We start from the raw sequence: 112,587 nt of genomic DNA on the forward strand, positions 1-112,587 counted from the left end.
AAACGCATCGCCCAACTCACCGGCTTCGACCCCACCCAAGCCAGCGGACTCTGGTACCTCCGCTCCGCACTCGTCGCCCGCACCTACACCACCGCATGAAAACGGCACCTGAAAACACAGGTGAAAGAACGCTGCCGAAAGCGGCTGTGGAATGATCGAGTTCCCTTGCCAGAGCAGGGCATCGGGGGTAATTCTTCGAAGGTGACAGTCGATCGGGCGCAGACATCCTCGCGCCGGCGCAACTGGGAACAACTACCCGCGGCGACCCGGGCGGCGGTCGAAGCGGTGACCGGTCCGGTCGCGCGGGCGAATTCGGTGATCGCCGGATTCAGCAGCCAACTCGCGACGGTGATCGAGACGGCTGAGGGCCGGACCTTCATCAAGGGTGTGCCGCAACGAGATCCGGAGGTCTGGACCCAGCACCGCGAGGCCGCGCTGGCTCGTCACGTGACTCCGGTGGGCCCGAGGTTACGGTGGCAGATCGCGGCCGGCGGGTGGGATCTGCTCGGATTCGAGTTCATCGCAGGACATTTCGCGGACTACCGCGTCGACGCCGATCTCGCCGCCACCGCGGCCGCGATGTCCGCGCTGAACGGGCTGCACCCGCCCGCCGAGGTGGAACTCAAGGATGCCGAGGTCCGCTGGGGCGCGTATCTCGACGATGACGCCGACACAGCGGTTTTCGCCGGTGACGCCCTGCTGCACACCGACTGGAACTACAGCAACGTCATCATCGACCACGCCGAGGCCCGGCTCGTGGACTGGCCGTGGGCGACGCGGGGTGCGCCGTGGATCGACCCCGGATGCTGGATCGTGTGGCTCGTCTTCGCCGGCCACGATCCGGCCGCCGCCGAGTCCTGGGCCGCGCGGGTCCCCGCTTGGCACTCCGCGTCCGAACGCGACCTGCGCATCTTCTCCGGCGCGCTCGCCGCGGAATGGACCGCGACGGCCAACCGCAGTCCCAATGTGTGGACCCACGGCCTGCGCGACGCCGCCCGCCGATGGGCCGCCCACCGTGACCGGTGAGCGGCGCCGGCGGCCGGACTAGCGGCGAGCGCCGCCGGCCGCGGCGATCACGCCGTCGAGACGACTCGCGGTGATCTGACGGGCGGCATTGGAAACGGCGGTGATCATCGCGCTGCCGAACGCGCCGTGCCGATCGAACAGGGTCGCGGTGCCGGCGGCGATTCCGTTGCGGCTCAAGTGATTATCGGCCTCGAGACCGATGTCGGCGCCCTCGGGCATGCGCACCAGGGCCAGCGTCAGGTCGGTGTTGATGAAGCCCACCCCGGCACTGGACCAGTTGGTCACCATGCTGGTCTGCTCGGCGGCCATCGCGGCCACCACGAACGGCGAGGGCCGCTCCCCGTCGACCACGTTCACCGGATGCTGCCAGCTGCGTTTGCGGCTGCCGTTCTCGTGTTCCGAGGGCACCCGCGACCAGTGCGCGGAATCGTCGCTGTGCCACAGCGGCGCATTCGGCAGATCGGAGGGAGGCGCCACCTCGAGCGACGGCGGCACCGGCTGCTGCTCCCGGGTCCAGATCTCGCCCGGCGGTTGCTCGGACGGCTGCAGGAAGACCACCGAGGCGCGTGCCGCGGGTTCGCCGTCCTGGATGACGACCGCATCGGCGAGCCGGATGCGCTTCCCGTTGCGCACACGAGTCGTGGAGACCGACAGCTCGTGCATGCGCGCCGGCTTGAACAGGTCCACGGTCAACCGCACCGGCACGAAGCCGTCGGTGGCGTGCTCGTTGTCGAGAGCTCGCGCCAGCAGCCCGCACAGCGCCGGCCCGACCACCTGATCGGACGACCACTGGCTGGCCGCCATCCGGTTCGGGGTGAAGCCCCCGCCGTCCACCGCGAAATATCCGTGCGAGCTGTCCACCGCGCGTGCCTGTCTCCTCGGGTCGCCGCCCGTGAGCACCGCGGGCGGTCACCGTCGGCGACAGCCCGCGCTCGCCGTCGGCGACTGATCTTGCTGGTCCAGGCAGATATAGCACGGTAACGAGAACCGGTTCCACGCCGGGGCCGCTGCGCGGGACACCGCCGACACGCTCGGCAACGCTTTCGATCAAGATCGGCGTGTCGTTTTCCGGCGCCGATACCATATTTTTTCGGCGAGGGAACCAGCCGTCCGGTCCGTGTGGAAACAGTGCAGCAAGCCACCTGCCCGCTCCGGCCGGCGTGCCGGTCGGTATATCACCCCCGCTATGGGAATCGGCGCCGGATCACCTACCGGACAGAGGGCCTCCCGCGAAGGTCGGCAGCAACCCGTCAGCAGCCGAAAACCGGCCCCTGACCGGGGATTCGATGTTGCAGATGTGCTTGCATCTGATCTCGCGGCCACCCTAGACTCGGGCTGCAAGGCAATGCAGGGGACTACCCGTGAGCCGTAGGGTGAACCGGAAGCCAATTTTCGCCGAAGGAAACCATGCGGCCTGGCGTCAGGGGCGTTCGTATGAACCAGCCAATGGGCCTCGGTCGGCTCGGAGTGATGGACAGGAACCGGACCGGGCATCACAACAATTCGCGGGAAACCGCAACATCTTTCGTCATCAGTGCGGTCGAGTCCACCGGCGCGGCCACACGCGACGATTTCGATATCGATCGCATCGTCACCACCGCGCACGCGATGGTGAACGATTGGGATTTCGACGCGATGCAACCGGAAGCTTTCTGGCGCATCGCATCCAGTTGCATCAAACAATAGATCGGGACGGAAGTGGTAGCCGCCGACCCTCGGGTCGGCGGCTACTGCTGTCTTCGAGGCATTGCTGTCTTCGAGGCATCGATAGATCGCGATGCCGGATCGGCGGGTCTAGGCAGAGTCGGACAGGCTGCCCGCGGCCTTCTGCATCATCTCCCGCGACCGCTCCGGCGGTTCGGCCTGCACACTGAGCCGGTCCATGACCTGGCGGTAGAGCTCCAGATCCTGCTGGCGATCCAGATACAGTGCGCTGGTGAGCTGTTCGAGATACACGATATCGGGCAGTTCGGGTTCGGCGAAGCGCAGCATCGTGAACGAGCTGCCCGCCGCCGCGTGGCCGCCGGCCGCATACGGCAGCACCTGGATGGTCACGTTCGGCTTCATCGAGACCTCGACCAGGTGCTCGAGCTGTGCGCGCAGCACCTGCTCACCGCCGATCGGCCGGTGCAGCACCGCTTCGTCGAGGACTGCCCACAGCGTCGGCGCCCCGGGGCGGTCCAGGATTTCCTGGCGCTTCTTGCGGAGTTCCACTCGGCGGGCGGCCTCGGCGTTCTCGTGACCGAGCGCCACCACCGAGCGGGTGTACTCCTCGGTCTGCAGCAGACCGGGAACGAGCTGTCCTTCGAAGGTACGGATCGACTTCGACGCGTGTTCCAGACCCAGGTAGGTCTCGAACCATTGGGGCAGCAGATCGTTGTAGCTGTGCCACCATCCCGGCTGGTTCGCGCGGCTCACCAGATCGAGGAACATCTCACGCTCTTCGGCGTTGTCGACGCCGTAGAGCGTCAGCAGATCGCGAACGTCGCGTTCCTTGAAACCGGTGCGCCCCAACTCGAGTCGGCTGATCTTCGCGTGCGAGCCACGGATGTGCTCCCCGGCCGCCTCACGCGTGATACCGGCGGCTTCCCGCAGTTTGCGGAGCTGTCCGCCGACCGCGATCCGAAGCGCTGTCGGACCGCGTTCGGCGACAAGCGAATCCACACGGCCGATCCGGACGGACTCTGCCATCATGAGGTCTACTCCGATGCTCGACGATCACCGGCAATGAGGGTACAGCCATCGAGAGCAGCTGGTCGAACATCAGGAACTTCTGCCTCGTCGCGTACCGACACCGCGCCGAGTGCCATGCTACCGCCGATCAGGCCAGATCGTCGAACTCTCCACTCTTCGCGCCCCGGAGGAACGCGTCGATCTCGGGGCGGGTGTAGACGAGCACCGCTCCCTCGGGATCACGCGAGTTGCGCACGGCAACCAGGCCATTGGACAAATCGGCCAATTCGACACAGTTCCCGCTCGGATTGCTGAACGTGCTCTTGCGCCACGCGGCTTCGGACAGGCGGCCGGCTGTGGTGGCAGTGGAATCGGTCATGACTGTCTCCAGGGTTCGTGGTGGCCGAGCTCGGCAGCAGGGGCCCACACTCGGCGATCCGGATTGATCGAGCTGATGCCTATCTTCAGCTCTTGCATATGTTCGAGCAAATGTACTTGCATTTGAAACCGACGCTTTGAACGATAGCACGGGGGTTGGCTCGGATCGAGCCCTCCGGAAAATCGCAAAAAACCAAGGGCGACAAGGGCTTTTCCATCCTTTTTCGATTGACTCGTCATCTTTCGAACCGGCCTCCGAGCACCCAAAAACGGTGTCCGACCGGTCGGTTTCGGGCCTCTACCGGGGCGGATGGCACATTCCCAGCCGATCCGCACACCGGATGCGACCGTTTCGGTTACCGTCTCGCGCACCCGGCATCGGCAACCGCCGGACGGGACTCGAGCGTCGGAACCGGGAGCAGGAGGGAATCGGTGCCGCCAAGACAGCAGCAGCCGAGCCGCGAGCGTGAGATTCGGACCGATATCCCGCACACCGCGCGGATCTGGAACTACTGGATGGGTGGACGGCAGAATTACGAGGTCGATCGCCGGGTCGGCAGCGCGGCAACGGAACTCGATCCCGGTATCACCGCCCTGGCGGCCGAGAGCCGCCGCTTTCTCCGGCGCGCGGTCGAACATCTCGCCGGCGACCTCGGGATCACCCAGTTCCTCGACATCGGCGCGGGGCTGCTCGCCACGGACAACACCCACGAGGTCGCGTGCCGGCGCAATCCGGCGGCCCGGGTCGTCTATGTGGACAACGATCCGCTGGTGCTCACCCACGGCCGGACGCTGCTGACCGATCCGCGAGCCGTCTATCTGGATGCGGATCTGCGCGAACCGGATCGGCTGTTCGCCCGTGCCGCAGACATTCTCGATCTCGACCGTCCGGTCGCGGTGATGTTCATGGGCGTGCTGGGCCACTGCGAACGCATCGGCGAACTCCGCGCTGTCGTCGCCGACTCGATGGCGCGGGTCTGCCGCGGCAGCTATCTCGCCTACTGGGACGGCACCACCGACAGCGCCGATTTCGTCCGGATGTGCGCGACCTACGAAAACGTCACGGCCGTACCGTATTTCCCGCGCGACCATTGCGAGTTGCGCTCCATCTTCTCGGAGCTGGAGTTGCTCGAACCCGGCTTCGTCCCCCTGACTCGATGGCGTCGGCCGGCCGGCGAGCCGGTGCCGACCGTGCCGGTGTCGGGCTACGGCGCGATGGCACGCAAACCCTGATCACCCCTTGGGGCACAACACTTCCGATCACCGACGAGTGTGCAGATGTACTTGCATTTGCTCCTTGCAGCGCCGTAAACTCGACCGCACGACATGGCCGGACCACGCCGGAGCAGGCAGGCCGGAAGCAGCGCGAGGCCGTGCCGAAAAGTTCGCTTCCGCAATCTTTCGCCAACGGTCGAGGGCATTCCATGAACCAACTGCTCCAGCATTCCGGTACATGCGATCACGGCACATCCGAGCACCGCACGTCCGGCGCCGATCAGGTCGGTGACTGCGCCACCGAACCCCGGGAACTCACTTACCCCCGCGCCCGCGCGATTCTCTACGCACACGACCGGCACCTGTCGTGCCGGCAGTGGATCGCCGCCGCGGCGTATCTGTCCGCCGGACTCGACGACGAGTAGATCGCTCCGCGTTCGCCACCCCCGTCAAGACGGCTGAACGCCTCGAAACCGGTCCCCGACAGCGCGATTCCGTACTTGGGTTCGCAATCGCCTGTCACCAGGACGAATACGCGCCCTACGATGGTGGTACCCGCACCACACCATCTTGTGGAACGAGGGCATCATGATCCTTCTGGCGATGCACGACGTCATAGTGGCCCAGGTCGGCAACCCGACGCCCGAGACACCTCCGGCGGCGGACAAACTCCTGAAACTGGTGCGCTACTTCACCTGGTTCATGCTGCTGTCGGGGACCAGCGCGATCATCTTCGCCGGCGGCCGGTTCGCCTGGGAGAAGTGGAACGGCGGTCCGCTGGAGTCACCGAAGATGGTGGCCGGGGCCCTCGTCGGCGGCCTGGTGGCCACCAGCGCCGGAACCTTGATGAATTCGATTCTGGCGCAGTGATTCCCGACATTCCGGACGATTCACCCGGCAACCGTGTGTTCCGGACCCCGCCTCCGGACGCCGCCCCAGTAGGCTGAACGCGGACCACCGGTGGATCCGGTGCCGTCCCTCGGTCGAGATGGGAGGCTCCGGTGGCCGGCAGGCGGACCGACACACGGGACCGAATCCGCTCGGTCGCGATGGAGCTGTTCTCCGCGAACGGTTACGAACACACCTCGATCCGGGAAATCGCCGATCGGCTCGGCATCACCAAAGCCGCGGTCTACTACCACTTCCGATCCAAGGAAGACATCGTCGTCAGCCTCGCCGACGATCTGCGCAGGGGCATCGACGACCTGCTGGCCTGGGCCGCCGACCAACCGCCCGGCCCCGGCACCGGCCGCGAAATTCTGCGCCGATACGGCGCCGTGCTGCACCGCACCGGGCGGGAGATGACCCGGTTCATGTACGAGAACCAGCCCGCGTTCCGCCGGCTCGGTGTGGGATCGGACCTGCGCTATCACTTTCGCGCGGTCGCCGACGCGATGACCGCCCCCGACCACGAACCCCTGGCGGTCTTCCATGCCCGCCAAGCTCTGCTGGCCATCTCGTGGAGTATCGGGATGATGGGCGATGTCGACCTGACCGACGAGCAATGCCGCCGGGCGGCAGAGGATATCGCGCTGGCCATCTACGAACGGGCACAATGAGAGCCTGATGAAGGCCGGCCCGAGGACATCATGAATACACGCGTAACCCTCCTGGCCGCTGCGATACTCGCGGCGCCGCTGCTGATATGTGGGTGCTCCCACCAGAATTCGTCACCGGTGAGCCAGGCGGCACATCCGGTTCCCATAGCCCACCAGGGCGCCCCCGCGGTCGGCCCCGGCCCGTCGGGCACCTACACCGTCGCCGCGCAACCGGCACCCGGCAGCTGCCATTTCGGCAACACCGCTGACGGACAGCCACTTCCGGACCCGCACTGCACGCCGGGGGCGACCAATCCGAAGGTCACAGCCGAAACCGTCAAGTCGACGATCTGTGTAGGCGGATACACCCAATCCATCCGCCCGCCGGCGAGTATCACCGACCGGGAGAAGAAGGCGAACGCCGAATCCTACGGTTACACCGGCAATCTGCACGATGCCGAATACGACCATTTGATCTCGCTGGAGCTCGGCGGCGATCCGAACGATCCGCGCAATCTGTGGGTCGAACCGCCCTCCCCCGACCACAAGGCCGGGTCGGGGCCGAACAACCCCAAGGATTCGGTGGAGAACAAACTGCATTCGCTGATCTGTTCCGGCGCGGTCGGCCTGACCGACGCGCAGAACGCCATCGCGGCCGACTGGACCACCGCGTTGGCGGCGGTCGGCCATCCGGACGGAAAGTAGGTCAGCTCACCGCGGATGCCCGGCGGCGGGCCAACCGGTTCACCACCGGGTATCCGGCGCAGACGACCACCGCCCACCCCAGGCCGACCGCCAGCGCGGTCCGGCCGCTGTCGGTCCAGAACAGCAGTACGACGACCAGTCCGAGGAAGGCCAGTGCCAGCACCGAGCTGACCGGCGCCCCGGGCAGGCGGTAGTCGCTGGCCGGCAGTTCGCCGCGGCGCACACGGGCCCGGTAGATCATGTGGCAGACCAGGATCATGCCCCAGACGAAGATTATGCCGATGGTCGACACCGAGGTGATGTAGTTGAACGCCTTGTCCGGGGAGACCAGGTTGACGATCACGCCGATCACCATCATCGCCGCCGAGAGCAGGATGCCCGCGAACGGCACCCGGCGATTGCTCAGGCCACCGAGCGCGACCGGGGCCTCACCACGCAACGAGAGACTGCGCACCATGCGACCGGTCGAGTAGATGCCGGAGTTGCACGACGACAGCGCTGCGGTCAGCAACACGAAATTGATGATCCCGGCCGCCCCCGGAATACCGATCTGCTCGAACACCTCCACGAACGGGCTGCGCCCGGAGTGGAAGACCTTCCAGCTCGACACCGACATGATCACGATCAGCGCGCCCACATAGAACAGACCGATCCGCAGTGGGAGCGAATTGATCGCCCGGCGCAGGGTGCGGCGCGGATCGGCGGCCTCGCCCGCGGTCACACCGACGAGTTCGACGCCCACATAGGCGAAGAGCACGATCTGCAACGCCAGTAGCGCTTGGCCGAATCCGTTCGGGAAGACACCGCCGTCGGCCCACAGATTGGTCACCGTCGGATCGGGGGCGTGGCCGAAACCGAAGATCAGCACGCCGATACCGATGGCGATCATCGCGACGATCGCGGTCACCTTGATGGTGGAGAACCAGAACTCGCCCTCGCCGAACAGCTTCACCGAGATCAGGTTCGCGGCGAACAGCACGCCGAGCACGACGAGCGCGGTGACCCATTCCGGGATCGCGAACCAGTACTTGATGTATTTGCCGGCGACGGTGATCTCGGCCATGCAGGTCGCCACCCACACCGCCCAGTAGGTCCAGCCGGTGACGAAGCCGGCGAAGCGACCGAGGAACTCGTGCGCGTATTCACCGAAGCTGCCCGACACCGGCCGGTAGGTGAGCAGTTCCCCCAGCGCGCGCATGATCACGAAGATCGCCAGGCCGGCGGCGAGATAGCACAGGATCAGGGCCGGACCGGCCTGTTCGATGGCCCCACCGGATCCGTAGAACAGTCCCGTGCCGATCGCCCCGCCGATGGCGATCATCTGGATGGTTCGGGGGTTGAGGCCGCGCTGGTAGCCCTCTTCACCCGCGGACGCGAGGGCGGGCGCGTCCGTCCCCTCGGGTTTGCGGTCGGTCGTCATATCGCAGCACCGTACCGGGTCGGGGCCGGGGCGCGACCGGTGCAACCGCGCAGTGAACTAGTTCACAGCTCTTGCCGCCTAATAGTTGTGGGCGCACAATCATTGTGTGTCTACAACTGTTTCCGGGCTGACGCCGCGTCACAAGACGATCGTGCTGGTCACCTGCTGCCTGAGCCTGCTGATCTCGTCGATGGACGCGACCATCGTCAACGTCGCGATTCCGACGATCCGCAGCGATATGGACGCGCCACTGTCGCGGCTGCAGTGGATCGTCGACGTCTACACCCTCACCCTGGCGAGCCTGCTGATGCTGTCGGGCGCGACCGCCGACCGCTTCGGCCGCAAGCGCATGTTCCGGATCGGACTGAGCATCTTCGCGCTGGGCTCACTGCTGTGCAGCGTCGCTCCCGATATCGACATGCTGATCGGGGCGCGCTTCATCCAGGCCATCGGCGGCTCGATGCTCAATCCTGTCGCGATGTCGATCATCACCACGGTCTTCACCGGCCGCGTCGAACGGGCGCGAGCGGTCGGCGTCTGGGGCGCGGTGGTCGGCATCTCCACCGCGATCGGCCCGATGGTCGGCGGCGTGCTGATCGACGCGCTGGGCTGGCAGTCGGTGTTCTGGATCAATCTGCCGATCTGCGCGGTCGCGCTGGTGCTGACCACGCTCTACGTCCCGGAATCGAAGTCGCGGACCGCACGCGGAATCGACCCGCTCGGCCAGGTGCTGGCGGTCGTGGTGATGTTCACGCTGGTCTTCGGGCTGATCGAACATCGCCCGGAGATCTTCGGCATCACGGCCGTGGCACTGGCCGGATTCCTCTACGCCGAACGGCGGCACCGCTCGCCGTTCATCGACCTGCGGTTCTTCCGCAGCGTGCCGTTCGCGGCGGCCACCGTCACCGCGATCTGCGCCTTCGCCGGACTGGGGGCCTTCCTCTTCAGCGCTTCGCTGTATCTGCAAGGCGTACGGCATTATTCGGCTGTGCACACGGGACTTCTCTACCTGCCGATGGCGCTGGGGATGCTGATCTGCTCGCCGCTGTCGGGCCGGCTGGTCGGCCGCTTCGGCACCCGGCCCTCGTTGGTCGCCGCCGGAATTCTGATGACGACGGCCGCGGCGCTGCTGACCACGCTGCGGCCCGATACCCCGGTCTGGCAGCTGGTCGTGATGTTCGCGATCTTCGGCGCCGGTTTCGGCACCGTGAACCCGCCGATCACCACCGCCGCGGTCAGCGGGATGCCGATGGATAGGGCGGGCGCGGCCTCGGCGGTCGCCTCGACCAGCCGCCAGATCGGTGTCAGCGTCGGAGTCGCCCTGTGCGGGCTGCTGTCCGGGGCGGGACTGTGGTGGGTGGTGGCCGCTCTCGCGGCGGGCGTCGGGGTGCTCGGCATCGCCGCCAACACCGGATGGGCACTGCGCTCGCGCGACCGGATCGCGCCCCTGCTCGAACACAAGGAGCCCGCCCGTGTCTGACGACGAGCTCACCGTCGCCGCGGAGCCGACGCCCGACGAGGTCTGGCGCGTGCTGACCGATGTCGTCAAGGACACCCGCGACACCTGGAAGCGCGCGGTGGTCGATCGAATGGGCATGCCGTTCAGCAGATTCCGCGTGTTGCGGCGACTGCTGCCCGGTCCGCTGCCGCTGAAGGAACTGGCCCGGGTGGCCACCATGGACGCGCCGGCCACCACCGTGGTGGTCAACGATCTCGAGGCCCGCGGTCTGGTCTCGCGCGAAACCGCTCCGGACGATCGGCGGCGCAAGCTGGTGACCATCACCGATGCCGGGCGGGAGGTGATCGCGCAGGCGATGGCCACTCCCGATCCGCCGCCGCCCACGCTCACCGCGCTGTCCGCCGAGCAGTTGCGCACCCTGCACGATCTGTTGCGGCTGCTCTAGGCTCGGGTCGTGGCCGAAGAGACAACACCGGAGTGGGCGCCCGGCCTGTCGTCGGGTTTCGAACTGGGCACCGACGGGCCCCGGGTGATCATGGTCGGCATCGACGGTTCGGATGCCTCCTGGCGCGCGACCGCCTATGCGGCCGGATTGGCTCGGCGTCAGAACTCCCTGCTGGCAATGGTTTACGTCCAGCCGTGGATGGCCATGGCCGGCGCCTACGGCGTCGACGTCCAGGGCGCGACCGCCGAGATGGCCGAGGATCTGGCCCGGCAGGTACGCGAGCACGCGGAGAAGGTCAAAGACGTCTACCGCACCCGCTGGAAGTTCATCACCCGCCGTGGCGATCCGTTCACGGTGCTGGCCGAGGCCGCCGACGAATTGAAGGCCGACGGCGTCGTGGTCGGCGCGTCCGAGAAGGCCGGGCATCGAATTATCGGCTCGGTCGCGGTGCGTCTGGTGAAAGCGGGGCGCTGGCCGGTTACTGTCGTGCCCTGAGCTCCGTCGGCGTCCCGAAGTGATTGGGACGCGGCATCGGGGGAACCCGCCGGAACGAGACCGTTGAGGAAAGGGTTTTCACTATGTTGATTCGCCGCCTTGCCCGACCGCTGCTGGCATCGGTGTTCGTCGTCGACGGGGTCGACACTCTGATGCATCCCGAGCCCCGGGCGCAGGCCGCCACCACCTTGGTATCCCATGGGGAACAGCGGCTGCCGGATTCGGTATCGGCCAAACTGCCCTCCGATCCGGCGAAAGTGGTGCGGATCAATGCCATCGTCCGGGTCGGCGCCGGAACGCTGCTCGCGCTGAATCGCGCGCCCCGGCTCTCGTCGCTGGCGCTGGCGGTCACCGTCATCCCGGCCACCGTGACCGAGCAGGACTTCTGGAACGAATCGGATGCGCAGCAGCGTGCCGCCAAGCGCACGGCCTTCCTCAAGGACGTCGGCCTGCTCGGTGGCCTGCTCATCGCCGCGGCCGACACCGAGGGCAAGCCCTCGCTGGGCTGGCGGGGTCGCCGGGCCGCGCGTAAAGCCGCCGCCGCCCTCCCGTTCACCGCCGCCACCACCGACACGGTGCGGGATCGCCTGCAGCAGCAGGCCGTCCGCGGCCGGGAACTGGCCGCGGTGGCCGCCGACAAGGGCGCCGATCTGGCCTCGGTGGCGCAGTCGCGCGGCGCCGAACTCGCCTCGGTGGCCCAGTCGCGCGGCGGTGAACTCGCCGAGGCCGCCCGCGAGCACGGCACCGAATGGGCGGAACTGGCGCGCAGCCGGGGCGCCGATTTGGCCGGCACCGCTCTCGACCATCGCGGCGAGTGGGCCGAACTGGCCAAGCGGCGCGGCGCGGATCTGGCCGAGGCCGCCCGCGAACACGGCGGCGAATGGGCCGAGGTGGCCAAGCAGCGCGGGTCGATTTTCGCGCGCCAGGCCCGCAAGCGCGCCGAGAAGGCGGCCGAGGCCGCCCGCGAGCGTGCGGAGACGGCCCGCGAGCGGCTGGCCGAAGCCCGCAACGGCAAGTGACACACTGTTTCTCACCGGCGCCGGATCAGGCGCCGGTGAGAAACGCCGTCATCGCCGCGGCCACGGCCTCGGGTTGATCGAGCATCGACAGCACGTAGGCGTCGTCGATCTCCACCAGCCGGCCCGCGGGCAACAGTTCGGCGAGGCGGCGCCCGTGGTCGCGGGGCATCGGCGCGGCCTGCGGGGACCACAGCACCAGCGCACGGCCGGGGAAGTTCCGCAAGGCTTCGGTATCGGCGATCAGCTGCGCCGCCGGTGGCAACTCCCGGCCGTATTTGCGCACGTCCCGGCCGATATCCGGATTGCGCAGGGCGGGTTCGGTCCAGCCGCGCATCAGTTCGTCGGGTACCGGATAACGCGCCATCTGCCCGTAGATCAGCGACGAGCGGCGCAACAGCCCGATGCGCAACTGACGCAGCACGATCGGTAGCGCGCCCGGGACGCGCAACGCCAGCACCGCCAGCTTCCCGGGCAGTCCGGGCGGGAAGTTGTCGAAGGCCTCGCACGGCAACACGATCAACTGGGCGACCCGTTTGTCGAGGCCGTACGCGGTGAGGAACAGCCCGCCGCCCCAGTCGGAATGCACCAGGGTGACCTCGCGCAGGTCCAGCGCGTCGAGGAAATCGGCGAGGACCACGTTCTGGCCGCGCATACTCAGATCCGCGTCCGCCCGCATCGGTTCCGGATGCGAGCCGAGCGGCAGCACCGGCCGCACATAGCGAAAACCACTGGGCAGCAACGGCATCACGCGGTCCCACACCGTGTGGTCGATGAGCAGTCCGTGCAACAGGACGACCGGCGGCCCCTGGCCCTCCTCGACGTAATGAATCGGACCGGCGGGAACTTCGACGACCGGCATACCCCTGCCACCTCCGCATCGGAATCGCGCGACGACGCTGTGAACAACGCGTCCACCTCGTAGAACGTTCGCTCTAGAGCGTGTGTTCTAGTATGGGAGGATGTCCGAGACCGTGTCAACCCCGACCGCCGAGCGCATCGTCACCGCGACCGCGGAACTGATGCGCCGCCAGGGCTACGGCGCTACCAGCGTCAAACAGATCACCGCCGCCGCGCGGGCCCCGATCGGGTCGCTGTATCACCACTTCCCGCAGGGCAAACAGCAGATCGCGGCGGCCGCGCTGCGTACCAGCGGCGCCGCCTACATCCAGTTGCTACCGCTGCTGATGGACCCGTATCCGGACCTGCGGGTGGCAGTGGTGGCCGCGTTCACCGCCGCCGCGGAACAGATCGAGCAGTCCGGCTGGATGAACATGTGCCCGGTCGGCACGGTCGCGGGCGAGATCGCCGACAGCGAACCGGCGTTGCGGGAGGTGACCGCCGAGGTGATGCAATCCTGGATCGACCAGGGCAGTGCGTACTTCCGCGCACGCGGACTGCCCGCCCCCGCGGCCCACACTTTCGTGATCGCGGTCCTCGGCGCCCTGGAGGGTGCGTTCATACTCAGCCGCACCCTGCGCTCGACCGCCCCGATCGAATCGGCCGGGCAAGCGATGGCCGCCTATCTCGACACGCTCACCGAAACCCACTCCCCCGCGGCGATGTCCGAGGGGTGAACCAACCGATCAGCCCACGCTGAATTCGGCCGTGGTGCCGGTGAACGGAACGGCGGCGTCACCGTCGCGGCGGTCACCGCGGTATTCGATGCGGTAGCGCCCGGCTTCCGCGTCGGCGGGCACGGTCCAGCGGATGGCGATCCGCGAGGCCGCGGGCTGGCCGGGCGGGCGCGACCAGTGCAGTTCGGTGCACCAGTCGTTGTCGTCGAAGACCGCCCGCCATTGCGCGCCCTCGGCGCGCTGTACCTCGAAATAGCTTCCGCCGGTGTGGAAGTCGTTGGCGGGGTGGGCGCCGCAGAATTCGACCGTCACCGTATCGCCGTGACCGTAGCCGGGCTTCGGACCGGTGATCACCTCACCGAATGCGCGCCCGGTCATCGGCACATCGGCCGGTACCGGCGGCAGCAGATTCGGCTGCAGGCCCGCGGTCCAGTCCAGCGGGGCCGGGCCGCGGCCGAGGTCGACGCGTGCGGCCACCGCACGGGCCAGCCGATCGAATTCCTGCACATAGGCGGGCAGGGTCCAGCGGCCGAACAGCGTTTCCCCGCCCTCGTACTGCTGGGAGGCGTATTCCTCCGGCGTGGTCACGTAGCCGCAGTACCCGTTCGAATAGCCTTGCAGCAGCACGTTTTCCAGCGGGACGGACAGGGCGTGCGCCACCACCCGCCGGATCCGCAACCCCGAGACCACCGTGAATTCCGCCGGCCCCGAGGCCAGCACCAGATCGCCGATCCGCAGAATCTGGATCGGCACCGTCAGCGGTACCCACGGTCGCGGCGGCAGCACACCCAGCGGCGCCACGATCAGCTTGGGCGCCTGCACATCCCGCATCCACTGCTCGATGGGGCCGTCCAGTCCGCCGAGCGCGGCGACGACCGGATCCGCATTGCCTTCCTGCAGGAACGACAGCTGGGTCTTCCAGTTGTCCTCCGAGCTGGTCGCGGCGGCCGCGGCGCCCATCATGGCGGGCGCGGTGCGGGCCGGTTTACCGTCCGGCGTGTAGGACCCGTCGATGGCGGTATCGGCCATGTTCAGATAACGCAGCGCGGCGTCCACTCGCCCGCTGCGCATCGGCCGCGCCGCATCGAAAGCCGCACGGCCCGCGCGGTATTGGCGCTCGCCGATGAGAGAACAGTTGAGCCGGTTGTCCTCGGTGGGCCCGGACGGATGCCACGGCGTAAGTCCGATATTCGGCGTCATATCACCGGCGTTGGTCTGCGCGAACGCCGCCACGAAGCCGGGCTTTCCGGCGCCCGGCCGCACTCCCATCTCGTCGTGCTCCCAGCGGTAGCTGGCATAGCCCTTGTTGTCGGCCGAGATGAGCGTATTGGCGTCGGTGAGCGACGTCCCGTGCGTCGCGAACCAGGTGATCGCGCCGATGTCCTTGCCGCCCTGCCGCAATCGCAGCACCGTCACCTGCGGATCGATGGCATTCGGGAATGCGGCCTTGTCGTCCGGTGGGTTCAGGTCGAAGGCCACCCGGGAGCGGTTGGCCGAGGCGTCGTGCAGTTCGCCGTGCCCGAGCGACAGCGTGCCCGGCGCCAGATTCTCGTGCGCCGCCACCAGCGCCGCGACGATACCGTCCACCTCGGCTTGATGGGAATTGTTCTGAAAGCCGTATGCGGCAAGGGAATAAGCGTATTCGCGAGCGGTGCCGCCGCAGGAATTGTGATTGTGGGTGGCGTTCAGGTTGACGTTGCGCTCGGTGTACAGGGCACCGAATCGCTGTGCCAGCCGCTGCATCACGGCCAGATGCACCGACTGGAACAGGCATGCGATATCCGCGTTGACGAAGGCCACCCGCTCGCCACTGGCCCGGTCGACCACGATGTAGGCGCGCGCCCAGGTCCGCATGAGCAGCCCGGTCGCGACCTGGTCGAGTTCGGAGTAGCCCATCATGCCCTGCCCGGCGACCGCGCCGGTCACATCGGCGATACCGGCGCCGACCAGATATCCCGCCTCGTCGCCGGTGACCCGGATCGGTGCCGCCCCCGCGGAAGCGGTGGCCCCCACTCCCGCGGCCACGGCCGCGGTCACGGTGCCGGCCAGCATCGATCGCCGGGTAAACGTCACTGATCGCTCCTTCGATTCCGGCCGCCACGCTGCGACCGCCTCCTCCAACCGTGTGCACCGGAGATTACTGGTCACTCGTCCAGTACGCCAGCCCCGATTTCCCCACCGGGCCGGGTTACTCGATGGGCGCGGTCAGCGGCAGTGCGATCACCGAGGTGCCGACGTGCACGGTGAACGGACCGGGTTCGGTGTCCCAGCCCGCGTCGGTCCAGTGCTGAAAGGCTCGCTGCGGCAGCGAAATTCGCACCCGGCGCACCCCGCCCGGTTCGGCGGTGACGCTGGCGAACGCGGCCAGCCATCGCACCGGCCGCTCGATCGCACTGTCCTCACGGGACAGATAGACCTGGACGACCTGCTTACCGGTCCGCTCGCCGATATTGGCCGCGGTCACCTCGACGTCGTGGCCGTCCACCGCGAGATCGCTCAGCTCCCACACGGTGTAGCCGAGTCCGTGGCCGAACGGATACGCCGGTTGCACACCGGCCCGCAGCCAGGCGCGGTAGCCGATGTGCACGCCCTCGTCGTAGGTCAGGGTGCCGTCGGCGGCCGGGGTGGTGTCGCGGACCGGCACGTCGGCGAGTTCCTTCGGCCAGGTGGTCGGCAACCGGCCGCCGGGTTCGGCCGCGCCGGTCAGCACGTCGGCCAGTGCGGCGCCGAATTCCTGACCGGGGAACCAGGACAGCAGCACCGCGGCCACGTCGTCACGCCACGGCATCTCCACGGGAGCACCGGAATTCACGACCACCACGGTGCGCGGATTGACGGCGGCGACCGCGGCGACCAGGTCGTTCTGACGGCCGGGCAGCGCGAGGGTGGTCCGGTCGCGCCCCTCACTCTCCAGCTGTTCGGTGGTACCGACGACCACCACGGCCACCTCGGCCCGGCGCGCGGCCTCGACCGCCGCGGCGAATTCCTCCTCGGGCGCGCGTTCCGGCCGCGCCACGACCAACCCGACGCCCAGGATCATGCCCAGCCCCGCGGCCGCCGACGCACCCGATCCGACCGTGATCCGGACGTCGACCTCCTGGCCGGCCGCGAGTTCGCGCGCCACGCAGCGTTGCGGCGGATCCAGCAGTGCCGCAACGGGATCCGAGCCCTCGAACGCGATATCGGTGTCGATCACGGTCGCGCCGTCGAGCTCCACCACACAATGACCGAGCGCCGCGACACCGAGCTGCCACTCGCCCGCCACATCGGCGCGCAGTCGCGCACGCAGTTCGATCGCCGACGCGGCAGCCGCGTGCGGATCACCGAACAGCACCAGCCGGCCCGCCGTGCGGTGCTGGGTGTCGAGGACACGCTCCCCGTCCAGATAGCGCAGGCACAGCCCCGGTGTCCCGGTGGCCGGGTCGGTGACCAGGTCCAGCGGCACAGGTATCAGATCGTCACCGGTGCGCACCCCCGGGGTGTGGGTGACCGGCAGCACCGCCGACAGACCCTCGACCGGCGTGACGGTGTGGTCGGGGATCACGGTCGCGCTGCCGCCGCCCATGTACCGCGGCTGCGCGGCGGCGGGCCCCAGCAACGCCACCGAGGCCTGCGGCGGTAGCGGCAGCACACCGTCGTTGTGCACGAGCACCATCGCGGCCGCGGCGGCGCGGCGCACCAGATCGTGGGCCTGTGTGGCGGTGAAGTCGGGCACCGGCTCGGGCTCGTGCGGGGACAGGGCGCCGACGCGATCGGCGAAGCGCAGGATGCGCCGGACCTTGTCGTCGATCGCGGACTTCGGCACGGTGCCGGCCGCGAGCGCGTCGGCGAGGGCCGGACCCCACAGCGGCGACGGGCCCGGCATGCAAAGGTCGGTGCCGCGCGCGGCGCCTTCGGTACTGCGCACGGCGGTCCAGTCGGAGACGACCACGCCGTCGAATCCCCAACTGCCCTTGAGGGGTTCGTCCAGCAGCGGCGATTCGGTCATGGTGATGCCGTCGACACTGTTGTACGCGGCCATCACCATCCACGCCCCGGCCTGCACCGCGCGTTCGAACGGATACAGGTACAGCTCGTGCAGGGCGCGCGCGGCGACGCGGACGTCGACGGTGAACCGGTCCGTCTCGGAATCGTTGGCCACGAAGTGTTTCGGGCAGGCGGCGACGCCGTGTGCCTGCACCGCACGCACATACGCGGCCGCCATCTCCGCGGTCAGCATCGGGTCCTCGGAGAAGCATTCGAAATGTCTTCCGCCGAGCGGAGATCGGTGCAGGTTCACGGTGGGCCCGAGGACGGCGTAGACGTTCTTCTGCCGGGCCTGCGCCGCGATCAGGGCCCCGATCTCGGTGAGCAGGTCCCGGTCCCAGGTGGCGGCCAGCGCGGTTCCCGACGGCAGGCTCACCGAGGGATCACGTTCGTCCCAGTTCTCGCCGCGCACACCCGAGGGCCCGTCGGATACCGGCATCTCGGCGAGGCCGATCGCGGAATCCCCGGCCAGACGGAACATTCCGGCTCCGGAGATGAGTCGTAGTTCGGCCGCCGGATCCAATTGCGTTGCCAGCTGCTCGATCCGGTCGTGCATCGGCTGCCCCGTTTCGTCTCGACTGCGCATCGGCCTCGACGCTACGGGATATCGGCGGGTCGGCGCCGTATCACCCGGCGCGCGTCGGGGTTAGCGCAACCGCAACCGGACCATCGGCAGCGTGTCGACCGGCGCGCCGGTCGCTCGTTCGATCACCGCGCGCAGGTTCTGCCAGGCCCGGGGGTGGTCGTGGATGTAGTGCGCGAGCGCCGCCGCCGATTCGGCCTCGGTCATCGCCGTAGCCGTCGCGGGTACCGCGCGCTGGGTGCCGACCCACAGCCGGACGTTCGAGTCGGCCTGGATGTTGCGGTACCACTGGGCGCGCGTGCCGAAGCCGGACACGATGACGTACTCGCGGGGCCCCGGGTGGTCGACCACCTCCAGCACCACGTGCCGCTTCGCGCCGCTCGTGCGGCCGATATGTTCCATCATCAGCAGCCGCTGCCCGAAGACGAATCCGAGACCCGCGCGATACAGCCCGATCGGGGCGCGGACCAGGATCCTGGTGTGCAGTGCCCGCGCACCCAGCCCGGCGGCGAATTCGGCGAATGCCATGGTGATCTCCTAGTCGACAGTGAACCGGGGCCGCTCGTCGCCCGAGTCGCCCCGCACGCCCGCGATCCGCAGCAGCGGCGTCCCGAGGTCGAGTGCGCGGGTTCCGGGGTCGATGAGCCGATGCAGAACCAGGCCGTCCAGCGCGGCCACCAGCACGACCGCGGTCGCCTCCGGATCGGGGACGGATTCGTCGGCGCGCAGCCGGGCGGCAATCGCGGCGCGGAATTCGGCGAGTACGGCGGCCAGGCCCGCGCGCAGCCGTTCGTACCGGGTGGCGGCGAGCAGCATCTCGCTGAACACCCGGGTATCGGTGTCGGTGTCGTCGTAGCCGCCGATCAGCGACAGCAGTGCGGTGATGCCGGCCGCGGTGTCGCCGAGCAGGTCGGTGGGCACGTCGTCGACCAGCCGCCGCATCATCCGCAGCGCCGCGTCGATCAACAGGTCGTCCACCGATCGGAAGTGATAGTGCACCAGCCCGGCCCGCACCCCGGCCCGTTCGGCGACGAGCCTGGTCGTCACCGCTCCCCAGCCGCGTTCGGCGATCAGTTCCGTCGCGGCGTCCATCAGCCGGGCCCGCGTCTCGCGGCCCTGTTCTTCCGCGGTGATCAACGCACCTCCTTGGTCGTTCGCCTTGGGCGAATGACCAAACTGTACCGCGACGGTGGGAACCTTCACAAGAGGCCGTCGACCCGCCGTACGCCACGCTCGCGGAGTTGGTCCCGGGTCAGGACGGTGTGATAGGGAATTGTCGTGTCATGCACCCCTTCCGTTCATCCCCTCTACACCGCCGCGCCGCCATGCCCGCGACGATGACGGAGGCGGCCGTCGATCGCGCGCGAGCGCTCGGCTACCGCCGGGACCTGGACGGATTGCGCGGACTGGCCATCGCGCTGGTGGTGGTGTTCCACATCTGGTTCGGCCGGGTGTCGGGCGGGGTGGACATCTTCCTGGTGCTGTCGGGCTATTTCTTCACCGGCTCGCTGCTGCGCCGGGCCGAGTCGAGCGGTGAGGTCGGTATCGGCGTCACTCTGCGGCGCACCGCCCGCCGGCTGTTGCCCGCGCTCGTGGTGGTGCTCGGCGCCGTCGTGGTCGCGACCGTCACGCTGCGGCCGTACACGCAGTGGGGTGATCTGGCCGGCCAGACCCTGGCCTCGCTGCTGTACTACCAGAACTGGCGGCTGGCGACGACCTGGTCGGACTATCTGGCCGCCGATCCGTCGGTGAGCCCCCTGCAACACCTGTGGTCGATGTCGGTGCAGGGGCAGTATTACCTCGCGGCCCTGCTCGTGGTGGCCGCCACGGTATGGGTGTGCCGGCGACTCGGGCGCGAGCGCGCGATGCGCCCGGCGCTGGCCGCGGTGATCGTGGTCGCCGCGCTCGCCTCGTTCCTGTACGCCGCGCAGGGTTCGGCGACCCATCAGGGCTGGAACTACTACGACAGCGCCGCGCGGGCGTGGGAACTACTGGTCGGCGCCGGATTGGCACTGGCCGCCGCCTCGCTGCGCGTGCCGCGGGTGCTGCGCGCGGTGCTGGCGGCCGCGGGCCTGCTGGTCGTCGCGGTGGGCGGCTGGATCACCGACGGGGCGAATCAGTTCCCCGGCCCGCCGGCGCTGCTACCGGTCGGTGCGGCCGTGGCGCTGATCCTCGCCGGCGCCGGGGTGGCCGCCGAGGAACAGCCGCGGCTGACCCGGCTGCTGGCCTCGCCTCCCCTGGTCCGGCTCGGCGACCTGGCCTATTCGCTGTATCTGTGGCATTGGCCGTTGCTGATCTTCCTGCTCGCCGAACGCGGCGGCTCCCGCGCCGGGGTCGCCGGCGGCGCGGCGGTGATCGCGGTGTCCTTGGGGCTGGCCTACCTCACCCATCGCTATATCGAGCAGCCGCTGCGCCTGCGCGCCCGGCAGGAGACCGCCGCGCCGGCGTTCGGCCCCCGGTATCGCCGCACCGCCGGAGTCGCCCTGTCGGTGACGGCGGCGGTGGTCGCCTCCGCGGCGGTCACCTGGAGCGCGGTCGTGCAGACTCATCCGCCGCGGGCGGTGGGCGCCCTCGACCCGGTGCAGTATCCCGGCGCCGAGGCACTGGTCGGCGGCGCGTCGGTACCGCAGGCGCGCATGCGGCCGACGCTGTACGAGGCGCCGGCGGAACTACCCCGCCCGACCGTCGACGGATGTATCGCCGACTGGGATCACCGCGAGGTCGTCAGCTGCACCTACGGGCCGGCCGATGCCCAGCACACGCTGGCCGTGGTCGGCAACTCCCACGCCGAGCACTGGATGCCGGCGCTGCAGCAGCTGGCCGAGCAACACCATTTCAAGATCCTGGTGCATCTGAAGATGGGCTGTCCGCTCACTCTCGATCAGAACGCCATGTACAAGGGCGAACCGAATCCGGACTGCCGCGACTGGTCGCACGAGGTGATCGACCTGCTGGGCAACGAGCGGCCCGAGTGGGTGTTCACCACCGGCACCCGGCCGGTCGACGCGGGCGGCGACGAAACCCCGCCCGACTACCAGGACGTATGGAAGGCGTTGTCCGACAAGGGCATCCGGGTGATCGCGATCCGCGACACCCCGTGGCTGCGTCTCGACGGTGTGCGCTATCGCGCCATCGACTGTCTCGCCCGCCACGGCGATCGGATCAGCTGCGGTATGCACCGCGCCGATGCGCTCTCACCGGTCAACCCGGCCCTCGACGCGGCCGCCGCCTTCCCGAACGTCTTCCCCATCGACCTCACCGACGCCGTCTGCGAACGCGACGTCTGCCCGGTGGAGATCGGCAATATCCTCGTCTACCACGACGAACACCACTTCACCGCGAGCTTCGCGCGGTCGCTGGCCCCCGAACTCGGCCGGCAGCTCAGCCCCCTGCTGGGTTGGTGGTGAACAGCGAGGCCAGCGGTGGACGCTCGGCCGACGACACCGGACTCGTCACCCGCCGCCACCCCGCCGCCTCGGGCCGGAACTGAGTCAGCCCCACCCCCGAATCGGGAATGTCGAGGCGCGCGAGCAGGGTCGCGATGATCTGACGGCTCATTACGGCCAGTTCGTGGGTCGGCCGATTGCGATGAATCCGGATCCCCAGATCGACCTCGTCGATCGCCGCGCGACCGTAGCGGTGCAGGGTGTCGAGCAGGATGCCGATCTCGACGCCGTAACCGGGCGCGAACGGAACCGCGGTGAGCAGTGTGCGGGTGGCGGCGTATTCACCGCCGAGCGGCTGCCGCACATCGGCCACCTCGGGAGCGAGCGCGGTCAGCAACGGCCGGGCCACCAGCTGGGTCACCCGCCCGCCGCCGTCGGTGTCGCCGTGCGGATCGTCGCCGAGCGGCCGGCGATAGAACCCTTTCACCAGCTGAATGCCCGGATCCCGCAGCAACGGCGCCACCAGCGCGGGCACGAAGCCCGGGTCGGGATCGTGCAGGTCGGAATCGATGAATACGACGATATCGCCGGTCGTCACCGCCAGTGACCGCCACAGCACCTCCCCCTTGCCGGCCCGCACCGGCACTCCCGGCAGTGCCTCCTCGCGGGTGTACACCGCACTCGCACCCGCGGCGCGGGCGCGGGCGATGGTGTCGTCGGTCGAGCCGGAGTCCACGACGACCAGTTCGTCGACGAGTCCGCCGATCAGATGCCGGATCGAACCGATCACTCCCGTGATGGTGGCGCGCTCGTTCAGGGCCGGGATCACGACCGACACGGTCCGGTCGCCTTTGGCCCGGATCAGGTCGTCCACGCCGACATCGTGTGCGGGAGAAGCGGTTCCGGCGGCGGGTGCGGCATAGGTCATCGATATCTCCTCAGATACCCGGGTCCAGAATGTCGGTCGTCAGCTCCGGCCACAGCCGCGCCCAGGCGTCGCGCGGCCCGGCGCACCGCCAGATGGTCACATGGGCGTCGATACCGGGGAACCCGCGCGGATCGTCGAGGCGCACAAGTGGCTCGACGGTAAAAAACGTTCGGCGCAAACGCATTTCGGCGGTGTCGGTATCGACGTAGATGATCGTGGTGGTGCCGGGTGGCGGGCGGCCGAACTCCGCGAAACCGCGATCGGGACTGTAGACCGGCGGCAGTCCGGGCGGCCCGAAACGATCCAGCGCCGCGGCCTGCCAATAGGTCCGGGTCAGTATCGCGGTCCGGGCGTGATCCGGACCGGCTCGTTCGACGGCCAGCGCCGCGCCGGCGACGAGGGTGTCCCAGCCCGTAGTCCCCGAAACCCGCATGCGCGTGGATAATTCGGCGCGCGTGGTCACCGGTCGCGGCGGGCTGCCGGACGGCAACAGCAGCACCACCGCGAGCGCGATGACGATCGACACCGTCGCGGCGGTGAACGCGGTGGCTCGCGACCATCGCACCGGAAACCGCTCGGCCAGCACACAGGCGCCCGCCGCGAACAGCATCGGCAGCAGCCCGGCGACGTAGTAGGGGCGCCCGCCGGTGACGGCCACGAACAGCACCACGACGCAGGTGGCAACCGCCAGGAAGTGGTGGTCACGCAACCGGCGAGTCGCGAAACCGTAAGCGGCACATCCGATCAGCACCACACCCAGCAATCCGACCATGGTCACCAGCTGCACCGGCAATCCGGCCGTGCCGCCCGTCGCGGCACGCTGCTCGTCGCGGATCACCGCCCCCATGGCCAGCTGCGGCCAGCCGTGGCGCTCTTGCCACAGCAGCGCGGGCGCCGCCGACACGGCCGCGATGGCGGCGGCGGCCCACAGCGCGGGCCGGCGCACGAGCTCACGCGGTCCGCAGCAGGCGATGCCGAGGGCGAGGGCGGCCACGACGACGGGCAACAGCAGTTTCACCTGCAGATCGATCGCCGCGACCACTCCCGCGATCAGCAGCAACCGGTCCGCTCGGGTCCGCATCCAGCGCGCCGACAGCCAGGTGAGAACGGCGACGGCCGTACTGTCGAGAGCGAATGTCGACAGCGACGCGGTCTGAGTGACCACATATGGGCAGCAGGCATACCCGATCGCGGCGAGAATCCGCGCGGCGCGGCCGCCGCCGAACTCCCGCGCCAGCGCCGCGGTGACGACGATCGCCGCCACCCCGGCCAGAATGGCCGGCAGTCGCAGCACGGTCGGGGAATCGGGCGCGACAGCATGCGCGGCACGGGCGAGCAGCGGAACGAGCGGTCCCTGATCGACGTATCCGGCGGCCGGATGATATCCGGCGGCGACGAAGTACAACTCGTCGCCGAACCAGTCGTACCGCGCGGCCCGGGCCACGAGGATCGCCGCGGTGAGCACCGCGACCACGCCGACCCAGACCGCCGCTCTGTACCGTGAGACCGCCTCCAGCACAGGGCCTTTCAGCGCGCACCTCGCCGGTCGATGGCCCGGCGCGATCCGAGGTGTCACAGTAATGCGGCATCGACCCGTTCGGTGCCGGTCAGAGCGATATCGCGGCACAGTTTCGTCAGCGTGGAAAGGTAGTGCGCCACGGCCTCGTGCGCACGCGGAGTATCCGGGAACACCATGCTCAGCTGCGTGACGTCGGGGAAGCGGTTGATCCACAGGTAGACCTCGCTGGAACTGGCCCGGTTGCCGTACAGTCCGCCGTTGATGCGGTCGAACATCTCCGCGCCCGCCATCCGCCGCACATCCACGTAGGAGACCATCGGCGCGGAGAAGCCGAGCCGGGTGTGGATGCGCGGATCGTCGGCGGCCAGCTCCAGCACCCGGTGCACGCACACCTGTGCCAGCTCCTTGGCCGCATCGGCCTGAGCCTGGGCGCGACCCACCAGCGAGGTGAACGTCTCTTCCGGCCGCACCGCCACCGCGACCGGCACCAGACTGGTGTACCAGCCGATCGCCCCCTGCTCCCCCGGAGTGGAGCGAGTGTTGACCGGCGTGAACACGAAATAATTGTCCCTGCCGGTCAATTCGTATTCGGTGAGCGCGATCGCGGCGAACACGCCACCGAGGAATTTCCCGCCGAAGTCCTGGCACACCTGCTCGAACCGCAGTGCCTCCGCCTCCTCGAACAGCGGCACGGTGATCTGCGCGCCGCGGGTGAATCCGCTCGCGCCCGGCGCCACGCCGAGGTCCATCGGGAACGACGGCACCGCGCCGCCGTGGCGGATCAGCAACTCCAGCCAGCGCTGCACCGGCGCGGATTCGGTGGTGAGCTCGGCGTTGTAGCTCAGTTCCCGCGCACAGTAGGCGAGGTGCCCGTCGACCGGTGCGATGGGCACCTGTCCGCCGGACAGTTCGTTGCCGTAGAGCAGCAGCAGATCCACGCACGACAGCGCCTGCCCCACACCGTCGGTGTGCAGGTGGTCCACGGCCGCGTAGACGGTGAACGAGTCGCCCCGGTCGATCACACCGAAACCGAAACAGTCCCAATCGAATACGTCGCGCGCGTGGCGCTGCACATGGTCGCGGACGGCGTCGCTGTCGGTGATCTCGCCGTAGTCGCGCGGCTCGAAGTCGATATCGGCCGGGTCGGCGACGTGGCGCGCGATCCGCTCACCGGGTTCACAGGAGAACCAGCTCCAGAACGTGTCGTGGCGGCGGGCGAACGCGGTGATCGTGCGGGTCATGGCGTCGCGGTCCAGCGGGCTGGGAAAGTCGAAGGCGATCATGCACAGCCGGGACGCGCGAGATCCGCTGTCGCGCTGCCGATATGCCGCGCGCAGATATTCGCGCTGCTGGTACGACGGGCCGACCGGGTGCTCCGGGGCGGCCAGGACCGCCGCACGCGACTGCGACGTGGGTGCCCAGGCGATCAGTCTGCCGGGCTGCGGATGCCAATCGTCGAAGAAACCGAAACCGACCATGGAAACCCTCGTTTCGTCCAGATGTGACGACGCGCCGGCGCCGGCCGCGCCGCCGAATCACGCGGACCGAGTCAACGGCACCCGCGCCGATCCGCCAACCGTCGCCGTGGAAGTTTGTGACCTTCCCCAGATCCGGTCGAGTCCGATAGGCCGTCGGTCCCAACAGTCGGCGCGACACCTTGCGACCGCGACCTTCGCGGGCCTACCTTGACCGCCGTCCAGTCCCGCCGGAACGAGAGAGGTAGGCGGATGATTCGCCGCTCACTGCCCACCGCCCTGCTGGCGTCGATGCTGACCGCGGCGCTGTGCGCGGCACCCGCGGCGGCCGACGATCCACCGCCCGCCCCGGTGAGCATCGCCGCGCTCACCGCCGCCGCCGAGCCAGCCGCCGACGGCGCCCACCTGCTCGGGGTCGAGCAGGAAGCCGACGGCATGCTGAATCTGCGGGTGCACTCCGCGGCGATGAACCGCGAGATCGAGGTGAAAGTCCTTCGGGCGCCGGACGGTTCGGCTCCCGCGCCGGTGTTGTATCTGCTCAACGGCGCCAGCGGCGGTTCGGAGGCCAGCAGCTGGCCCGAGCAGACCGATATCGTCGATTTCTTCCGCGGCAAACAGGTCACGGTCGTGACGCCGATGGGAGGCAACGGCAGCTATTTCGCCGATTGGCGCGCCGACGATCCCGTACTCGGCCGGCAGAAGTGGTCGAGTTTCCTCACCGCGGAGCTGCCGCCGATCATCGATTCGGCCTTCCACGGCTCCGGCGCGAATGCGGTGGCCGGTATCTCCATGGCCGGCACCTCGGTATTCCAGCTGGCCCTGGCCGCGCCGCAGTTGTATCGGGCGGTCGGCTCCTACAGTGGCTGCGCGCGCACCAGTGATCCGCTGGGCCAGGCGTTCGTCGACGGTGTGGTGCTGCGCTGGCGCGGTGATCCGCTGAATCTGTGGGGTGCGCCGAACGATCCGCTGTGGGCGGCCCACGATCCGTACGTGAACGCGGACCGGCTGCGCGGGCTGGCGATCTACGTCTCGACCGGCAACGGAATTCCCGGCCCCTTGGACAATCCGGACGGGCCCGGAATTCACGGCAACACCCGCAAACTCATCGAGCAGCTCGTCTACGGCGGGGTGCTCGAGGCCGCCACCCACAACTGCGCGATCGCGCTGCGGGACCGGCTGACGCAGTTGAACATTCCCGCGACCTTCGACCTGCGCGCGAACGGCACCCACTCCTGGGGGTACTGGCAGGACGATCTACACCGCTCCTGGCCCCTGTTCGAGCAGGCTCTGAACCGCTAGCCCGCCGCCGCGATTCTCCTTGCGGCGGAGACGGTTTCGCGCACGTACTCGGCGCGCTCGGCCGCACCGACGGCGGCACTGAGCGGGCGGATCTGGACTTCCATCGCCACCCGGTCGCCGTCGAGGACGGGGACCGTGAGGTAGCTGATCGGCAGTGCGCGATCGCTGTCGAGATCGGCCCGGCTGTGCGCCGCGCCGCCGATCGTGGCCAGCAGTGCCAGAACCCGCTCACGCAACGCCTTGTCCGCGGGACGGTCGGACAGATGGTCGACCACCTCGGCCAGCACCCGCAGCGTCGGCAGGCTGGCCGCGTCCAGGCCCCACGCGCAATATCCCAGTGCGCGAACGGTTTCCAGCACCTGTTCGAATTCGGCCCGGCGCTCGGGTGGCGCCTGCTGCAACCACGCGCGTTGCGCGGGCAGGCCGGCGTGGGCCAGTACGGCCGCGCCCGCCGGGGGGCGCAAGGGAATTCGGGTGCCGGCCTCGATTCCGGCCGGGATCAGACCGGGCCCGCCCGCCACCGCGACGAAGATGACCTCGCTGCCCGCGATGGACGTGAGGGCGGCACCGCAGCCCACGCGTTCGGCCAGCCGGCGCAGCTCCGCCTCGAGGCGGTCGTGATCACGCAGGCGATCCCGCAGCCGCCCGCCCAGCACCAGCAACGCCGGACCGGGCTCGTAGCCGAGATCGGGAAGCCGCCGCACCCAGTCGGCACGGGGTCTCCTAACCTGTCGCGATACGAATAATTGAATCATTCGATACGAATAATCATATCGAGGAGTGCTTGTGCGACGTAAGGGCTTTACCGGGGGCGCGATCACCTCGATCGCGGCCGCCGCGGCGGCGATACTGACCATCGGCGCGGGAACCGCGAACGCCGCGTTCGGCCCACCCCCTCCGGTCGATCCGTATCTCGGGCCGGTCGGCACCGCCACCATGCACGGCGATGCGGAATCCTCCGACAGCACTCCGCTGCCGGGCGTCGGTACCGGCGCGGTGAACGCACAGTTCCGGGAACTGGCCGCCGCGTGCCCGACCATTCTGCAGGGCGCCGACGGCATGCCGCAGGCGTTGTGCACCACCGTCACCGACCGTTCGCCCAAGATATTCCTGCTCGACCCGAACAACGGTCAGCCGCTCACCTCGCTGTCGCTGCCCAAGGGCGGACTGCTCGGCGGGGTCTACGCGTATCTGGACAACGCCGACCACTTGGTGATGGTCGACGGTGACGACAATCTGGTACGGGTCGCGCATACGAAGGAGGGCAACGGCTGGAAGCTGGCAATCGCCTCCTCGACGCCCCTCGGCGCCGCCGTGACCGGCCACTGCGGCGGGAACGGCTGCGACAGCGTCGCCTCGCTGATGCCCGATCGCGACGGCCGGGTGTGGTTCGCCACCGCCAACGGCGCGGTGGGCGCGGTCGACCCGAAAACCGGCTCCGCACAATCGATCACGCTGCCCGGCGAGCACGTCGACAACAGCATCTCGACCGCCCCGGAGGGCACCGCGGTCACCACCGATCACGCCACCTATCTGTTCACCGCGGATGCCTCGGGCGCTCCGCACCAGGTGTGGCGGCAGCCCTACGATCGCGGCCCGGCGCGCAAACCCGGACAGCTCAGCTGGGGCAGCGGGGCCAGTCCGACCTTCTTCGGCCCGCGTGACGGCACCGATTATCTGGCGATCACCGACAATGCGGTGCCGCAGGAGAATCTGCTCGTCTACGACACCCGCACCGGCCGCCAGGTCTGCTCGGTCCCCGCGGTGAACGGCACCGAGAACTCGCCGATCGGCTCGGGTAACAGCGTCTTCGTGGCGAGCACCTACGGCTATCCCTATCCGGCGCTGCCCGACAACGCCGGTCCGAGCGAGCCGGACAAAGCCGATTTCACCGGCGGCATGGTCCGCATCGACGTGAATGCCGACGGTAACGGCTGTACCCGGAAATGGAGTAGCGATGTGAAATCCGCCGCAGTCCCCCGGCTTTCACTGGCGGACGGCAAGATCTACACCGTCGCCCGCAAGAATCAGATCGCCGGCATCGATACCGGCAGCGCCGGAGCGGTGATCGACACCTATCACCTCGTGGTGATCGACGCGGAAAGCGGCGCGGAGAATTCCAGCCGGTTGATCGGCACCAGCACCGTGCACGACACCCTGCAGATGGTCGGCACGATCGCGCCGGGACGCGTGCAATACCAGGGCACCACGACCGGACTGTTCCGGATCACACCGAGCTGAACGGGAATTCGACCGCGCCAGGGGCGAGACCGCTACCGGTCCCGCCCCTGCGTTCTTTCGGATCGCTCGAAGATTGCTACTGTGGTTGTCATGTACGCGCGAGCGTCTACTAAATGCGTACGTACATAGTCGAATAGTCGCAGCGATGTCCGGAACCCGCTCGGCCCATTGGCTTCTCACGTTAAATGCTTATTACGCAGCTGTATCTGCTTGGTTAGCAACATTTCTCAACCGTAAACGTTTCTGCGTCGCACCTTTACGCCGGGTTGGCACTCGTTAATCTCAGTTCGCGCGATCCGGATAATCCGGATTTCGCACCGGCAGCGGATAATTCGGCAATTCTCCCCCTGGAATTCCCGATCGCTCGCCGCCTTATCCGATCGACCACGATGAGGATCCGATGAACAAGACCACCCGTTTGGTCTCCGGCGCGACCATAGCTTTGATGGTGACCGGTGCCGTAGCCACCACCGCCACCACTGCCAACGCCGCCACCGGCACGCCCGCGGCCCCCGCCGCCGGCGCACCGATCGCCGCCGACCCGTTCACACTGACCACCGACATCCTTCCGGGCGTGCGCTACACCAGCAACACGCAGGACGGCTCGGTCAGCATTCAGACCGGACTGGGCTCACTCACCACGGTGGGCACCCAGTTCCAGGTCAAGGACGGCAACGGCGCCCTGGTCGCCGGTACCGCCCTGGCCACCTCGCCCAAGGCCGAACAGGCCGCCACCGCACCCGCCTCGCTGCCGGAGACCCAGCAGGCGGCCGCCGAGCAGCCGGCGCCCCAGTCGGCCGCCGTCGAACAACCGGTCACCTCCGCCCAGCCGATCTACACCCAGGACGAGTTCAACTCCGCCCTGAGCGTGGCCGCCACCCAGTTCGGGCTGGCGACCGGTATCGGCAGCCTCGCCGGCGGCGCGGTGGGCGGCATCACCGGCTGCGTGCTCGGCGCGACGATCGGCTTCGCCCTGGTGCCGGAGTTCTTCCTCGGCAGCGGCGCGGCCGGCTGCCTGGTCGGCGCCGGACTCGGTGCCACCGTGGGTCCGCTGATCGGCGCCGCCATCCTCGGCGTGCCGGTCGGTATCGCGAGCGCGGTGCAGATGTACAACACCCTCAACGCACCTGCTCCGGCCGCCTCCTGAGTCGGCTCTCCCACCCTGTGGCCCCGTCGTTCCGGCGGGGCCACAGCCGTTCCCGAGGGCCGGGAATGGGTACTATCCCGGTACGTAGTCGATGGTGGAGAGGTGCGATGGCACATCGTTTCGGGGATCTGGAGGCGGTGGTGATGGACCGCATCTGGTCCGCTCCCGACACCATCACCGTGCGGACCGTGTTCGAGGACCTGCTGCGCAGCCGGGAAATCGCCTACACCACGGTCATGACCACCATGGACAATCTGCACCGCAAGGGCTGGCTGGAACGCGAACGCGACGGCAAGGCCTATCGCTATCGAGCGCGCCTGAGCCGCGAACAGTACAGCGCCCAGCTGATGCGCGAGGCGCTCGGCGGCGGCCGCTCCGATCTGGTGCTCGCCCATTTCGTCGAGCAGATCTCCGACGACGACACCGCCGCGCTGCGCAAGGTGCTGCGCCGCGCGAAAACCCGCAATGCCCACACCGAGCAGCCGGGTACCGAGGTCGCCGAGTGACCCTCGCGCTGTGCCTGCTGGGTTATTCGGCACTGGTCTGCGTTCTCGGCCCGCCGATCCTGACCCGGCTCACCGCGCACGGCAGCGTCCCCGCCCTCGGAGTGCTGGCCTGGCTCACCGCGATCGCCGCCGTCCTCGGCGTGTGGGCGGCCGCCGCAGTGGCCCTGACCGTGCAGGTCGCCCACACCTGGGATCTGCCGATGGCCCACCTGTTCGACGACTGCTGGGTCGCCATACACGCCACCGCCGACGGCAGCCACGGTCCGATCGCGCAGTTCGCCGCGCTGATCTCGGCCCTCACGCTGATCGGATTCGTCGTGGTGCGCGGCGTGCGGGTGATCGGTGCGGTGGTGCGCGCGGGACGCAGCAGCGCCCGGCACGCCCGCTCGGCCTCGCTGGTCGGGCGGCGACTCGACGACGCCGGCGCGGCCGCGGCGGTGGTCATCGATGCGCCGCAGCGGGCGGCCTACTGTGTCGCGGGGCGACCCGGGACAGTGGTGGTGACCAGCGCCGCGGTGGCCGCGCTGGATCGGCCGCAGCTGGCTGCGGTACTCGCCCACGAGGACGCGCATCTGGCCGGGCGCCACCATCTGATCCGGGCGTCGACCCGCGCGCTGACCACCACCCTGCCGCGCATTCCTTTGTTCGCCGCCGCCGACGACCGCATCGCCCAGCTGCTGGAAATGTGCGCCGACGACCGCGCGGCCGGTCGCCACAGCCGCACAGCCGTTCTCACCGCACTGCTCACGCTGTCCGGAGCCACCGGGGACGCCGAGATCGGCGCGCTCCTCCCGGATACGGCGCTGGGCACGAGCACACTCGCCGTCGCCGACCGGGTGCATCGGCTGGTGCGCTCCGAGTCGCGTACGAGGCGCGCCCGCCGCGGAATTCCGCTCGCGCTGTTCGCAACAGCGGTCGCCGTGGTGCCGGCCTCCGGATATCTGCTGGTGCATTTCGGGATGGCAGGCTGTCTGCCCTTCGTCCACTGACACGGAGCGGGGACCAGCCCATTCGAAACCGGTCCCCGCGCAGGGTCGTTCAGTTGTAAACGGCGCCGAACGACGGGACGGAGATGGTGGCCAGCTGGTACTGGAAACCGTCGGGGTTGGCGTCGGAAACCGGAACCGGCCACCGGTGCCACAGCGTCCCGTACACCGCGGCCACCACCATCCCCGACCCCGGATCGAAGACAGGGGTGCGGATGGTGGTGTCCACCGGCACGTCGTTGTGTTCGATCAGCGTTTGGGTGCCGCTGCGCCCGTTCGACAGGTTGTACCAGACGACCTGCAGATTCGCCCCGCCCTGATTCGGGGCGATGGTGCCCGGCCCGCCGAAGAAGCCGAGGCGGAAACCGTCGTAGTTCAACGCGATTCCCGACCCGTAGACGCCCGGGCCGGTGCCGCGCCCGATGTCGGATTGGGCGGGAATCTGGAACGGCTGGGCGGGCAGCGCCGCCTGCTCGACGGTCGGTCCCGCGGCGAGCAGCCGATCGATCGCCTGTTCGGCCGCCGGATTCCCGGCCGCCGCCGCGCGCAGATGGGCGGTCGCCGCGGACCAGTCCACGGCAGCCGGTTCCGCCGCGACGGGACCGGCGAACACCGCGGCCGCCGCCGCTGCTGCCGCCGCTGCCGCGGTGAGACGATGGGTGACACTCAGTCGACGCATAACCAGTTCTCCTCGAATATTCCGGTACAGCTTGCTGAGAAATTGCGATATATCCTGTCACCGTAGCTTTTTCATCCCCGAGTGCGCAGGTGCGGCGCGCTGCAATCGGGCGGCGAGTTCGCGGACGTGGTCGGCGACCTCGGGCGGCGAGTCGATACGGAAGTCGCAACCGAGCCGCAGCAGCCGGAAGACCAGCCACTGCATCGTGTCGGCCTCGGTGCGCAGCCGGCAGGTGTGGTCGTCGACGTCCTCGACCTCGCCGAGCGCAGCCGCGGACGCGCGGATATCGTCCGCCGGGGCGAACACGGTGACCTCCGCGCGGTACACCGGTGTGAGCGAATACAACGAATCGCGCACATAGGTGGCCGCATCCTCGGCGGGCAATTGCCGTGCCTCGGTGCGCAAGCCGATCGGCTGCGGATTCTCGATCCGGTCGATCCGGAAGATCCGCCAATCGTCGCGCTCGCGATCGAAGGCGACCAGATACCAGCGCTGTCCCGCAGCCACCAAACGATGCGGGTCGACCAGTCGCCGGGTCCGCGCACCGGCGCTCGAGCGGTAGCCGAACCGCAGTTGCTCCCGCCCGCCGATCGCGGCCGCCAGCACCGTCAGTATCCCGGTGTCGACCGGCGAATCCGATGCTGGGGCAAGGGTTTCGGTGGCGGCGCTCACCGAGCGCACCCGGCTCCGCAGCCGGGTCGGCAACACCTGCTCGAGTTTGGCGAGCGCTCGCACCGCCGCCTCGTCCGCACCGGGCAGCGCATGCGCGGCGACGGTCCGCAGCCCGATCGCGGTCGACACCGCCTCGTGGTCGTCGAGCAGCAGCGGCGGCATCGCCGTCCCCGCGGCCAGCCGATATCCGCCGTATACCCCCATCGTCGCCTGAACCGGATAGTCGAGTTCGCGCAGCCGATCGATATCGCGGCGCACGGTCCGGGGACTGACACCCAGCCGCTGCGCCAGCTCGCTGCCCGACCACTCGCGCGGTGTCTGCAGTAGCGACAGCAGGGTGAGCAGGCGCTGCGTCGTATCGGTCACCACGTCATTCTGACCCGGAACTAGGACAGTTTCCGACCGTTATGCGCGACGCTCGCCGAGCGCGTGATCCGCCACGTCGCCGGTTCAGCGCTGGGGACAGCGACCGGTCTGCGGCAGAATGCCTGTGCCGCAACCTGATCGGCAGGTCGTGACACAGTGGAGGCGGGAATGACCGAGGAACTCGTGGGCCGGCATGCCGAGGTCGAGGTGGACGGTTCACCGATGACGGTATATCTGGCGCGGCCGGTGCGCGGCGGCCGGTTACCCGTGGTGCTGGTCGGCGCCGAATTGTGGGGTCTGACAGCCGAAGTGCGGGCGGTGGCCGACCGGGTGGCCGCGCTGGGATATGTGGCGGTGGTCGCGAATCTGTATCACCGATGCGGACCCGAGACCGCCACCGGCCTCACCGAATCCGACGAGAACCGGGCGCGGGCCTTCGAGCTGCTCGGCACGCTCACCCGCGACGGCGTGGAGGCCGATCTGCGTGCGGCCGTGGACTTCGCCCGCGAGCAGGGCGACGGCAGCGACACCACCGGCGCTCTCGGATTCAGCCTCGGCGGTCACATCACCTACTTCGCCGCGACCCGGCTGGATCTGGCCGCCGCGGCGATCTTCTACCCCGGCTGGCTGCCGGTGGCCGGTACCGCGCTGAGCATCCCGGATCCGCTGCTGTCCTACACATCGTCGATCCCCGAACGCGGCACCCGCCTGCTGATCCTGCTGGCCGAACGTGACCACGTGATCGACGCCGAGCAACGCACGGCAATCGACGCCGCGCTCTCGCAGGCGGGTGCGGAGTACGAACTGGTCGTCTACCCCGGTGCACAGCACGCCTACTTCTTCCCGGGGCGGCCGGTGCACGACGCGGCGGCCGCGGCCGATTCCTGGCAGCGCGTGACCGAGCTGTTCGCCGCGAAATTGGGTTCGGTGACCGATGAATTTCCGGCGCGCGCCTCGTCCTAGGAGCATGCAGACACAGATCCTCAGTACCCCCGAGGCCGATCTCACCTACGACGTCCGCGGTCCGCTGCCCACCGCCGACGGGCGCGCGCCGCTGCTCATGGTCGGCCAGCCGATGACGGCCGACGGTTTCGCGACCCTGGCCACCTACTTCCCCGACCGCACCGTGATCACCTACGACCCGCGCGGACTGGGGCGCAGCGTGCGCAAGGACGGGCGGGTCGACCATTCGCCCGTCGTGCAGGCCGAGGATCTGCACGCCCTCATCGAGCAGGTCGGCGGTCCGGTGGAGATCTTCGCCAGCAGCGGCGGGGCCGTGACCGCACTGGCCCTGGTGGCCGCGCACCCCGGCGACGTGACCACACTCGTCGCGCACGAACCGCCGATCCTGCCGGTGCTGCCCGATGCGGAAGCGGCCCGCCGGGCACAGATCGCCGTACGAGATGTGTACGAGGCCAAGGGATTCGGCGCGGCGATGGCCGCCTTCATCGCGATGGCATCGTGGCAGGGCGAATTCACCGACGAATTCTTCGCCCTGCCCACCCCCGACCCGGCGCAGTTCGGCATGCCCACCGAAGACGACGGTTCCCGCGACGATCCCCTGGTCTCGGACCGCTCCTGGGCGGTCAGCGGCTACGTACCCGACGCCGCCGCCCTGACGGCGGCCCCCACCCACATCCTCATCGCGGTCGGCGAGGAGTCGGCAGGCGGACTGACCGCCCGCACCGCAGCGGCAACAGCCGCCCTCCTCGGACAAGAGCCGACCGTTTTCCCCAGCCACCACAGCGGTTTCGTCGGCGGCGATGCCAGCTATGCGGGTCAGCCCGAGGCTTTCGCGAAGCGGTTGCGAGAGGTACTCGACGCCCACCGCTGATCCGGAAACCGTTCACGGCGAGCGCTTTACGACGGCCTGTTGCGGCTCCCCATCTGCGGCCGGTTACTGCGCTCTAGCACCCGGTCGGCGATCGAGCTGAATGACCGCTCCTGCCGATGAGCGCGAACCCTCGGCGGTGCTCGATCGGCGGCGTGCGACGTGTGGTCGGTCCTATCTTCGGCAGCCGTCGAGTAGCAAGCGGAGGGTGAGGCGGGGGTCGTAGTTCGGGTCGGTCATCTCGGCGCCCGCGCAGATGTCGCCAATGGCGCGCATCAGTTGGTAGGCGGTGAAATCTGTGGTGACCTCGCCCGCGCCGCGGGCGGCGGTGAGGAGGTTCTCGAAGACGGGCACCAGACGGTCCAGGAACAGCGCGTGCAGGGCGGTGATGCCGTCGGGGTCGCTGCGCATCGCGGCGGCGAGTCCGTGTTTGGTCGCCAGGAAGTCTGCGAAGAGGTCCACCCATCGGCGCAAGGCTGCGAAGGGTGAGGAAGCTGTCGCGAGGAGAGCGGGGCCGGCCTCGGCGCAGGCGTCGATCTGATGACGGTAGACGGCCGCGACAAGGTCTGCGCGCGTGGGGAAGTGCCGGTAGATCGTGCCCATGCCGACCCCGGCCTCGGCGGCGATGCGGCGCACCGGAGCGTCTACTCCGTCGGTGCGGAAGACCGCGGCTGCGGCGTCGAGCAGCGCTTTCGCATTGCGTTGGGCATCGGCACGTTTCGCGGTCGTCGGTGACGGCTCACTCACCCGTTGCTCCTTCCTCCGGCAGTACTTGCTAATCGGAACATCGCTCCGTATATTCGGAACAACGCTCCGATTACGAGTTTATCGTCCCCGAAGGGAATTTCCCATGTCCGCACCAACCACCCCGATCGTCAGCATCAAGCCCGTCACGCTGTCCGCGCCCGAGCGCGGCGTCGACCTGCAGGTCCGCGTGTCCGCGCCTGTCTGCGGATCCGGCCTGCCGATCGTCGTCCTCGCCCACGGCTTCGGCCAGTCCATGTCCTCCTACGACCCGCTCGTCGACCACTGGGCCGCCAATGGATTCGTCGTTGTGCAGCCGACGTTCCTGGATGCGCGGACGCTCGGCGTTACTGCCGACGATCCGCGGTACCCGGATATCTGGCGCATCCGCGTCACCGACGTCGTACGGGTACTCGACGACCTCGATCAGGTCTGCGCCGCGGTTCCGGGGCTCGGTGAGCGCATCGATCGTGAGCGGATCGCCGTCGCGGGGCACTCCTGGGGCGGGCAGACCGTGAGTATGTTGCTCGGTGCTCGCGTCCTCGGCGCGGACGGTCAGCCCGGTCCCGATATGACCGACCCCCGCGTGAAAGCCGGTGTGTTGCTTGCGACTGCCGGCCTGGGCGGGGACGATCTGACCCCGTTCGCCGTGGCGAACTTTTCCTTCATGAACCCGGACTTCGACGGTCTGGCCACACCGGTGCTGGTGGTCGCGGGTGATCACGATCAATCCCAGCTCTCGACCCGCGGACCCGACTGGTTCACCGATGTGTACACCCACAGCCCCGGCGCACAGAGCCTGCTCACCGTGTTCGGGGGCGAACACGCGCTCGGCGGAATTCACGCCTACAACGCCGCGGACACCACCGACGAAAGCTCCGAACGCGTCGCCCTGATCCGCGAGGCCGCCTGGGCCTATCTGCGCAGCGCCCTCGGAATTGACACTGCCGCATGGGAAAAGGTGCAGGTCGAGCTGGCTGGAACCGCCGACCCGATCGGACGGATCGACCACAAGTGACGCCTGTCGCGCTGATCCCACCCGCCGTCGCTGGCGCCGAGGTGGGCAACCGCGTCGGCAGCGAGACGTCCGGCCGCGAGCAGGGACACGTCGAGCAGATCCAGCAGGCGCGGACAATCTGAGTCATCTTCTCGTCGAACTGCTGGCCGAGCGACCTCGCTCGGTCGGGGAGTTGGCGGAGGCGACCGGGTTGCGGCAGCCGCAGACGACCAAACATCTGCAGACGCTGGCTCGGGCGGGGGTGGTCACCGTCTTTCCGTTGGGGCAACGACGGGTGTACGCCCTCGAGGCGGGGCCGCTGCACGAGCTGACTCGGCGGCTGCGCGAGGTTGTGGAGACGGCCGAGGCGCATGCCGGCGAGCGGGACGTGGTTGCCCGCTACCGCGCGGCGATCGACGCGGAAACCGCTGCGGCGCACCATGATCGGTGGGCGGACGGGCGGACGTTCAGCTTCGAGCGCACGGTGGCCGCGCCGCCTAGCGCCGTGTGGCGGCACTGGGTCGATCCGGACCTGCTGGCGGCCTGGTGGGCGCCCGCGCCGATGCGCATCACCGAATGCGTGCTCGAACCCGCAGCCGGCGGCCGGGCCGTCCTGGACTATCGAGACCCCGAGGGGCAGCGGTATCGCTCACAGGGGCACGTGCTGGCGGCGGAGAAGAACGAACGCCTCGTCTTCGAACTGTCCGTCCTGGACGACGCGGGCGCGGTGGCTTTCACCGGCCGCTACACCCTCACCCTCACCGAGACGGCCGAAGGCACCCGGCTGCACCTGGCATCGACCATCACCGACACGACCGTCGACGCGGCCGCCTTCATCGCCGGAATCGAAACCGGTTGGGCCGCAGTCCTCGACAACCTCGCCGACGCCGTCGGCGCATCCACGTCCACCGAATAACCAGACGAAACAAAGGAGCCCACCATGAGCGACACGCATGCCCGCAGAGTGACCGCCAACCTCAGCATCACCCTCGACGGCCGGTACCGCGGACCCGGCGGCCCGGCCGATATGGGCCCCATCGTTCGCTATGCGACCACCGAGGTCGCGCGCGACCACCTCACCCGGATGCGGGAGAACGCCACAACGGCGGTGCTCGGCCGGCTCAACGCGGAGGGTTTCCTCGGCTTCTGGCCCTCGGTCGCCGCCGACGACACCGCCGACCCGCGCGACCGCGGATATGCGAAGTGGCTGGTCGATACGGAGAAGGTGGTGCTGTCCCGGACGCTGACCGACGCACCCTGGGACCGCACCCGCATCGTGAACGCCCCGGCCGCCGACGTGATCGCCGACCTGCGCGGCACCGGCACCGGCGACATCCTGGTCAACAGCAGCGCGAGCATCATCAAGGACCTGCTCGCCGCCGATCTGCTCGACCGCCTCTACCTCATCGTCTGCCCCGAGATCGCCGGTGGCGGACCGCGCCTGTTCGACGACGGCCTGCCGGCGACGACATGGTCACTCTCCCACCAGGAAACGGGCGAGCTGGGCGAGATGGCCGTCGTCTACGATCGCGTGCGCTGACTCGGGCAGCTCTCACGCACCGAGGGCGTCGGCGAACAGTGGCCACGAGGTGTGCAGGTCCTCCTGCCAGTAGCCCCAGGAGTGGGTGCCGGTCGGCCGGAAATCGAAGGTCGCGGGCACGCCGAGTTGCTGCAGGCGGTCGTGCAACTGGTGGGTGCAGAGATTCGTGACGCCTTCGAGTGCCGCACCGAAAACGAGTTGATAGGCGAGCTGCGTCGCGTCACCGTGTGCGCCCTGGAAAGTGTCGAGCGGTCCCGGCATTCCGGTGCCGGTGGAGACGTAGATCGCGGTGCCGCGCAAGCGATCCGCGTGCAGGTAGGGGTCGTTGGCCGCCCACGCCGGGTCCGTCGGCGGCCCCCACATGTTCACGGTGTTCCCCATCCGATTTCCGACCACGGCGTCGACGATCAACTGCCCCTGCGGGTCGCTGGTGCGCACACATCCGGAGTACGAGCCCACCGCCTTGTACAAACCCGGCGCGGCCAGTGCCAGCTGGAAGACCGAGGTCCCCGCCATCGATATTCCGGCGATCGCGTTCACCCCGGTACCGCCGAAACCGGAATCGATGATCGGCGGCAATTCCTTGGTCAGGAAGGTGCGCCACCGCTGCCGGCCCAGCACCGGATCGTCGGCGCGCCAATCGGTGAAATAGCTGCTGGCACCGCCGAACGGCACCACCACGTTGACCTGCTTGTCGGCGAAGAACGCGGCGATATCGGTGCGATCGGCCCAGCTGCCGTCGCTGATCCCGCCGTTGGCACCGTTGAGCAGATACAGCGTCGGCGCCGGCCGGTCCGGGTCGGCGGCGCGAATCAGTTGCACGCGAGTCACATTGCGCATGGCCGCCGAGTACACGCCGATATCGAGGATCCGGTCGTCGCGCCGGTGGATATCGCTGATGTGCGAACCGTCGGGTGCGCCGGCCTCGGCGGGATCGGCGGTCGCGCGCTCGTTCGAGGCGGTGATCGCCGCCGCCACGGTGATCACGGCCGACAGCACGGCGACGGCACGGGCGATGTGCATTCTCGGCGGACGGCTGACCATCCTCGCACTCCGATCTCGACATGTGTTCGCGGCACGACTCCCCGACGGCCGACCACAGTCAACGACGCCGGCCCCTGCCCCGGCACCCGATAGCGCGGAATTTGTGGCCATTACCAGACCGGGCGCGTCCGCGCTGGCATACGGGCCAAAGCCGGCACGCGGCGATTGCCGGGTTGCACCGCGGCGGCCTATCGTCGGCGCCGGCGGTTCCACGGTTTCGGACCCAGGAAAGGCGGCGCGTGAATTCTGCTGTGTTGCATGGGAATTCTGGTGTGTTGCAGGGCATCGGCCGCATTTCGCTGCGGCTCGCCGCAGCGCTGTCGATGACGGCCGGACTCGCCTGCGGTTCAGCCACCGCCCAACCGCCTGCCACCGCACCCGATTCGCCTGTGCCCGCCTCGGTTTCGGCCACCCAGGCCCTGACGGATGCCCGTCCCTCCGCCGACGGGTCCGTCCTGACGACGGCCACGCCCGGTTCATCACGCGCTCTCACGGTGACCGTCCACTCCGCGGCGATGAACATTCCGATCCGGCTGGAAGTACTTCCGGCGCCGGACCGCTCGCGGCCGGCACCCACGGTATACCTGTTGAACGGCATCGACGGCGGCGCCGACGGAAACTGGATCAACCGGACCGATATCGCGCAGTTCTTCGCCGACAAACAGGTCACCGTGGTGGTGCCGTTCGGCGGTGCCAGCAGTTACTTCACCGATTGGCGCGCCGACGATCCGGTGCTGGGCAGGCAGCGGTGGACGACGTTTCTGACCGAGGAACTACCACCGATCATCGATTCCGGCTTCGGCGGAAACGGCAGGAACGCGATCATCGGAATATCGATGGCGGGGACCTCGGTCTTTCAGCTGGCACTGGCCGCACCGGGCTTGTACAAGGCGATCGGGTCGTACTCGGGCTGCGCGCGCACCAGCGATCCGCCCGGTCAGCTCATCGTCGACGCGGTCGTGGGCGGCGGGAGGGGCAACACCGTGAACATGTGGGGCCCGCCGACGGACCCGGCCTGGGCGGCCAACGACCCCTACCTGCACGCGGACCGCTTGCGCGGCACCGCGGTCTACGTCTCCACCGGCACCGGGCTGCCCGGACCGCTCGACACCCTCGATGGTCCCGGAATCCGTTCCAGCCCAGCGAAATTGGCCGATCAGATCCTCGTCGGCGGCGCCCTGGAAACCGGCGCGGTCCGCTGCACCCGCGAACTCCGCACCAGGCTCACCGAGCTCGCCATTCCCGCCACCTTCGACATGCGCCCCACCGGCACGCATTCCTGGGGCTACTGGCAGGAGGACCTGCACCGGAGCTGGCCGGTGTTCGCTCGGGCACTGGGACAGTGAGCCCACCCGAGTTCGGCGCGGACCCGCCGCCCTGGTCCGGCCCGAGCACGGCGCGCGGGCGCTACGCTGCCAAGAATGGGTAGTTCCGCCGATTCGGACGCCGAACGCGGCCCGCAGGGCGAGCCGTCGGTCCCGGAGCCGATCGCGGCAGCCGAACGCGCGGCCTCCGAGTCGGCCGGCGCGCAGCACCCGCACGGGCGGCCGGGCCCGCGGTTCGACCGCAATTCCCCGTTCGTGATCGGCGTGACCGGCGGCCTCGGCGTCCTCCTCGCAATCGGCATCGTGGACATGCTGGCGACCGCACGACAGGCCCTCGTGCTGGTGGGCGTCGCGCTGTTCCTGGCGATCGGGATCGAGCCGCTGGTTGCCTGGCTGAATCGGCGCCGGCTGCCGCGCTGGGCCGCCGTCGCCGTCGTATTCGGCTGTACCACACTGCTCGTCGCCGGATTCCTGGCCGCGGCGATCACACCGCTCGTCACCCAGGGCGGCGATCTGGTCGACCACGCCTCCGACCGGCTGCACGACCTGGAGAACCAGTACCCGCTGATCCGATCGTGGTCGCAGCGTCTGCACCTGGATCAGGAACTCGAACACGGCCTCACCGACAACCCCGAGCTGCGCCACGGTCTGCTCGGCGCCGGTGAGCGCGTCTTCGGCGTCTTGGCCAGCGCGTTGATCGTGGCGGTGCTGACCATTTACTTCTCGGCGAATTTCCCGCGTATCCGGCACAGCCTGTACCGGTTCTTCCCGCAGTCGCGCCGCCCCCGCGCGATCCTGCTCGGCGACGCCATCTTCGCCAAGGTCGGCGGATACGTCCTGGGCAATCTGCTGATCTCGCTGATCACCGCGATTGCCACGTTCGTCTGGCTGACCGTGTTCTCGGTGCCGTACCCGCTGATCCTCTCGGTGCTGGTGGCTTTGCTGGACCTGGTGCCGCTGATCGGCTCGACGGTGGCCGGGTTGATCATCACCGCCGTCGCGCTGACCGTCTCGCTGCCGGTCAGCATCGCCACGGCCGGATTCTTCCTCGCGATGCGGCTGCTGGAGGACTACCTGCTTGTCCCGCGCATCATGGACCGCACCGTCCGGGTGCCGGCGGTGGTCACGGTGGTGGCGATCATTCTGGGCGGCGCGCTGCTCGGCATCCTCGGCGCGCTGCTGGCGATTCCGTGTGCTGCCGCGGTGCTGCTCATCGTGCAGGAGGTGGTCTACCCGCACCTGGACGGCACCACCGAGCTGCCACCGGCCGGTTCCGGCGCGTAAGGCCCGGATCAGGCGGGCCGGCGCACCGGCGTGGACGCATCGTGGTCGCCGATGCTGAGCCGGGCGATCAATGCCGAACGCAAATACCACAATCCGGTGGTGCGGGACGGATCGAAGCCGGTCAACTGGCCGATGCGGCGCAGCCGGTAATCGATGGTGTTCGGGTGGATGCACAATTGCCGCGCGGCGCGCTGCCGGTTGAGGTCGGTGTTGAAGAAGACGTGCAGCGTTTCCAGCAGCTCGGGGTGGTCGTCCAGGGGTGCCAGGCGGGCGTCGAGGATGTCGCGGCCGATGCCGGGCCGGGTGAGCTGATACTGCAGCGCGAGTTCGGCGAAGCGATGTACTCCGGGACCGCGTCCGAGCCGGCGCACCGTGTCGAGCAGGTCGTGCGCCTGCTGCGCCGCGGCCGGGACGTCGGCCGCGGCGGCGCCCACCACCGCGGCGGTCAGCGGCACGCCGGCCAGCTCGGACAGCCTGGTGAGCAGATCGTCCAATTCCGTGTCCATGCAGGCGGTTTCGGGGATGAGCACTGTGCCGCCGTCGACCGAGAGCATCGCCAGCGGCTGATCGCGCAGCAGTTTCGCCAGCGCGGCCTGCACCCGCCGCAGTTTTCGGCGCGCGACCACGTTCCGGTCCAGCCGCGGATGCGTTTCGTCGGGATGCGGCGGAATCCACAGGGCGAGAACGTGATACCGCTCGGCGATCCGGATCCCGCATTCGCGCGCCAGCTTCGTGGTGGCGTGCCCGCCGAGCAACGCCGAGGTGAGGGTGTGCACGGCGGTGTGGTGTTCGACGGCGTCGGCGCGGCGCTCCTGGACGTAGGCCTTGCTGACGGTCGCTGTGATCAGGTCCAGCAGTTCCAGCGCGGTGGCGGTGCCCCGGACAACGAGTTCGGCATCGCTGGCCTTGGCCCGGGCGAACAGCAGGTCCAGTCCGGCCTTGAATCCCTCGTGGACCGCGTGCACGACCACCTCGATCGGGATGCCGGCGCGGCACCAGCGCGCGGCCGCGGCCCGCAGCCGATCGGTGCGTTCGGGAAGATCCCCGCCGTTGACCCGGCGGATCGACCATTCCACGCAGATCCGCGCGACGGCCGACACCTCACCGGACATCACATCGGCGGGCAGGGTAGTGAAGGGCGCCACGGATCCGCCGAGGTGCAGGACCAGTTCACGGGACATGGCCTGCGCGTCCCGCATGGACAGCGAGGTGGCGCGGCCGGACATCGCGCGCTCAGCACCGACTGTGCTTGCTGTAGTCACTCTGACCTCCTTGTCACGGATCGGTGACCAGGCGATATCGACACCGCCCGATCACCGGCCGTAGGTGTTACCTGATGGAACGGTAATGCGAGCCCCCGCTCACCTTCTACTCCGTTTTGGACATTTTCGACACCCCTCCACATAGCCTCTGACCTGCTCGAATCGGTGACTGCGCGAGCGGATCTGCACATTTGGCGACAAAATATGGGGAACCGCTCACTTTTTGCTCCACTCCCGTCGCCACACTCGCGCCGCCGGAGATCGTCGCCGGCACCGATGACTTCCGCGCGCTCGCGTCGTCGGATCGTGCAACAGGACTTATCGGATCCAGGAGACATCATGCGCACGATCACGGCCGGCTTGTTCATCGCTCTCGACGGTGTCGTCGAGAATCCGCAGGACTGGCACTTCCCCTATTACAACGAGGAGATGGGCGCGGCGGTCGATGCCCAGCTCGGCAGTGCCGACACGCTGCTGCTGGGGCGCAAGACCTACGACAGCTTCGCCGGCGCCTGGCCCGAACGCGAAGCCGCGGGTGGACCCGACGCGGAGTTCGGCCGCAAGCTGGGCGACGCCCGCAAGATCGTGGTGTCACACAGCGAGCACAACTTCACCTGGCGCAATTCCGAAGTGCTGCAGGGTGATCTGATCGCCGGGGTGACGGCACTGAAGCGGGAATCCGGCGGTGATATCGCCATCTCCGGCTCGGTCTCGGTGGTGCGGGCACTGCTCGGCGCGGGACTGCTCGACGAACTGCATCTGCTGGTGCACCCGATCGCGGTGCGGTCCGGCATGCGCCTGTTCGACGACGCCGAGGCCACTCTCCCGCTGACCCTGCTTCGCTCGACCGCCTTCCGCACCGGCGTCGTCCATCTCGTCTACGGACCCGGACACCACCTCGAGGGCGACTACGACCAGGCCAAACAACATCTGGCCCACGACGAGGACTGAGCAGGCGACCGGGTGACGTACACCGATTGCGTCACCCGACGGGCGCGACGGCGCGACCCGGCGACCTACCGTTTCGGTACGGCGTTCGACATCCTGCGAAACCGGCAGCAGCACAGCGCTTTCCGCTGCCGATGAGTGGTCGTGACCCGCTACCGAAAGGATCTTCGAGGTCGAACTCGACGCCACCGTGGCCTGACCGGAAGACCGCCCGGCGCAATGGCTTTCGCGCCGGGCGGTCCTCTCGGACGAGCAGGGTCAGGCTCCGACCGTTTCGGCGGCGGCCGTGTGGTGCACCGGTGCGAAGCTCGACGCCGGCGGGCGACGCAGCATCCGGGCGTAGGTGCGCACGGAGGCGGGCCAGGGGTTGGTGATCGCGCCGCTGTCGTGGGTGTACCAACTGGGCACATCCGCCGACCACACCGTGGTCGCGAGCGCGTCCGCCAGCCATGCTCGATACGCCGCCATCGCGTCGGCCCGCACCTCGATCGCCGCCGCACCGATCTCGTCGCGCCAGCGCAGGCAGCGCATGATGTAGGCGATCTGATGCTCCTTCATCGCCGGATTGCTGCCCGCCGGAGTGAACGAGTTGGGTCCGGCGATGAGGAACGCATTGGGAAATCCCGGCACCGCCAGGCCCATGAAAGCGTCAGCGCCCGAACGCCATCGGTCCTGCAGAGACTGTCCACCACGGCCGCGCACGGTGATCGGGGCCAGGAATTCGGCGGCACGGAATCCTGTCGCGTAGACGATGACATCGGCGTCGTAGCGCCCGCCGTCGGCGGTCACGACGCCGTCGCGGGTGATGCGGGCGATCGCCGAGGTGGTCAGTTCCACGTTGTCGCGACCCAGCGTGCGATAGAAGTGGCTGTCGAAGACAATGCGTTTGGCGCCGATCGGATAGTCCGGGGTGAGTCGGCCCCGCAGCACCGGATCGGCAACAGTGCGCCGAAGGTACTGCCGCGCAATCCATTCCGCGGGCCGGGCGGGCCAGCGTCGGTGCATGATCGGCGCCAGCAGCGAGTCGGCGGCCTGGTGCAGACCCCAGCGGTAGGCGCGCTGCGCCCCGGGCAGCCGTAGCGCCGCTCGCTTCACCGGGCCGAATTCGGCGGCCGGTTTGGGAAGGATCCACTGCGGAGTGCGCTGGAATATCCGCACGGACGCGGCCGTGTCGGCCAACGTCGGCAGGCATTGTGCCGCACTGGATCCGGTGCCGATGAGGGCGATCCGCCGCCCGCGCAGCTCGGCCGCATGATCCCAGTCGGCGGTGTGGAACGACGCGCCGCCGAATTCGTCGCGGCCCGGGATCTCCGGAATGTTCGGCCGATGCAGTTGACCGACGGCGAAGACCACGACATCGGCAGTGAACCGAAGCCCGTTCGCGGCCCGCAGTTCCCAGCACGAACCCGATTCCGAGTAGGTCGCCTCGGTGACGGCGGTGTCGGTGTACAGATGGCCGGGTAGCCCTTCCGCGCCGGCGACGGCCCGCAGATATTCCAAGGTCCGGCGGCGCCCCGGGAATCGGATGCCGGTACTGCGGTACGGCGCGAACGAGAACGAATACAGGTGCGCCGGTACATCACAGCTACATCCCGGATAGGTGTTGTCTCGCCACACGCCCCCCAATTCGGGCGATTCCTCCAGGATGACGAAATCGTCCATCCCCGCGCGCCGTAGCGCCGTTCCCATGCCGATCCCCCCGAATCCGGACCCGACGACGACCACTGTGCTGTGCAAGCCCTCTACCACCTCCATGTGAGACGAGATACTCAGTAACCGATCGGCAACCTTACGTGCCGAGGGGCTGAATACCTAAATGCCCGATCGCGCCGATGGAATGGCAGCCGCCGAACTCGAGTGTCGATATGGACAACGTTCCAGATTGGACGCTTGATTAGTGTTGCGGCGCGCCAGACTTCCACCTACCCAAAGGCGGGTGTCAGACATACCCCTCGACAGTCGCCACCGATAAACCGAGCCGACTAGCACATTCTCAGCTAACCAACTGTGGCTGTCGAGTTCTCCGCGAACGACGTTGCCGCACACGAGCCGTCGCACATGGTCGCCCGCGCCGCACACGCGCCGCCCCACTGCCGGTACGAATATCTCGGCCCTGCAACATATTCCGGCACAACCGCATCACGGAGGTTTATAATCGCGTAGTTCGCACCGACGAGATGCCGCGCGGTTCGGCGGCGCCCACACCTACGGGGAGCTCAGCACATATGGCCATCGACGATCCGGCGCAGATCCGCACCGATATTCCGCACTCGGCGCGCATCTGGAATTTCTGGATGGGCGGCAAGGACAATTACGAGGTCGATCGCGCCGTCGGTGAGGCGAGTCTGCAGATCGATCCGGATATCGCGACCATGGCGGTGCAGTCGCGGCAATTCCTGATCCGGGCGGTGCGCCATCTGGCCGGCGAGGCCGGAATCCGGCAATTCCTCGATATCGGTACCGGTTTGCCGACGATGCAGAACACCCACGAGGTGGCCCAGAGCGTCGCTCCCGATGCCAAGGTGGTCTACGTCGACCACGATCCACTGGTCCTCGCCCACGCTCGCGCGCTGCTGACCAGCACCACTCCGGAGGGTGTGACGACCTACGTCAACGCCGATTTCCACGAGCCGGAGAAGATCATCGCCGAGGCGCACGCCATCCTGAATCTGCAGGAGCCGGTGGCCGTCATGTTCATGGGCGTGCTCGGTCACGCCCGCAGCTACGACGACATGCTGCGCATCGTTCGCACGGTGCTGGCGGCGGTGCCGTCCGGTAGTTATCTGGTGCTCTGGGACGGCACCGACGACAGCCAACCGTATGTCGACCTGTGCGCCGAATACGCGAAAACCGGTGGTACGCCGTATTATCCGCGCACGCGCGCCGAAATCGCCGCGGCCTTCGACGGACTCGAGCTCGTCGATCCCGGCTTCACCTGCATCACACAGTGGCAGCCCGATTCCCGTGAGGTCGGCCGCACCGCCGACATCGCCGCCTACGGCGGCGTCGCCCGCAAACCCTGACGGGCGTTCATCGAGCCGCCACCGTGCGCGCCCGCTCGATGACGCGCAGGGCCGCCACGGCATCGGCGGGGTCCACCGGCGGTTCGCCGCCGTCCAGCAGGGCGGCGGCGATCCCGGCGTAGAAATCCGGATAGGCGCCGGGTTCGCTGGGGGTCAGGCGCAGATCGCCTTCGGCGCCGAGCTGGCCCCAGTCGACGGGATCGACACTCCCCCACGGCTGTCCGTCGCCGGGACGACGACCGGCTCGCAGTGCCGCCTCCTGCGGATCCAGTCCGTAACACACATACGCGGCCTCGGAGCCGAGCACCCGCAAGCGCGGGCCCAGCTGTGGCGCAACGGCACTCATCCATAGATGCGACCGCACACCCGAGGCATGGGTGAGCGCCACGAAGGCATCGTCGTCGGCCAGCACACCGGGACGGCGGGCGTCGAGCTCACAGTAGACGTCCTCGACCGGGCCGAACAGGTCGAGCGCCTGGTCGATCAGGTGACTGCCGAGGTCGTAGAGGATGCCGGCGCCTTCGTCGGCGCCACCGACCTCTCGCCACCCGCCCTTGATGTGCGGGCGCCAGCGTTCGAAGCGGGATTCGAAGCGGCGCACCTCGCCCAGCGCACCGTCGGCCATCAGCCGGCGCACCGTGCGAAAGTCGCTGTCCCAGCGCCGATTCTGAAAGACCGTCAGCATGACGCCGGCCCGCCGAGCGGCCTCGATCATCGCCTCGCCCTCGACGGCGGTCAGGGCGAAGGGTTTGTCGACCACTACCGGCAGCCCGGCCGCCACGGCCCGCAGCGTCAGTGGTCCGTGGGTGCGGTTGGGGCTCGCGATCACAACGAGATCGATTTCCGTTGCGGCGCCGAACAATTCGTCGGCCGTTGCGAATACCCGCACGCCGGGGTGGTCGGTGCGCGCCTGGTCGGCTCGTTCCGGCGAGGAGGTCACCACCGCGGCCATCCGGAGCCGAGGGTCGGCGGCGATCAGGGGAGCGTGAAAGACCGCTCCGGACAATCCGTATCCGATCACCGCCACATTCACCTGCGCCATCGCCGCTCCTCGATTCGACTTCCGCCGCGCGGACCGACGCTCACGCCCGCGCGTGGCCGACGCCGGGCCGGCCCGCGTCCATCACAACACGCCCGCCTACTCCGGCGCGGTGACGCCGGCCCCGACACACCGGATCACCGCCGCCCTGCTCCGGCAGCCGATTCGGCGCCGGCGGATTCGGACCCGGCCGTTTCGGCTCCCTCCGATTCGGCACCGGATCGCACGCGAGAGGGCGCCCACACTCCGAGGATCACCGCGATCACCAGTGTCACCACTCCGAGCACGAGGGTGGCCTGGTGCAAACCGTGCGCGAAGGCGGATTTCGCTTGGTCCGCAAGCGGTTTCGCCTGCGGGCCGATGCGTTCGGTCACCGCCAGCGCGCCCGCGAGCGAGCCGGTGACGGGCCCGCGGATCGGTTCGGGAATCCGGTCGGCGATCTCGGCGATGCGGTGGCTGTAACCGGCCGCCAGCACGCTGCCGGCCAGGGCGATCCCCAGCGCGGCGCCCATCTCGCGAGCGGCGTCGTTCACCGCGGCCGCCACCCCCTGTTTGTCCGCCGGCGCCCCGTCCACGATCGCCGCGGTGGCCGGCGCCGCGGCCAGGCCGAGGCCGGTGCTCATGATCAGCAACGGCCACAGCACATCCACGAACGTGCTCGCGGACGTCAACCGCGACAGGCACAACAGGCCGATCCCGACGACGACCAGACCGACCGTGGTGGGCAGCCGCAGTCCGAATCGCTGCGCCAGCCACGGCGCGATCACCGACAGCGCCACCATCGGCACGATCATCGGCGCCATCGCGACCGCCGACAGCAGCGGCGAATAGCCCAGGATCAATTGGAAGAACTGCACGATCACCATGAACAGCCCGAACGAGACCAGGAACTGCACCGCCACCGACAGCGTCCCGGCGCCGAAACCCCGCCCGGCGAACAGCCGCACATCCAGAAGCGGGTGCTGGGCACGCAATTCGATCACCGCGAAGGCCGCGCCGACCGCCAGCCCGGCGGCCACCGCGCCCAGCACCATCGGATCGGTCCAGCCGCGTTGCGGGGCCTCGAGCGCCGCGATCACGATCAGGCCCACCGCGCCCGCTCCGCTCACCGCTCCCCAGGGATCGAAGCGCGCGCGCTCGCCGTCCTGCGATTCGGGAACGGTGCACGCCGCGATCGCCAGAATCGCACCCGAGATCGCCATCGCGAGCATGATCGACAGCCACGACCAGCGCCACAGCAGCACTCCGGAACCCAGGATGCCGATGACCGCGCCGCCGCCGACCGTTCCCGCCCAGATACCGACCGCGACATTGCGGCGATCCGGTTCCACCCCGGAGGTGAGCAGCGACAGCGTCGACGGCATCACCAGTGCCGCACCCACTCCGGCGATCGCGCGCGAGCCGATCAGCCATTCCGGGCCGTGGACCACCAGCGGGATCGCGGAGGCGATCGCGAACACTGCCAGCCCGATGATCATGACGATGCGGCGGCCGTAGCGGTCGCCCAGAGCGCCGGCCGGCAGTACCAGACATGCCAGCGCCAGGGTGTAACCGTCGATGATCCAGGTCAATTGGGACTGCGTGGCACCGGTCGCCGAGGCGATCTGCGGCAGGGCGGTGTAGAGCGCGGCCATCGACGCGACGACCAGCGCGACGGCCAGGCAGGACACCACGATCACCCATCGGGTGCGCCCGGGAACGAGCTCGGTCTTGGTTGCGTTCATCGCGCCTCCCGAGAAACGATACTTTCAGTTTCGCTATGCTACTCGCAGTATCGTTTCTGGCCCGTGCGGCCGCCGATCTTGCCGAGGAGGAATCCTGAGACCATGACATCGACTGCCGGGATGGGATCCGAGGACGATCCGCGCAAGGCGCGCTCGCGTCGCCGCCTCCTGACGGCCGCGGCCGAGTTGTTGCGCGACGGCGGACTCGACGCGGTCACCATCGATGCGGTGACGCGGCGTTCGGGCGTCGCGCGCACCACGCTGTACCGGCATTTCGACACGGTGGCACAGTTGCGTACCGCGACGTTGGAAGAGCTGATGCCGCCGGTGGTCGAGATCCCGGACGCGGGTCCCCTGCGCGAGCGGCTGATCGAACTGCTCACCCGGCAGGCCGCGGCGATCAACGACGTCCCGCTGCATCTGACCACGCTGGCGTGGCTGGCGACCGGGGACGCGCAGGCGCACGGCGAGGGCGTGCGGGCCGGTTCGCTGCGCACTCATCTGATCGACACCTATCGCCGCCCGTTCGACGAACTGTTCGACGACCCGCAGGCGCGCGCACTGCTCGGCGACCGGGATCTCACGGCGGTGCTGGCGCAGCTCGTCGGGCCGATCGTCTTCGTGCGGCTCACCGGCATCGGCCGCGCCGGGCGCGACGACTGCGCCCGCATCGTCGACGATTTTCTCGCCGCATGCGAGCGCGATCACCGCTGAAAAGATCTGCGTGCGAGGCGGTTTCGCGTCAGTAAAACACGGGTCCCGGCACGCCGCCGCCGGCCGCGACGGTAACAACGCCTGCCGTGCGCGTCGCGGATCCGGATCGGAGTGAATGGAATCCGGCTCGGTCGTCCTCGTTCTCGCCGGTGTCGGTTCCCCGGATCGACGCGCACAGCCTTTGACGGCCGAACGGATCGTGCAAACCTCGCCGGTTTCGGCGGTTTTCGCGCAATTCCGTCGAGGTTTGCACGAAAAATTCGGGGTGTGCGGACTGTCGGCCCCGGCAGTCACCGAAGCGGCCGCCACCGCAAGCACGTCACCGCGACGAGCGTTCCGGACGGCACTACCAGTCCGGCTGGTATCCCCAGGACCACATATCAGCGGGCTCGACCGTGACGAGCGCGGCGAACCCGCACACCGATCTCGGGCTGCCGCCGACATGCCCGACGTCGTGGGTGATGACCGCGATCGCGTCGACCCGGCGCAGCGCGGGAAGCAGATCGCGTACCGGTATGTCGGCGAGGATGCCCATCAGGCGGTAGCCCGCCTCGACCGCGCGCCGGTGAATCGCGGCTTCGATCTCGGTTCGCCGATCGCCCGCCAGATCGGAGCGAACGTATCCGATTACCCTGGGCCACTTCGACTTGTCCGGCTCCGCGCTCATTCGAGCGACCGGGTCGTGGGCGTCGGCTGCGAATTGCGCTGGCCCGGTACCCATTCGGTCCACATCTGGTGGGCGACGCCATCCCAGACGGCAGCCCAGTGGCGCGACGTCTGTTCCCGTGCGGCGGCGAGATCGGTGCCCGGCGCGAACTCGATCACCTCGCCGGTGGTCGTGTCGCGCGCCTGGCTGATCTCGATATGACGGGTCTTCCTCATCGTCCACACCGCTTCCAGGCCGTTCACCTCGGTACGTCTGGTCCTGTGGTTCGGCACCGCCTACCCCTGTTCCCGCATATCGGCGACCAGCCCGTCCAGCACGCTCAGTAGGGTGCCGAGGTCCGCGCCCGTCGCCACCGGCAGCTCGCTGCCGATCGGGTCGAGCCGGATGCCGCGCGCCGCGGCACGCTCGCGCAGCGTGCGAGCCGGAGGAACAACCTTTCCGGCACGCACGAGAAACCCGAAGGCGGCGGCTTTGCGGGGACACCGGTGGGCGCTACACCCTTTGTGCTGCTGCATGATTCGCCATGCGATCGACTCGGTCAGCGGGTGTGGTGGGCCAGCGTGCTCCGGTGCGATCGGGCTGCGCGCCCACGTCTCGGGTGGGCACACCGTTTCGAGGTCGCACCAATCACACACCCGCGCCGGACTGTGATCGACGGTGGTCAAGTCGTAGACCACGACCGCGGCGGCGTCGATACCGAGGGCGATCGCCAGACCGTAACCGACGGGGTCCGGCCGAACCTCCGGTGGCCGCACGGTGTAGACGTAGTCATACCCCAGCCGCTCGGCATGGCGTTCGATCGCGAGCGCATGCCGCGATGTTTCCGCACCGGACAGGCTGGGTCGAAGTATTCCGATAGCTTTGGGGCGCTTACTATTTCGTCGAGCGCCAAGGGTGTCCGGCTGCGTGTCCGGCGGTTCGAGCATGGGAAATTTCGACATGTTCGGCTTCCGAAGACGGGGATGTGGTTGAGGTGCTTACGGATTGCGAGGTCGGCCGCCCTCCCGCTCGGCACACACCGAGTACACCACCGTTCGCCGCGAAAGTGGAGACATAACAGAACAATTGAGGTCAGATAGAATCCTTCCAGATCAACTGGAAGGCTCCGCAGCTTCACTGACGAAAGTGATCGCGATGGCAGAACACACGACCACACTCCCGCGACGGTTGCTGGCCCGGCGACTGACCGAGCTGCGCCAACATGCGAACCTGACCAGAGACAAGGCGGCGAAACTCGCCGAGATGAGCTCACAAACGCTGTGGCGCTTGGAAAATGGCCAAATAGGCCAGGTCAAGAAGATGGTCATCCGGGCGCTGTGCGATACCTATGACGCCAGCGACGAAGATCGGCGCGCGCTGCTGTGGTTGGCAGATGAGGCCCGCAAAACTGGTTGGTGGCAGTCGTACAGCGATGCGATTTTCGCCAATGTGGACCTCTTCATCGGACTCGAACAAGCCGCGCGGCGCATCACATCGTTTCAGCCGACGCTTCTGCCCGGTTTGATGCAGACTGCCGACTACCGACGTGCCGTTTCGCGAGCCTACGTCCCTCGCCTGACCGACCAGGAGATCGAACGCCACGTCGAACTGCTCATTAAACGCCAAGAACGCCTTCAAGAATCGCGTGAGCAGTTCAGCTTCCACGCAGCTCTCAGCGAAGCGGCGCTAAGGCACCACATCGGGGGCGCCGCCGTCATGTCCAACCAGTTGCGGCACATTGCCCACCTCAGCAGACTGCCGAACATCGCGGTCAGGATCGTCCCGCTGACAGTCGGCGCTCACATCGGACTCGACGCGGGGCCATTCGTACTTCTGGAATTCCCCGAACACGTGAACCCCGCCCTCACAGAGCCGCCCGTGATCTATATCGAGGGCTACACTGGGGCGCTGTACCTGGACAAACACGACGAGATCGAGCAGTACCGCACAGCTTTGTCAGCTATCGAACGCACTGCACTCAATCAGTCCGAGTCCAGGGCATTGCTGATTAAGATCGCGGAGGAGTACGAAGAGTGAGTGCCGACCTATCCACTGCCAAGTGGTTCAAGAGCACCCGCAGCGGAGCCGGCAAGGATTGCGTTGAGGTTGCACATCTCACGGAAGGCACAGTCGCCGTACGCGACTCCAAAAACCCCACCGGCCCAGCGCTTCTCTTCACCCCCGGCGAATGGGACGCCTTCACCGCCGGCATTCAGGACGGCAAGTTCCAGCGACCGGCGTAGCAGTACCGAGTTCGAGCAGCCGCGCACCGAGTGCGGCACAGGACAACCAATAACCAACTCCTGGCTCGCGTTCGACCATTGGCGGAGGCTTCGGACTTACTCGTCTAGGACGGTAATGCCCTGTCGATTCCGAGGGTGGCGATCAGATCTTCGTGCAGTTCGAACCACACTCGGTGGGCCGAGTCGTGTTCGGTTCCGGTGACCATCTCGGGATTATCGGCGGCCAGGGAGAGGGCCGCAGCGAAGCGGGTGTCGTAACCGGCGAACCGGGCGAGCCGTTCGGTGAGAGTATTCGTCAGCGGAACCAATTCCTTTGCGAGGCTTTCCAATTCGGCAAGGATCGGCCGGTCCCGCTGTGCGTCCTGGTGGTCGTTGTCCTGCATGCTGCCATCGGGAAGGACGGTCAGTTGCCAGGCGGTGCACGCCTGCACCAACCGTGCGTTGAGCGGGAGAAACATGCGATAGACGTCTTCCACCAACGCTTTCGCCCCACACTCGGAAAGCTCCTCGGCGAGTTGCCGCTCGTTCTGCGCACGTCCACACTCGGTGAGCGACCACCCTGCGTCCGTCCCGAAACGGAAGCGGCTGATCCAACCGCACTCCCGGAAGTCCCGCACGTGCGACTCGGTGAGGTCGACAGGCATTCGGTATCGGCCGGCCGCCGCGTGCGTATCAACGAACCCGCCGAGGCGAATTGCGTGCAACGCGAGCAGCGAACTGCGTGAAACGTGCGTCATCGCGGACTTCCCTTTCGTATCGAGCAGCCATGCCTGGTGAAGCGACGTCAATGCTGGGTCGAGCGAACGGCATGAACGTGTCCCTTGGTTCCATCGACCGAGATGTTCCGATGATTCGCCAGGGTCTCCATCGCTCCCTCGGCCGCCACCACGGCTGGAATGCCGAACTCGCGGGCGACGATTGCCGCATGGGACAGAATTCCCCCGGTTTCGGTCACCACCGCGGCGGCAATACCGAAAAGCGCTGTCCACGACGGATCTGTCACCCGACAGACGATGACATCGCCCGGCTCCACCGCGTCGAAGTCGTCGACACCGCGCACCAGCCGGACCGGGCCGGCGACAACACCACGACTGGCCGCAAGGCCGGTGAGAATGGGCGCTTCCGACATCTGGTTTCTCCTGTCCACCGCGATTCGACTCGTCAAACATAGGTTGACGCTCACGCGTCCGTCAACTATCAGTTGACGGCGGGTCCGCAGGGAAAGTTGGGATCGGTAGGAGGCGCGCGCGGCGTCTACTCACCCCATGACATTTTCTCAACCTCCCGCGAACCAACCGCAGTCCGCCGGCCTGGACAAGAAGACCAGCGCGATCTTGTCGTACGCGCTGGGCTGGCTCACCGGAATCATCTTCCTCCTCGTCGGAAGGCACGATCCCGATGTGAAATTCCATGCCTCGCAATCGATCGTCTTCTTCGGGGCGGTATCGGTGCTGAATATCGTCCTGAGCATCGTCGGCTCGCTCCTCGGAGCCCTGGGCATCCTCTTCAGCCTCGCCGGACTCGTCGTCGCGGTGTTCACGGTCGTCGTCTGGATCATGGCCATGGTCCAGGCGAACAACACCGGCGGCGTCCGCGCAGCGCTCCCCATCGTCGGACGATTCACCGCCCCTTACGCCGACCGGTTGGCCAACTCGATCAAGTAGCGGCGAAGTCGCCCCCGCATGACAGCCACATGCGACAGCCCGAAGACCAACGGCCCGAGACCATCTCGGGCCGTTGGCGTCCGCGCGACACCGGCCCGAGCATCCGGACGGACGCTCACCGATACGCCGGCGGGTGCCGTCCGACATGACATGCCCGCCGATTCTCGAACAAATGTTCGAGCATGCGCTACGCTAGCCGGCGTGAACACACATTCGACTGCATTGGCACCGAATGCTCCGGCACAGAGCTGGTCGGACCTGGCCGATGTCGACCTGCTGCGTACCCTCGTCGAAACCGAACGCCGCCGGCGTCGATTGGGTGCGGCCATGGTCGCGGCCGTCGCCGAGGCCGAGCGCCGCGGCCTTGCCGCCGACACCGGCTACCGGGACACAGCGGAGCTGTTGAGTGATCTCCTGCGAATCAGCGCCTCCGAGGCGCGCCGGCGTATCGAATACGCCGCTCCGCGAGCCCGCTCCCGCGCCAGAAAGGCGTGGAGGGCGGTCGCAGCCGCAGGCTGAGGCTCTCGATCGCCGGGGACGGCTACAGCGCTGGCCCGCTACCGTGGTCCGAGAAGTGTGACTCGCGCACGACCTCGGAGGTGACGAATGACCGGCGGAACAGCAGCCGTCGAACTCGCGACGCTGACCGCGGCCGACGATGTGCGTGCGGCGGGAGAGATCTTCCGTACCGCGATGGTCGGGCTGCCGCCGCTGCCGGACGGCGCCGACGGACTGGTCGAGCCGGGGCGCACGCTCGGGGCGCGCCTGGACGGGCAGCTCGTCGGGGCCGTCGACTCCTACACCAGTTGGCTGGCGGTGCCCGGCGGACAACGCCTTCCGCACGCGGCCGTCACACACGTCGGCGTGCTGCCGACCCACACCCGCCGGGGTGTGGTGAGCGCGCTGCTGCGGCGTCAGCTCGCCGATATCGCCGAGGGCGGTGAAGTGGTCGCGAGTCTGCGCGCCACCCAGGGCGGCATCTACGAGCGGTTCGGCTACGGTGTGGCCGGCTCGTACGCGACGCTCGAGATGAATCGACGACAGGCCCGGTTGCGCGACACCGTCCCCCAGGGCGGGCCGGTGCGCTACCTCGACGCCGAGAACCGCTGGGAGACGCTGGCGAAACTCTATGCGGCCGCTGATATTTCGTGGAACGGCGCGATCGACCGGCCGCCGTATTGGTGGCGTTTCCAGGAGTTGGTCACAGGCAACGCCGGCTGGACGGTGGTGCACGGCGACCCCGGCGCCGAGGACGGATTCCTGCGCTACCGCCCGTCGGACAGCACCGGCTGGCCGCGCAATCCGCAGCGCACCATCGTCGTCGACGACTGGGTGGCCACCACGCCCGCGGCCTATCGCGGACTGCTGCGGCACCTGCTGACCCACGACATCGTGGACCGGATCGTGGTGACCTTCGCGCCGGTGGACAGCCCGCTGCGGCATCTGTTCACCGATGAGCGCGTGGTCACCGTCGCCGGCGTGCACGACGAGACCTGGCTGCGGCTCGTCGATGTCCCCGCGGCGCTGGAACGCCGCAGCTACCGCGAGGCACCGGCAGTGGTCCTCGCGGTGACCGACGACATCCTGCCCGCCAACACCGGCTCCTACCGGATCACCGCCGACGCCGTCACCCGCGTCGATGCCCCCGCCGATCTCACCACCGACGTGGCCGCCCTCGCCGCGGTTTACCTCGGCGGATCCACCTGGCAGCAACTGGCCCTCGCCGGCCGAATCGACGAAAACCGCAGCGGCGCAATCGAAGACGCGGACAACCTGTTCACCACAACCTCCGCCCCGTTCGCCGGCACCTACTTCTGAAACCGGCGAGACGACCACGTCGGCGGCGGGCCGGCGCACCTGCTGGGATGTTTCGGTCGCGACCGTGGCGTAGTCGACTTGCCCGACACACCCACCGGATTGCTCCATGGACTGCGACAGCGCCGATCCCGAGAAACGGCCGGGCGGCTCCAGCTCGTCTGCGACGACGCACTGTCGGGGTCGACATTCGCCCACTCGCTCGCACCGCTGCGGACGGGCCGCTGACTCGCCGCCCGGTTGATCCCGAGTCACTGCCACGATGACCGCGAGCCGAATCCGCCCCTCGGCGCTAATATGACGCTCGTACGGTTTAGCATCTTCGGCGAGGGAGCAGCTCATGTGGGATCCCGAGAAGTACCGCAGTTTCGGCGACCACCGCTCGCGGCCGTTCTTCGAACTGATCGCGCGCATCGACGCCGAGAATCCACGCCGGGTGGTCGACCTGGGGTGCGGGCCCGGGCAGCTGACCGGCGTGCTCGCTCAGCGGTGGCCGAAGGCGCGGATCGACGCGTTCGATTCCTCGCCCGAAATGGTCGCGGCCGCACGGGAATCCGGTATCGACGCCGAAGTGCGCTCCGCCGAGGAGTGGCAGCCCGCACCCGATACCGACGTCGTGGTGACCAACGCGGTGCTGCAGTGGGTGCCGACGCATACCGAGCTGCTGCCGCGATGGGTGGCGGCGCTGCCGGCCGGGGCCTGGCTGGCATTGCAGGTGCCGGGCAACTTCGACGCGCCCTCCCATGTCGCCATCCGCGAACTCGCCGCGCGCGACGAGTGGCGGCCACGCCTGGAATCCAGCGGCATCCTGCAGCCCCGCGACGTCCTCGACCCGAGCGGCTACGCCGCGGTGCTCACCGCGGCAGGATGCACCGTCGACGCCTGGGAGACCACCTATCTGCAGCGGCTGACCGGCGCGGATCCGGTCCTCGAGTGGGTTACCGGGACCGCTTTGCGACCGGTGCGCGGCGCCCTCGACGATGAGGAGTGGGCGCGGTTCACCACCCAGCTCGCCCCACTTCTGCGCGCGGCCTACCCCCAGCGCGCCGACGGGACGACCTGGTTGCCGTTCCGGCGAATCTTCGCCGTGGCGCACAAATCCGGCGATTAGCTGCCGAGCACCTCCCCCGGGCCGAACAGCAGCATGGCGTCAACTCTTGTCGCCGGTCGTCACCGCGTTGTTGACCGGGCAGCTACCTTCGCTTCGGCCGCAGGCGTCGAAGTCACAGAGGCGACACAGCCACGGTTGTGAACGGTCGTTGCCGCGGGCTGCGCGTTGTTCGGCTCTGGCGAGGGTCATCGTGGTCAGCATCGTGTCCAGCGTTGCCGCGAGATTGTCGATCTCGTCCGCGGACAACGCGGACAGCGCACTGGTCAGCGACTTCTCGCGCGTCCGGAGTATCCGTGCGGCCATGTCCCGGCCATGCCGCGTGAGGACCACGGAGACCGCCCGTCCATCCTGTGCGCCGCCACGCTCGACGAGGCCTTCGGCGACGAGGCGGTCGACAAGGCGCACCGTGCCCGAGTGAGACAGGCCGAGAACGGAACTCAGCTGCGTGACCGATCCGCCGTCGAGGAACTGATGCATCGCGGCAAGGGCGGCGGGGGCCGACGGGCCGAGCGCCGCGACCGCTTCGACGGCAGTGTTCATCCCGTCGGCGACGACGAGACTCAAGGCGCCCAGAACGTTGGCTGCATGGTGAAGGCTTGACTGGGTTTGCGTCACGGTCCTAGTTTATATGCATGCGTCACACATATTCCACTGCGAAATCCGAGCACTCGACGGCGACGCTGTCGATGGTCAATATCGACAGCGCCGATCCGGCCGGGCTGGCGCGCTTCTATGCGGCCGCGCTCGGCTGGGAGGTCACCTACAGCGACGACAGTTACGGGATGGTCGAAGGCGACGGCGTCACGATCGGCTTCGGCAAGGTCGAGGGATTCCGGCCCGCGCAGTGGCCGGATGAGGCCGGCGCCAAACGCTTTCACCTCGACCTGCAGGTCGACGACCTCGAGGCGGCAACCGAAAGGTTGTGCGCGCGAGGAGCCAGTCGACCCGACTTCCAACCCGGCGCCGACCGCTGGCAAGTGCTGCTCGATCCCGACGGCCAACCGTTCTGCCTGAGCCCCCGTCCGGCGGCCACACCGTAGCGCCACGCCGTATCCGTCTCGCCCAGCTGCCCGTCCATCAGGCCGAGGCGGGCACGCCGGCGGTAGATGACCGGCCCGGATGGGCGCACACAACCGACGAAGGACACAACCATGGAAGCACGCATGAAGAGCGTGGCGAATCCCGACTTGCTCACCGGAATCCAGCATCTGCACAAGGCAATTCACGCCGGTGGCGTCGATCCACTCGTGCTCGAGCTGGTCCACCTGCGGGCCAGCCAGATCAACGGCTGCAGCCCGTGCGTGTTCGCGGGCGTCGAGTCGGCGAGGAAGCTCGGGGAGACCGAGCAGCGGCTGCACAGCGTAGTCACCTGGCGCGAGACCCCGTTCTTCACCGAGGAGGAACGGGCAGCGCTCGCGCTGACCGAGGCCGCCACCCGGATCCAGGACGGCTCGCCCGGAGTGACCGACGAGATCTGGGACGCGGCCGCCGACCACTTCGACGAGAAGCAGATGTTCGCGATCATCCTGAACATCGCGATCACCAACTTCTTCAACCGGATCAACCACACGATCCGGGAGCAGGCCGGCAAGACCTGGTGAAGGCGGACGGGCATCGTCCGTACGGATCGATCGCCTGCTCGACCACCAGCCGGGCGCAGCCGTCGTGGCGTTCGCCCGAGTACGTGCCGGGTCGCGGCATCAGCGGGTCGTCTGCGCCGAATGACTTCTGCCGCAACGCATGCCACACCGGACATCCAACCTCGGTAGCATGGGGTGAGACGATCCCGGAAGGGGGACATCATGTCGTCGAACAGTCACCAAGAGCAGGTCGATGATCCACGCGCCCGGTGGCGCCGCCTGCCCGCCGAACCCGCCTACTACGTCGAGGAGACCGATGTCGACGGGAGTTCGTCGAGCCACACCGTGCCCGCGGTGGACCCGGCCCAGGATTTCACTCGACTCTACGGCGGCTAGCGCCGCTGCTCGTTTCGCCGAGCGCCACTAAGTCAGGTATCCGCGGACCGCGTCCACAGCACGCCGGGCGCTCTCGGCGGCGGATTCCATGGTGGAGGGCAGTTCGGTGCGGGTCCAGTCACCGGCGAGGAACAGGCCACGCACCGGCGTGGTCTGGTCCAGGCGCAGGGATTCGAAGCCGGGATGCGCGGAGAAGGTCGCCTGCGGTTGGTGAATCACTTTGGTGCGCAGCACCTTCGCGGTCCGCGCCTCCGGATAGTGGGTGCGCAGCGATTCGAGCGCGGCCGCGACGAACGCCTCCCCGGGCAGGTGCACCGCCTCCCAGGACGCGCTGACCGCCAGCGAATAGCAGTAGCCGTCGCGGTGATCGCCGTCGTGCATTCCGCTGGTGTCGAAGACCCACTCGATGGTGGTGTCGCGCAGATTCTCGGCCAGCCGCACCATCCGTAGCGGACTGTCCAACCAGACGTAAACGCTCGAGATCGGCGCGGGCTCGATCTTGCGCGCGGGTGCGAAGAAGTCGATGCTGCCGAGCGCGCTGCGGTCCAGCAGAGTGGTCAGCGACCACGGCGGCAGGGTGAGAACTGCTGCGTCACAGTCTATTCGCTGCCCGTCGGCGAGACGCAGTCCGGTCAGCCGATCCGCATCCGCGCCGGCGTCGAGTTCCACATCCACCAACTGTGCCCTGGTCACGATCCGCGCACCGCGCTCGCGCAGATACCGTTCGGCCGGAGCGACGAACAGTTCGTGCAGGCTCACCCGGGGCCACACCGCGTCGCCCGCGCGGAGATTGCCCGCCAGCGCCCGCCGTCCGATGAAGTGCAGCGCCTGCGCGTAGGTGAAAGCCGACACCCGGTCCGGCTTTTCGTTCAGCAGGCCGATCACCAGCTGGTCCAGGCTCAACCGTCGCAGCGAATGCGGAACGCCGATCTCCCGGAACCATCGGTCTGCGGTCATCCGGTCCAGCTCCGGCGAGGGATCCCACGCCGCGGCGCCGATCCGCAACCAACTGCGCAGCGCCGGAAGTCGGTCGCGCAGCGGAATCGGCGGCCAGACCATCCACGCCAGCCCCGCGGTGTTGCGGATCAGGGCCGGCATCCAGCGCGGTCCTCGTGCGGTGAGCAGCCGGCCCGGGCCGGTGCGAATCGCGAAAGGCGGTGCGTCCCAGCGCAACTTGTCGGCGGTGCCGATGGTGTCGACGTAGCGCAGCAGGGCGTCGTAACAACCGGCGAACAGATGCTGGCCGTTGTCGACCAGCTCGCCGACCTCGGCGGCGTCGAAGGAGAAGGTGCGCCCACCGAGCCGGCCCCGCTTCTCCACGAGGGTGATGTCGAACCCTTGCTCGGCCAGCCACACCGCGACCGACAGCCCCGCCAGCCCCGCGCCCACCACCGCGACGTGCGACGCGCCTCGGTCGACGAGAGATTGATCATCTATTTCACTCATCCGCTCATGCTACGAGGAACGGGCGTCGCACGCCCGGTCGACAGAGGCACGCCCCGGAAGGTGCGCACTCCCACCGCCCGCGCTCCCGGCAAGAGACGCGGCCGTAGCATCGAATGAGCTCCACCTTTGTCTGATAGCCCCGACCGATGCGGAGGACATCATGACCACACCGAGCGATTTCACATTCGAGAACGCGTACCAGGGCGAGGGCGGCCCGTTCTCGGGCGCCAAACCGCCCTGGAGTATCGGCGAGCCGCAGCCCGAGCTGAAAGCGCTTGCCGACCAAGGGAAATTCCACGGCGACGTCCTCGACGTCGGCTGCGGCGAGGCCGCGATCTCGCTGTATCTGGCCGAGCGCGGCTTCACGACGGTTGGGCTGGACTCCGCCCCGACCGCCATCGAGCTGGCCCGCACCGAGGCCGAACGGCGCGGACTGACCACCGCCACCTACGAGGTCGCCGACATCACCTCGTTCACCGGGTACGACGGCAGGTTCGGCACCATCGTCGACAGCACCCTCTTCCACTCGATTCCGGTCGACCAGCGGGACGGGTATCAGCGGTCGATCGTTCGGGCGGCGGCTCCGGGTGCGTCCTACTTCGTGCTCGTCTTCGACCGCAAGGCGTTGCCGGTCTCGCCCGAGGGATTCGGCCCCAATCCGGTGACCGAAGAGGAACTGCGCGAAGCGGTTTCGAAGCACTGGGTCATCGACGACATCCGCCCGGCTCGCATCCACGGCAACGATCTCCCCCGCGACGCACCGGTGCGGTTCGAGGATGTACGCGACGAGCCCGGCGGCCGCAGCTCGGTCCCCGCGTGGTTGCTGCAAGCCCACCTGGCTCTGGCCTGACGGCGTCGTCGGATACCCCCGGGCGATAGGGCCGGGCCCGGCTCACATCATCACGATCAGCGTTCGTCCGGGTAGCGGCGATCCTCGTAGCGCCCGGGATCGGTGCCCTCGGTGTCGATGCGCTCCTTGCGCACGGTGTCGCCGACGGTCTCCTGTTCCTCGACATCGTCGACGGCCAGGCGCACGCGTTCGACCGGCACGGTCTCCTTGTCCACGGTCACCCGGTCGCGGTGCAGGGTGACCTCCTGCTCCTCGTCGCCCAGGGAGGTCTGCCCGTACGCGCCGGCGTCGGTGACCGGTTCGCGCTCCACGCGAACCTCTTCGTGGCTGGTCGGCACCGTGACGCTCTGATCCTCGGTGACGACGTACTTGCGCAGGCGTGCGGTGCCGACCGCCTCGCGCTGGGTGTCGACGTTCAAGCGTTCCTCGGAGCGGACCAGGCCCTGGTCGCCGGTGGGATCGGTGGCCGCGTGGCGTCCGGTCGGGCCGGCATCGGGACGCGCCATCCCCTGCCCGTCGTCGCGCACGGCACGGCCGTAGGCATCCCAGCCGGAGTGGTTCGGGTCGACGTGGTAGTGGCGGAACAGTTGTTCCTCGCCTTCCCGGCTGATGTGCCCGTCCTGTTCCACAGCGGGCGCGGATTTGACCATTTCCTTGTCCACATTCACCCGCAGCGCGTCGGACTGCGGATTGTGCTGTGCCCCGACCAGCGGAACCAGCGAATCGTGGCGGAACAGGCCGGTGGACACCGATGCCCAGGTCGGCGAACCGGTTTCGTTGTTGACGTAGATGTTTTTGACCTTGCCGATCTTGTCGTCGTGCGAGTCGTACACGGTGCTGTCCATCAGAGTGTCGAGCTGTCCGGTCATGGTTGCTCTCCTCCTCGGTACGGATGGGATGGATTCATCGGGGAATACGCCGGTGTGACCGGCTGTCGCCCCCCGGCAGCCCAGCATGATCGGCTACACGTCGGCAGGTACCCGGCAATCTTTCAGCGAAACCCGCTGGACTTGCATGGAATGCGATTCGAGCCAGCTCGCAGGCGTCGTTCGCGAGCCTGAGGCATCCGGCAACATACCCCTCGCCGCCTGATCCGACCTGGGGCGCGGTCGAATTCGTTCGACCACCCGGCGATCGCATCGTCGGCGATCGGATGCCGGTCCCCGCGTCGGGAGGGGCCACTCGGCAGGCCCGAGCCCACTTTTCCCGCTTCGGTGATCGACCAGCTACCGGCACTCGGGGGATGCGAGTATCACGTGCCGTACGAAGCGCCTCCGCCCCGCGTCTCGGTGGCGAATACTGATCGGTGTCCGGGTGGCGTCATCACCGGGATACCGATTGTGCAGTGTGGAGTTGCGATGAGGCTGCGAGCTTCGACCCTGACCGTCCTCGCCGCCGCGTGTGTCGCGGCCGCCGCATTCGCTCCCGCCGCCGCGGGGCCACCGCTGCCGGGCACGGTGGATCTGCCCTGTGCGGCGACGACCCTGCATCAGGACGTCGCGTGGTATCGGCCCGCGGGTACGCCCCGCGGCCTGGTCTGGCTGCAGCACGGCTTCGCGCGCACCGAAGGCAACGTCGCCGCACTCGCCGAAACGCTGTCCGCCGCTGGGTATCTCGTCTTCTCCCCCAGCCTGCCGTTCGTGAACCTCGACGGCTGCACCCTGCAGAACCTCGGCGACAACACCGCGTTCCTGGATCAGGTGGCCCGGCTGTTCGCCACCGCCGACGATCCCACCGGGCCCCTCGCCACCTCGGCGATCCGCGCCGGAGTCGGGTTGCCCGCGCTACCGCGCTCGTTCGTGTTCATCGGTCATTCCGCCGGCGCCGAAGCCGTCGAATACGTCGCCCACCGCCTGCACACCTCCTCTCCGGCCGCATGGGCGAAGCTGCGCGGGCTCGTCCTGCTGGACCCGGTGAAATCCTTCCTCGGCGCCGATACCGATGTCGCACTCGACGACCTCGCCGCCACCGACCTGCCCGTCCTGACCGTCTCCGGTCCGCCCGCGCTGTGCAACAACTTCGGCAGCGGAACCACCGCACTGCAGGCACATCTGCATCGCCCCTTCCTCGGGGTGCGCCTCAGCACCGGCGAACATACCGACGCCGAAGCAACCTCGAGCGATCCGCTGGGCGAATTGCTCTGCGGGACCCCGCAACCGGCAAACGTGGCAGCACTCCAGCACCTCGCCACCGGTTGGACCGGCGACTACGTCGACGGCACCACCGACTATCCGGCCGCCGCCGCGGCGGCCTTCGCCGAACACCTCGCCGAGCCCCTCACCGGAGCCTGACCGGAACCGGCGGACCGCTGCGGCCCGGCCCGGATTGCGCTCGGCGGCAATCGGTTCCGACGACCGGCCGCGCGACCACCCGGTCGAGCGTCCAAACTATTCTTCACCTGCGAAAACATATGCGAGAACAAGACAGCCGTAAGGCGTTAACGGTATGATCACAGTGGGTTTACGGTCTCGCCACAATGCCCTCGGTACTCTGAAACGGTCTACAGCGACGTACGATTTCACGCTCACCGCACAGCAATTCATGCTACAAGGGGACGCTACGTGTCGAATCCTGTGTATGCCCGCGTTCTGGGCCCTTTGACTCTCGCCCTCGACAATCGCAATGCGACGCCGACCGCACAGAAGCAGCGGCAATTGCTGGCCTTGTTGTTGATTCGGCATTCGACGGTGGTTCCGGTCACGACACTGATCGAAGAGCTGTGGAACGACGATCCGCCGCGCAGCGCGATAACGGTCGTGCAAACCTATGTTCTGGGGATCCGGAAGAAAATGGCGCAATATCTGGATGTAGACCAGGGCGAGATCGCGGACCGATATCTCCGCACCTGGAGCAAGGGATATATGTTCGACGCCCAGGACTGTGTCCTGGATTTGCGGGACTATCGCACGATGACCGACGCCGCCCGCTGCGCGCTGAATGCCGGTGACGACATGCGCGCGGTGGATTTGTTCACGGCTGCCGAAGCACTGTGGACCGGTCCGGCGCTGCTGGACGTGGAAAGCGGCCTGCCGTTGTCGGCCGAGCTGTCGCATCTGGAACAAGTGCGGCTGACCGACCTCGAGCTGCGAATCGAGGCGCAGTTGCGGCTGGGCCGCTTCCGCGAGGTCTGCCCCGACCTGGCACGACTGACCGCGGAACAGCCCCTGCACGAGCGGCTGCAGGCCTACTACATGTACGCGCTGTGCCGTTCCGGCCGGCGGCATCGCGCTCTCGAGTCCTACCATGAATTCGCCCGTTCACTGCAGCGGGAACTCGGCCTGGATCCCTGTGTGAAATTACGCCGATTACACAGCGACATTCTCAACGCCTCCGACGAATCGGTGACCCTGATGCTGGAGCGCCGCCATGCCGGATATCTGATCGGCTGGCAGGCGGGCGCGCAACGTTCCGCGACGCCCGCCTGATCCGGCCGCTCTCATTCCGGGGCGGTACCCTCGAACATTTCTTCCACCAGGGCGGTGGTATGGGTACCGGCTCGGAATTTCGGCTGATCGAGGACGTCCAGCAGAAATTCTCGAGTGGTGCACAATCGTTCGCCCTCGACCCGGAATTCCGTCAGCGCCCGGTTCATCCGCGCTATCGCGGCATCGCGATCGGGAGCCCACACGATGACTTTCGCGAGCAGCGAATCATAGTTCGGCGGCACCGAATAACCCGCCCGGATATGTGTGTCGACTCGAGTGAACGGACCGCCGGGCGCGGTGAATTCGGAAATCGTGGCGGGTGTCGGCGCGAATCCGGCCGCCGGATTCTCGGCATTGATCCGGCATTCGATCGCGGCCCCCTTCGGCTGAATGCGATCCTGCGTCCATGCCAGCGGTTCGCCGGCGGCGATCCTGATCTGCTCGGCGACCAGATCGATACCGGTGACCATTTCGGTGACCGGATGTTCGACCTGAATGCGGCAATTTACCTCCATGAAGTAATAGTTGCCGGCCGAGTCGAGCAGGAATTCGACGGTGCCGGCTCCGGTGTATCCGGCCGCGAGCACCCCGTCGACCGCGGATCGGCCGATCCGCGCGGCCAGCCCCTCCGGCAGCCGCGGCGCCGGTGACTCCTCCACCAGCTTCTGGTGCCTGCGCTGCACCGAGCAATCCCGCTCGCCGAGATGGACACCCGCGCCGAAGGTGTCACACAGCACCTGCACCTCCACATGCCGGGCGCGGTCGAGATACCGCTCGACATACACCCGGCTGTCGCCGAAGAGCATGCGGGCCGTGGCCCGGGTGTCCCGGTAGGCGCGGGCGAAATCGGCGCCGTCGTGTACTACCGCCATCCCGCGTCCGCCGCCGCCGGCGACGGCCTTGATGATCACCGGATACCCGATCCGGTCGGCGAGAGCCTGCGCCTCGTCGAATTCGAGAGCGTCGAGACTGCCTGGCAGCAGCGGCAACCCGGCCTTGGCCATCAGCGTGCGTGCCGACTGTTTGTCGCCCAGCTCGGCCATGACATCCGCGGGCGGCCCGATGAGGGTGACCCCGGCGGCCCTGCAGGCATCGGCGAAATCCGGTGATTCCGAAAGGAATCCGTAGCCCGGATGGATGGCGTCGGCGCCGGTGATCTCAGCCGCCGTCAGAATGGCGGCCGCGTCGAGATAACTGCGTTTCGCCGCGGCCGGACCGATCCGCACGGCCTCGTCGGCGAAATCCACGACCGCCGAATCGTGGTCGGCCGCCGAATAGACCGCCACCGTGCGCACGCCCATTTCCCGGCAGGTGCGGGCCACCCGCAAGGCGATCTCGCCGCGGTTGGCGATCAGAATCTTGTCGAACATTCGCGCCGCCTCTCTCAGGCCGCCGTGCGAGCGGCCACGGGGAGTCCGAAGCGACGGAATCTGGCCCGCCGCTGCGCCGCCAGCTCCTCACCGCTGCGCCCGATCAAGGCTTGCAGCGTTTCGGCCAGGGCGCGGTGCAGCCGCTCGGCCGCCGCGTGCGGCACCAGGGCATCGTCGTGGCCGAGCTCGGGCAGTACACCGTCGACGATGCCCAGACGCAACAGGTCGCGGGCCGTGATGTGCAGTGCCGCAGCGGCTTCGGCCGAAGCGCTCGGATCGTTCCACACGATGGCCGCACACCCTTCGGGGCTGATCACCGAGTAGACCGAGTCGGCCAGCATCAACACGCGGTTGGCGACCGCGAGCGCCAGCGCACCGCCACTGCCGCCCTCGCCGATCACGACACTGATCACCGGAACGCGCAGGGCCGACATCAGGCGGATGTTCTCGGCGATGGCGACGGCCTGGCCCTGTTCCTCGGCGGTCGCGCCCGGGTAGGCGCCGGGCGTGTCGATGAGCGTGACGACCGGCAGGCCGAGCTTTTCGGCCAGGCGCATGAGCCGGGCGGCCTTGCGATATCCCGGGGGCGTCGGCATGCCGAAGTTGCGGGCCATGAGCTCCTTGGGATCGTGACCCTTCTGCTGGCCGATCACCATCACCGGCTGGCCGCCGAGCCAGGCCGGTCCGCCGACGACCGCCGGACAGTCGGCGCCGATGCGGTCACCACGCAGTTCGAGGAATCCGTCGAACGCGAGCGCCACATAGTCCAGCGCCGTCGGCCGGGTGATCTGCCGCGCTCGGTGGACCTGCTCCCACGCCTGGGTCTCGGGCAGCGACTGCGGATCGGTGACGATGCCGGCCGCCGCACCCGGTTCGCCGGTGGGATCGACCGGGCCCGCGATGCGCAGCAGCGAACCCAGCGTCGCGCGCAGGCCCGACCGCGGCACGATCATGTCGATGAGGCCGTGCTCGAGCAGGAATTCCGCGGTCTGGAACTGCGGCGGCAGTTCCTGGCGGATCGTCTGCTCGATGACCCGGCGCCCGGCGAAGCCCAGCCGGGCGCCGGGTTCGGCGATCAGCACGTCGGTCAGCGTCGCGAACGAGGCGGCGACACCGCCGTAGGTCGGATCGGTGATCAGGCTGACGGTGAGGATGCCCGCGCGATCGAGCTGCTCGAGCGCCGCGCTGGTCTTGGCCATCTGCATCAGCGACAGCGGCCCCTCCTGCATGCGGGCGCCGCCGGAGGCGGTGACCAGCAGCAGCGGAATGCGTTCGGTCAGGGCGTATTCCGCCGCCACGGTGATCATCTCCCCCACCGCGGTGCCCAGGCTGCCGCCGAGGAAGCGGAAGTCCATGGCGACGATCACGACCGCGGAGCCCTCGATGCGGGCGGTCGCGCACACGACCGCGTCGCGTAGTCCGGTGCGCGCCCGCGCGCCGGCCAGCCGATCGGCATACGGCACGACGTCGTGGAAGTTCAGCGGGTCGTCCTCGGTGCCGGCGATCGGCAGCGGCTCGAACCGGCCCTCGTCGGCCAGCTGGCGCAATCGCTGCTCGGCGGACAGGGTGGTGTGCCGGCCGCATTCGCCGCACACGCCCAGGTCTCGCTCGAAACGCTTGCGATACAGCGGAATCCGGCAGCCCGGGCACAGTACCCAGTCCGCGGTGTGGGAGCTTGGCGGCATCTTCACGGGGTGTCTCCTGTGCTCGATCGGCCACGGTCAGCCGGACCGCAGCGTCCGGTGTGCCCAGGTTCGCGCGGCGCCCTCGAGGACAGCTCGATCGCGCTGCTCGAGCGGGGCTAGAGCGGCCCGCTTCACCCTGATCGTGATCTCGGGGACTTTCGGGACTCTTCGGCGAGAAGGGACAACAGCTGTGTACGCCAATGTATTCGGAGGTTCGTTATGAACCGTCGTGTCGTCGTGACCGGGCTCGGGGTTCGTGCGCCCGGCGGTAACGGCAAGGACGAATTCTGGAAGTTGCTCTCGGAGGGGCGCACCGCCACCCGCCGGATCAGCTTCTTCGACGCCTCGCCCTACCGGTCGCAGGTGGCCGGCGAAGCCGATTTCGACGCGGCCCGGGAAGGATTGTCACCCAGGGAGATTCGCCGCATGGACCGCGCCGCGCAGTTCGCGGTGGTGTGTGCCCGGGAAGCGGTCGCCGACAGCGGCCTCACCGTCGACGCGCTCGATCCGCAGCGCGTCGGCGTCAGCCTCGGCAGTGCCGTGGCCGCCGCGACCAGCCTGGAACAGGAATATCTGGTGCTGTCGGACTCCGGCCGCAACTGGGTCGTCGACGAGAAGCACGTCTCGCCCTACATGTTCGACTACATGGTGCCGAGTGTGATGCCGGCCGAGGTGGCGTGGAGTGTGGGCGCCGAGGGGCCCGTCGCCATGGTGTCCAACGGGTGCACCTCCGGGCTCGACTCGGTCGGGCACGCGGTGCAGTTGATCCGTGAGGGCTCCGCCGACGTGGTGCTGGCCGGCGCCGCCGATACCCCGATCACACCGATCGTGGTGGCCTGCTTCGACGCGATCAAGGCGACCACGCCGCGCAACGACGACGCCGAGCACGCCTCGCGCCCGTTCGACAACTCGCGCAACGGATTCGTCCTCGCCGAAGGCGCGGCGATGTTCGTGCTCGAGGAGTACGACAGCGCCCGCCGCCGCGGCGCGCACATCTACGCCGAGATCACCGGCTACGCGACGCGCTGCAACGCCTACCACATGACCGGCCTCAAGGCCGACGGCCGCGAGATGGCCGAGGCGATCCGGGTGGCCATGGACGAATCGCGGGTCGATCCCACCGCCGTCGACTACGTCAACGCGCACGGCTCGGGCACCCGCCAGAACGATCGCCACGAAACCGCCGCGGTGAAGCGCAGTCTCGGCGAGCACGCCTACCGCACGCCCATGAGTTCGATCAAATCGATGGTGGGGCATTCGCTGGGCGCGATCGGCTCGGTGGAGATCGCGGCCTGCCTGCTCGCGCTGCAGCACCAGGTGGTGCCGCCGACGGCCAATCTGCACGAGCCGGATCCGGAATGCGATCTCGACTACGTCCCGCTCACCGCCCGCGACCACCGCATCGACACGGTACTGAGCGTCGGCAGCGGCTTCGGCGGCTTCCAGAGCGCGATGGTGCTGCGCCGCCCGCAGGGGGTGCCGGCATGAGCGTCGTGACGGGGATGGGTGTGGTGGCGCCCAACGGGCTGGGCCTGGACCACTTCTGGGATGCCGTGCTGGCGGGCCGCGGGGCGATCGCACCGCTGACCCGCTTCGACACCACCGGGTTCGGTGCGACACTCGCGGGCCAGGTGGCCGAGTTCGACGCCGGCAAATACCTGCCGAGCCGGCTGCTGCCGCAGACCGACGTCTCCACGCGGATGGCACTGGTTGCCGCACAGTGGGCACTCGACGACGCGAAGGTCGATCCCACCGCACTCACCGACTACGGCATGGGCGTGGTCACCGGAAACGCTTCCGGCGGTTTCGAATTCACCCACCGCGAATTCAACAAGCTGTGGTCGCGCGGCTCCGAGCACGTGAGCGTGTACGAGTCGTTCGCCTGGTTCTATGCGGTGAACACCGGCCAGATCTCGATCCGGCACGGCATGCGGGGACCGAGTAGTGCGCTGGTCGCCGATCAGGCCGGCGGCCTGGACGCCGTCGGCCACGCCCGGCGCACCGTGCGCCGCGGCACACCCCTGGTCGTCACCGGAGGCGTCGATTCGGCGCTCGACCCGTGGGGCTGGGTTTCCCACATCGCGGCCGGAACGGTCAGTACCGCAACCGATCCCGCGCGTGCCTATCTGCCGTTCGACACGCAGGCGGCGGGCAACGTGCCGGGCGAGGGCGGAGCCATGCTGGTCCTCGAGGATGCCGCGGCGGCCCAGGCCCGGGGCGTGCCCGACTGTTACGGCGAAATCGCCGGATACGCGCAGACTTTCGATCCGCCGCCGGGTTCGCCGCGCCCGCCGGGACTGCAGCGGGCCATCGAACTGGCACTCGCCGATGCCGGACTGCGCAGCGACGACATCGATGTCGTCTTCGCCGACGCCGCCGGTGTCCCCGACGCCGACCGTGCCGAGGCGGCGGCCCTCGAGGCCGTCTTCGGGCCGGGCGGAGTCCCGGTGACCGCCACGAAACCGCTCACCGGGCGGCTGTTCTCCGGCGCCGGCCCCCTCGACATCGTCACCTGCCTGTTGGCCATGCGCGACGCGGTGATCCCGCCGACCGTGGCCACCACCGAACTCGCCGACGGATGCCGGATCGATCTGGTCCGCGGCGAACCGCGCTCGGCCGACCTCGGCGCCGGATTGGTGCTCGCGCGCGGCCGGTGGGGTTTCAACTCCGCGGTGGTCGTCCGCGCGCACCCGCGCTGACCCCGCAGCACAGCAATCGCACCCTCCCTTCGAATGCACTCAGGAGCAGATCATGACCATCACCATCGACACCCTGCGCCGAATCCTCGTGGCCTGCGCCGGCGGCGACGAGGACGCCCCCGAACTCGCCGGTGACATCGCCGAGGTCGAGTTCGAGGAGCTCGGCTACGACTCGCTGGCCCTGATCGAAACCGCCTCGCGTATCCAGCGCGAGTTCGGGGTGACGGTCCCCGAGGAACAGCTCATCGACGTCAAGACCCCGCAGGAGCTGATCGACATCGTCAACCAGCAGCTGGCGGGTGTGGCATGACCATCCGCACGACTCACACCCGTGTCGTCGAGGCCCCCGCGGACGAGGTCTACGGGCTGGTCGCCGATGTCGGGCGCTGGCCGGTGATCTTCGAACCCAGTGTGCTGGTGCGGCATCTGCACCGCGGTGCCGACGAGGAACGGTTCCGGCTGTGGGCGACGGTGAACGGGCAGGTCACCGACTGGACCTCGCGCCGGACCCTGGACCCCGCCGGCCGGCGCATCACCTTCGAGCAGGAACGCAGCCGGGCGCCGATCGCCTCGATGGGCGGCCAGTGGACGTTCGACGAAACCGGCCCGCGCACAACGACTGTCACCCTCGATCACCACTTCACCGTGGCCGACGGTGTGGATCCGGACGTGATCACCGGAGCGGTCGACCGCAACAGCGTGGCCGAGCTGGCGGCGCTGGCTCGGATCGCCGAGCTGGGGCATCCGGTCGACGACATCATCGTCACCTTCGAAGATCGCGTGACCCTCGACGCGACGGCAGCCGAGCTCTACGACTTCGTCTATCACAGCGACCGCTGGCCCGAGCACGTTCCGCACGTCGGCCGGGTGGATCTCACCGAGGACGCCGACGGGGTGCAGATGATGGAGATGGACACCGTCACCGAAGGCGGTATCCCGCACACCACCCGGTCGATCCGGATCTGTGTCCCGGCCGAGCGCATCGACTACAAACAGCAGCTGCCGCCCGCGATGCTGTTCGGGCACAGCGGCGCCTGGGAATTCGCCGACGATCCCGCCGGCGTGGTGGTCACCGCCCGCCACACGGTGGCGATCAACCCCGCCGCCGCGCGCGAAATCCTTGGTGCCGGAACCGGACTCGCCGAGGCGCGCGCCTATCTCGGCGAGGCCCTCGGCACCAACAGCCGCAATACCCTGCTGTGCGCGGTGCGATACATCGCGGCCCGCCGCGCCGACTCCGCGAAAACCCCGTCATGACGGCGACCGGAAGTCCGCGCCTGGCCGAACCGGTGGTGCAGGAGGTGGCCGAGGGTGTCTTCGCCTACACCCACGGCCACGGCGGCTGGTGCGTCAGCAACGCCGGCGTCGTCGCCGGGCCCGACGGTGCGCTGGTGATCGACACCCTCGCCACCGAGGACCGCACCCGCGGCCTGATCGAGCACGTGGATCGGGTCGCCGGCGGGCCGGCGCGCACCGTGGTCAACACCCATCACCACGGCGACCACAACTTCGGCAACCATCTGTTCGGGCCGGCTGCGGTGCTCATCGGACACGACCGGATCCGCGCCGAGATGATCGAGACCGGGCTGGCCCTGACGCAGTTGTGGCCGCAGGTCCGGTGGGGCGACGTGCGAGTCACGCCACCCACGGTCACCTTCTCCGACCGGCTGACCCTGCACGTCGGCGACCGGCGGGTCGAGCTGATCCATCCGGGTCCGGCGGCGCACACCACCAACGACGTGGTGGCGTGGCTGCCCGCGGAGAAGGTGCTGTTCGCCGGGGATCTGGTGATGTCGGGCGCGGCGCCGTTCTGCTTGTTCGGTTCGGTCGAGGGCACCCTCGCCGCGGTCCGGACGCTGGCCGGGCTGGGCGCGGAAACCGTTGTGGCGGGCCATGGTCCGGTCACCGGACCGGAGATCTTCGATCAGACGATCCGGTATCTGGAGTGGATCGTCAGGTTGGCGCTCGACGGCCGGGCATTGGGGCTGACTCCGCTCGGCATCGCCCTCGAGGCCGATCCCGGCGAGTTCGCCGATCTGGTGGATGCCGAACGGGTGGTCGGCAATCTGCATCGCGCATATGCCGAGGCCGACGGCGCGGCACCGGGGGCGCCGCTGGACGTGCTCGCCATCTTCGACGAGATGGTCGGCTACAACGACGGCCGGCTACCGGCGTGCCTGGCATGAGCGAGCGCAGCGAGCGAGAGGTCGGCACAGCCGAGCGGGAAACGGGCACGGCCGAGACCGTGGATGTGTGTGTGGTCGGCGGCGGACCGGCGGGACTGGTCGCCGGTGTGCTGCTGGCCCGGTCCGGAGCGAAAGTTCTCGTGCTGGAGAAACATCCGGACTTCCTGCGCGACTTCCGCGGTGACACGGTGCATCCGTCGACGCTGACGGTGATGGACGAACTCGGGCTCGCCGAGGAGTTTCTCCGGCTGCCGCATGTGCGGGCTCCGCAGCTGCCGATGGCGACCGCGATGGGGCCGGTCGTGTTCGCCGACTTCCGCCGGCTGCCCGGCCGGTTTCCGTTCGTGGCGTTCATGCCGCAGTGGGACGTGTTGAACTTCCTCGCCGAAACCGGTCGCCGGTATCCGGGATTCCGTCTGCTGCAACGGGCGGAGGTCACCGAACTGCGCGAGTCCGGTGGCACCGTCACCGGCGTGCGCGCCGCCACCCCGGACGGTCCGCTCGAGGTGCGGGCCCGTCTCGTGATCGCCGCCGACGGACGCAATTCGCTGGTGCGCACCAGCGGCGCACTGGCGGTGGCGGCGAGCCGCGCGCCGATGGACGTGTTGTGGTTCCGGGTGGGCAAACCCGTGGGCGAGAGCCTGCCGACGGTTCGCAGCGGCAAGGGCTTCTTCATCGTCTGCATCGATCGCGGCGACTACCTGCAGGTCGCCTACATGATCTCCAAAGGCGGATTCGAGGCGATCCGGGCCGGTGGGCTGCCCGGGTTCCGGACACAGCTCGCGGCCATCTATCCGGTGCTGGCGCCGGGGCTCGAGGCCGCGATCCGCGACTGGGACGATGTGAAGCCGCTCGATGTGCGGGTGGACCGGCTGCGGCACTGGTGCCGGCCCGGCCTGGTGGCGATCGGTGATGCCGCGCACGCGATGTCGCCGGCGGGCGGCGTCGGTATCAACCTCGCGGTCCAGGACGCCGTCGCCGCCGCGCGGCTGCTGGCGCCCACACTGGCCGCGGGCGGCGTGCCGAATCTCGCGCGGTTGCGCGCGGTGCAGCGCCGCCGCGAATTCCCCATGCGGGTGGTGCAATTCGCGCAATTGCGACTGCTCGCCGACCTGTATCCGAACGCGGGAGGACCCAGCACCGACAAGCCGCTGCTGGCCCGGCTGCTGCGTCGCTTCCCCGGACTCTCACACGTGGTGGCACGGGTGATCGGGCTCGGGATCCGGCCCGAGCACGTCCCGCCGGCCCACGGCGACCATCTCATCGTTTCCGGTACCTAGTTTCGAGCACCCAGGAGGACCTGTCGTGTCGACCTATCTCCTCGTTCACGGCGCGTTTCACGGCGGCTGGGCCTGGCAGCGGGTGACCCCGCTGCTCACCGCGGCCGGCCACCGTGTCTTCGCGCCCTCACTCGCCGGTATGGGCGAACGCGCCGACGAGCTCACTCCCGACGTGGGACTCGACACCCACGTCGACGATCTCGCCGAGCTGATCGTCGCCGAGGATCTGCGGGAGTTGATCCTGGTGGGCCACAGCTATGCCGGGATCGTCGTCACCGCGCTCGCGGACCGGTTCCCGGACCGCATCGCCGAGCTGATCTACGTGGATACCTTCGTGCCACGAGACGGCGAAGCCGTCGCCGACATCATGCCGGAGATGGTCGAGGCGTTCACCACCGCGGCCGCCGCCGTGGGAGACGGCTGGCGCGTGCCCCCGCCGACCGAGCCGATGGGTGACAGCGGAATCAACGGCGTCACCGAGGAACCCGACCTGAGCTGGGTGGCCTCGATGCTGACGGCCCAGTCGCTGAAGACGTTCCACCAGCCGCTGACGCTGCGCAATCCGGACGATCTGGCACTCGTTCCCGTCACCCACATCCACTGCAGCGAGGGCGGCGAGGCCTTCAAAGCGATGCGCGCGGCGATGCCGCGGACCCTTCCCCCGGCCGACCTGCCCGCCGAACGGCTCGAGATCCTGCCGACCGGGCACGACTGCATGATCACCATGCCGCGTGAATTCGCCGGGCTGCTGTTGAAATTCGCGTCTCAGCCGTCGCCCGCGTCGTAGGCGGCGCGAGCCGCCAGCACCTCCGCCAGGTGCTCGTTCGACCACCGCGCGAGACCGTCGAACAACGGAGTGAGGGTGCCGGCCAGCGCGGTGGCCGCGTACTCGACGCGAGGGGGGACCTCGGGATGGTAGGTGCGCTGCACCAGACCGTCGCGTTCGAGCTGGCGCAGCCGCTGGGTCAGCACCTTGGGCGTGACGCCCGGAATGCGTTGCTGCACTTCGTTGAAACGCATCCGCCCGTCGTGGATCAGCACCCACAGCACCTGGGTGGACCAGCGGCCGAAGAACAGGTCGACCACCGGGGAGATCGGGCACGGATCCGCTACGGGCGGCGGCGTGACGGGCGTCATGAGCACTCCTGGGCACTTTCCATTTGGTAACTACTATACTTTGGAAACTACTGTGTGACCAGAAGCCTTCACCGGCGCGAGAGGAGCACAGTGATGACTGCGACGGCACCCCACGGAAACCTGCACTTGCCCCGGCGGCGCGGCGAACGCCCGCTCACCCGGCCACACAATCCGCATCAGCAGCTCACCCAGAATCCGGACGTCCGGCTCCAGGAAGCGCTGTGGGCGCGCATGGCCACACTCGATGGTGTGCTGGCCGCCCGCAGTACGGTCTCGCTGCCCGACACCCGCGCCCTGCATCTGCACCCCGATCTCGCGCACGGCCCCGAGGACGCCTTCCTGGCCGGCACCGAATTCGCCCACCTGCACGGGCACGCTGACGGTAGCCTGCATCTGCGCCTGCCGGAAACCGCTGCCGCCGAGGCCGTTTCGGCCGGCTGGGCCGAACAGCATCCGATGGCCCGCGCCGGCGTCCTGCCGGCGACGCTGCTGATGGTTTACGGCCCGCGCGACGCCGACGAACTGGAACAGGTCTGGCAGCTGGTACGCGCCTCCTACGACTACGCCCGCGGGAACGCTCGAGCATGATTCGAGCGGCGCCACGCATCGTGAGGACCATGACTGCGACTGATCTCGTCGGCACCTGGGAACTGGTGTCCTACTACGACATCGACGACGCGGATGTGCGCAGCGAAGGGCCACTGGGCCCGGCGCCGCGCGGTCTGCTCATCTACACCGCACAGGGCTCGGTCTCGGTGAGCATGATGCGCAGCGGCGAGACCACCGCCGCGAACACGTTCATGGGCTACGCCGGAACCTGGCGCACGGCCGGAAAGGCGGTGGTGCACGCGATCAGCGTCTGCTCCAATCCCGCCTGGGCCGGCACCGAGCAGGTACGCCAGATGTCCCTCGACGGTGACGTGCTGACGCTGATCGGCGCCGCACAAGTGGACGGGCGGACCCAGCGCCGCATTCTCACCTGGCGCAGGTCCGCCCGCCCGTGCTGATCATTCCGGCGAGTACGAGAACAGAGGTTCGTCGAATTGCACGGATTCACCGTCCTGTTTGAGGATCGCGGTGACGACCCCGCCCACCTCGGCCGTCACCGGGATCATCAGCTTCATCGCCTCCACGATGCCGACCTGACGCCCCGGCGACACCCGGTCGCCGACCGCCACGAACGGCTCGGCACCGGGCTGCGGGCTCCGATAGAACACGCCCACACTGGGTGCGCGGATCACCGGATCGGTCACCGGCGCCTCGGTCGCGATGTCGGTTGCGAGGGCCGGGGCCGGTGCTGCGCCGGCACTGGCGCCCGCCTCCCCCGAGCCCTGCGGCCACTGCGCCTCCACGGTCACCTCACCGACCTGGATCCGCAGGCCGCTGGGCTGGGCGGGGAAGCCGGCCAGCAGCCGCAGCGCACCCGACTGGATGGCGTCGAGTATCTGCAGGTAGTCGTGCTGGGCGGCGTCGAGTTCCGGTGTGGGCGTGACGTTTTCGTCCATTGTTGTCATGACGGCGCTCCGCGGTCAGTAGTTGCCCAGGCCGCCACAGACATTCAATGCCTGTGCGGTCACGGCGGCGGCGGCCGGCGAGATCAGGTAGTCGACCATCGCGGCCACCTCGTCGACCTGGACATAGCGGCCGATCGGCACCCGGGCGCTCACCCGCGCGTGCACCTCGTCGGTGTCGACACCCCACAGACCCGAGTACACTTCCCGAACCCGTTCGGCCATCGGCGTTTCCACGAATCCGGGGCAGACCGCGTTGACCGTGATCCCGGTCTTGGCCAGCTCCAGCCCCAGCGCCTTGGTGAAGCCGACGACCCCGTGCTTGGAGGCGGAATAGGGCGCGCCGTGAAGCACACCCTGCTTGCCGCCGGTCGAGGCGATGTTGACGATCCGGCCGCTGCCCCGCTCGAGCATGCCACCGGCGGTGAGCGCGGCCTTGGTGGCGTAGAAGACGCTGTGCAGGTTGGTTTCGATCACATCGAGCCACAGCTCGTCCTCGATCTGCGCGGTCACGCCGCCGCCGCTGCGGCCGGCGTTGTTGACCAGGATGTCGACCGGCCCGAACCGCCGTACCCCGGCGTCGACGTACTCCCGGATCCGGTCGGCGTCGCGGACGTCGCAGCCCACTCCGTCCACCGCGAATCCGTCGTCCTGCAACTGCTTGGCCGTATCGGCCACCCGCTGCTCGTCCCGGGCACAGATGAACACCGCAACACCCTGTGCCGCCAGGTTTTTCGTGATCTGCAAGCCCATCCCGCTGGTCGCTCCGCTGACCAGCGCCACGCGCTGACTGTCCGCCATATCTCCTCCATCGGTGCTGGATCCGGTTACGCCGGCCCGTCCGGCCACCAGCGTCGCGAAAGGCCCTATAAGACCGGTCAAACCGGTGCGGGCTCGACCGAATCTCGAGTGCCGTCGGCGACCGTGGAGCGCGATCGAGGTCCGCCCGGAATCCCGGCGGCCACACCGTCTTCCGAGGAGCCGTCCATGACCACTGTCGCCAGCCGCGCCGAGCTGTACGCCGAGGTCCAGCAGTTCTACGCCGATCAGATGCAGCGCCTGGACAACCGCGACATCACCGGATACGCCGAAACCTTCACCGAGGACGCCGAATTCGAGCACACACCCGGCCGCCCGCCCGCACGCACCCGCGCCGGGATCGTCTCGGATCTGGTGGAGTTCCACAAGCGCTTCGACAGCGATCCGATGCAGCGCCGGCACTGGTTCAACATGATCAACCTCTCCCCGCAAGACGACGGCAGCATCGTCGCCACGATGTACTGCCTGGTGGTCAAGATCCGGCCCGGCGCGGCACCGGAGATCGCGCCCAGCTGTGTGGTGCACGACGTCCTCGTCCGCATCGACGGCGAACTGCGCACCCGCTCCCGCCGCGTCACCCACGACTGACCGAAACCACAACCCCCACAAGGAGTTACGCTGTGAGCACCGCTCAGCCCACCACCCACCTCACCCTCGCGGCCGAAGCCCAGGACCTGCTGTTCCGCACGGCCCGCACCGCCAACACCTTCACCGACGAGCCGGTGAGCGACGAGCAGATCCGCGCCATCTACGACCTGGTCAAATACGCGCCGACCTCGATGAATCAGCAGCCGCTGCGCATCGTGCTGGTCCGCGGCGCCGAGGCCCGCGCCGCCCTCGTCGAGCACATGCTCGACAACAACAAGCCCAAGACCGAGAAGGCGCCGCTGACCGCGATCCTGGCCGCCGACCTCAATTTCCACGACCACCTGCCGAAGGTCTTCCCGCACGCACCCGACGCCAAGGACTACTTCGCCGACGACGACTACCGGGCCGAATCGGCACGGTTCAACGCGCTGATCCAGGTGGGCTACTTCATCCTCGGCATCCGCGCGGCGGGCCTGGCCGCCGGCCCGATGAACGGGTTCGACGCCGCCGGAGTCGACAAGGAGTTCTTCCCCGAAGGCACGCACAGCGCCCTGGTCGTGGTCAATATCGGCAAGCCGGGCCCCGACGCCTGGTACCCGCGCTCCCCGCGGCTGGAGTACGACGAGGTCGTAACAACCGTCTGATCTCCGCCCGCCCGAAGCCCGATCGGAATTTCCGATCGGGCATTTCGTGCTTCCTCGAAGGGACTTTCGGCCCTTGGGCGCCATCCTCCGCGTCGGCACAGTTGTCGTGCGTCGAAACGGGCCGGGTGAGCGAAAGAGGGCGAGCGGGTGTTGCGGGAATCTCAGGCATGGTCGTCGGCAGCTTTCCCGGACATCGTCATCTTCACCCGCGGGCCGGTACCCGCACTCGAGGCAGAACGTGTGGCAGGGGCAGTGGGCCGGCTGCTGGCGCGCCACACCGTCACAGGCGGCGCCCGGGTGCGGGTGACCGCCGCTCCCGGCGAGACCGAATCCCTGCTGGTCCAAGTGAATCTCGCACTACCCGATCGCCCGGTCCGGATGCAGGTGCGCACCCGCGAGCCCCACGAGGTGCTGTCGGTGGTGGTCCGGCTGGAACGGCAGCTCACCGACCCGGCCGTCCGGGAGTGGCCGGATCCGGCCCGACCGGCGCTGGCCGACCCCGGCGTCGGAAAGATCGTGCGCCGCAAGGTATTCCCACTCGACACCCTGCGCCCGAAGTCGGCCGCGGCGATGATGGACACGCTCGACTTCGACGTGCACCTGTTCGTCGACGCCGAAACCGGTGAGGATGCCGCCGTCTACCGGGCCGGCCCCTCGGGACTACGGCTGGCGCGCCGATCTCGGATGCATCCGCCCTCCGATACCGGCGGCCGGATCTTCACCGTGCACTCGCGTCCGACACCCATCCTCACCGAATCCGCGGCGGTGGAGCGGCTGTGCGAGCACGGCCTGCCCTTCCTGTTCCACATCGACGCCTTCACCGGGCGCGGACATCTGTTGTACCGCCGCTACGACGCGGATCTCACCCTCGTCACACCCTGTGCCGAGGTCGCATTCGACACGGAAAGGTAGATCACCAGCGTGGCACGAGAGTTGACGCAACGGGAAATCCTCACCGAACTCGAACCGGTCGCCGCCACGGCACTGGACCGGCATCTGTCGATGGTCAAGGAGTGGCATCCACACGACTACGTCCCCTGGGACGCCGGCCGCAACTTCGCGATGCTGGGCGGAACCGACTGGGAGCCCGGGCAATCCACGCTCAGCGAGGTGGCGAAGGCGGCGCTGGTGACCAACCTGCTCACCGAGGACAACCTGCCCTCCTACCACCGCGAGATCGCCGAGAACTTCTCCCAGGACGGCGCCTGGGGAACCTGGGTGGGCCGCTGGACCGCCGAGGAGAACCGCCACTCCGTCGTGCTGCGCGACTATCTCGTGGTCACCCGCGGCGTCGACCCGGTCGCGCTCGAGAACACCCGCATGACCCATATGACCAACGGCTTCACCCCGGGAGTGGCCCGGCTGCTCGACGGCGAAGCGGGGTTCCTGTATTCGGTTGCGTACGTGAGCTTTCAGGAACTGGCCACCCGCGTCAGCCACCGCAACACCGCCAAGGTGTGCGACGACCCGATCGCCGACCGCATGCTGCAGCGCGTCGCGCTCGACGAGAACCTGCACATGATCTTCTACCGCACCATGTGCGCCGCCGCGTTGGATCTCGTTCCCGATCAGGCGATGACGGCCATCGACCTCATCGTCGAGAACTTCAAGATGCCCGGCGCCGGAATGCCCAACTTCCGCCGCAACGGAGTGCTGATGGCCAAACACGGCGTCTACGATTTGCGCCAGCACTACGAGGACGTGCTCGAACCGGTGATCCGGCAATGGAACATCTTCGGCCGCAACGACTTCGGTCCACGCGGCGAACAGGCCCGGGAACGACTGGGCGCCTTCCTGGAGAATATGCAACTGGTGCAGATCCCGCGCTTCGAGGAGCACCGCGATCGATCCCTGGCCCGCGAGCGGGCCCGCGCCTGATTCAGCGGGGATGGCGCGGTATGCGGGTGTGAGCGGTGAGCAGCAGGTGGTCGAAGGCGGTGAGCGTCTGCGGCTGCGCCTCCGGCAGCGTCTCCAGTTCGGCGACCAGCTGGGCGGCCAGGTCGCGCAGTTTGGTGTTGGTCTCCTGAGAACGCCAGGACAAGATCTTGAACGCCTGCTCGGCATTGACGCGATACATCCGCATCAGCACACCCTTGGCCTGTTCGATCACCGCGCGATGCTCGATCACGTCGGGCAGGGCCGCCGACAGGGTTTCGCGCTCGCTCTCGGCCAGGGTCTCGGTGAGGTCGATGTAGAAGCCGCCGGTACCGATGACAGCTCCGGCATCGTCGTAGAGGCGGTCGGCGACCACCATCACGTGATGCACCTGTCCCGCGGTGTCGATGAACCGGTGCCGGCTGGAGAACGATTCACCCAGATCGACCGCGCGGGCGATGCGCGCCGACACATCGTCGCGGTCGTCGGGATGTTTGTGGGAGAGCAGCAGCTCGGTGGTCGGCACCACGCTGCCGGGGGTGTAGCCGTGCATCCGGTACACCTCTTCCGACCACTCCCAGCGCCGGGTCGCGAACCAGAACCGGAAGGATCCGACCCGCGGCACACTGCTCGGATCGACCGGTGCCGTTTCTCCCGTCGTGTGATCGTGTTCGTTGTCCATACCGTTGCGCCGCACGAAACAATTATGGCCGGTGGAGATCGTTCCGGTGGTGCGGTCCGCGACGACTGTTCACATGAAGGGCCACAGGTCCGCGTCGCGGTGGGTGGTCTGCGCCAGCCGGGGATCGTCGGCCGAACGCAGCCAGCGCACCGGCACCCGGATCGGTTCGATCGAGGGCAGGCACGCCACCCGGCCGGTGCGGTCCACGAGCGATCCCACCACGCGATATCCCTGCTTCGGCGCCAAGCCCAGGGCCGCGGCCTGGTCGTCGCTGAGCGTGACCTCGGTGTGCGAGCGTTCGATGAGCCGCAGTCCCTCGACCGTCACCGGATCGGTGTCGTAGTCGACGTTGGAGACCGTGAGCCGGAACCGGGCGCCCGTGAGCAGACTCGCCATCCACATCGACGTCCCCAGTCGCTCGCGGTCGGGATAGCGGGCGGCCGGCAGTCGATGCGGGACCAGCACTACGTAGGTATGCCCGATCTCCACGTCACGGGCGCGCATGGCCTCCAGAATCGTCCTCCCGGCGTTCCGGTGCAACGTTGCCGTTACAAGGCTCGCCGCAGCATCGACCCGCTTCGACCAGCACGTCGGCGCCCGTGGGTCACGTCACAACACGGCCCGGAAATAGCTCGCCGGGTGTCTCGGTTGTATCCGCTGTCGGCGTCCGGACAGCCCCGGGCCGCACCCTTCAGTCGCTTCGAGCGACCACTCGCCGAGAGGCGCTTGTGGGACGTCGACCTGATACGGACGCCGCCGGGAACGCCACCCGGCGGCGTTCTGCTGTCGGCTCACCGAGCGGTGACGCCGGCGCTGGCCAGATCGTCGTACACCGAGACCATCCGATCCAGGCCGGTGACCTGGATGACACGTTTGGCCGCCCCGGACGCGACCACCCGCAACCGCCGGGGAGCCACCGTGGTCGCGGCCGCGTGCAGAACGCTCAGACCGGCCGAACCCAGGAAACCCACTCCGGACAGATCGATGACCGGCGCGGCTTGGTCGGCATCCTCGAACGCCTCGCTCATCCGGTCCAGCACACTCTGCAGCTGGTCGGCCGTCATCGCGTCGACATCGCCGTACGCCGATATGACGAGCGCACCGCCGGTCCGGTCGACCTCGACGCTCAAGCCGCTGTCATCCACCAAGACACTCATCTCCTCGTCACCGCCATACATCACATTCGTATACAACCCCCGCCGCGCGAGCCCAAACCTCTTTTTTCTCCGCCTCGGCCGCGGCTGTGTGCTGTTCCGACGTCGGCCGCGCATTTTCGTGATATCCACGCGAGTGGATCCGAACGGCCGAACACTCGGGGGCGGGCCGGTAGCTTGGCCTCGCCTCGCCCCCACTCGGTCCGGCGCGGTGAGCGGCAGGTCCGAACCGATGGAGGTCTAGCAGTGAGCAACCGGGTTCCGCACGGCCGTATCTCGCGCGGCAGCAAGATGGGCCGGCTCGCTGCGGGACAGGCGCTGCGCGGGGTCGGCACCCGGCTGTCGATGGTGGGCCGCACCGAAGAAGCGCGCCGGCGCTTGAGTGAACGCTCGGCGATGCAGGCCGCCCAGCAACTGGTCACCGTGCTCGGCGGGATGAAGGGCGCGGCGATGAAGCTCGGGCAGATGCTGTCGGTGCTCGACCTCGACCTCCTCCCCGAAGAACAACGCGAGATGTTCCGCACCAAACTCGCCCAACTGCGCGACCAGGCCCCGGCCTTCCCGTTCTCCGCCATGCGCGCGGTGATCGAGAACGATCTCGGCCCGATGGCGCGGATCTTCGCCGACTTCGACGAAACGCCGATCGCCGCCGCCTCCATCGGGCAGGTCTACCGCGCGCGACTGCGCGACGGGCGAGACGTCGCGGTCAAGGTCAAATATCCCGGCGTCGACCGCGCCGTCGAAGCCGATATGCGCAACCTCATGATGATCAGCCGCCTCTGGAAGGCGGTCCTGCCCAGCGCCGCCGACGAAGAGGTGCTCGCCGAAATCGCCCGCAACATCGGCAGTGAACTCGACTACCTTCGCGAGGCCCGCACCCAGCACCACGTCGCGACCCGCTACCGCGGCCATCCCTACATCAGCGTGCCCGACAGCATCGAACACTGTTGCGGCCCCGATGTTCTGGTCACCGAACTGGTCGACGGCGAACCGTTTCAGCACATGCGATCCCTGCCCGACGCCGATCGCACCCGCATCGGTGAGCTGATCTACCGCTTCTACATCACTTCGCTGTTCACCGACCACGAGTTCTGCGGCGACCCGCATCCGGGCAACATCCTGCTCACCTCGGACGGACGACTCGCCTTCGTCGACTTCGGGCTCTACACCGCCATGAGTCCCGCCGACGTCGAACTCGAACGCGAGATCATCCGCGCCGCAGGCGAATACCGCGCCGAGCACATCTACCACTCCTGGGTCGCCCAGGGCATCGTCGATCCCGACGCCGGAGTCACGCCCGAGGAATGCCTCGGCTACATCTGGGCCGCGACCGGCTGGCACCTGATCGACGAGGACATCACCGTCACCCCCGAATTGGCCACCAGCGCAGTCGTTCTCGCCGTCGACCCCCGCGCGGCCGAGTTCCGCGGCATGCGCCACCAGCGCCTGCCACCCGAGCACGTGTTCTCCCGCCGCGCGGACCTGTTCACCTACGCCGTACTCGGACAACTGCACACCACCAACAACTGGCATCGCCTCGCCCGCGAATGGCTCTACCACGAACCACCCGCGACCGACATCGGCGCCGATATCGCCCGCTGGCGGTTCACGGCACGATCGTCGTGATCGGCACCGCGCCGGGATAGCCTCGGTCGCGGGCATGCCAGCACAGGAAGCCGTCGGTGTCGGCCGACAGATCGGTCACCCACCAGCGTTCCATTCCGTCACACAGATCCATATAGGTGCAGCAATCGCGCAATTCCGTGAACGAACCGCGCTGCCGCGCCGCACGTACGAGTGCCGCGACGATCCGCCTGGCCGGAGGATGCCCGTAGACGACCCAGCCGTATCCGTCCTCGAGCGGCTGGAGCCGGACACCGTAGAAGTGGCGGCCGAACAACCGGCCGACCGTGGAATCGATTGCGTAGCAGTGCACATCGCGCATGGGCGCCTCCGAATTCGTCGTCGACACCGAACGCGGCCGCGGCCGCGCGGTATCGGGCCTCGAGAGCCGAGATGCCCACCGGGTGGTGGTCGATCCACCCGGTGGGCACGGCCGCCGCGCTGGGACGGCTGCGTTGGGGAGTGTCGGTAACACCCACCGCTGTCCCGCGGCGGAGGGTGCCCGCCGGTGCGCCGGGAGGTCCACGACTCCTCCCGCACACCGGCGAGCGGGCATCAGGGGGTCACAGTTTGCCGCCGCCACCCACCAGCCACGGGTTGAAGCTGCAGGTCAGCGCCGGAGTCTGGGCCGGATCGAGGGCATGCAGGATGATCGACAACACCCGCGGCGAGTACATCATGGTCAGGTGATCCGACACGTCCTGCTCACATCCGTCCTGCAGGGTGATGTTGTCGACCGTCGCATCCGGGCCGGGCTTCAGGAACGTCAGATCGTAGGGGTTGGTGATCTCGTCGTAGCGGCTGCCGACCACCGTGTAGTCCACCCCCGGCATGGTGTCGCCGCCGGCATTGAGCTGGTTGACGAAATCCGAGCCGATCGTCTGCTGAATGCCCGCGTGACCGACGAAGATCTCCACCAGACCCAGCACGTCGATGCCGAGATTGTTGATCATCCGGCCGAGCGCGCCGATACCGTCCAGTGAGGTGCCGTGGTTGGTGGCGCCGAAGGTCATCATGTGATGCACCTTCGCCGCACCACCGTCGAACTTCAGATACCACCGCGACATCGCACCGCCCTGGGAGTGGCCGACCAAATTCACCTTCTGGGACCCGGTCGCCGCCAGCACCCGATCGACGAACTGCGCCAACTGCTTCGACGAGTCCTGGATGTAGCCGGTGCCGTTGGTTCCCGGCAGCACCGATCCCAGGCCGCCACCCTGGATCAGGTTCGACTTGCCGTAGTTGAACGTGAACACGCAGTAGCCGGCGTCGTGGATCGGCTGGCTGATGTAGGAGAAGTTGTCGTAGGCGTTCTCCCACGTCCCGTGCACCAGCACCACCGGCTCCGGATGCGCCGCGGTCGGCTTGCAGTTCCAGTCGTTGGTCCCCGGCGGCGCCACATCCGGATGCAGCAGCCCGTAGCCGAAAGCTGCCAGGAACGAACTCTGCGCCGGACCGTAACCGACTGTGTCGCTGGATGTTCCACCCGACGAGCCCGAACTCGAACCGGAGCCACCGTAGCAGTCACCGGAACCGTTGCCCGAGCCCGCGCCACTGCCCGAGGTGCAGGCCGAACCGGTGCCCGAGCTACCGCTGTCGGCGATCGCGTGGGCGGACCGATTCTTCAACCCGTGCGTGATCATCTCCGCGAGCTGCTGCTCCTGCTGCTGATCACCGACCGGGTCGGCGCCGGCGCCTACGCCGGTCAGCCCCACGGTGAGCGCGGCGGCCGCCGCGACAATGGCCGCACTCGTACAACTGCGGCGAATACTTTTCTTCATGGTGTTCCTGACATCGTCGAATTCGCTGCCCGGAAAGTCGCCGATCGACGTTTCCGGAATTCGCGAGCAAACGCTACGGAGACAATCGAGCGCGCGGCGACGGTTGTGGTGATGTCTTCATGGGTTCACCAAACTATTCAGGGACCGCCATGAATCCACACAGTCGATTCGTTCGGGGCCAGGGATATCGCGCGAGGGATATGCGAGGGCTTGCGGGAATTCGGTGATCACGGGTCGGGTGTGCATTCTTTCCGGCGCGGTCCAGCTGCGACTCGACACCGGAAGTGGGATTCGATCGTGTTTCGGGATCGGCCACCCCCGAACGCCTTTCGCGCGGAGTGGCGATCGATGCCGGGGGCCTGGTACCGATTCCGGCGTGACGCGGTCGGCCACGTGATGCGGAGCGGGCACCAGATCGGCACGGACGACGGCCCGCGGGACAACTGGCCACCCGGACACCGGGATGAGGAAAGCCGGGGGCCGGGAGGCCGGACCGGGAGGCCAGGGAGGCCGGAACGCGAGCTTCGCGCAAAAGTGAGCAGTAAGACAGTTATGCGCGTTCGACACTCTCGGATTCGCCCGGAGTCGGGCCATTTTCGCACTTCGAAGCGCTGTCGGTTACCAGCAGCACGGTCCGCGAATCCGAGTAGAAGGTGAGCGAGAACTCGCATTAATCTTCGATTCCTGGACCGGCGGCAACATGCCGGCGGCCGGACACCACCCCGCAGTCGGGACGAGGAGGTCACCCGTGACGATCCGATCAGCGCCGGAAACTTCGATCGCGCACGCCTCGAGCACCGGGCTCATCACCGCCGACGACGCCGAATGCCTGGCCGATCTCCTGCTGTCGCATCTGCGCACGAAGATTCATCCCTTCACCGCACTGCCTCGCCCACTGCTCGACGGGGACGTGAAGGCCGTGATCCGCGTGTGCATGCGGTGGGCGAGCGAACGCGGCAGCGCGCCCGCAACGGCCGACCCGGCGACGTTCTTGCAGGTCGCGGCCGCTCGATGGGCTCGCGCCGACCTGCCGATCGAGAAGGTGCTGCACGCGATGCACGTCGCGTTCGCGGAAGCCCTCGAGGTTGTCGTTCCGCGCTCGGGCGAGCCGAGCGGCGCCCGCGTCATCGCGTGGACAACGGCCGCGGTGGAGTTGTCCGACCTGTGCACCGGGGCCATCAGCAGGGCGTACGTGCGCGAACTGAAAGCCGCCTCCGGCGACCACCACACCGCCGTGCACACGCTCACCTCGGCGCTGCTCGCCGGGCACGCGAGCTCGAAAGTGGCGCGGGAATGCGGCATTCCGATCGCCGACGAGTACTACGTACTCGCCGTCCGGGTGGCCCCGCATCCGGACGAGAACCGCCCGGGTCTCGATCGGCACGTGGTCGCCGGCCGCAAGCTGCGCCGCATCCAATCGGCGCTGACCCGCCAATTCCAGGACCGCGCACTGGCGATGCTGTCGGTGGACGGCGGGACCGTCCTGCTGCCCTCCGGCGTCTGCACCGAACCCGAACTCGCCCACGCAGTCGAGGTGGTGGCCGACTATGCCGCCGCGCCGGTCACCGCGGTCGTGACCCGATGCGCCACCGACGCCATCCCCGCCGCCGCGCGGCGAACACACGAACTTCTCGACACCACCGAATCCCTCGGAATCGGCCCCGGGCTACACAAATTCGACGACCTGGCGCTGCAATATCAATTGACCCGCCCCGGAATCGGCCGCCGAATATTGGAAAATCGCATCGCCCCGCTCGACGATCACCCTGAACTTCTGCGAACGCTGCACGTGTTCTTCCACACCGATATGAATCGGCGGCGAACCGCACGGCAATTGAATATCCATCCGAACACCATCGATTACCGGCTTCGCCGAATCGGTCAATTGACGGGTTTCGACCCTTCCCGCAGCCAAGGTCTGTGGTATCTGCGTTCGGCTCTCATCGCCCGCGCCGCCGGCACCCCGTTGACAGCCGCATCGGAGTTCCCGGCTCCCGCGGAACAGCCACGCCGCTCCGCCTGAGCCGGCACGCGCCTGGTGATCAGGCGCCGTGGTCGATGCGCAGCGTCATCAGTTCGGGCCAGATCTGCGACCAGGGACGAATCGGGCCCCAGCACAACGACACCCGGATGCCGTAGTTCACCCAGCTCACGCGCATCACCACCGTCGCAACCGTCAACACCACCACCGGCAACCGCAAAACCACCACCCACCCCGGCGCCACCCGATCCGAGAAATAGGCCGGCAACGGCACCAACGGCCCCTGTTCGGCATAACTCCACGACAACCGCCGCCCCCCGGCACCATGTACAACTCGTCCCCCCACAGCGGATACCGACCCAACCGCGCGGTCGACAGCACGAGCAGTCCGCCACCGAGGATCGACAACTCACGTAATGCGAACGGGGGCAGGTGATCTGAGGTGTGTGATCCGGCAGTGTCAATGGCGGCGCTCATCTGCGACCCTCCAACCGTACAGACCCGACGGACCGCATATCGGCAGCCCTAGAACCGGGCCTGCCCGCCGCCGACGTCACCCCTGGATGGTCGTCGTGCCGTCGCCCATGGCGGCCGGGTCGTAGGCCAGCAGTTCCCAGCAGTGACCGTCCGGGTCGTCGATCGCCCGGTTGTACAGCCAGCCCATGTCCTGGGCCTCCCGCGGTTCGGTGGCACCCGCGGCCAGCGCCGCGGCGGCGAGGCGGTCCACTTCTTCACGCGACCCGGCGGCCAGCGCGTTGATCACCTCGATCGGACCGTCCGCGGTGTCTCGCTTGGTGAAGGTCGCGAATGTCTCGCGCGTCATCAGCTGCACCACGACCGCGTCGGCGAAGACCACCTGGGCGGAGGTGTCCCCGGTGAAGTCCGGGTTGATCGTTCCCCCCATCGCCGTGTACATCTTCTTGCTCGCCTCCAGGTCGGTGACCGGCAGGTTGACGTAGATCTGCGTGAATGCCATGACGTGCCTCCAAAAGTGTTCGGTATGACGGGCTTCCGGCGTCACCGCACAATTTAGGGGCGCACCTCGACCTCGGTCTTGTACAGGAGCGACAGCATCTCCTCGTCGTCGGCGCGCCGCAGCTGGGACGCCGTGCGGCCGGTGAACCGCGTCAGCGAACGCGCCAGGTGTGGCTGGTCGTGATACCCCGCCCGCTGCGCGACTTCGATCGCCGGCACCCCTTGCCGCAGCAGCAGCACGGCCTGCCTCGCCCGCTCGATCTGCCGGATCGCACCCTGCGTCAGCCCGGTCGCCGCGGCCACCCGCCGCTGCACCGATCGCGGAGTGACCAAAGTGCTGCCATCACCGCGCAACACATCGGTGACCAGCGGATCACGCACCAGCAGTCCGGCGCGAACCAGGCGGTCGACAAAAACGTCGGCATTGTCGTAGGCCGGGATTTCCCATTCCTCGCCCTGCAGCACGAACGAGCGGGCCGTGGTGTGCGGACTCGACACCGCGGTGTCGACCAGCCCCGGCACCGGCATCGGCGCGAGAAACGCGCCGTGCCGGAAGATGATTCCGAGCGTTTCCCCGGTACCCGGCCCCAGCTCCACCACCGTGGGACCGGTCTCGGGACCGCGGACCGAAACGTGCGTCTGCCCACCGTCGCGCCACACGACCAGCTCCCAGTTCGAATTCGCGACGGACCGCATCCGCGCCGGTACCGCCCCGGCGACCGGCCCGGCCCGATAGACCAGCTCGACATAGGCGGAATCGGACGGGCGCAGCTCGATACCATCGGCCGGTTCGAAGCTCACGGCCAAGAAGCTAACACGGGGCAGGCGCGCCCGAAGCCGGTAAATAACGGCCGGCGTGCCCAGCCGATCCCGAAGGAACAAGGCGTGCGGTCGGTCAGCTTCCGAGGCCGACGCCGAGCAACGCGGTCACGATGCCGACACTGACGTCGACGAGCCGGTCTCTGTCGATCGTCAGGTGCGCGTCGATCCACTCCAGGTACACAGCCGTCAGCGCGCCGGCCAACGCGGTGCCGATGGTGGCGAGGACGGCGTCGCTACTGGCGAACAGCGCCTCGGCGCCACTGCCGAGAAGCGGTGCCACCGCCCGCACCGCCTCGGGTGTGCGCGCGGTGATGTGCCGGCGCAGCATGTCGTCGGCCAGCGGCTCCCGCAGCAATACCCGCGCCCGGCGCGGATCCTCCTCGAAGAAATCGGCGCACGCTTCCAGCGCCGCCCGGATCGCCGCCTGCGGATCGGTATCGGGCGTTATTGCCGAAAGTCGTTGCCGCAGTTCGCCTTCAACGCGATCGTAGACGGCGGCGACGAGCGATTCGCGACTGTCGAAACTCTCGTAGAAGTAGCGAGGGCTCAGATTCGCCTGCCGAGTGACCGCGCGCATGGTGACCGCGCCGGCGCCTGCTGTGCCGAGCAGGTCGAAAGCGCAGTCGAGCAGTTGCTCGCGACGTTCGTCCGAACGGTCCTGCAGCGTCTGGCCGCGCCAGAGTTTGGGAGCACTCACCGATCCATCCTCGCATCCGCCACGGACACGTATTGACATCATGTGATTCTACATGAATCATATGATTCACCTTGACCGGCTCGGGACCGCAACGCCGTGGGCGACTCGTCGTTCATCGCGGTACCGAGATTCCTGGTGGTACACGCCCCCGCTCACAGAAAGCGGCGGCATTTGTCGTGGTGAAAGGGTGTTCATGTTCAACGAGGAACAGTTTCAGCAGGCTCTGCGGCAGCCGCGGTTGTCGAAGCCGGTTCCGGAATTCCTCAATTCCAATCGGGCAGTACCGATCCGGGCGATCCCCGAAGCCGAGCTACAAGCCACCACCCTGCAATGGTTCGACGACTTCGAACGCAAACTCGAGCTCTACAAAGGCTTCGGCGTCGACGTCAGCTGGCTGATGGAGTGGGCGAAGAAGTACTGGTGGAGCTTCCTGGTGCGGGATATGAGCATCAACGACGAGCTCTACGCGCCCGACATCCGCTACACCGACGTCACGACCTTCGGACGGACAATCGTCGGCATCGACGAATTCGTCGAATACAACTTCGCCTTCTTCGACGCCATCCCCGACTGGCGCTACGACCCGCTACCGAATCAGGTGTATCTGGATGTGACGCCGGAAGGAACCGTGCGCACCGTGATCAGGTACATCGGTAGCGGACACTGGACCGGGCCGCTGCGGCTGTACCCCTACGACGAGTCGGCGCCGGTGATCTACGGCAACGGGCGTTTCATCCAGTGCCCGGCGGTCGACCGCTACCACTTCAACACCGACGGACTCATGGTGGAAGGCGAGACCCTCTACGACTTCCTCGACGCCACCCAGCGCGGCGGCATTCTGCCCCGAGACGACAGCTGGCAGTTCCGGGCACTGATGGCCGCGTCGAAGATCCCCGCCGTGCTGTCCCGATTCGGGAACAAGGCGTAATGGGTGGCCGGGGCGGGGGCCTGTCCAGGCCACTGACGGGTTTCGGCGTGTTCGCCGTCGTCGCGGTCCTGGTGACCACGACGATCTGGAATACGCTCGCCCGCACCGTCTCCGCCCCACCAACACGTATTCGGCGACCTTCGGTGACGTCCTCGGACTACAGGCCGGCGACGACGTCCGGGTCGCCGGTGTGCGAGTCGGCAAGGTCGCCACGATCGCGCTCGACCGAAACAACCACGCCACAGTCACATTCATCCTCCAGCGCGGGCAGACCGTCTTCGGCGACACCAGGGCATTGGTGCGCTACCAGAATCTGCTCGGCCAACGGTATGTGGCGCTCGAACCCGGCACCAAGGGCAACCCCGCCCCGCTTCCCGACAACGGTTCGATACCGCTCGAGCAGACGGAGCCGTCCTTCGATATCTCCGGTCTGCTCAACGGTTTCCAGCCACTGTTCGAAACCCTGAACACACAGCAGGTCAACGACCTCTCCAACACCTTGATCCAGGCCTTGCAGGGCGACGGCGTATCGCTGAGCAGCTTCATCACCCAGGCAGTCGCCCTCGCCGGCGACTGGCAGCGGCGCGACGCCATCCTCGCCGACGTGATCACTCAACTCTCCACGGTCATGCAACGACTGGCCGCACGCGGCGGTGAGTTCGAAACACTGGTCACCCAGACCCGCGCGCTGATCGGCGGTCTCTACGACCAAGGCCAGGCCCTGCAAACCAGCACCACCCGGATCGCGAAGACCACCTCCGCCATGGCCGACATGTTCACCCAGGTCGAGCCGAAAATCGCTGCCGCACAGGATGCCACCACCAACGCTCTCGCCGTCCTGCTGGCCAACGGCGCCGGACTCGACCGCACCGCGGTGGACGCACAGAACATCTTCGCCGACATAGGAAAATTCAGCAGCGACGGCACCTACGGCAACGGCTTCATCTGCAGCCTCGACATCTCCCTCTACGGCGTATTGCTCCCCCGCGGCCTCATCTCCCGAATCGGCGGAGACTCCCACTCCGCCACCTGCCGCTGACGCACGCGGCGGGGTGCCGCAGTCGCGCAATGGCATCGATAGAACGATCGATCAACCGGTGGGCGTGCCAATCTGGTTGCGCTCCAACGTAACCCGTAGTTCCGCGATGGCGCGGACGGCGTCGGGGGAACCGTCGACAATGTCGCCGATCAGCTCGGCGAGGCCGGCCGCGACCGTCTGCTCCGCCGCGTCGAAGAGCAGCGCGCCGTCGGCGGTCAGGGCCAGCAGCGAGGACCGGCGATCGGACGGATTCGGTTGCCGCACAACCCATCCCCGCGCCTCCAGACGGTCGACGCCCTTGCTGGTGGCACCGACTCCGATGGCGAATTCGGCGGCGAGGTCGGCCACGCGCGAACCCGGCCGATCACGCAGGAAGCGCAGGAACTCGAACTGTGAGGTGACGATCCCGTGCCGCTCGCGCAGACGGTCGTTGAGGGCGTTGTACAGACGTGTCTCGCATCGCACCAAGTCGGCGAAGAAGCGCGTGAGGTCGACGTCACCGCCCGATTTATATTCCACGGCATATAGTGTAATGGAATCTACTTCCGGGAGGAGCACCACCATGAGTGAGCAACAGCGGGCCCTCGTCGACGCGATGCTGCGGCAGCCGCGGCCCGCGGGCCCCCGGTCCGTCGAGGCGCTGCGCACCGGCTTCGCGACGCTGATGGCCCAGATGATCGTCCCGGCCGACATCCACACCGCGCCGACGACGCTCGGCAACCGACCCGCACTGCGGGTCGAGCCGGACGACGAGCCCGGCGCCGCGACGATCCTGTACTTCCACGGCGGCGGCTTCGTCTTCGGCTCCCCGGAGACCGCGCTGTCGCTGACCGGGCATCTCGTGGCCAAGACCGGCTTCGCGTCCTACTCACTGGACTATCGGCTCGCACCCGAGCACCCGTTCCCGGCCGCGATCGAGGACACCCTCGCCGCCTACCGTGCCCTGCTCGACACCGGAACGGATCCTTCGACGATTGCTTTCGCCGGTGACTCGGCAGGCGGCGGCCTCACCGTCACCACCTGTCTGGCCGCCCGCGACGCGGGCCTGCCGCTGCCCGCCGCCATCGTCGCGTTCTCCCCCGGCCTCGACGCCACCCGCACCGGCGAAAGCATGCACACCAAGGAGGACGTCGACCCGATCTTCACCCGGCAGGCCGTCGAACACACCGGGGCCATGTACCTCGCCGGCGCCGACCCACATCAACCCCTGCTCAGCCCCGCCGTCCTCGCCGACCTCACCGGCTTTCCCCCGATGCTGATCCAGGTGGGCACCAACGAGATCCTGCTCGACGACTCGACCCGCCTCGCCGCGCGGGCGCGGGCGGCGGGAGTGGACGTCATCCTGGACGTCACCGCCGACGTGCCGCACGTGTTCCAGGCCTTCGCGGGCATGCTCGACGAGGCGGACGAGGCGCTCGACCGCGCGGCCCTGTTCCTCATCCAGCACACGCACACCAGGACACCGGCACACTGATCAGCGAACGATCCGGTCGGCGCAGCCTCACGCAAGGACGGCTGCACTATCAAGGCTTCTCGGCGCCGCCGGACACCTTCTCGTCGATGATGATCCTGCGATGCAACTCGGTGGTCATCTCGTGAATCGCTCGGGTGAGCTCGGTATTGGTCTTGAGTTCCAGCTCTTCCTCGGCGAAGTCGTGGTCGGCTTTCAGCTGCTGGAACTCCGCCGCGCGATTCTGCCCGATCATGACGAACGTCGACAGGAAGATCGCCTCCAGCGACACCACGAGCGTCAGTGTCGGCCACGGGCTGTCCTCACAGAAAAGCATCCAACCGGCGAACCCCGCCGCGTGGAGATAGACGAACGGCATCGACCCGGCGAACCGGGTGATCCAGTCGGCCACCCGCAACTGCCAGTTGTCTCTCCGCTTGGCCCGGAAGTCGACCACAACGGGATGCTGGTCGCCACGCGGTGGCTGTGACATGGGGAGCTCCTCTGCGAAATCAGGCGATGGCGGCCGCCTCCGAATGCTATCCGCGCCAGGCGAGTGCTGTGACTCAGCCGAAGGCTCCGGCCGGAGGCCGGTGAGACCGACTCCGGTGTGTGGCAGGGATTCTGTGGTGGCGAGTCGCCGTGAAGCGCTGCCGGTCAGGCGTTGTCGTGGTTTGTGGCCGTTCGATGGGGTCGTCCGGGTGCCCAGATGGTGAGAGCGATCGCGGTGATGAGGGTGAGGGCGGCGAGGGTGAGGGCGGCGAGGTGAAGGCCGTGGAGGAATGCGGTGCGGGAAACTTCGAGGAGTGGTTGCGCTCGGGGTCCTACTCTGTCGGCGAGTTGTGTTGTGGCGGCGAGGGAGTAGGCCAGCGGGGTGCGTGCGGGTTCGGGGATGTGTTCGAGGGTGGGTGTGACGGTGGACCGGTAGCCGGCGGCGAGGACGGTGCCGGCGATGGCTATGCCGATGGCGGCGCCGATTTCGCGGGCGGCGTCGTTGACGGCGGCGGCGATGCCGTGGTGGTCGGTGTCGGTTTCGGTGATGATGGCTGCAGTGGCCGGTGCGGCGGCCAGGCCGAGACCGAAGCTGATGACCAGCAGTGGAACGAGAACTCCCGGATAGCCGAAGGCGGGTGTTTGTCGGCTCATCAGCAGTAGTCCGGCGGTGAGAGCGATGAATCCTGCCGTGGTGGGCAGACGCAGTCCGTAGCGGGCGGCGAGTCGCGGGGAGAACATCGACAGGGCGACCACGCCGGCACCCATGGGCAGGACTGCGAGTGCGGAGCCCAGTGGGCTGTAGCCGAGCATCAACTGCAGGTATTGCACGTTGATCAGGAACAGCCCGAAGGTGACCAGGAATTGGATCGTGATCGAGACCGCACCGGCGGAGAATCCGCGCCGGGCCAGCAGCCGCAGTTGCAGCAGCGGTGAGCACACCCGCAATTCGGTGACGACGAAGGCCACCGCGGCGACGGTGGCCCCGGCCATGGCGGTCAGGATCCAGCGGTCGCCCCATCCGCGATCGCCGGCGGCGATCAGTGCCCACACCAGCATGCCTATCGCGGCGATCGAGGTGATCGCTCCGAGTGGATCCAACCGGATCGTGGTTGCCGCTCGCGATTCCTGCAGTGAGAACGCTGCCGCGAGCAGTATCACCGCTGCGACCGCGAGTCCGCTGAAGATGGACTGCCACGACCAGTGCTGCAGCAACAACCCGGACCCGACCAGGCCCAGCATGCCGCCGACGCCCGCGAACCCGGCCCACATACCGATCGCCCGGGGTGCGGACCGCTCGGGGAATCCCGCGGTGATCAACGACAAGGTCGACGGCATCACCATCGCCGCCCCGGCGCCGGCCACCACCCGAGCCGCGATCAGGCCGGCCAGTGCCGAAGTGAACAGCGGAACGGCGGAGGCGATGGCGAATACCACGAGCCCGGCGATCAGTACCCGGCGGCGGCCGTAGCGATCGCTGATCGAACCCGCGGGCAAGACCAGACAGGCCAGGGCCAGGGTGTAGCCGTCGACGATCGAGGTCGCCTGCACCTGCGTGGCGCCGGTGTCGGTCGCCAGCGCGGGCAGCGCCGTGTAGAGGGCGGCCATCGCGGCGATGACCAGGGCGACCGCCAGACACGATACGACCACGGTGCGCCACTGACGCCCCGACCATCGGAGCACCTGTGTGCCCGCTTCCTGCGTGAGTGACGCCATTCCGGTCTCCGTTCACAGCTCAGCGGCGACTCGGGAGCGAGCGCCGCGCACAGCTCCACCGTGTCGGCGCGGAAGTCTCACGGACAAGACATGCGAACGAAGTCGACACACACGGGCGTGCCCGGCGCGACTCGCTCGTCTCACCACTATCGACCGACGTGTGGTTTTCCCGCCGTCCGTCGGCCGGTGTCGTCTCATACTGAGACGATGGGCATGGACTGGCTGTTGGCCACGGATCGGCACGATCGCGCCGCCGACCACATCTACAGCGCTGCCACACACCTGATCATCAGCGCGGGGTTCGACAACCTGACCGTCGATTCCGTGGCCCGGCGAGCCCACTGTTCGCGAGCCACCGTGTACCGCCACACCGGCGGCGTCGCCCACCTGCGCGAAACCGTGCTCGCCCGGGCCGCCACCAGCATCATCGAGAAAGTGGAAGCCGCGATCGCCCGCCGCAGCGGCACCAACCGTACCTATACCGCGCTCACGGTCGCGTTATGCGAGGCCCGAGCCGAACCGGTCGTCACCGCGTTCCTGGGATCCGAGCACGGCCCCCGGGCTGTCACCGGGTTCTCCGAATCACCCACGCTGATCGCGCTGGTAGCCGACCTTTTGGGCACCGACCCCGACGACGCGCTCGTCGCGACCTGGTTCATACGAACCATGGTCTCGATGCTGCTGTGGCCGGCTCACCCCGACACCGAAACACAACTGCTGCAACGATTCCTGATCCCCAGCCTCGATGCCCCGCCCTGCGAGGCACCACCGGCGACAGCTCACGGCACGAGTGTCTCCGGCGCGCCACCGGGCAGATAGTTGTGCCCCGTTACGCGGACGATACCGAATTCCTTGGCACAGCAACGATCGCTCACCTACAGCGGCGCGTTCACACAGGCATTCGCTGCCGGATTCGGCCGGCCCAGGCGGCCACGACAAAGTGGGCACCACCGTTGGCCCACCGGCAGACGAAGATTCGATCAGCTCGCCTGCAGAAGATTTCAGCGATAGGCCGCACGAAAATGTCAGCGGAACGCTGTGTTCCGACCACGTCTCAACCGGCGGTTGTGGCTGCTACGGTGCCGGGCCGTGCGCGATATCGTGGTGCGACATCGGTTCCCGATATCTGGAAGAGGCGGCAGTCGAGGTGAGGCGGGTGAACCGGCGCGAGTTCTTCGGTATGGCCGGCGTGGCGGTAGCAGCCGGGGGCGCAGCAGTGGTGGCGGGATGCAGCCGGTCATCAGGACCGGGCAAGGCTGATTACACGCTACGTATCGGTCAGGGGCAGGTGGAGGTGGCGCCCGGCCGTTCGGTGTCGGCCACGCTGTACAACGGGCAGTTCCCGGGCCCGCTGCTGCGGTTCGCCGAGGGAAAACCGGTGGTGGTCGACGTCCATAACGACACCGGCACCCCGGAACAGCTGCACTGGCACGGCCAGACGGTGCCGGTGGAAGTGGACGGCTCGGGCGAGGAGGGCACACCGTTCATCCCCGCGCACGGGATGCGGCGATTGTCGTTCACGCCCGGTCCGTCGGGGCTGCGGTTTTATCACACGCACCTGATCGCCGGCGCGAACTTGGAGTTGGGCCAGTACAACGGCCAGGTCGGACCCGTTTACATCGAGCCGAAGCAGAATCCCGGTGCCTACGACCGGGAAGTCATCCTCACCCTCAAGGAGTTCGGTCCCACACTGAGCCAGGACGGGGACATGGCCGCGAACTTCCTGGCCGGTGAACCGCTCGCGGACCTGCGCGATCGAGGCGAGGCGGCGATGGCGGCCTCGCTCGCGTCGGGCCGCCCGCACGGGTACGAGGTCGGCTACGACACCTTCACCATCAACGGCCGCATGCTCGGCCACGGCGACCCGATCCGGGTCAAGGAGGGCGAGCGGGTGCTGCTGCATGTGGTCAACGGCGGCGCGACCGAGAACCGCAGCCTCGCGCTGCCCGGGCACACCTTCACCGTGGTGGCACTGGACGGCAACCCGGTGCCGAACCCGGCGCGGGTGCCGGTGCTGTGGCTCGGTGCCGCCGAACGTGTCTCGGCGGTGGTGGAGATGACCAACCCCGGCGTCTGGATACTCGGTGACCTGTCCGACGACGACCGCGCCAACGGCATGGGCATAGTCGTCGAATACGGCGGCCGCGCCGGTGAGCCGCAGTGGGCTCCGCCGCCGCCGTTCACGTGGGACTATCGCCTGTTCACCCGGCCCGCCGCCAGCACGGCGTCGCCGGATCAGCAGATCGAGCTGCTGATCGAGAAACGCAACGCCGACCGTGACGGGTTCAACGTGTGGACTCTCAACGGTGCCGCGTTCGACATGAACACCGGCGCACCGGCGTTCGACTTGGCGCGCGGGCGCCGGTATCGGTTGCTGTTCCGCAATGCCACCGACGACATCCATCCGATTCACCTGCACCGCAATACCTTCGAGGTCACTCATATCGCCGGGACACCGACCGCCGGGTTGCACAAGGATGTGGTGATGCTCGGCGGCTACCAGGAGATGGCGATCGATGTCGTCGCCGACGAGACGGGGGCGTCGCTGCTGCACTGCCACCAGCAGCTGCACATGGACTACGGGTTCATGGCCTTGCTGCGCGTGAGCTGAGCGCGGCCGGGCCGGCGGCGCGCCCAGCGACCCGCCCTGCAACCATCGGTGCGGCTACACCCCAGGGGTATGCGGCCACGGGTTCCAGAATTCACTCGTCGATTTCGTCACCGAGCGTCGACGCGCCGCGCAATCCGGCGGCGAAGCACACATTTGTCATCATGCGTCCCCAACCCTGGAGGCGATGCGGTAAAACTATTGGCGCAGACCTTCTTTCAGCTGTCGAGCCGCGATAGTGGCCAACGGCTGGGGCAGGAATGTGGCGGCGGGCCAGTGTGCGGTCTGTTCGCCAGGTCGGGGCACACAGACGCGAACCATGCGGGTGTTCGCGCCGCGCAGATCTGGAGAACAGATGTTCACGATGGAAACCGCCACCAAGTACGTCACCGGCCTCATCGAGTCCACCGGCGCCGCACTGGCCACCGACTTCGACGTTCCCGCCATCGTCGACACACTGCACCGCCTGGTCGAGGACTGGGACTTCGACATCATCGACCGGCGCACCTTCTGGGCCGTAGTCGCCACCCACATCCTCGTGCCTCGCGCCAACTCCGCGACTCACACCGGCTCCCCCGTTGCGTCGCTCGCTCTCGTGAAGGATCCGATGCCGGTCTCAGTGACCCCAGCGCGACGGTGATTGCCCGACCGGCCAGCCGGCGTGATCACCCTAGCTGGGCCGCCGCGAGCTCTGGCTCCTCCCGTGTAGCCCAGTGCATTCACCTCCACATGACGGCCCGGCGACACAGCTTCCCGTACGCCCACACGATCGATGACCGTCTCCCACTGTCGACCACAGGGCCCCGGCGGACCGAACCGCCGGGGCCCCTCATTTGCCTGCGCCTGCTGACCGGCAAGTTTGTGGTGTGAGCCGACGGACCCTGTACTCGGCAGATCACTCTGGGACGGGCAGCCGCCCCTTCTCCGAACTGAACGGCCATGACCATCCCGGCGTCGTCCGAACACACTCTCGAGAGTGAGATCAAACCCAAGCGGGTCGTTGCTCGCTGGTGGCTGGCACCAGTCACGATCACTGGATTGTTCATGGCGCTCCCGCTCGTGGAGGCAAGACGCCATGGCCGGCCTCGGATTCGGGGCCATATGCGGGTTCGGCGCGCTGACGGCAGGACTGTGCTTCGGTATGCGGTTCAATCTGGGGTTGCCTGCCGTGCTCGCGGTCGGGCTGCTCGGTGGACTTGCCGCGATGCTCGCTTTACCCCCCGCAATTACCGCGTCGTGGCCAACCTTCTGTTTCCAGATCGAGCTGGCCCTACGGCACCGAACGCCGGTGCGGCTCATGCGGTTTCTGGAGGACGCAAGGGAGCGAGGCGTGCTACGCACAGTGGGACCGATTTACCAGTTCCGGCACGCCGAGCTTCGGGATCGATCGGCTGCTAACGTGAGCAAGCCTGAGTAGGCGACCGGGCAGGATCAAGCCGAGACAGCCCACTCCGGCGGGTCACAGGGCATCGAGAGCCTGTTGGAAGGCTTGCTCGTGGGCCTTTTCGTCGGCCGCAATCTCTCGAAACAGGTCGGCCGCCCGAGGGTTTCCGGCCTTGTCGGCCTGGGCGGCATAGTCGGGATACATCGACTCGGCTTCGTGCTTCTCCCCTGCTATCGCGTCGGTGAGATTGGCGGCGACGTCGGAGGCCACCAGTCCGGCCGGCGTCGCTTGTTCGGCGAAGTGCTCGTCGAGCTCCACCTGGGCGGTGCGGGAGAACAGCTGCGCGATCTGCGGGTTCCCCGCCTCACGAGCCTGGCGGGCATATCGGCTGTATTTCGCGAAGGCGAACGCCTCCCCCTGCATGGCCGTGCGCAGGTTGGCCAGGGTCGCACCCGACGACTTCGCCGGTCCCGGCGTGATCGAAGTCGCGGTGACATCGGGCCCCGCCGGAACAACGGCGCCCGCGGGACCGGTGAGGGTCGCCAAGGCGATCGTGAAGTCGCGTGCGTGCGCTGCTTCATCGCCGGCGATCGCGGAGAACAACTGCGCCGCCGCAACGTCACCCGCCGCTGTCGCCTGTGCGGCGAAGCCCGGGTACATGGTCGTCGATTCAGTGGATTCGCCGGCGATCGCGTCACGCAGATTCGCCGCGGTGTCACCACCCAGACCGACCAGATCAGCCTCGCGAGTGAAATGATCCGACAGCTCGGTCTGTGCCGCGGTGCGGAATTCCTGCGCTACCCGAGGCTCGCCGCTGTGCTGGGCCTGATCCGCATACGCCCGGTATTTCGCATGGGCGAATGCTTCCCCGTGCATCGCCGCCACGGCGTTGGTTCGGGTCGACTCGGCGGGAACGGACTGCGACTGCTGTGGCGACGCGGTTCGCTGTGGCGTACCCGAACACGCCACCACCGGCACCAGAAGCGCGGCACACATCGCTATCGTCAGTCGCGACTTATTGTGCATTTCTGCTCCTTTCGATCCCGCAGGGGTGGAACAGGATCCGGAAGTCCAGCCGCGCCGGATGATCAGCGCTCACGCGCGACCAGCGCACGCCGCGAGTCCGAAAAGCGCCCCCATCGCAGTCACCTCTCGCCCAGCAAACGGAAACAATTCCATCGTCGCCGCCACTCTGTTCGACGCCCGCAGGCCGAAGTCACCGATCAACGAGCCTTACGCCACGCCACGCGGTGACCTTGGACCCCGAGCGATGGCTAACCTCACACCCACCACCGCGAGTCTTCGGTACGTTGTTCGAGGCCGCGCAGCATCATCCGCTCCCAGATCGGACTTTCCGGCGCCAATCGGTCCAGACCCAATTTGCGTCTGGGCGATATCGATCAACGCCAGCGGTTCACCCGGGGAAATACGACCGGTGTACTCGGAACGAGAGCGACCCGGCTCGGCGATATGACATCCTGCTGGTGCGCGCAGCCGGTCTGCCCCGCGGTGCGCTCTACCACCACTTCGACGACAGGAAGGACCTGTTCGACGCGGTCATCGAAGTCTGGAACACCAAGCGGCCCAACGCATTCGAGCGGCGATGATCTCTGCCTCCGACCCGGTCGAGCGACGCACACGTGCGGTGGGAGGCGACATCGAGGAGGCGATTGTTCGCCTCGAAGTCGAGTTCGAGGACCAGCTGCGTCGCTCTCCTGGCACCTTCACGGGTGAGTGGTACATCGCTGAGGCCGAGCCGGAATGGGATTGCCGCGATGTACCACTCGTCGTGTCGACGGCCGGGTCAGGCCATGACGGAGACGCGGTCCGTGTCGGTCACGGGCCCGGACCGAGAATCCGTGCGTGCGGCCGGCCGGACCGGCAGGCTGGTCAAGCCGTGAATCAACAGGCTCTTTCGCCACGTCAGATCGCTGAATTCGCCGTCGAGCGACAGATCCGGGAAAGTGGCCAGCAGCCTCTTGATCGCGGTCGTGGCCTCCATTCGTGCCAGGGCGGCACCGAGACAGTGATGGATGCCGTGTCCGAAGGCGATGTGCCGGCTCTCGGGTCGTTCGAGGTCGATGCGGTCCGGCTCGGCGAACCGGGCGGGGTCGCGATTGGCGGCGGCGAGCGAGATGAGGATGAATTCGTCCGCGTCGATGTCCTGATCGCCCAACGTGATCGCAGCGGTGGTGTACCGGGCCGTGGCCAAGTGCAGCGACCCCTGGCAGCGCAGGATCTCCTCGACGTAGGCGGGTATCGCTTCGGGGTCCGCGCGCAACCGCTCGGCGATCGCGGGCTCGCGCAGTAGCTCGAGTACCGAGTTGCCGATCAGATTGACCGTGGTCTCATGCCCCGCTATCAGCAGCAGGAGCAGCATGGCGATGAGTTCGTGCTGGTCCAGCCGGTCCTCGTGGTCTTTCGCGATGATCAGTTGGGAGAGCAGGTCGTCACGGGGGTCGTCGGTGCGTTCGGCGATCAACTTCGTCAGGTAGGTGAAGTATGTGACCCCGGCGGCGGCGCGTTCCTCGTTCGTGGCCGTGTCGCTGACGACCACGGCGGTCCACGAGCGGAAGTCTGCCTTGTCGTCGTCGGGCACCCCGAGCAGCTCGCAGATTACCGCGATCGGCAGCCGGAAGGCGTAGCTGTCGATGAGGTCGACAGTCGTTCGCGCGCTGATGTCGTCGAGCAGAGTGTCGGCGATCGAGGTGATTCTCGGTTGCAGATCGCGGATGGCGGGACCCGCGAACGCCTTCGCCACGAGGCGGCGCAAACGCGTGTGCTGTGGTGGATCGGCGAACAACATGTTGTCGCTGATGGCGGTGTTGAACATCTCGGCCGCACCGTTTTTGGCCAGCACGGCCTGTCCTTCGGGCGACCCGATGCGCTTGCTGATGGTCGGCTCCGCCAAGGCTTGCCTGGCCACGTCGTGATCGACGATCAACCAGCCGACCACACCGTCCAATCGAATGCGATGGAGGGGACCGCGCTCGCGCAGCGCCCGATAGGTCGCATGCGGATCCTGGTAGAACTCGTCTGTCAGTTCGAGGATCTCCATCTCGGCTGTCACCGGCCACCACCGGCCGACGAAACCATGGCCGAGCTCGAACATAGGTAATGCACTGTCCCTCAGTCCTTTCGACGAACATTCTGACTTGCGGCCGATGCGGTCCGGGACGAGTAATCGATCAGGGGTGCATCGGTGAGAGGTCGAGCAGTTTCGATCGGGTGAAACAGGGAGGCCCCGGCCACGGATTAGCCATGGCTACCGTCCAGTAAACATCCGGGTGCCCGAGTGGCTTCCGCGTGAACATCGCATCGAAATGCGCTGCTCGCACGCCAGGGCTGTTCGGAAGTCGTTGAAGCGGAGTCTTATTCGGAACCAGAGAGCGAAACAGATGGTAGCTCGGCGTCATCGGCGAACGCCTCCTTGCCGCTACCGTCGATCAGCACGGTGTGATCACGACTTCGTGGCGAAACATCACGACGCCCGCAGTCCCCGGCGTTCGACACGGTGGATGACGGTGGTATGCGGGCGTCGGCGAACTCGGCGGCGATAGTTCAGTGGGACAGCTTGATTCGCTCGGCCGAGTTCTCCAGTGCCGCGACCACTTCCTCGGTCAGGGCGGACGATATCGCCCGCGCCGCGCAGTCGTCGGTCAGGCCGACGGCCTGTCCGGCGGCACGATTCATGTGGCCGGCCACCGAGTTCTCGCGCGTCGCCTGCGCCGTCGCCGAGTCGATCTTCACGACCCACCGGCGGATCGAGAACGAACGGGCGACCGCCGCCGGCTGAACCTGCTCATGTCGAGCAAACTACCTCGCCGACCGGACGCCCGAACAGTGCTGTCTAGAGATCACCCGAGTAGTCCTGGCTGATCCAGCGGTCGGGGCGGATGGTGAACAGTACGGAGTCGTTGCCGTCCATCCGGTCCGCGAAGGCGCGGCCCTCCTCCGGACCCAGATAGCGGCTGGCGATGCTCACCCGCGCGTCCCGGGGCGAGGGGGTGGCGGCCTCGACGACCGTGCCCTCGACGATGACGTACTGATAGGGCAGCTCTTCGCGCTGCACCGTCAGTGTCACCACACCGGCTTCCCGCACCAGCCTGGCCTTGCGGCGTGCCGCGCCGGTGTTGATACGAATATTGCCGCCCGGGGTGTAGTCGTACCAGATCGGCGCGGTGGCGGGCGGACGCCCGTCGGTAGCGGCGACGGACAGCACTCCGATGTGCTTGCCCGCCAGGAACTCTTGACGCTCGGCTTCCGAGAAAGGTTTCGGCATAAGACGTCGAACGGAGCGGGCTGCGACGTTATTCCGGTCGAACGCGCGAATCCCACTGGGCGAGGACGGTCCGCAAGGTCGCCACCAGCGCAAGCGGTTGATCCATCATCGGGTGATGACCGGCCTCGGCCAATTCGACCACCGTCGCGGGTCGCCCGAACAAGCTCGCGATCTCCAGCGCCCGCTCCCGGGTCACCAAACCGCGTTCGCATCGGATGTACAGCACGGATGCGTCCACGGCCCACAGCGAGCCCAGCGGTGGGATACGCCCGTTTTCGAGGCGCTTGCGCAACATCTCGGGATCGAACTTCCAGCCCCACCCGGCACCGGTGTCTCGCACCGATTCCTCCGCCACGTGCCGCGCGACGTAAGGAAGCAGAACCGCCTGGTCCGGGACGGTTCGAAACCGGCCACAAATCTCTTCCCGCGTCGGGTACGTCTTCGGCCGGTGGAGCAACTGCCGGACGATGGACTCTTCCGACGGCTCCTGAAACGGAGAATCGATGACGACCAGACCCGCGAGCGATTCCCGATGCCGAGCAGCCGCCACGGCGCTCACTCGCCCACCCATGCTGTGCCCGACGACGTACGGCCGTCCGGCTATCCCGCCGGCCTCGGCAGCGGCCATCACCTCGTCCGCCCAGCCCTCGATCGGATACCGGGACCGCACGGCGCTGTCACCGTGACCGGACAAATCCAGCGCCACCACGCGATGCGTACCCGCCAACAGCGGAGCGATGTGGTCCCACCAGCCCGAATGCGCCGATCCGCCGTGCACCAGCACCACACCGGCCGTCCCCGCCCGGCCCCAGCACCGCAGATGAACGACACCGCCCCCGACGTCGACCTCACGATGTTCGGGCAGTTCCGCAATGGCCTGCGTAAACCATCCCGGTACCGTGACACCCGCCCCCGCCGTCACTACCATCGCCGCCTCCTTCGCCCGGGCCCGCACCTCGGACCATATCGGCAGGTGTACGTAGCGGCGGCGCCACCGGTGGTGCAACAAGGGTTTTGCTAGATCCCGAGCACCCTATCCCGCCATGTCCGAGACGGATCGGCGCTGACATCCGAACGCTGCGGGAGCGATTTCGAGCCGCAGCAACAGCAGTTTGTCCTGCAACTCAACTTCTCTGTGCAGCAGTACAATTCGGAAACCGATCCAGCAGCGCGGTGTCGAACGCCGCCACCGCTCGGTGTGACAGACCGGGCGAGGCGAAATTTTCGCCTGGGTGACGCCACAAATGTTCCGCCGAGTGGTCAGCACGGTGGTCGACAACACCTGTGGTGACCCCGAGTGGTCCGCGCGAGAGAGGTTCGATGCACCGAAGAAACCGTGGGACGAGCCCACCAGCCACGGGACGGTTCCACCCTTGCGAAGTTCGCAGGCAGCATTCTGCGCGTTGGCACACTCTAGGCACACTGGCGGCCAACAATGACTCTCAACCGGAAACAAGAAATCCCCTCCGACGCTGGTCGGAGGGGATCTCTCGGTCGGGCTGACAGGATTTGAACCTGCGACCACTTGACCCCCAGTCAAGTGCGCTACCAAGCTGCGCCACAGCCCGTTGCTCCCGCTTGCGGGTGCTCGAAGAGATTACCTCACTACCCCCTTGTTGGAGCAAATCGGCTGCTTGTGGGCAATCCCGCCCGGGAGGGCAAGCGGAGCGCCGTCCCTGATGCGGCTCGTCTGGCCGGCGTCAGCCGAGGCGGACGGCGGCTACAAGTCAGCGGCGGCAGGGTCACTTTTCGCCGATGCGCCGGCACGATGACGAGCCGAATTAATCTGCCGCTCTTCCGAAGTCGCCGTGTGGCAGTCTGGAAGTTCGTTCCACGAGCGTCGCGGGGGCTGCCATGGGCTACTGGTTCGTCGCCATGGTCTTTCTCTGGGGCGGGATGGGTGGTCTGCCTCTGAGTGCCCAGGCGGCTCGATTCGGTCTGCGCTTCGCTCGGGACGGGGTCGTGGTAGCGGGGCGGATCGTCGACGTCGAGCGCAGTCACCGGGCGGTTCTCGACCGCAACGGCACCGAAACGATCGTGGAGTATTCGTCTCCGGTGGTCGCCTTCCGCACCGCCGACTGCCGGGAGATGCGGGAGGCGGCGATCATCGCGCGAGCGCGCACGATGGCCGGCCGCTACGAGGACCGGTTCGTCGCCGTCTCGCAGCGTGGCCAGTGGCAGGGCCGGACGCGGACGCCGGGTGAGGCCGTCCAGGTCAGGCACCTCCCGGACACGCCGGAGCGGTTCCGTATCGACGGCAAGCCCGGCACTCCTCTCCTCTGGTTCCTGCCGCTGTCGCTGGCCCTCCTGAGCACACGCTCGACGACCACCCCGAACTGCTGGCGACATTGCGCTGCCACATCGCCACCGGCCTCAACCGGCGCCGCACCGGGAAGACGCTGAACCTGCACCCCAACACCGTGGACTACCGGCTGCGACGCATCGCCGAACTCACCGGCTTTCACGCGCACCGCTATCCGGACCTGTGGTACCTGCGGTCCGCGCTGGTCGTGCACAGCGTCCGGTCGGCCCGACCCTGACACCGCGCTTGCGAGCCCGGCTGCTCGGTAGTTGCGGCCTCCTGTGCACCCGACCAGCGACGCCGGAGGGTCTTGGTGAAAATAACGGAGACCGTCGCCTCGGACCTCCTGACCTCGCCGGCGGTTCTAGCGTCTGACCAGCATCGGTACCGCTCAGGTATCGGGTGGATCAGCAGAGGAGACTGCGCAGATGGGACTGTTCGACAGGGAGAGGCCGCGCCACGTCCGCGAGATAGCTGCGGCCTCCGCAGTCGCGTCGATCGCCGCGACGTTCGCCGTGGTCGGGATCTCGGCGGCCACGCCCGCGGCGGCGCAGACGACGTGCACCGATGCCGACGTCGTCGTCGCTCGCGGCACCGGCGAACCGCTCGGCGCCGATCCCGGCCTCGGCGCGGTCGTGGGCAATCCCGTGTATCACGCACTCGCACAACGCTTGTCGCGCTCGCACAGCGCCTATCGGGTCCAGTACCCGGCCAGTCCGGTCGAGCCGTGGTCGGTGCAGCAGGGCAATCGCGACCTGGTGACACATGTGACCGACGCGGCGAAGGCCTGCCCGAACCAGCGCTTCGTCCTGGTCGGTTACTCACAAGGCGCGAACGTGGTCGACAATTCGATCGGCATCAGCAGCGTGGGCGCGAAGGTCGGCGGGCCGATCGTGGCCACCCTGCCCGCGGCGGTGGCGCCGAAGATCGCGGCGATCCTGTTGTTCGGCAACCCGATTCGCGGTATCGGTCACAGCGTCACCGGCCCCTCTGCGGACCGCACCTACGACACCTGCACCGCGAACGACCCGGTGTGCGACCCCAAAGGCACGAGCTGGAAAGTGCACCGGACCAGCTACACCGCCACAGCGGATGAGGCTGCGGACTTCGCCGTCGCCCACCTGTGAGGCACGGAATACGCTCCGGAAAAGGTCGCTGCGTCCGCAAAGTCTTGTGCCGGTGAGCTTTCCGATCACCACAGACCACCACCCGCCCAACCGCGTCCTGCGTGGTCGGGCGGGTGGTGAGGGGCCGGGGTCAGATGCCGATCACGCCGCGCATCTGGCCGAACCAGCCCACGACCATGTTCACGATCTGAGACAAATCACCGATAATCATCGAGTTCCTCCTTTCGGTGACAGTTGCGGACTGCGCTTTTCGTCATACCCGGGAGGTCCGGGAATTAACGTCTTCTGTCCGCCCTCGTCGGCACGAGTTTCGTCCTACTCCACGGAAACGAATAGACGGCAGTTGGACATTCGATCACCAGCCCCCGAGCGTCCGTGCCGGTGGCAGCCGGATCCGCAGAAGAACAACCACTTTCGCGCCTGGCCGGAAACGTTTGCATGACAAACCGTTTCGCCCCATACTCCGCTACCGGCATTCACCGACCGCCACCGCGGTTCTCCCCGCGGAGCCCCGAGGTGGATTTGAGAGGTTTCGCCTCGCCCACCGCCTCACCGCCGCGCCCCCCGAGGGTGGCTTACCGATCCGGCACCGCGATGGTGACACTGGACGGTATGCGTCTGAATCAGGTCACCGTCGGCAGCACGGACCTCGATCGAGCCGAGCACTTCTATCTGCTGCTCGGTCTGCGCCTGATCGTCAAGACCGAGCACTATCTGCGATTCGAATGCCCCGCGGGTGAGAGCACCTTCTCGGTCGACCGCGTCGACGCCGTACCGGGCGGTGAGGAAGTCACCGTCTATTTCGAGACCGACGACCTCGACGGCGAGTACCGGCGCCTGTCCGATGCCGGCATCGCATTCGAGCAGTCACCCGCCGATATGCCCTGGCTGTGGCGCGAAGCCCGGTTACGTGATCCCGACGGCCACCGGCTGTGCCTGTTCCACGCCGCCGGCAACAGACGCAATCCGCCGTGGCGGCTGGCCGACTGATCGGCGGCGAACAGCTCGGCACTTTTCCTGTTTGCTAAACTCTGCAATCAAGAGCGACGTAGCAGGCCGTGGGGCCGCGGACCAAAAGGAGTGATCGCGTGCCCGGACTGAGCAGACCCCTCTATCAGATGAAAGCGGAGTTCTTCAAAACGCTGGGACATCCGATCCGGATTCGCGTGCTCGAACTGCTCAGCGAGCGCGAACAGGCGGTCTCCGAGATGCTGACCGAGATCGGCATCGAGCCGGCGAATCTGTCCCAGCAGCTCGCGATTCTGCGCCGAGCCGGGCTGGTCGTGGCCCGACGGGAGGGACTGTCGGTGACCTACGAGCTCACCTCCCCGCAGGTCGCCGAATTGCTGGTGGTGGCGCGGGCGATCTTGACCGGCGTGGTCGCGGGCCAAGCGGAGGCGCTGGAAGAGCTCGCCTGACGATCCGGGCATAGGACGCCGGAACCAGCGGAGCGGGGGCCCGAATGCAACCGCTATTTGCAGGTTTTCTAAACTAACTACATTGCAGCTTTATCAAGGAGGCAGGTCTCGTGTCCGACAGTTCACGTGTCATCGCACAGCTCGACGAGGTTCCGGTGGCCCACGAGAGCGTTCTGGCGTGGATCGCCGAGGTCGCCGAGCTGACGGCCCCCGAGCACATCGTCCTGTGCGACGGCTCCCGGGCGGAGTGGGATCGGCTGACCGCACGATTGGTCGACAAGGGAACGTTCGTTCCACTGACCGGTAAGCCGAACTCGTTCTGGTGTGTCTCCGATCCCGACGACGTGGCGCGGGTGGAGGATCGCACGTTCATCTGCTCCGAGCGTGAGACCGACGCCGGTCCGACCAACAACTGGGTCGACCCGGTGGATATGCGCACGGTGATGACCGAGCACTATCGCGGCGCGATGGCCGGACGGACGATGTATGTCATCGCGTTCTGCATGGGGCCGCTCGATGCGCAGGACCCGAAATTCGGTGTGCAGATCACCGATTCGGAATATGTCGCGGTGTCGATGCAGATCATGACGCGGTCCGGCGACGCCGTCTGGGAAAAGCTCACGACCGGAACGGAATTCGTCAAATGCCTGCATTCGGTGGGCGCACCGCTGGGCGTCGGTGAGCCGGATGCGGCGTGGCCGTGCGATACCACCAAATACATCTCGCACTTTCCCGAGCGCCGCGAGATCTGGAGTTACGGATCCGGCTACGGCGGCAACGCGCTGCTGGGCAAGAAGTGTTTCGCACTGCGCATCGCCTCGGTACTCGGCCGGGACGAAGGGTGGCTGGCCGAGCACATGCTGATCCTGAAACTCACCTCCCCGCAAGGGAAGACGCACTACGTCGCCGCGGCGTTCCCGTCGTCGTGCGGCAAGACGAACCTGGCCATGCTCGAACCCGCACTCGACGGCTGGACCGCCGAGACGGTCGGTGACGATATCGCGTGGCTGCGCTTCGGCGCCGACGGCCGGCTCTACGCGGTCAATCCCGAGGCCGGATTCTTCGGTGTCGCCCCCGGCACCGGCGCCACGACCAATCCCAACGCGATCGCCACCATCGCGAAGGGCAATTCGATCTTCACCAACACCGCCCGCACCGCCGACGGGGACGTGTGGTGGGAGGGATTGACCGCCGAACCGCCCGCCCATCTCGTCGACTGGCACGGCGAAAACTGGACGCCCGCCTCGGGAACGCCTGCCGCGCATCCGAATTCGCGGTACTGCACACCTATTCGACAGTGTCCCTCGGTCGCTCCGGAATGGGACGATCCGGCCGGCGTGCCGATTTCGGCGATCTTCTTCGGCGGCCGTCGCGCCACCACCGTCCCGCTGGTCGCCGAGTCCTTCGACTGGGCCCATGGCGTTTTCACCGCCTCGGTGCTGTCGTCGGAAACCACCGCCGCCGCGACCGGGACGGTCGGCGTCGTACGGCGCGATCCGATGGCGATGCTGCCGTTCCTCGGCTATCACGTCGGTGACTACTTCGCCCACTGGCTCCGGCTCGGCGCCGCCGCCGACCCGGCGAAACTGCCGAAGATCTTCCAGGTCAACTGGTTCCGACGAGGTTCGGAAGGCGAATTCCTGTGGCCCGGCTTCGGCGACAACGTGCGCGTGCTGCAGTGGGCGCTGGAACGTCTCGACGGCACCGCTGAGGCGATCGAGACGCCGATCGGCTACGTGCCCGCGGTCGAGGCCCTCGATCTCACCGGCCTCGACGACCGGCAGCGCGCCCGGACGGCAGCGTCGCTCGCGGTCGACATCGACGAGTGGGTGGCCGAGGTGGCCGACATCGACCACTGGTACGCCACCATCGGTGGCAATCGCCTGCCCGACGCGTTGCGGGAACAGCTCGCCGCGCTGAA

At 67.9% G+C, this 112,587-nt stretch carries 120 protein-coding genes and 1 tRNA gene (1 of these 121 only partly in view); 69 read left to right on the plus strand and 52 right to left on the minus strand.

All coding sequences use genetic code 11. From position 1 onward, the window contains the following. Positions 1-201: 201 nt before the first annotated feature. Complete coding sequence (locus IG65_RS0116275) at positions 202-1,026, plus strand: hypothetical protein (RefSeq protein ID WP_030515770.1); 825 nt, start codon at positions 202-204, stop codon at positions 1,024-1,026. Positions 1,027-1,044: 18 nt separating this feature from the next. On the opposite strand, the gene IG65_RS0116280 is transcribed toward IG65_RS0116275, so the two are convergent. After that, positions 1,045-1,887 carry an acyl-CoA thioesterase domain-containing protein gene (locus IG65_RS0116280; RefSeq protein ID WP_063833623.1) on the minus strand — a complete coding sequence of 281 codons (843 nt, stop codon included), beginning with the start codon at positions 1,885-1,887 and terminating at the stop codon, positions 1,045-1,047. A 546-nt stretch (positions 1,888-2,433) separates the two neighbouring features. Between IG65_RS0116280 and IG65_RS0116285 the strand changes: the two genes are divergently transcribed. Then, positions 2,434-2,712 carry a hypothetical protein gene (locus IG65_RS0116285; protein ID WP_227463053.1) on the plus strand — a complete coding sequence of 93 codons (279 nt, stop codon included), beginning with the start codon at positions 2,434-2,436 and terminating at the stop codon, positions 2,710-2,712. Between the two features lie 108 nt (positions 2,713-2,820). Here IG65_RS0116285 and IG65_RS0116290 read toward each other — a convergent pair whose 3' ends face one another. Beyond that, a complete protein-coding gene (locus tag IG65_RS0116290) occupies positions 2,821-3,720 on the minus strand; it encodes a helix-turn-helix transcriptional regulator (RefSeq protein ID WP_030515773.1) in 900 nt (299 codons plus the stop codon). Positions 3,721-3,847: 127 nt separating this feature from the next. Beyond that, complete coding sequence (locus IG65_RS0116295) at positions 3,848-4,078, minus strand: DUF397 domain-containing protein (RefSeq protein WP_030515774.1); 231 nt, start codon at positions 4,076-4,078, stop codon at positions 3,848-3,850. Positions 4,079-4,509: 431 nt separating this feature from the next. Here IG65_RS0116295 and IG65_RS0116305 point away from each other — a divergent pair, with 431 nt between their 5' ends. The 5 genes from IG65_RS0116305 to IG65_RS0116325 all read left to right on the plus strand — a co-directional run bounded on the left by IG65_RS0116305 (position 4,510) and on the right by IG65_RS0116325 (position 7,535). Continuing rightward, positions 4,510-5,310, plus strand: a complete 801-nt coding sequence (locus tag IG65_RS0116305; protein WP_036524798.1) for an SAM-dependent methyltransferase — start codon at positions 4,510-4,512, stop codon at positions 5,308-5,310. Between the two features lie 191 nt (positions 5,311-5,501). Beyond that, positions 5,502-5,717 carry a hypothetical protein gene (locus tag IG65_RS34780; RefSeq protein WP_036524801.1) on the plus strand — a complete coding sequence of 72 codons (216 nt, stop codon included), beginning with the start codon at positions 5,502-5,504 and terminating at the stop codon, positions 5,715-5,717. A 163-nt stretch (positions 5,718-5,880) separates the two neighbouring features. Further along, positions 5,881-6,162, plus strand: a complete 282-nt coding sequence (locus IG65_RS0116315; RefSeq protein ID WP_030515776.1) for a hypothetical protein — start codon at positions 5,881-5,883, stop codon at positions 6,160-6,162. Between the two features lie 131 nt (positions 6,163-6,293). Then, positions 6,294-6,851 carry a TetR/AcrR family transcriptional regulator gene (locus IG65_RS0116320; protein WP_030515777.1) on the plus strand — a complete coding sequence of 186 codons (558 nt, stop codon included), beginning with the start codon at positions 6,294-6,296 and terminating at the stop codon, positions 6,849-6,851. Positions 6,852-6,968: 117 nt separating this feature from the next. Beyond that, positions 6,969-7,535: a hypothetical protein gene (locus IG65_RS0116325; protein ID WP_231509240.1), complete on the plus strand. Its 567-nt coding sequence runs from the start codon at positions 6,969-6,971 to the stop codon at positions 7,533-7,535. A gap of 1 nt (position 7,536) precedes the next feature. Here IG65_RS0116325 and IG65_RS0116330 read toward each other — a convergent pair whose 3' ends face one another. Next, positions 7,537-8,955 carry an amino acid permease gene (locus tag IG65_RS0116330; protein WP_030515779.1) on the minus strand — a complete coding sequence of 473 codons (1,419 nt, stop codon included), beginning with the start codon at positions 8,953-8,955 and terminating at the stop codon, positions 7,537-7,539. 106 nt (positions 8,956-9,061) lie between these two features. Here IG65_RS0116330 and IG65_RS0116335 point away from each other — a divergent pair, with 106 nt between their 5' ends. The 4 genes from IG65_RS0116335 (at position 9,062) to IG65_RS0116350 (ending at position 12,373) form a co-directional block, all read left to right on the plus strand. After that, positions 9,062-10,435: an MFS transporter gene (locus tag IG65_RS0116335; RefSeq protein ID WP_030515780.1), complete on the plus strand. Its 1,374-nt coding sequence runs from the start codon at positions 9,062-9,064 to the stop codon at positions 10,433-10,435. Beyond that, positions 10,428-10,859, plus strand: coding sequence for a MarR family winged helix-turn-helix transcriptional regulator (locus IG65_RS0116340; protein ID WP_030515781.1), 432 nt, complete (start codon positions 10,428-10,430; stop codon positions 10,857-10,859). The genes IG65_RS0116335 and IG65_RS0116340 overlap by 8 nt, the downstream gene beginning before the upstream one ends. 9 nt (positions 10,860-10,868) lie before the next feature. Then, positions 10,869-11,354, plus strand: coding sequence for a universal stress protein (locus IG65_RS0116345; RefSeq protein WP_227462811.1), 486 nt, complete (start codon positions 10,869-10,871; stop codon positions 11,352-11,354). A gap of 83 nt (positions 11,355-11,437) precedes the next feature. Further along, positions 11,438-12,373: a DoxX family protein gene (locus IG65_RS0116350; protein WP_030515783.1), complete on the plus strand. Its 936-nt coding sequence runs from the start codon at positions 11,438-11,440 to the stop codon at positions 12,371-12,373. 25 nt (positions 12,374-12,398) lie between these two features. On the opposite strand, the gene IG65_RS0116355 is transcribed toward IG65_RS0116350, so the two are convergent. Continuing rightward, positions 12,399-13,232, minus strand: coding sequence for an alpha/beta fold hydrolase (locus IG65_RS0116355; protein ID WP_030515784.1), 834 nt, complete (start codon positions 13,230-13,232; stop codon positions 12,399-12,401). A gap of 100 nt (positions 13,233-13,332) precedes the next feature. Here IG65_RS0116355 and IG65_RS0116360 point away from each other — a divergent pair, with 100 nt between their 5' ends. Further along, the gene (locus IG65_RS0116360; RefSeq protein WP_030515785.1) at positions 13,333-13,947 is read left to right on the plus strand and encodes a TetR/AcrR family transcriptional regulator; all 615 of its coding nucleotides are present in this window, start codon (positions 13,333-13,335) and stop codon (positions 13,945-13,947) included. Between the two features lie 9 nt (positions 13,948-13,956). Here IG65_RS0116360 and IG65_RS0116365 read toward each other — a convergent pair whose 3' ends face one another. The 4 genes from IG65_RS0116365 to IG65_RS0116380 all read right to left on the minus strand — a co-directional run bounded on the left by IG65_RS0116365 (position 13,957) and on the right by IG65_RS0116380 (position 19,693). Then, positions 13,957-16,020, minus strand: coding sequence for a neutral/alkaline ceramidase (locus tag IG65_RS0116365; protein ID WP_156055652.1), 2,064 nt, complete (start codon positions 16,018-16,020; stop codon positions 13,957-13,959). A gap of 115 nt (positions 16,021-16,135) precedes the next feature. After that, the gene (locus tag IG65_RS0116370) at positions 16,136-18,559 is read right to left on the minus strand and encodes a beta-glucosidase (protein ID WP_231509241.1); all 2,424 of its coding nucleotides are present in this window, start codon (positions 18,557-18,559) and stop codon (positions 16,136-16,138) included. 60 nt (positions 18,560-18,619) lie between these two features. Next, positions 18,620-19,084, minus strand: coding sequence for a nitroreductase family deazaflavin-dependent oxidoreductase (locus tag IG65_RS0116375; RefSeq protein WP_030515788.1), 465 nt, complete (start codon positions 19,082-19,084; stop codon positions 18,620-18,622). A 9-nt stretch (positions 19,085-19,093) separates the two neighbouring features. Next, positions 19,094-19,693 carry a TetR/AcrR family transcriptional regulator gene (locus tag IG65_RS0116380; protein ID WP_030515789.1) on the minus strand — a complete coding sequence of 200 codons (600 nt, stop codon included), beginning with the start codon at positions 19,691-19,693 and terminating at the stop codon, positions 19,094-19,096. 200 nt (positions 19,694-19,893) lie between these two features. On the opposite strand from IG65_RS0116380, the gene IG65_RS0116385 reads away from it, so the two are divergent. Beyond that, positions 19,894-21,963 carry an acyltransferase family protein gene (locus IG65_RS0116385; RefSeq protein ID WP_231509242.1) on the plus strand — a complete coding sequence of 690 codons (2,070 nt, stop codon included), beginning with the start codon at positions 19,894-19,896 and terminating at the stop codon, positions 21,961-21,963. Here IG65_RS0116385 and IG65_RS0116390 read toward each other — a convergent pair. Genes IG65_RS0116390 through IG65_RS0116400 form a run of 3 tightly spaced genes read right to left on the minus strand, consistent with a single transcriptional unit; the run spans position 21,938 to position 25,867 of the window. After that, positions 21,938-22,870 (minus strand): glucosyl-3-phosphoglycerate synthase, encoded by a 933-nt coding sequence (locus tag IG65_RS0116390; RefSeq protein WP_051756219.1) that lies wholly within the window; start codon positions 22,868-22,870, stop codon positions 21,938-21,940. The two genes, IG65_RS0116385 and IG65_RS0116390, sit on opposite strands and share 26 nt — an antisense overlap. A 10-nt stretch (positions 22,871-22,880) precedes the next feature. Next, positions 22,881-24,389, minus strand: a complete 1,509-nt coding sequence (locus IG65_RS0116395) for a glycosyltransferase family 39 protein (RefSeq protein ID WP_030515792.1) — start codon at positions 24,387-24,389, stop codon at positions 22,881-22,883. 53 nt (positions 24,390-24,442) lie between these two features. After that, positions 24,443-25,867 (minus strand): condensation domain-containing protein, encoded by a 1,425-nt coding sequence (locus IG65_RS0116400; RefSeq protein WP_030515793.1) that lies wholly within the window; start codon positions 25,865-25,867, stop codon positions 24,443-24,445. A 249-nt stretch (positions 25,868-26,116) separates the two neighbouring features. Here IG65_RS0116400 and IG65_RS0116405 point away from each other — a divergent pair, with 249 nt between their 5' ends. Next, positions 26,117-27,163 carry an alpha/beta hydrolase family protein gene (locus IG65_RS0116405; RefSeq protein ID WP_030515794.1) on the plus strand — a complete coding sequence of 349 codons (1,047 nt, stop codon included), beginning with the start codon at positions 26,117-26,119 and terminating at the stop codon, positions 27,161-27,163. Here IG65_RS0116405 and IG65_RS0116410 read toward each other — a convergent pair. Beyond that, positions 27,160-27,867 carry a hypothetical protein gene (locus IG65_RS0116410; RefSeq protein ID WP_051756221.1) on the minus strand — a complete coding sequence of 236 codons (708 nt, stop codon included), beginning with the start codon at positions 27,865-27,867 and terminating at the stop codon, positions 27,160-27,162. The genes IG65_RS0116405 and IG65_RS0116410 overlap by 4 nt on opposite strands. Before the next feature lie 82 nt (positions 27,868-27,949). Between IG65_RS0116410 and IG65_RS0116415 the strand changes: the two genes are divergently transcribed. The 4 genes from IG65_RS0116415 to IG65_RS0116430 all read left to right on the plus strand — a co-directional run bounded on the left by IG65_RS0116415 (position 27,950) and on the right by IG65_RS0116430 (position 32,046). Continuing rightward, positions 27,950-29,404, plus strand: a complete 1,455-nt coding sequence (locus IG65_RS0116415) for a hypothetical protein (RefSeq protein ID WP_051756226.1) — start codon at positions 27,950-27,952, stop codon at positions 29,402-29,404. 400 nt (positions 29,405-29,804) lie between these two features. Then, on the plus strand, positions 29,805-30,551 hold the full coding sequence (locus IG65_RS0116420; RefSeq protein ID WP_030515797.1) for a hypothetical protein: 747 nt from the start codon (positions 29,805-29,807) through the stop codon (positions 30,549-30,551). A gap of 107 nt (positions 30,552-30,658) precedes the next feature. Then, a complete protein-coding gene (locus IG65_RS0116425) occupies positions 30,659-31,057 on the plus strand; it encodes a BlaI/MecI/CopY family transcriptional regulator (protein WP_030515798.1) in 399 nt (132 codons plus the stop codon). Next, positions 31,054-32,046 carry a M56 family metallopeptidase gene (locus IG65_RS0116430; RefSeq protein WP_051756228.1) on the plus strand — a complete coding sequence of 331 codons (993 nt, stop codon included), beginning with the start codon at positions 31,054-31,056 and terminating at the stop codon, positions 32,044-32,046. Before IG65_RS0116425 ends, IG65_RS0116430 begins: the two co-directional genes overlap by 4 nt. A gap of 49 nt (positions 32,047-32,095) precedes the next feature. Here the strand turns inward: IG65_RS0116430 and IG65_RS0116435 are convergent, their stop codons facing one another. Beyond that, on the minus strand, positions 32,096-32,722 hold the full coding sequence (locus IG65_RS0116435) for a hypothetical protein (protein WP_030515800.1): 627 nt from the start codon (positions 32,720-32,722) through the stop codon (positions 32,096-32,098). A gap of 57 nt (positions 32,723-32,779) precedes the next feature. Continuing rightward, positions 32,780-33,760, minus strand: coding sequence for a YafY family protein (locus tag IG65_RS0116440; RefSeq protein ID WP_030515801.1), 981 nt, complete (start codon positions 33,758-33,760; stop codon positions 32,780-32,782). Between the two features lie 168 nt (positions 33,761-33,928). On the opposite strand from IG65_RS0116440, the gene IG65_RS0116445 reads away from it, so the two are divergent. Both IG65_RS0116445 and IG65_RS0116450 read left to right on the plus strand, forming a co-directional pair. Then, the gene (locus tag IG65_RS0116445; protein WP_051756230.1) at positions 33,929-34,723 is read left to right on the plus strand and encodes a dienelactone hydrolase family protein; all 795 of its coding nucleotides are present in this window, start codon (positions 33,929-33,931) and stop codon (positions 34,721-34,723) included. A 4-nt stretch (positions 34,724-34,727) separates the two neighbouring features. Further along, positions 34,728-35,594, plus strand: a complete 867-nt coding sequence (locus IG65_RS0116450; protein WP_030515803.1) for an alpha/beta fold hydrolase — start codon at positions 34,728-34,730, stop codon at positions 35,592-35,594. A 171-nt stretch (positions 35,595-35,765) separates the two neighbouring features. Here IG65_RS0116450 and IG65_RS0116455 read toward each other — a convergent pair whose 3' ends face one another. Further along, positions 35,766-36,338: a TetR/AcrR family transcriptional regulator gene (locus IG65_RS0116455; protein ID WP_030515804.1), complete on the minus strand. Its 573-nt coding sequence runs from the start codon at positions 36,336-36,338 to the stop codon at positions 35,766-35,768. A gap of 103 nt (positions 36,339-36,441) precedes the next feature. On the opposite strand from IG65_RS0116455, the gene IG65_RS0116460 reads away from it, so the two are divergent. The 4 genes from IG65_RS0116460 to IG65_RS0116470 are packed head-to-tail and all read left to right on the plus strand — an operon-like array spanning position 36,442 to position 38,872. Continuing rightward, positions 36,442-37,353, plus strand: a complete 912-nt coding sequence (locus tag IG65_RS0116460) for an alpha/beta fold hydrolase (protein ID WP_030515805.1) — start codon at positions 36,442-36,444, stop codon at positions 37,351-37,353. Then, entirely contained in the window at positions 37,350-37,475 is a 126-nt protein-coding gene (locus tag IG65_RS39590; protein WP_255359463.1) for a hypothetical protein, read from the plus strand. Before IG65_RS0116460 ends, IG65_RS39590 begins: the two co-directional genes overlap by 4 nt. A 20-nt stretch (positions 37,476-37,495) precedes the next feature. After that, on the plus strand, positions 37,496-38,248 hold the full coding sequence (locus IG65_RS0116465; protein WP_255359462.1) for an SRPBCC domain-containing protein: 753 nt from the start codon (positions 37,496-37,498) through the stop codon (positions 38,246-38,248). A 24-nt stretch (positions 38,249-38,272) separates the two neighbouring features. After that, the gene (locus IG65_RS0116470) at positions 38,273-38,872 is read left to right on the plus strand and encodes a dihydrofolate reductase family protein (protein ID WP_030515807.1); all 600 of its coding nucleotides are present in this window, start codon (positions 38,273-38,275) and stop codon (positions 38,870-38,872) included. 12 nt (positions 38,873-38,884) lie between these two features. On the opposite strand, the gene IG65_RS0116475 is transcribed toward IG65_RS0116470, so the two are convergent. Next, complete coding sequence (locus tag IG65_RS0116475) at positions 38,885-39,916, minus strand: alpha/beta hydrolase family protein (RefSeq protein WP_030515808.1); 1,032 nt, start codon at positions 39,914-39,916, stop codon at positions 38,885-38,887. A gap of 323 nt (positions 39,917-40,239) precedes the next feature. Between IG65_RS0116475 and IG65_RS0116480 the strand changes: the two genes are divergently transcribed. After that, positions 40,240-41,262 carry an alpha/beta hydrolase family protein gene (locus IG65_RS0116480; protein ID WP_051756317.1) on the plus strand — a complete coding sequence of 341 codons (1,023 nt, stop codon included), beginning with the start codon at positions 40,240-40,242 and terminating at the stop codon, positions 41,260-41,262. 75 nt (positions 41,263-41,337) lie between these two features. Further along, positions 41,338-42,525 (plus strand): AI-2E family transporter, encoded by a 1,188-nt coding sequence (locus IG65_RS0116485; protein ID WP_030515810.1) that lies wholly within the window; start codon positions 41,338-41,340, stop codon positions 42,523-42,525. Positions 42,526-42,533: 8 nt separating this feature from the next. Here the strand turns inward: IG65_RS0116485 and IG65_RS0116490 are convergent, their stop codons facing one another. Further along, complete coding sequence (locus IG65_RS0116490; RefSeq protein ID WP_231509247.1) at positions 42,534-43,787, minus strand: CdaR family transcriptional regulator; 1,254 nt, start codon at positions 43,785-43,787, stop codon at positions 42,534-42,536. A gap of 339 nt (positions 43,788-44,126) precedes the next feature. Here IG65_RS0116490 and IG65_RS0116495 point away from each other — a divergent pair, with 339 nt between their 5' ends. Continuing rightward, positions 44,127-44,738, plus strand: a complete 612-nt coding sequence (locus IG65_RS0116495; protein ID WP_030515812.1) for a dihydrofolate reductase family protein — start codon at positions 44,127-44,129, stop codon at positions 44,736-44,738. A 255-nt stretch (positions 44,739-44,993) separates the two neighbouring features. On the opposite strand, the gene IG65_RS0116500 is transcribed toward IG65_RS0116495, so the two are convergent. Continuing rightward, complete coding sequence (locus IG65_RS0116500) at positions 44,994-46,490, minus strand: NAD(P)/FAD-dependent oxidoreductase (RefSeq protein ID WP_051756234.1); 1,497 nt, start codon at positions 46,488-46,490, stop codon at positions 44,994-44,996. Between the two features lie 470 nt (positions 46,491-46,960). Between IG65_RS0116500 and IG65_RS0116505 the strand changes: the two genes are divergently transcribed. Then, on the plus strand, positions 46,961-47,758 hold the full coding sequence (locus IG65_RS0116505) for an SAM-dependent methyltransferase (RefSeq protein ID WP_030515814.1): 798 nt from the start codon (positions 46,961-46,963) through the stop codon (positions 47,756-47,758). A 7-nt stretch (positions 47,759-47,765) separates the two neighbouring features. On the opposite strand, the gene IG65_RS0116510 is transcribed toward IG65_RS0116505, so the two are convergent. Both IG65_RS0116510 and IG65_RS0116515 read right to left on the minus strand, forming a co-directional pair. Beyond that, positions 47,766-48,800, minus strand: a complete 1,035-nt coding sequence (locus IG65_RS0116510) for a Gfo/Idh/MocA family oxidoreductase (protein WP_030515815.1) — start codon at positions 48,798-48,800, stop codon at positions 47,766-47,768. 134 nt (positions 48,801-48,934) lie between these two features. After that, on the minus strand, positions 48,935-50,521 hold the full coding sequence (locus IG65_RS0116515; protein WP_051756236.1) for an MFS transporter: 1,587 nt from the start codon (positions 50,519-50,521) through the stop codon (positions 48,935-48,937). A 102-nt stretch (positions 50,522-50,623) separates the two neighbouring features. Here IG65_RS0116515 and IG65_RS0116520 point away from each other — a divergent pair, with 102 nt between their 5' ends. Continuing rightward, on the plus strand, positions 50,624-51,235 hold the full coding sequence (locus IG65_RS0116520) for a TetR/AcrR family transcriptional regulator (RefSeq protein WP_030515817.1): 612 nt from the start codon (positions 50,624-50,626) through the stop codon (positions 51,233-51,235). Between the two features lie 346 nt (positions 51,236-51,581). On the opposite strand, the gene IG65_RS0116525 is transcribed toward IG65_RS0116520, so the two are convergent. The 3 genes from IG65_RS0116525 to IG65_RS0116535 are packed head-to-tail and all read right to left on the minus strand — an operon-like array spanning position 51,582 to position 52,843. Next, entirely contained in the window at positions 51,582-51,902 is a 321-nt protein-coding gene (locus IG65_RS0116525) for a hypothetical protein (protein ID WP_030515818.1), read from the minus strand. Then, positions 51,899-52,144 carry a hypothetical protein gene (locus tag IG65_RS0116530; protein WP_030515819.1) on the minus strand — a complete coding sequence of 82 codons (246 nt, stop codon included), beginning with the start codon at positions 52,142-52,144 and terminating at the stop codon, positions 51,899-51,901. Before IG65_RS0116530 ends, IG65_RS0116525 begins: the two co-directional genes overlap by 4 nt. Positions 52,145-52,177: 33 nt before the next feature. Next, on the minus strand, positions 52,178-52,843 hold the full coding sequence (locus IG65_RS0116535) for a hypothetical protein (protein WP_030515820.1): 666 nt from the start codon (positions 52,841-52,843) through the stop codon (positions 52,178-52,180). A 193-nt stretch (positions 52,844-53,036) separates the two neighbouring features. Here IG65_RS0116535 and IG65_RS0116540 point away from each other — a divergent pair, with 193 nt between their 5' ends. Together IG65_RS0116540 and IG65_RS36925 are read left to right on the plus strand one after the other, a co-directional pair. Continuing rightward, positions 53,037-53,918, plus strand: coding sequence for a helix-turn-helix transcriptional regulator (locus tag IG65_RS0116540; protein ID WP_030515821.1), 882 nt, complete (start codon positions 53,037-53,039; stop codon positions 53,916-53,918). Next, on the plus strand, positions 53,915-54,124 hold the full coding sequence (locus IG65_RS36925; protein ID WP_081879520.1) for a DUF397 domain-containing protein: 210 nt from the start codon (positions 53,915-53,917) through the stop codon (positions 54,122-54,124). Before IG65_RS0116540 ends, IG65_RS36925 begins: the two co-directional genes overlap by 4 nt. A 104-nt stretch (positions 54,125-54,228) precedes the next feature. On the opposite strand, the gene IG65_RS0116545 is transcribed toward IG65_RS36925, so the two are convergent. Together IG65_RS0116545 and IG65_RS0116550 are read right to left on the minus strand one after the other, a co-directional pair. Then, complete coding sequence (locus IG65_RS0116545) at positions 54,229-54,768, minus strand: hypothetical protein (RefSeq protein WP_197039856.1); 540 nt, start codon at positions 54,766-54,768, stop codon at positions 54,229-54,231. A 140-nt stretch (positions 54,769-54,908) separates the two neighbouring features. Continuing rightward, positions 54,909-55,307 carry a PEP-utilizing enzyme gene (locus IG65_RS0116550; RefSeq protein WP_231509249.1) on the minus strand — a complete coding sequence of 133 codons (399 nt, stop codon included), beginning with the start codon at positions 55,305-55,307 and terminating at the stop codon, positions 54,909-54,911. 82 nt (positions 55,308-55,389) lie between these two features. On the opposite strand from IG65_RS0116550, the gene IG65_RS0116555 reads away from it, so the two are divergent. From IG65_RS0116555 to IG65_RS0116570, 4 genes are all read left to right on the plus strand, one after another. Continuing rightward, positions 55,390-55,788 (plus strand): DUF4870 domain-containing protein, encoded by a 399-nt coding sequence (locus IG65_RS0116555; RefSeq protein WP_030515824.1) that lies wholly within the window; start codon positions 55,390-55,392, stop codon positions 55,786-55,788. A gap of 201 nt (positions 55,789-55,989) precedes the next feature. Further along, entirely contained in the window at positions 55,990-56,307 is a 318-nt protein-coding gene (locus tag IG65_RS0116560) for a DUF222 domain-containing protein (protein WP_030515825.1), read from the plus strand. 174 nt (positions 56,308-56,481) lie between these two features. Then, positions 56,482-57,606, plus strand: coding sequence for a GNAT family N-acetyltransferase (locus tag IG65_RS0116565; RefSeq protein ID WP_369801553.1), 1,125 nt, complete (start codon positions 56,482-56,484; stop codon positions 57,604-57,606). A gap of 337 nt (positions 57,607-57,943) precedes the next feature. Further along, on the plus strand, positions 57,944-58,714 hold the full coding sequence (locus IG65_RS0116570) for a trans-aconitate 2-methyltransferase (protein WP_030515827.1): 771 nt from the start codon (positions 57,944-57,946) through the stop codon (positions 58,712-58,714). A gap of 39 nt (positions 58,715-58,753) precedes the next feature. On the opposite strand, the gene IG65_RS36480 is transcribed toward IG65_RS0116570, so the two are convergent. After that, positions 58,754-59,329 (minus strand): MarR family winged helix-turn-helix transcriptional regulator, encoded by a 576-nt coding sequence (locus IG65_RS36480; RefSeq protein ID WP_156055654.1) that lies wholly within the window; start codon positions 59,327-59,329, stop codon positions 58,754-58,756. A 17-nt stretch (positions 59,330-59,346) separates the two neighbouring features. Here IG65_RS36480 and IG65_RS0116585 point away from each other — a divergent pair, with 17 nt between their 5' ends. From IG65_RS0116585 to IG65_RS37790, 3 genes are all read left to right on the plus strand, one after another. Beyond that, complete coding sequence (locus tag IG65_RS0116585) at positions 59,347-59,754, plus strand: VOC family protein (protein WP_051756244.1); 408 nt, start codon at positions 59,347-59,349, stop codon at positions 59,752-59,754. 111 nt (positions 59,755-59,865) lie between these two features. Continuing rightward, entirely contained in the window at positions 59,866-60,315 is a 450-nt protein-coding gene (locus tag IG65_RS0116590) for a carboxymuconolactone decarboxylase family protein (RefSeq protein WP_030515831.1), read from the plus strand. Positions 60,316-60,516: 201 nt separating this feature from the next. Further along, entirely contained in the window at positions 60,517-60,690 is a 174-nt protein-coding gene (locus IG65_RS37790) for a hypothetical protein (protein WP_156055655.1), read from the plus strand. A 27-nt stretch (positions 60,691-60,717) separates the two neighbouring features. On the opposite strand, the gene hpnE is transcribed toward IG65_RS37790, so the two are convergent. After that, positions 60,718-62,136, minus strand: coding sequence for a hydroxysqualene dehydroxylase HpnE (hpnE, locus tag IG65_RS0116600; protein ID WP_063833624.1), 1,419 nt, complete (start codon positions 62,134-62,136; stop codon positions 60,718-60,720). Positions 62,137-62,296: 160 nt separating this feature from the next. Between hpnE and IG65_RS0116605 the strand changes: the two genes are divergently transcribed. Continuing rightward, on the plus strand, positions 62,297-62,986 hold the full coding sequence (locus IG65_RS0116605) for a class I SAM-dependent methyltransferase (protein ID WP_030515833.1): 690 nt from the start codon (positions 62,297-62,299) through the stop codon (positions 62,984-62,986). A 56-nt stretch (positions 62,987-63,042) separates the two neighbouring features. On the opposite strand, the gene IG65_RS0116610 is transcribed toward IG65_RS0116605, so the two are convergent. Beyond that, positions 63,043-63,855, minus strand: coding sequence for a DUF2382 domain-containing protein (locus tag IG65_RS0116610; protein ID WP_030515834.1), 813 nt, complete (start codon positions 63,853-63,855; stop codon positions 63,043-63,045). 489 nt (positions 63,856-64,344) lie between these two features. Here IG65_RS0116610 and IG65_RS0116615 point away from each other — a divergent pair, with 489 nt between their 5' ends. Both IG65_RS0116615 and IG65_RS0116620 read left to right on the plus strand, forming a co-directional pair. Continuing rightward, entirely contained in the window at positions 64,345-65,277 is a 933-nt protein-coding gene (locus tag IG65_RS0116615) for an alpha/beta hydrolase (RefSeq protein ID WP_051756248.1), read from the plus strand. A 270-nt stretch (positions 65,278-65,547) separates the two neighbouring features. Beyond that, complete coding sequence (locus tag IG65_RS0116620) at positions 65,548-66,411, plus strand: AfsR/SARP family transcriptional regulator (RefSeq protein ID WP_081879522.1); 864 nt, start codon at positions 65,548-65,550, stop codon at positions 66,409-66,411. Positions 66,412-66,422: 11 nt separating this feature from the next. On the opposite strand, the gene IG65_RS0116625 is transcribed toward IG65_RS0116620, so the two are convergent. Both IG65_RS0116625 and IG65_RS0116630 read right to left on the minus strand, forming a co-directional pair. Then, complete coding sequence (locus IG65_RS0116625) at positions 66,423-67,781, minus strand: acetyl/propionyl/methylcrotonyl-CoA carboxylase subunit alpha (protein ID WP_030515837.1); 1,359 nt, start codon at positions 67,779-67,781, stop codon at positions 66,423-66,425. A 14-nt stretch (positions 67,782-67,795) separates the two neighbouring features. Next, a complete protein-coding gene (locus IG65_RS0116630) occupies positions 67,796-69,466 on the minus strand; it encodes an acetyl-CoA carboxylase carboxyl transferase subunit (protein ID WP_030515838.1) in 1,671 nt (556 codons plus the stop codon). Between the two features lie 219 nt (positions 69,467-69,685). Between IG65_RS0116630 and IG65_RS0116635 the strand changes: the two genes are divergently transcribed. The 7 genes from IG65_RS0116635 to IG65_RS0116665 all read left to right on the plus strand — a co-directional run bounded on the left by IG65_RS0116635 (position 69,686) and on the right by IG65_RS0116665 (position 76,418). Then, on the plus strand, positions 69,686-70,954 hold the full coding sequence (locus tag IG65_RS0116635) for a beta-ketoacyl synthase (RefSeq protein WP_030515839.1): 1,269 nt from the start codon (positions 69,686-69,688) through the stop codon (positions 70,952-70,954). Beyond that, positions 70,951-72,165 carry a ketosynthase chain-length factor gene (locus IG65_RS0116640; protein ID WP_030515840.1) on the plus strand — a complete coding sequence of 405 codons (1,215 nt, stop codon included), beginning with the start codon at positions 70,951-70,953 and terminating at the stop codon, positions 72,163-72,165. Before IG65_RS0116635 ends, IG65_RS0116640 begins: the two co-directional genes overlap by 4 nt. Before the next feature lie 52 nt (positions 72,166-72,217). Continuing rightward, positions 72,218-72,475 carry an acyl carrier protein gene (locus tag IG65_RS0116645; RefSeq protein WP_030515841.1) on the plus strand — a complete coding sequence of 86 codons (258 nt, stop codon included), beginning with the start codon at positions 72,218-72,220 and terminating at the stop codon, positions 72,473-72,475. Beyond that, the gene (locus IG65_RS0116650; protein WP_036524815.1) at positions 72,472-73,422 is read left to right on the plus strand and encodes an aromatase/cyclase; all 951 of its coding nucleotides are present in this window, start codon (positions 72,472-72,474) and stop codon (positions 73,420-73,422) included. The genes IG65_RS0116645 and IG65_RS0116650 overlap by 4 nt, the downstream gene beginning before the upstream one ends. Then, positions 73,419-74,351 carry an MBL fold metallo-hydrolase gene (locus tag IG65_RS0116655; RefSeq protein ID WP_030515843.1) on the plus strand — a complete coding sequence of 311 codons (933 nt, stop codon included), beginning with the start codon at positions 73,419-73,421 and terminating at the stop codon, positions 74,349-74,351. Before IG65_RS0116650 ends, IG65_RS0116655 begins: the two co-directional genes overlap by 4 nt. A gap of 65 nt (positions 74,352-74,416) precedes the next feature. Then, complete coding sequence (locus tag IG65_RS0116660) at positions 74,417-75,631, plus strand: FAD-dependent oxidoreductase (RefSeq protein ID WP_369801554.1); 1,215 nt, start codon at positions 74,417-74,419, stop codon at positions 75,629-75,631. 25 nt (positions 75,632-75,656) lie between these two features. Continuing rightward, the gene (locus tag IG65_RS0116665; RefSeq protein WP_030515845.1) at positions 75,657-76,418 is read left to right on the plus strand and encodes an alpha/beta fold hydrolase; all 762 of its coding nucleotides are present in this window, start codon (positions 75,657-75,659) and stop codon (positions 76,416-76,418) included. Here the strand turns inward: IG65_RS0116665 and IG65_RS0116670 are convergent. Continuing rightward, positions 76,397-76,768 (minus strand): helix-turn-helix domain-containing protein, encoded by a 372-nt coding sequence (locus IG65_RS0116670; protein ID WP_030515846.1) that lies wholly within the window; start codon positions 76,766-76,768, stop codon positions 76,397-76,399. The two genes, IG65_RS0116665 and IG65_RS0116670, sit on opposite strands and share 22 nt — an antisense overlap. A 93-nt stretch (positions 76,769-76,861) precedes the next feature. Here IG65_RS0116670 and IG65_RS0116675 point away from each other — a divergent pair, with 93 nt between their 5' ends. Beyond that, positions 76,862-77,356, plus strand: coding sequence for a luciferase family protein (locus IG65_RS0116675; RefSeq protein ID WP_036524818.1), 495 nt, complete (start codon positions 76,862-76,864; stop codon positions 77,354-77,356). 29 nt (positions 77,357-77,385) lie between these two features. Beyond that, entirely contained in the window at positions 77,386-77,775 is a 390-nt protein-coding gene (locus tag IG65_RS0116680) for a lipocalin-like domain-containing protein (protein ID WP_030515848.1), read from the plus strand. Here IG65_RS0116680 and IG65_RS0116685 read toward each other — a convergent pair whose 3' ends face one another. Further along, on the minus strand, positions 77,776-78,282 hold the full coding sequence (locus IG65_RS0116685; protein WP_081879523.1) for a biotin/lipoyl-containing protein: 507 nt from the start codon (positions 78,280-78,282) through the stop codon (positions 77,776-77,778). It abuts the gene before it with no gap. Positions 78,283-78,297: 15 nt separating this feature from the next. Further along, positions 78,298-79,080 (minus strand): SDR family NAD(P)-dependent oxidoreductase, encoded by a 783-nt coding sequence (locus tag IG65_RS0116690; RefSeq protein WP_030515850.1) that lies wholly within the window; start codon positions 79,078-79,080, stop codon positions 78,298-78,300. A 186-nt stretch (positions 79,081-79,266) separates the two neighbouring features. Between IG65_RS0116690 and IG65_RS0116695 the strand changes: the two genes are divergently transcribed. The 4 genes from IG65_RS0116695 to IG65_RS0116710 all read left to right on the plus strand — a co-directional run bounded on the left by IG65_RS0116695 (position 79,267) and on the right by IG65_RS0116710 (position 82,208). Beyond that, entirely contained in the window at positions 79,267-79,686 is a 420-nt protein-coding gene (locus tag IG65_RS0116695) for a nuclear transport factor 2 family protein (protein ID WP_030515851.1), read from the plus strand. Between the two features lie 32 nt (positions 79,687-79,718). Then, the gene (locus IG65_RS0116700; RefSeq protein ID WP_030515852.1) at positions 79,719-80,330 is read left to right on the plus strand and encodes a malonic semialdehyde reductase; all 612 of its coding nucleotides are present in this window, start codon (positions 79,719-79,721) and stop codon (positions 80,328-80,330) included. Positions 80,331-80,570: 240 nt separating this feature from the next. Next, positions 80,571-81,242, plus strand: coding sequence for a sigma 54 modulation/S30EA ribosomal C-terminal domain-containing protein (locus IG65_RS0116705; RefSeq protein WP_231509251.1), 672 nt, complete (start codon positions 80,571-80,573; stop codon positions 81,240-81,242). Between the two features lie 9 nt (positions 81,243-81,251). Further along, entirely contained in the window at positions 81,252-82,208 is a 957-nt protein-coding gene (locus IG65_RS0116710; protein ID WP_030515854.1) for an acyl-ACP desaturase, read from the plus strand. Position 82,209: 1 nt separating this feature from the next. Here IG65_RS0116710 and IG65_RS0116715 read toward each other — a convergent pair whose 3' ends face one another. The 3 genes from IG65_RS0116715 to IG65_RS0116725 form a co-directional block, all read right to left on the minus strand. After that, positions 82,210-82,887, minus strand: coding sequence for a PAS and ANTAR domain-containing protein (locus IG65_RS0116715; RefSeq protein ID WP_036524875.1), 678 nt, complete (start codon positions 82,885-82,887; stop codon positions 82,210-82,212). Between the two features lie 69 nt (positions 82,888-82,956). After that, a complete protein-coding gene (locus tag IG65_RS0116720) occupies positions 82,957-83,391 on the minus strand; it encodes a hypothetical protein (RefSeq protein WP_030515856.1) in 435 nt (144 codons plus the stop codon). 287 nt (positions 83,392-83,678) lie between these two features. After that, on the minus strand, positions 83,679-84,044 hold the full coding sequence (locus IG65_RS0116725) for an STAS domain-containing protein (protein ID WP_030515857.1): 366 nt from the start codon (positions 84,042-84,044) through the stop codon (positions 83,679-83,681). A 243-nt stretch (positions 84,045-84,287) separates the two neighbouring features. Between IG65_RS0116725 and IG65_RS0116730 the strand changes: the two genes are divergently transcribed. Next, positions 84,288-85,667 carry an AarF/ABC1/UbiB kinase family protein gene (locus IG65_RS0116730; RefSeq protein ID WP_030515858.1) on the plus strand — a complete coding sequence of 460 codons (1,380 nt, stop codon included), beginning with the start codon at positions 84,288-84,290 and terminating at the stop codon, positions 85,665-85,667. On the opposite strand, the gene IG65_RS0116735 is transcribed toward IG65_RS0116730, so the two are convergent. Next, entirely contained in the window at positions 85,648-85,986 is a 339-nt protein-coding gene (locus IG65_RS0116735; RefSeq protein WP_030515859.1) for a hypothetical protein, read from the minus strand. The two genes, IG65_RS0116730 and IG65_RS0116735, sit on opposite strands and share 20 nt — an antisense overlap. 241 nt (positions 85,987-86,227) lie before the next feature. Further along, positions 86,228-87,445, minus strand: a complete 1,218-nt coding sequence (locus IG65_RS0116740) for a triacylglycerol lipase (RefSeq protein ID WP_030515860.1) — start codon at positions 87,443-87,445, stop codon at positions 86,228-86,230. A gap of 748 nt (positions 87,446-88,193) precedes the next feature. Here IG65_RS0116740 and IG65_RS0116750 point away from each other — a divergent pair. Then, positions 88,194-89,468, plus strand: a complete 1,275-nt coding sequence (locus IG65_RS0116750; protein ID WP_231509253.1) for a CdaR family transcriptional regulator — start codon at positions 88,194-88,196, stop codon at positions 89,466-89,468. A 19-nt stretch (positions 89,469-89,487) separates the two neighbouring features. Here IG65_RS0116750 and IG65_RS0116755 read toward each other — a convergent pair whose 3' ends face one another. The 4 genes from IG65_RS0116755 to IG65_RS0116770 all read right to left on the minus strand — a co-directional run bounded on the left by IG65_RS0116755 (position 89,488) and on the right by IG65_RS0116770 (position 91,920). Then, positions 89,488-89,733, minus strand: coding sequence for a hypothetical protein (locus IG65_RS0116755; RefSeq protein ID WP_156055656.1), 246 nt, complete (start codon positions 89,731-89,733; stop codon positions 89,488-89,490). 246 nt (positions 89,734-89,979) lie between these two features. Next, a complete protein-coding gene (locus IG65_RS0116760; RefSeq protein WP_030515863.1) occupies positions 89,980-90,402 on the minus strand; it encodes a VOC family protein in 423 nt (140 codons plus the stop codon). A 53-nt stretch (positions 90,403-90,455) separates the two neighbouring features. Next, positions 90,456-91,202 (minus strand): helix-turn-helix domain-containing protein, encoded by a 747-nt coding sequence (locus IG65_RS0116765; RefSeq protein ID WP_051756262.1) that lies wholly within the window; start codon positions 91,200-91,202, stop codon positions 90,456-90,458. Positions 91,203-91,296: 94 nt separating this feature from the next. After that, complete coding sequence (locus tag IG65_RS0116770; RefSeq protein ID WP_030515865.1) at positions 91,297-91,920, minus strand: TetR/AcrR family transcriptional regulator; 624 nt, start codon at positions 91,918-91,920, stop codon at positions 91,297-91,299. A 193-nt stretch (positions 91,921-92,113) separates the two neighbouring features. Between IG65_RS0116770 and IG65_RS0116775 the strand changes: the two genes are divergently transcribed. Both IG65_RS0116775 and IG65_RS34785 read left to right on the plus strand, forming a co-directional pair. Next, entirely contained in the window at positions 92,114-92,848 is a 735-nt protein-coding gene (locus IG65_RS0116775) for a nuclear transport factor 2 family protein (RefSeq protein WP_030515866.1), read from the plus strand. A gap of 85 nt (positions 92,849-92,933) precedes the next feature. Next, on the plus strand, positions 92,934-93,887 hold the full coding sequence (locus IG65_RS34785; RefSeq protein ID WP_369801555.1) for an MCE family protein: 954 nt from the start codon (positions 92,934-92,936) through the stop codon (positions 93,885-93,887). Between the two features lie 51 nt (positions 93,888-93,938). Here IG65_RS34785 and IG65_RS0116785 read toward each other — a convergent pair whose 3' ends face one another. Further along, the gene (locus tag IG65_RS0116785; RefSeq protein ID WP_030515867.1) at positions 93,939-94,406 is read right to left on the minus strand and encodes a MarR family winged helix-turn-helix transcriptional regulator; all 468 of its coding nucleotides are present in this window, start codon (positions 94,404-94,406) and stop codon (positions 93,939-93,941) included. Between the two features lie 43 nt (positions 94,407-94,449). Here IG65_RS0116785 and IG65_RS0116790 point away from each other — a divergent pair, with 43 nt between their 5' ends. Continuing rightward, on the plus strand, positions 94,450-95,361 hold the full coding sequence (locus IG65_RS0116790; RefSeq protein ID WP_030515868.1) for an alpha/beta hydrolase: 912 nt from the start codon (positions 94,450-94,452) through the stop codon (positions 95,359-95,361). Positions 95,362-95,410: 49 nt separating this feature from the next. Here the strand turns inward: IG65_RS0116790 and IG65_RS0116795 are convergent, their stop codons facing one another. Both IG65_RS0116795 and IG65_RS0116800 read right to left on the minus strand, forming a co-directional pair. Continuing rightward, positions 95,411-95,830, minus strand: a complete 420-nt coding sequence (locus IG65_RS0116795; RefSeq protein ID WP_030515869.1) for a DUF1003 domain-containing protein — start codon at positions 95,828-95,830, stop codon at positions 95,411-95,413. Between the two features lie 164 nt (positions 95,831-95,994). Continuing rightward, positions 95,995-97,545, minus strand: coding sequence for an MFS transporter (locus IG65_RS0116800; RefSeq protein WP_030515870.1), 1,551 nt, complete (start codon positions 97,543-97,545; stop codon positions 95,995-95,997). A gap of 207 nt (positions 97,546-97,752) precedes the next feature. On the opposite strand from IG65_RS0116800, the gene IG65_RS0116810 reads away from it, so the two are divergent. The 3 genes from IG65_RS0116810 (at position 97,753) to IG65_RS35940 (ending at position 100,793) form a co-directional block, all read left to right on the plus strand. Next, positions 97,753-98,364 carry a TetR/AcrR family transcriptional regulator gene (locus IG65_RS0116810; RefSeq protein ID WP_197039857.1) on the plus strand — a complete coding sequence of 204 codons (612 nt, stop codon included), beginning with the start codon at positions 97,753-97,755 and terminating at the stop codon, positions 98,362-98,364. Positions 98,365-98,725: 361 nt separating this feature from the next. Next, complete coding sequence (locus IG65_RS0116815) at positions 98,726-100,156, plus strand: multicopper oxidase domain-containing protein (RefSeq protein ID WP_030515872.1); 1,431 nt, start codon at positions 98,726-98,728, stop codon at positions 100,154-100,156. 352 nt (positions 100,157-100,508) lie between these two features. Then, a complete protein-coding gene (locus IG65_RS35940; RefSeq protein ID WP_051756270.1) occupies positions 100,509-100,793 on the plus strand; it encodes a hypothetical protein in 285 nt (94 codons plus the stop codon). Between the two features lie 819 nt (positions 100,794-101,612). Here IG65_RS35940 and IG65_RS38525 read toward each other — a convergent pair. Next, on the minus strand, positions 101,613-102,563 hold the full coding sequence (locus tag IG65_RS38525) for a ferritin family protein (protein WP_197039858.1): 951 nt from the start codon (positions 102,561-102,563) through the stop codon (positions 101,613-101,615). A 458-nt stretch (positions 102,564-103,021) separates the two neighbouring features. On the opposite strand from IG65_RS38525, the gene IG65_RS38530 reads away from it, so the two are divergent. Continuing rightward, positions 103,022-103,144, plus strand: a complete 123-nt coding sequence (locus tag IG65_RS38530; protein WP_231509255.1) for a TetR family transcriptional regulator — start codon at positions 103,022-103,024, stop codon at positions 103,142-103,144. Positions 103,145-103,341: 197 nt separating this feature from the next. Here IG65_RS38530 and IG65_RS0116845 read toward each other — a convergent pair whose 3' ends face one another. The 5 genes from IG65_RS0116845 to IG65_RS0116875 form a co-directional block, all read right to left on the minus strand. Continuing rightward, positions 103,342-104,607, minus strand: coding sequence for a cytochrome P450 (locus IG65_RS0116845; protein WP_197039859.1), 1,266 nt, complete (start codon positions 104,605-104,607; stop codon positions 103,342-103,344). Positions 104,608-105,098: 491 nt separating this feature from the next. Continuing rightward, positions 105,099-105,287 carry a hypothetical protein gene (locus tag IG65_RS37805; protein WP_156055658.1) on the minus strand — a complete coding sequence of 63 codons (189 nt, stop codon included), beginning with the start codon at positions 105,285-105,287 and terminating at the stop codon, positions 105,099-105,101. A gap of 100 nt (positions 105,288-105,387) precedes the next feature. Then, entirely contained in the window at positions 105,388-105,819 is a 432-nt protein-coding gene (locus tag IG65_RS0116860; protein ID WP_030515877.1) for a pyridoxamine 5'-phosphate oxidase family protein, read from the minus strand. Between the two features lie 28 nt (positions 105,820-105,847). Continuing rightward, positions 105,848-106,747, minus strand: coding sequence for an alpha/beta fold hydrolase (locus IG65_RS0116865; protein ID WP_030515878.1), 900 nt, complete (start codon positions 106,745-106,747; stop codon positions 105,848-105,850). Positions 106,748-107,313: 566 nt separating this feature from the next. Continuing rightward, a tRNA-Pro gene (locus tag IG65_RS0116875) sits at positions 107,314-107,387 on the minus strand. Positions 107,388-107,673: 286 nt separating this feature from the next. On the opposite strand from IG65_RS0116875, the gene IG65_RS39120 reads away from it, so the two are divergent. From IG65_RS39120 to IG65_RS0116910, 6 genes are all read left to right on the plus strand, one after another. Then, positions 107,674-108,222, plus strand: coding sequence for a DUF3592 domain-containing protein (locus IG65_RS39120; RefSeq protein ID WP_030515880.1), 549 nt, complete (start codon positions 107,674-107,676; stop codon positions 108,220-108,222). Then, complete coding sequence (locus tag IG65_RS0116885; RefSeq protein ID WP_030515881.1) at positions 108,168-108,359, plus strand: helix-turn-helix domain-containing protein; 192 nt, start codon at positions 108,168-108,170, stop codon at positions 108,357-108,359. Before IG65_RS39120 ends, IG65_RS0116885 begins: the two co-directional genes overlap by 55 nt. Positions 108,360-108,549: 190 nt before the next feature. Beyond that, positions 108,550-109,248: a cutinase family protein gene (locus IG65_RS0116890; RefSeq protein WP_081879529.1), complete on the plus strand. Its 699-nt coding sequence runs from the start codon at positions 108,550-108,552 to the stop codon at positions 109,246-109,248. A gap of 612 nt (positions 109,249-109,860) precedes the next feature. Beyond that, positions 109,861-110,238 carry a VOC family protein gene (locus IG65_RS0116900; RefSeq protein ID WP_030515883.1) on the plus strand — a complete coding sequence of 126 codons (378 nt, stop codon included), beginning with the start codon at positions 109,861-109,863 and terminating at the stop codon, positions 110,236-110,238. Positions 110,239-110,366: 128 nt separating this feature from the next. Further along, positions 110,367-110,666 carry a helix-turn-helix transcriptional regulator gene (locus IG65_RS0116905; protein ID WP_030515884.1) on the plus strand — a complete coding sequence of 100 codons (300 nt, stop codon included), beginning with the start codon at positions 110,367-110,369 and terminating at the stop codon, positions 110,664-110,666. Between the two features lie 110 nt (positions 110,667-110,776). Continuing rightward, a protein-coding gene (locus IG65_RS0116910; protein ID WP_030515885.1) for a phosphoenolpyruvate carboxykinase (GTP) crosses the window boundary here: on the plus strand, positions 110,777-112,587 show its 5' portion. Its footprint extends 25 nt past the window's final position; only the first 1,811 of its 1,836 coding nucleotides appear in the window; the start codon lies at positions 110,777-110,779; its stop codon lies beyond the right edge, outside the window.

Origin of the sequence: Nocardia sp. NRRL WC-3656 (assembly GCF_000720265.1) — a bacterium.
GTDB lineage: Bacteria > Actinomycetota > Actinomycetes > Mycobacteriales > Mycobacteriaceae > Nocardia > Nocardia nova.

Coding starts and splice junctions, on each gene's coding strand:
- IG65_RS0116690 (WP_030515850.1), bottom strand. CDS start 79,080: ATGGCGGACAGTCAGCGCGTGGCGCTGGTCAGCGGAGCGACCAGCGGG.
- IG65_RS0116860 (WP_030515877.1), bottom strand. CDS start 105,819: ATGCCGAAACCTTTCTCGGAAGCCGAGCGTCAAGAGTTCCTGGCGGGC.
- IG65_RS34780 (WP_036524801.1), top strand. CDS start 5,502: ATGAACCAACTGCTCCAGCATTCCGGTACATGCGATCACGGCACATCC.
- IG65_RS0116540 (WP_030515821.1), top strand. CDS start 53,037: ATGGCAGAACACACGACCACACTCCCGCGACGGTTGCTGGCCCGGCGA.
- IG65_RS0116790 (WP_030515868.1), top strand. CDS start 94,450: ATGAGTGAGCAACAGCGGGCCCTCGTCGACGCGATGCTGCGGCAGCCG.
- IG65_RS0116650 (WP_036524815.1), top strand. CDS start 72,472: ATGACCATCCGCACGACTCACACCCGTGTCGTCGAGGCCCCCGCGGAC.
- IG65_RS0116740 (WP_030515860.1), bottom strand. CDS start 87,445: ATGAAGAAAAGTATTCGCCGCAGTTGTACGAGTGCGGCCATTGTCGCG.
- IG65_RS0116570 (WP_030515827.1), top strand. CDS start 57,944: ATGTGGGATCCCGAGAAGTACCGCAGTTTCGGCGACCACCGCTCGCGG.
- IG65_RS0116905 (WP_030515884.1), top strand. CDS start 110,367: ATGAAAGCGGAGTTCTTCAAAACGCTGGGACATCCGATCCGGATTCGC.
- IG65_RS0116585 (WP_051756244.1), top strand. CDS start 59,347: ATGCGTCACACATATTCCACTGCGAAATCCGAGCACTCGACGGCGACG.
- IG65_RS0116815 (WP_030515872.1), top strand. CDS start 98,726: ATGGCCGGCGTGGCGGTAGCAGCCGGGGGCGCAGCAGTGGTGGCGGGA.
- IG65_RS0116450 (WP_030515803.1), top strand. CDS start 34,728: ATGCAGACACAGATCCTCAGTACCCCCGAGGCCGATCTCACCTACGAC.
- IG65_RS0116360 (WP_030515785.1), top strand. CDS start 13,333: ATGTCCGAGACCGTGTCAACCCCGACCGCCGAGCGCATCGTCACCGCG.
- IG65_RS0116535 (WP_030515820.1), bottom strand. CDS start 52,843: ATGTCGAAATTTCCCATGCTCGAACCGCCGGACACGCAGCCGGACACC.
- IG65_RS0116425 (WP_030515798.1), top strand. CDS start 30,659: ATGGCACATCGTTTCGGGGATCTGGAGGCGGTGGTGATGGACCGCATC.
- IG65_RS0116400 (WP_030515793.1), bottom strand. CDS start 25,867: ATGGTCGGTTTCGGTTTCTTCGACGATTGGCATCCGCAGCCCGGCAGA.
- IG65_RS0116645 (WP_030515841.1), top strand. CDS start 72,218: ATGACCATCACCATCGACACCCTGCGCCGAATCCTCGTGGCCTGCGCC.
- IG65_RS39120 (WP_030515880.1), top strand. CDS start 107,674: ATGGGCTACTGGTTCGTCGCCATGGTCTTTCTCTGGGGCGGGATGGGT.
- IG65_RS0116485 (WP_030515810.1), top strand. CDS start 41,338: ATGGGTAGTTCCGCCGATTCGGACGCCGAACGCGGCCCGCAGGGCGAG.
- IG65_RS0116775 (WP_030515866.1), top strand. CDS start 92,114: ATGTTCAACGAGGAACAGTTTCAGCAGGCTCTGCGGCAGCCGCGGTTG.
- IG65_RS0116695 (WP_030515851.1), top strand. CDS start 79,267: ATGACCACTGTCGCCAGCCGCGCCGAGCTGTACGCCGAGGTCCAGCAG.
- IG65_RS0116630 (WP_030515838.1), bottom strand. CDS start 69,466: ATGCCGCCAAGCTCCCACACCGCGGACTGGGTACTGTGCCCGGGCTGC.
- IG65_RS0116900 (WP_030515883.1), top strand. CDS start 109,861: ATGCGTCTGAATCAGGTCACCGTCGGCAGCACGGACCTCGATCGAGCC.
- IG65_RS0116810 (WP_197039857.1), top strand. CDS start 97,753: ATGGGCATGGACTGGCTGTTGGCCACGGATCGGCACGATCGCGCCGCC.
- IG65_RS0116375 (WP_030515788.1), bottom strand. CDS start 19,084: ATGGCATTCGCCGAATTCGCCGCCGGGCTGGGTGCGCGGGCACTGCAC.
- IG65_RS0116520 (WP_030515817.1), top strand. CDS start 50,624: ATGACATCGACTGCCGGGATGGGATCCGAGGACGATCCGCGCAAGGCG.
- IG65_RS0116330 (WP_030515779.1), bottom strand. CDS start 8,955: ATGACGACCGACCGCAAACCCGAGGGGACGGACGCGCCCGCCCTCGCG.
- IG65_RS0116610 (WP_030515834.1), bottom strand. CDS start 63,855: ATGACCGGACAGCTCGACACTCTGATGGACAGCACCGTGTACGACTCG.
- IG65_RS0116670 (WP_030515846.1), bottom strand. CDS start 76,768: ATGACGCCCGTCACGCCGCCGCCCGTAGCGGATCCGTGCCCGATCTCC.
- IG65_RS0116590 (WP_030515831.1), top strand. CDS start 59,866: ATGGAAGCACGCATGAAGAGCGTGGCGAATCCCGACTTGCTCACCGGA.
- IG65_RS0116385 (WP_231509242.1), top strand. CDS start 19,894: ATGACGGAGGCGGCCGTCGATCGCGCGCGAGCGCTCGGCTACCGCCGG.
- IG65_RS0116760 (WP_030515863.1), bottom strand. CDS start 90,402: ATGGCATTCACGCAGATCTACGTCAACCTGCCGGTCACCGACCTGGAG.
- IG65_RS0116405 (WP_030515794.1), top strand. CDS start 26,117: ATGATTCGCCGCTCACTGCCCACCGCCCTGCTGGCGTCGATGCTGACC.
- IG65_RS0116720 (WP_030515856.1), bottom strand. CDS start 83,391: ATGCGCGCCCGTGACGTGGAGATCGGGCATACCTACGTAGTGCTGGTC.
- IG65_RS0116420 (WP_030515797.1), top strand. CDS start 29,805: ATGAACAAGACCACCCGTTTGGTCTCCGGCGCGACCATAGCTTTGATG.
- IG65_RS0116725 (WP_030515857.1), bottom strand. CDS start 84,044: ATGAGTGTCTTGGTGGATGACAGCGGCTTGAGCGTCGAGGTCGACCGG.
- IG65_RS0116445 (WP_051756230.1), top strand. CDS start 33,929: ATGACCGAGGAACTCGTGGGCCGGCATGCCGAGGTCGAGGTGGACGGT.
- IG65_RS38525 (WP_197039858.1), bottom strand. CDS start 102,563: ATGCACAATAAGTCGCGACTGACGATAGCGATGTGTGCCGCGCTTCTG.
- IG65_RS0116715 (WP_036524875.1), bottom strand. CDS start 82,887: ATGGACAACGAACACGATCACACGACGGGAGAAACGGCACCGGTCGAT.
- IG65_RS0116555 (WP_030515824.1), top strand. CDS start 55,390: ATGACATTTTCTCAACCTCCCGCGAACCAACCGCAGTCCGCCGGCCTG.
- IG65_RS0116295 (WP_030515774.1), bottom strand. CDS start 4,078: ATGACCGATTCCACTGCCACCACAGCCGGCCGCCTGTCCGAAGCCGCG.
- IG65_RS0116625 (WP_030515837.1), bottom strand. CDS start 67,781: ATGTTCGACAAGATTCTGATCGCCAACCGCGGCGAGATCGCCTTGCGG.
- IG65_RS0116315 (WP_030515776.1), top strand. CDS start 5,881: ATGATCCTTCTGGCGATGCACGACGTCATAGTGGCCCAGGTCGGCAAC.
- IG65_RS35940 (WP_051756270.1), top strand. CDS start 100,509: ATGTTCACGATGGAAACCGCCACCAAGTACGTCACCGGCCTCATCGAG.
- IG65_RS0116605 (WP_030515833.1), top strand. CDS start 62,297: ATGACCACACCGAGCGATTTCACATTCGAGAACGCGTACCAGGGCGAG.
- IG65_RS0116350 (WP_030515783.1), top strand. CDS start 11,438: ATGTTGATTCGCCGCCTTGCCCGACCGCTGCTGGCATCGGTGTTCGTC.
- IG65_RS0116370 (WP_231509241.1), bottom strand. CDS start 18,559: ATGCGCAGTCGAGACGAAACGGGGCAGCCGATGCACGACCGGATCGAG.
- IG65_RS0116355 (WP_030515784.1), bottom strand. CDS start 13,232: ATGCCGGTCGTCGAAGTTCCCGCCGGTCCGATTCATTACGTCGAGGAG.
- IG65_RS0116285 (WP_227463053.1), top strand. CDS start 2,434: ATGCGGCCTGGCGTCAGGGGCGTTCGTATGAACCAGCCAATGGGCCTC.
- IG65_RS0116545 (WP_197039856.1), bottom strand. CDS start 54,768: ATGCCTGTCGACCTCACCGAGTCGCACGTGCGGGACTTCCGGGAGTGC.
- IG65_RS0116890 (WP_081879529.1), top strand. CDS start 108,550: ATGGGACTGTTCGACAGGGAGAGGCCGCGCCACGTCCGCGAGATAGCT.
- IG65_RS0116565 (WP_369801553.1), top strand. CDS start 56,482: ATGGTCGGGCTGCCGCCGCTGCCGGACGGCGCCGACGGACTGGTCGAG.
- IG65_RS0116525 (WP_030515818.1), bottom strand. CDS start 51,902: ATGAGCGCGGAGCCGGACAAGTCGAAGTGGCCCAGGGTAATCGGATAC.
- IG65_RS0116640 (WP_030515840.1), top strand. CDS start 70,951: ATGAGCGTCGTGACGGGGATGGGTGTGGTGGCGCCCAACGGGCTGGGC.
- IG65_RS0116505 (WP_030515814.1), top strand. CDS start 46,961: ATGGCCATCGACGATCCGGCGCAGATCCGCACCGATATTCCGCACTCG.
- IG65_RS0116435 (WP_030515800.1), bottom strand. CDS start 32,722: ATGCGTCGACTGAGTGTCACCCATCGTCTCACCGCGGCAGCGGCGGCA.
- IG65_RS0116495 (WP_030515812.1), top strand. CDS start 44,127: ATGCGCACGATCACGGCCGGCTTGTTCATCGCTCTCGACGGTGTCGTC.
- IG65_RS37790 (WP_156055655.1), top strand. CDS start 60,517: ATGTCGTCGAACAGTCACCAAGAGCAGGTCGATGATCCACGCGCCCGG.
- IG65_RS0116390 (WP_051756219.1), bottom strand. CDS start 22,870: ATGACCTATGCCGCACCCGCCGCCGGAACCGCTTCTCCCGCACACGAT.
- IG65_RS0116675 (WP_036524818.1), top strand. CDS start 76,862: ATGACTGCGACGGCACCCCACGGAAACCTGCACTTGCCCCGGCGGCGC.
- IG65_RS0116680 (WP_030515848.1), top strand. CDS start 77,386: ATGACTGCGACTGATCTCGTCGGCACCTGGGAACTGGTGTCCTACTAC.
- IG65_RS0116480 (WP_051756317.1), top strand. CDS start 40,240: ATGACGGCCGGACTCGCCTGCGGTTCAGCCACCGCCCAACCGCCTGCC.
- IG65_RS0116685 (WP_081879523.1), bottom strand. CDS start 78,282: ATGACAACAATGGACGAAAACGTCACGCCCACACCGGAACTCGACGCC.
- IG65_RS0116500 (WP_051756234.1), bottom strand. CDS start 46,490: ATGGAGGTGGTAGAGGGCTTGCACAGCACAGTGGTCGTCGTCGGGTCC.
- IG65_RS0116795 (WP_030515869.1), bottom strand. CDS start 95,830: ATGTCACAGCCACCGCGTGGCGACCAGCATCCCGTTGTGGTCGACTTC.
- IG65_RS0116735 (WP_030515859.1), bottom strand. CDS start 85,986: ATGCGCGATGTGCACTGCTACGCAATCGATTCCACGGTCGGCCGGTTG.
- IG65_RS0116510 (WP_030515815.1), bottom strand. CDS start 48,800: ATGGCGCAGGTGAATGTGGCGGTGATCGGATACGGATTGTCCGGAGCG.
- IG65_RS0116865 (WP_030515878.1), bottom strand. CDS start 106,747: ATGGTAGTGACGGCGGGGGCGGGTGTCACGGTACCGGGATGGTTTACG.
- IG65_RS0116655 (WP_030515843.1), top strand. CDS start 73,419: ATGACGGCGACCGGAAGTCCGCGCCTGGCCGAACCGGTGGTGCAGGAG.
- IG65_RS0116290 (WP_030515773.1), bottom strand. CDS start 3,720: ATGATGGCAGAGTCCGTCCGGATCGGCCGTGTGGATTCGCTTGTCGCC.
- IG65_RS0116800 (WP_030515870.1), bottom strand. CDS start 97,545: ATGGCGTCACTCACGCAGGAAGCGGGCACACAGGTGCTCCGATGGTCG.
- hpnE (WP_063833624.1), bottom strand. CDS start 62,136: ATGAGTGAAATAGATGATCAATCTCTCGTCGACCGAGGCGCGTCGCAC.
- IG65_RS0116460 (WP_030515805.1), top strand. CDS start 36,442: ATGTCCGCACCAACCACCCCGATCGTCAGCATCAAGCCCGTCACGCTG.
- IG65_RS0116475 (WP_030515808.1), bottom strand. CDS start 39,916: ATGGTCAGCCGTCCGCCGAGAATGCACATCGCCCGTGCCGTCGCCGTG.
- IG65_RS0116515 (WP_051756236.1), bottom strand. CDS start 50,521: ATGAACGCAACCAAGACCGAGCTCGTTCCCGGGCGCACCCGATGGGTG.
- IG65_RS0116615 (WP_051756248.1), top strand. CDS start 64,345: ATGAGGCTGCGAGCTTCGACCCTGACCGTCCTCGCCGCCGCGTGTGTC.
- IG65_RS0116635 (WP_030515839.1), top strand. CDS start 69,686: ATGAACCGTCGTGTCGTCGTGACCGGGCTCGGGGTTCGTGCGCCCGGC.
- IG65_RS0116470 (WP_030515807.1), top strand. CDS start 38,273: ATGAGCGACACGCATGCCCGCAGAGTGACCGCCAACCTCAGCATCACC.